General features: G+C 68.3%; 104 protein-coding genes, 1 tRNA gene and 4 pseudogenes (1 of these 109 cut by a window edge). 54 read left to right on the top strand and 55 right to left on the bottom strand.

Going from position 1 to position 113,533, the window contains the following annotated elements; translation table 11 throughout:
- From A4R44_RS24030 to A4R44_RS24010, 7 genes and pseudogenes are all read left to right on the top strand, one after another.
- A protein-coding gene (locus A4R44_RS24030; protein ID WP_067584907.1) for a hypothetical protein crosses the window boundary here: on the top strand, positions 1-1,009 show its 3' portion. Its footprint begins 659 nt before the window's first position; 1,009 of the gene's 1,668 nt are visible here — the last part of the coding sequence; its start codon lies off the left edge, out of view; the stop codon is at positions 1,007-1,009.
- Between the two features lie 88 nt (positions 1,010-1,097).
- Positions 1,098-2,063, top strand: coding sequence for a bifunctional DNA primase/polymerase (locus tag A4R44_RS24025; protein ID WP_095213569.1), 966 nt, complete (start codon positions 1,098-1,100; stop codon positions 2,061-2,063).
- Between the two features lie 179 nt (positions 2,064-2,242).
- Positions 2,243-3,787 (top strand): DUF4192 domain-containing protein, encoded by a 1,545-nt coding sequence (locus tag A4R44_RS24020; protein ID WP_067584904.1) that lies wholly within the window; start codon positions 2,243-2,245, stop codon positions 3,785-3,787.
- Between the two features lie 71 nt (positions 3,788-3,858).
- Positions 3,859-4,014: pseudogene (locus A4R44_RS52550) on the top strand (DUF4192 family protein); the annotation flags it as partial.
- Between the two features lie 13 nt (positions 4,015-4,027).
- Positions 4,028-5,383, top strand: coding sequence for a DUF4192 family protein (locus tag A4R44_RS24015; protein ID WP_095213568.1), 1,356 nt, complete (start codon positions 4,028-4,030; stop codon positions 5,381-5,383).
- 281 nt (positions 5,384-5,664) lie between these two features.
- Positions 5,665-5,913 carry a hypothetical protein gene (locus A4R44_RS48265; protein WP_157904988.1) on the top strand — a complete coding sequence of 83 codons (249 nt, stop codon included), beginning with the start codon at positions 5,665-5,667 and terminating at the stop codon, positions 5,911-5,913.
- Positions 5,914-6,359: 446 nt separating this feature from the next.
- Positions 6,360-6,716, top strand: a complete 357-nt coding sequence (locus A4R44_RS24010; protein ID WP_020641977.1) for a VOC family protein — start codon at positions 6,360-6,362, stop codon at positions 6,714-6,716.
- Here the strand turns inward: A4R44_RS24010 and A4R44_RS46170 are convergent.
- Entirely contained in the window at positions 6,692-7,522 is an 831-nt protein-coding gene (locus A4R44_RS46170; protein WP_232791752.1) for an alpha/beta fold hydrolase, read from the bottom strand. The genes A4R44_RS24010 and A4R44_RS46170 overlap by 25 nt on opposite strands.
- A gap of 533 nt (positions 7,523-8,055) precedes the next feature.
- On the opposite strand from A4R44_RS46170, the gene A4R44_RS24000 reads away from it, so the two are divergent.
- Entirely contained in the window at positions 8,056-8,517 is a 462-nt protein-coding gene (locus A4R44_RS24000) for a single-stranded DNA-binding protein (RefSeq protein WP_067584895.1), read from the top strand.
- Between the two features lie 743 nt (positions 8,518-9,260).
- Here the strand turns inward: A4R44_RS24000 and A4R44_RS48260 are convergent.
- On the bottom strand, positions 9,261-9,665 hold the full coding sequence (locus A4R44_RS48260) for a hypothetical protein (RefSeq protein WP_157904987.1): 405 nt from the start codon (positions 9,663-9,665) through the stop codon (positions 9,261-9,263).
- 1,161 nt (positions 9,666-10,826) lie between these two features.
- On the opposite strand from A4R44_RS48260, the gene A4R44_RS23990 reads away from it, so the two are divergent.
- A complete protein-coding gene (locus A4R44_RS23990; RefSeq protein ID WP_157904986.1) occupies positions 10,827-11,759 on the top strand; it encodes a hypothetical protein in 933 nt (310 codons plus the stop codon).
- A gap of 309 nt (positions 11,760-12,068) precedes the next feature.
- Positions 12,069-17,177 (top strand): MobF family relaxase, encoded by a 5,109-nt coding sequence (gene mobF / locus A4R44_RS23985; protein ID WP_067584886.1) that lies wholly within the window; start codon positions 12,069-12,071, stop codon positions 17,175-17,177.
- A gap of 794 nt (positions 17,178-17,971) precedes the next feature.
- Here the strand turns inward: mobF and A4R44_RS23980 are convergent.
- The 15 genes from A4R44_RS23980 to A4R44_RS23915 form a co-directional block, all read right to left on the bottom strand.
- Positions 17,972-19,123: an iron-containing alcohol dehydrogenase gene (locus tag A4R44_RS23980; protein WP_067584883.1), complete on the bottom strand. Its 1,152-nt coding sequence runs from the start codon at positions 19,121-19,123 to the stop codon at positions 17,972-17,974.
- Between the two features lie 31 nt (positions 19,124-19,154).
- A complete protein-coding gene (locus A4R44_RS23975; protein WP_067584880.1) occupies positions 19,155-19,970 on the bottom strand; it encodes an N-acyl homoserine lactonase family protein in 816 nt (271 codons plus the stop codon).
- A gap of 206 nt (positions 19,971-20,176) precedes the next feature.
- Positions 20,177-21,001, bottom strand: a complete 825-nt coding sequence (locus A4R44_RS23970) for an alpha/beta fold hydrolase (protein ID WP_067584876.1) — start codon at positions 20,999-21,001, stop codon at positions 20,177-20,179.
- 4 nt (positions 21,002-21,005) lie between these two features.
- Positions 21,006-21,221: a hypothetical protein gene (locus A4R44_RS23965; RefSeq protein WP_067584873.1), complete on the bottom strand. Its 216-nt coding sequence runs from the start codon at positions 21,219-21,221 to the stop codon at positions 21,006-21,008.
- A gap of 33 nt (positions 21,222-21,254) precedes the next feature.
- A complete protein-coding gene (locus A4R44_RS51805; protein WP_255366182.1) occupies positions 21,255-21,386 on the bottom strand; it encodes a hypothetical protein in 132 nt (43 codons plus the stop codon).
- Between the two features lie 242 nt (positions 21,387-21,628).
- Positions 21,629-23,557 (bottom strand): helix-turn-helix domain-containing protein, encoded by a 1,929-nt coding sequence (locus A4R44_RS23960; protein ID WP_067584870.1) that lies wholly within the window; start codon positions 23,555-23,557, stop codon positions 21,629-21,631.
- A gap of 34 nt (positions 23,558-23,591) precedes the next feature.
- A complete protein-coding gene (sucB, locus tag A4R44_RS23955; protein ID WP_095213567.1) occupies positions 23,592-24,947 on the bottom strand; it encodes a 2-oxoglutarate dehydrogenase, E2 component, dihydrolipoamide succinyltransferase in 1,356 nt (451 codons plus the stop codon).
- Between the two features lie 14 nt (positions 24,948-24,961).
- On the bottom strand, positions 24,962-25,705 hold the full coding sequence (locus A4R44_RS23950; protein WP_067584867.1) for an SDR family NAD(P)-dependent oxidoreductase: 744 nt from the start codon (positions 25,703-25,705) through the stop codon (positions 24,962-24,964).
- Positions 25,702-27,207 (bottom strand): long-chain fatty acid--CoA ligase, encoded by a 1,506-nt coding sequence (locus A4R44_RS23945; RefSeq protein ID WP_067584864.1) that lies wholly within the window; start codon positions 27,205-27,207, stop codon positions 25,702-25,704. Before A4R44_RS23945 ends, A4R44_RS23950 begins: the two co-directional genes overlap by 4 nt.
- Positions 27,207-27,992 carry an SDR family NAD(P)-dependent oxidoreductase gene (locus tag A4R44_RS23940; protein WP_067584861.1) on the bottom strand — a complete coding sequence of 262 codons (786 nt, stop codon included), beginning with the start codon at positions 27,990-27,992 and terminating at the stop codon, positions 27,207-27,209. Before A4R44_RS23940 ends, A4R44_RS23945 begins: the two co-directional genes overlap by 1 nt.
- Before the next feature lie 25 nt (positions 27,993-28,017).
- Positions 28,018-28,776 (bottom strand): SDR family NAD(P)-dependent oxidoreductase, encoded by a 759-nt coding sequence (locus tag A4R44_RS23935; RefSeq protein ID WP_232791751.1) that lies wholly within the window; start codon positions 28,774-28,776, stop codon positions 28,018-28,020.
- The gene (locus A4R44_RS23930; RefSeq protein WP_067584858.1) at positions 28,773-29,174 is read right to left on the bottom strand and encodes a carboxymuconolactone decarboxylase family protein; all 402 of its coding nucleotides are present in this window, start codon (positions 29,172-29,174) and stop codon (positions 28,773-28,775) included. Before A4R44_RS23930 ends, A4R44_RS23935 begins: the two co-directional genes overlap by 4 nt.
- 10 nt (positions 29,175-29,184) lie before the next feature.
- Positions 29,185-31,113 (bottom strand): hydantoinase B/oxoprolinase family protein, encoded by a 1,929-nt coding sequence (locus A4R44_RS23925; protein WP_067584854.1) that lies wholly within the window; start codon positions 31,111-31,113, stop codon positions 29,185-29,187.
- 3 nt (positions 31,114-31,116) lie between these two features.
- Entirely contained in the window at positions 31,117-33,147 is a 2,031-nt protein-coding gene (locus A4R44_RS23920) for a hydantoinase/oxoprolinase family protein (RefSeq protein WP_067584851.1), read from the bottom strand.
- Positions 33,148-33,175: 28 nt separating this feature from the next.
- The gene (locus A4R44_RS23915; protein ID WP_067584848.1) at positions 33,176-33,442 is read right to left on the bottom strand and encodes a hypothetical protein; all 267 of its coding nucleotides are present in this window, start codon (positions 33,440-33,442) and stop codon (positions 33,176-33,178) included.
- Positions 33,443-33,578: 136 nt separating this feature from the next.
- Between A4R44_RS23915 and A4R44_RS23910 the strand changes: the two genes are divergently transcribed.
- Positions 33,579-34,355 carry an enoyl-CoA hydratase/isomerase family protein gene (locus tag A4R44_RS23910; protein ID WP_067584844.1) on the top strand — a complete coding sequence of 259 codons (777 nt, stop codon included), beginning with the start codon at positions 33,579-33,581 and terminating at the stop codon, positions 34,353-34,355.
- Positions 34,356-34,388: 33 nt separating this feature from the next.
- Positions 34,389-35,048 carry a TetR/AcrR family transcriptional regulator gene (locus tag A4R44_RS23905; protein ID WP_067584841.1) on the top strand — a complete coding sequence of 220 codons (660 nt, stop codon included), beginning with the start codon at positions 34,389-34,391 and terminating at the stop codon, positions 35,046-35,048.
- Positions 35,049-35,061: 13 nt separating this feature from the next.
- On the opposite strand, the gene A4R44_RS23900 is transcribed toward A4R44_RS23905, so the two are convergent.
- Positions 35,062-37,050: a pyruvate dehydrogenase complex E1 component subunit beta gene (locus tag A4R44_RS23900; RefSeq protein ID WP_067584838.1), complete on the bottom strand. Its 1,989-nt coding sequence runs from the start codon at positions 37,048-37,050 to the stop codon at positions 35,062-35,064.
- 116 nt (positions 37,051-37,166) lie between these two features.
- On the opposite strand from A4R44_RS23900, the gene A4R44_RS23895 reads away from it, so the two are divergent.
- The 4 genes from A4R44_RS23895 to A4R44_RS23885 all read left to right on the top strand — a co-directional run bounded on the left by A4R44_RS23895 (position 37,167) and on the right by A4R44_RS23885 (position 41,033).
- Positions 37,167-38,225: an alcohol dehydrogenase catalytic domain-containing protein gene (locus A4R44_RS23895; protein WP_232791750.1), complete on the top strand. Its 1,059-nt coding sequence runs from the start codon at positions 37,167-37,169 to the stop codon at positions 38,223-38,225.
- A gap of 64 nt (positions 38,226-38,289) precedes the next feature.
- A complete protein-coding gene (locus A4R44_RS23890) occupies positions 38,290-39,447 on the top strand; it encodes an acyl-CoA dehydrogenase family protein (protein ID WP_067584835.1) in 1,158 nt (385 codons plus the stop codon).
- 757 nt (positions 39,448-40,204) lie between these two features.
- Positions 40,205-40,345, top strand: coding sequence for a hypothetical protein (locus A4R44_RS48255; protein WP_157904985.1), 141 nt, complete (start codon positions 40,205-40,207; stop codon positions 40,343-40,345).
- 136 nt (positions 40,346-40,481) lie between these two features.
- On the top strand, positions 40,482-41,033 hold the full coding sequence (locus A4R44_RS23885) for an HD domain-containing protein (RefSeq protein WP_067584832.1): 552 nt from the start codon (positions 40,482-40,484) through the stop codon (positions 41,031-41,033).
- Here A4R44_RS23885 and A4R44_RS23880 read toward each other — a convergent pair.
- Complete coding sequence (locus A4R44_RS23880) at positions 41,021-41,497, bottom strand: NUDIX hydrolase (protein WP_067584829.1); 477 nt, start codon at positions 41,495-41,497, stop codon at positions 41,021-41,023. The genes A4R44_RS23885 and A4R44_RS23880 overlap by 13 nt on opposite strands.
- 2 nt (positions 41,498-41,499) lie before the next feature.
- Positions 41,500-42,243, bottom strand: a complete 744-nt coding sequence (locus tag A4R44_RS23875) for a helix-turn-helix domain-containing protein (protein WP_067584816.1) — start codon at positions 42,241-42,243, stop codon at positions 41,500-41,502.
- A 329-nt stretch (positions 42,244-42,572) separates the two neighbouring features.
- On the opposite strand from A4R44_RS23875, the gene A4R44_RS52545 reads away from it, so the two are divergent.
- Together A4R44_RS52545 and A4R44_RS23870 are read left to right on the top strand one after the other, a co-directional pair.
- Positions 42,573-42,857, top strand: a complete 285-nt coding sequence (locus A4R44_RS52545) for a zinc finger protein (RefSeq protein ID WP_095213565.1) — start codon at positions 42,573-42,575, stop codon at positions 42,855-42,857.
- A gap of 40 nt (positions 42,858-42,897) precedes the next feature.
- Positions 42,898-43,752 (top strand): DUF5753 domain-containing protein, encoded by an 855-nt coding sequence (locus A4R44_RS23870; RefSeq protein ID WP_107648882.1) that lies wholly within the window; start codon positions 42,898-42,900, stop codon positions 43,750-43,752.
- 127 nt (positions 43,753-43,879) lie between these two features.
- Here A4R44_RS23870 and A4R44_RS23865 read toward each other — a convergent pair whose 3' ends face one another.
- From A4R44_RS23865 to A4R44_RS23815, 11 genes are all read right to left on the bottom strand, one after another.
- Complete coding sequence (locus tag A4R44_RS23865; protein WP_067584809.1) at positions 43,880-44,449, bottom strand: hypothetical protein; 570 nt, start codon at positions 44,447-44,449, stop codon at positions 43,880-43,882.
- On the bottom strand, positions 44,446-46,278 hold the full coding sequence (locus A4R44_RS23860) for a type IV secretory system conjugative DNA transfer family protein (RefSeq protein ID WP_067584806.1): 1,833 nt from the start codon (positions 46,276-46,278) through the stop codon (positions 44,446-44,448). Before A4R44_RS23860 ends, A4R44_RS23865 begins: the two co-directional genes overlap by 4 nt.
- Positions 46,279-46,318: 40 nt before the next feature.
- The gene (locus A4R44_RS23855; protein ID WP_067584803.1) at positions 46,319-47,422 is read right to left on the bottom strand and encodes a C40 family peptidase; all 1,104 of its coding nucleotides are present in this window, start codon (positions 47,420-47,422) and stop codon (positions 46,319-46,321) included.
- 19 nt (positions 47,423-47,441) lie between these two features.
- Entirely contained in the window at positions 47,442-47,819 is a 378-nt protein-coding gene (locus tag A4R44_RS23850; protein ID WP_157904984.1) for a hypothetical protein, read from the bottom strand.
- A gap of 28 nt (positions 47,820-47,847) precedes the next feature.
- Positions 47,848-48,648 carry a hypothetical protein gene (locus A4R44_RS23845; protein WP_067584795.1) on the bottom strand — a complete coding sequence of 267 codons (801 nt, stop codon included), beginning with the start codon at positions 48,646-48,648 and terminating at the stop codon, positions 47,848-47,850.
- On the bottom strand, positions 48,641-50,065 hold the full coding sequence (locus A4R44_RS23840) for an ATP-binding protein (RefSeq protein ID WP_232791749.1): 1,425 nt from the start codon (positions 50,063-50,065) through the stop codon (positions 48,641-48,643). The genes A4R44_RS23845 and A4R44_RS23840 overlap by 8 nt, the downstream gene beginning before the upstream one ends.
- Before the next feature lie 110 nt (positions 50,066-50,175).
- On the bottom strand, positions 50,176-51,660 hold the full coding sequence (locus A4R44_RS23835) for an SCO6880 family protein (RefSeq protein WP_067584792.1): 1,485 nt from the start codon (positions 51,658-51,660) through the stop codon (positions 50,176-50,178).
- Positions 51,657-52,979, bottom strand: coding sequence for a hypothetical protein (locus A4R44_RS23830; RefSeq protein WP_067584789.1), 1,323 nt, complete (start codon positions 52,977-52,979; stop codon positions 51,657-51,659). Before A4R44_RS23830 ends, A4R44_RS23835 begins: the two co-directional genes overlap by 4 nt.
- Positions 52,976-53,773: a hypothetical protein gene (locus A4R44_RS23825; RefSeq protein ID WP_232791748.1), complete on the bottom strand. Its 798-nt coding sequence runs from the start codon at positions 53,771-53,773 to the stop codon at positions 52,976-52,978. The genes A4R44_RS23830 and A4R44_RS23825 overlap by 4 nt, the downstream gene beginning before the upstream one ends.
- A complete protein-coding gene (locus A4R44_RS23820; RefSeq protein ID WP_067584786.1) occupies positions 53,770-54,072 on the bottom strand; it encodes a hypothetical protein in 303 nt (100 codons plus the stop codon). The genes A4R44_RS23825 and A4R44_RS23820 overlap by 4 nt, the downstream gene beginning before the upstream one ends.
- 82 nt (positions 54,073-54,154) lie before the next feature.
- A complete protein-coding gene (locus A4R44_RS23815; RefSeq protein ID WP_232791747.1) occupies positions 54,155-54,970 on the bottom strand; it encodes a hypothetical protein in 816 nt (271 codons plus the stop codon).
- A gap of 171 nt (positions 54,971-55,141) precedes the next feature.
- On the opposite strand from A4R44_RS23815, the gene A4R44_RS23810 reads away from it, so the two are divergent.
- Positions 55,142-55,759 carry a hypothetical protein gene (locus A4R44_RS23810; protein ID WP_067584783.1) on the top strand — a complete coding sequence of 206 codons (618 nt, stop codon included), beginning with the start codon at positions 55,142-55,144 and terminating at the stop codon, positions 55,757-55,759.
- Between the two features lie 399 nt (positions 55,760-56,158).
- Here the strand turns inward: A4R44_RS23810 and A4R44_RS50670 are convergent, their stop codons facing one another.
- A complete protein-coding gene (locus tag A4R44_RS50670; RefSeq protein WP_232791759.1) occupies positions 56,159-56,398 on the bottom strand; it encodes a hypothetical protein in 240 nt (79 codons plus the stop codon).
- On the opposite strand from A4R44_RS50670, the gene A4R44_RS23805 reads away from it, so the two are divergent.
- The 11 genes from A4R44_RS23805 (at position 56,298) to A4R44_RS48245 (ending at position 65,963) form a co-directional block, all read left to right on the top strand.
- The gene (locus A4R44_RS23805) at positions 56,298-58,136 is read left to right on the top strand and encodes a protease pro-enzyme activation domain-containing protein (RefSeq protein ID WP_232791758.1); all 1,839 of its coding nucleotides are present in this window, start codon (positions 56,298-56,300) and stop codon (positions 58,134-58,136) included. The two genes, A4R44_RS50670 and A4R44_RS23805, sit on opposite strands and share 101 nt — an antisense overlap.
- Before the next feature lie 4 nt (positions 58,137-58,140).
- On the top strand, positions 58,141-59,082 hold the full coding sequence (locus A4R44_RS23800) for a L,D-transpeptidase family protein (protein ID WP_232791746.1): 942 nt from the start codon (positions 58,141-58,143) through the stop codon (positions 59,080-59,082).
- A gap of 22 nt (positions 59,083-59,104) precedes the next feature.
- The gene (locus A4R44_RS23795) at positions 59,105-59,842 is read left to right on the top strand and encodes a hypothetical protein (protein ID WP_157904983.1); all 738 of its coding nucleotides are present in this window, start codon (positions 59,105-59,107) and stop codon (positions 59,840-59,842) included.
- 221 nt (positions 59,843-60,063) lie between these two features.
- On the top strand, positions 60,064-61,059 hold the full coding sequence (locus tag A4R44_RS23790; RefSeq protein WP_067584777.1) for a hypothetical protein: 996 nt from the start codon (positions 60,064-60,066) through the stop codon (positions 61,057-61,059).
- Positions 61,056-61,544, top strand: coding sequence for a cupin domain-containing protein (locus A4R44_RS47430; protein ID WP_107648880.1), 489 nt, complete (start codon positions 61,056-61,058; stop codon positions 61,542-61,544). The genes A4R44_RS23790 and A4R44_RS47430 overlap by 4 nt, the downstream gene beginning before the upstream one ends.
- An 85-nt stretch (positions 61,545-61,629) precedes the next feature.
- Positions 61,630-61,812 carry a hypothetical protein gene (locus A4R44_RS23780; protein ID WP_067584771.1) on the top strand — a complete coding sequence of 61 codons (183 nt, stop codon included), beginning with the start codon at positions 61,630-61,632 and terminating at the stop codon, positions 61,810-61,812.
- A 1-nt stretch (position 61,813) separates the two neighbouring features.
- Entirely contained in the window at positions 61,814-62,890 is a 1,077-nt protein-coding gene (locus A4R44_RS23775; RefSeq protein WP_067584767.1) for a 3-oxoacyl-[acyl-carrier-protein] synthase III C-terminal domain-containing protein, read from the top strand.
- A 55-nt stretch (positions 62,891-62,945) separates the two neighbouring features.
- Positions 62,946-63,818, top strand: coding sequence for a helix-turn-helix domain-containing protein (locus tag A4R44_RS50665; RefSeq protein ID WP_232791745.1), 873 nt, complete (start codon positions 62,946-62,948; stop codon positions 63,816-63,818).
- Between the two features lie 153 nt (positions 63,819-63,971).
- On the top strand, positions 63,972-64,493 hold the full coding sequence (locus A4R44_RS52540) for a WhiB family transcriptional regulator (RefSeq protein WP_095213560.1): 522 nt from the start codon (positions 63,972-63,974) through the stop codon (positions 64,491-64,493).
- Between the two features lie 512 nt (positions 64,494-65,005).
- Positions 65,006-65,641: a hypothetical protein gene (locus A4R44_RS48250; protein WP_157904982.1), complete on the top strand. Its 636-nt coding sequence runs from the start codon at positions 65,006-65,008 to the stop codon at positions 65,639-65,641.
- Positions 65,642-65,891: 250 nt separating this feature from the next.
- Positions 65,892-65,963: transfer RNA gene (locus A4R44_RS48245), tRNA-Pro, on the top strand.
- 1,061 nt (positions 65,964-67,024) lie between these two features.
- On the opposite strand, the gene A4R44_RS48240 is transcribed toward A4R44_RS48245, so the two are convergent.
- Entirely contained in the window at positions 67,025-67,288 is a 264-nt protein-coding gene (locus tag A4R44_RS48240; protein WP_157904981.1) for a hypothetical protein, read from the bottom strand.
- Between the two features lie 288 nt (positions 67,289-67,576).
- Between A4R44_RS48240 and A4R44_RS23765 the strand changes: the two genes are divergently transcribed.
- Positions 67,577-68,146, top strand: a complete 570-nt coding sequence (locus A4R44_RS23765; protein ID WP_067584751.1) for a dihydrofolate reductase family protein — start codon at positions 67,577-67,579, stop codon at positions 68,144-68,146.
- A 43-nt stretch (positions 68,147-68,189) separates the two neighbouring features.
- Here A4R44_RS23765 and A4R44_RS23760 read toward each other — a convergent pair whose 3' ends face one another.
- The 3 genes from A4R44_RS23760 to A4R44_RS23750 form a co-directional block, all read right to left on the bottom strand.
- Positions 68,190-69,191, bottom strand: a complete 1,002-nt coding sequence (locus A4R44_RS23760) for an RNA polymerase subunit sigma-70 (RefSeq protein WP_067584748.1) — start codon at positions 69,189-69,191, stop codon at positions 68,190-68,192.
- Positions 69,192-69,320: 129 nt separating this feature from the next.
- A complete protein-coding gene (locus A4R44_RS48235; protein WP_067584745.1) occupies positions 69,321-70,832 on the bottom strand; it encodes a S1 family peptidase in 1,512 nt (503 codons plus the stop codon).
- A gap of 472 nt (positions 70,833-71,304) precedes the next feature.
- Positions 71,305-72,342, bottom strand: coding sequence for a M48 family metallopeptidase (locus A4R44_RS23750; protein WP_067584742.1), 1,038 nt, complete (start codon positions 72,340-72,342; stop codon positions 71,305-71,307).
- Positions 72,343-72,619: 277 nt separating this feature from the next.
- Between A4R44_RS23750 and A4R44_RS23745 the strand changes: the two genes are divergently transcribed.
- Positions 72,620-73,444, top strand: coding sequence for an SAM-dependent methyltransferase (locus tag A4R44_RS23745; protein WP_095213559.1), 825 nt, complete (start codon positions 72,620-72,622; stop codon positions 73,442-73,444).
- 64 nt (positions 73,445-73,508) lie between these two features.
- Here the strand turns inward: A4R44_RS23745 and A4R44_RS23740 are convergent, their stop codons facing one another.
- Positions 73,509-74,462: a hypothetical protein gene (locus A4R44_RS23740; RefSeq protein WP_067584735.1), complete on the bottom strand. Its 954-nt coding sequence runs from the start codon at positions 74,460-74,462 to the stop codon at positions 73,509-73,511.
- A gap of 102 nt (positions 74,463-74,564) precedes the next feature.
- Between A4R44_RS23740 and A4R44_RS23735 the strand changes: the two genes are divergently transcribed.
- The 4 genes from A4R44_RS23735 (at position 74,565) to A4R44_RS23720 (ending at position 77,590) form a co-directional block, all read left to right on the top strand.
- Complete coding sequence (locus tag A4R44_RS23735; RefSeq protein WP_232791757.1) at positions 74,565-75,149, top strand: TetR/AcrR family transcriptional regulator; 585 nt, start codon at positions 74,565-74,567, stop codon at positions 75,147-75,149.
- Between the two features lie 86 nt (positions 75,150-75,235).
- Complete coding sequence (locus A4R44_RS23730; RefSeq protein WP_067584728.1) at positions 75,236-75,661, top strand: HutD family protein; 426 nt, start codon at positions 75,236-75,238, stop codon at positions 75,659-75,661.
- A 1,117-nt stretch (positions 75,662-76,778) separates the two neighbouring features.
- Entirely contained in the window at positions 76,779-77,108 is a 330-nt protein-coding gene (locus A4R44_RS23725; protein WP_067584725.1) for a hypothetical protein, read from the top strand.
- Positions 77,096-77,590, top strand: coding sequence for a DinB family protein (locus A4R44_RS23720; RefSeq protein ID WP_067584722.1), 495 nt, complete (start codon positions 77,096-77,098; stop codon positions 77,588-77,590). Before A4R44_RS23725 ends, A4R44_RS23720 begins: the two co-directional genes overlap by 13 nt.
- Here A4R44_RS23720 and A4R44_RS23715 read toward each other — a convergent pair.
- Complete coding sequence (locus A4R44_RS23715; protein WP_067584719.1) at positions 77,580-78,737, bottom strand: PQQ-binding-like beta-propeller repeat protein; 1,158 nt, start codon at positions 78,735-78,737, stop codon at positions 77,580-77,582. The genes A4R44_RS23720 and A4R44_RS23715 overlap by 11 nt on opposite strands.
- A 346-nt stretch (positions 78,738-79,083) precedes the next feature.
- Between A4R44_RS23715 and A4R44_RS50660 the strand changes: the two are divergent.
- Both A4R44_RS50660 and A4R44_RS23705 read left to right on the top strand, forming a co-directional pair.
- Positions 79,084-79,720, top strand: a pseudogene (locus A4R44_RS50660) (molybdopterin-binding protein); the annotation flags it as partial.
- Between the two features lie 300 nt (positions 79,721-80,020).
- Positions 80,021-80,437, top strand: a pseudogene (locus tag A4R44_RS23705) (fasciclin domain-containing protein); the annotation flags it as partial.
- Positions 80,438-80,485: 48 nt separating this feature from the next.
- Here the strand turns inward: A4R44_RS23705 and A4R44_RS23700 are convergent.
- Genes A4R44_RS23700 through A4R44_RS23675 form a run of 6 tightly spaced genes read right to left on the bottom strand, consistent with a single transcriptional unit; the run spans position 80,486 to position 87,011 of the window.
- The gene (locus A4R44_RS23700) at positions 80,486-81,835 is read right to left on the bottom strand and encodes an MFS transporter (protein WP_067584712.1); all 1,350 of its coding nucleotides are present in this window, start codon (positions 81,833-81,835) and stop codon (positions 80,486-80,488) included.
- Positions 81,825-82,226: a RidA family protein gene (locus A4R44_RS23695; RefSeq protein ID WP_067584709.1), complete on the bottom strand. Its 402-nt coding sequence runs from the start codon at positions 82,224-82,226 to the stop codon at positions 81,825-81,827. The genes A4R44_RS23700 and A4R44_RS23695 overlap by 11 nt, the downstream gene beginning before the upstream one ends.
- Positions 82,223-82,915, bottom strand: coding sequence for a hypothetical protein (locus A4R44_RS23690; protein ID WP_067584705.1), 693 nt, complete (start codon positions 82,913-82,915; stop codon positions 82,223-82,225). Before A4R44_RS23690 ends, A4R44_RS23695 begins: the two co-directional genes overlap by 4 nt.
- Complete coding sequence (locus A4R44_RS23685; protein ID WP_067584700.1) at positions 82,912-83,901, bottom strand: membrane dipeptidase; 990 nt, start codon at positions 83,899-83,901, stop codon at positions 82,912-82,914. The genes A4R44_RS23690 and A4R44_RS23685 overlap by 4 nt, the downstream gene beginning before the upstream one ends.
- Positions 83,902-85,554 carry a hypothetical protein gene (locus A4R44_RS23680; RefSeq protein ID WP_067584697.1) on the bottom strand — a complete coding sequence of 551 codons (1,653 nt, stop codon included), beginning with the start codon at positions 85,552-85,554 and terminating at the stop codon, positions 83,902-83,904.
- Entirely contained in the window at positions 85,551-87,011 is a 1,461-nt protein-coding gene (locus A4R44_RS23675; protein WP_198545418.1) for an aldehyde dehydrogenase family protein, read from the bottom strand. The genes A4R44_RS23680 and A4R44_RS23675 overlap by 4 nt, the downstream gene beginning before the upstream one ends.
- A gap of 112 nt (positions 87,012-87,123) precedes the next feature.
- Here A4R44_RS23675 and A4R44_RS23670 point away from each other — a divergent pair, with 112 nt between their 5' ends.
- The 4 genes and pseudogenes from A4R44_RS23670 (at position 87,124) to A4R44_RS51800 (ending at position 90,556) form a co-directional block, all read left to right on the top strand.
- Complete coding sequence (locus A4R44_RS23670; RefSeq protein WP_067584690.1) at positions 87,124-88,002, top strand: LysR family transcriptional regulator; 879 nt, start codon at positions 87,124-87,126, stop codon at positions 88,000-88,002.
- Positions 87,992-88,543 (top strand): annotated as a pseudogene (locus tag A4R44_RS46135) (sigma-70 family RNA polymerase sigma factor); the annotation flags it as partial. The gene A4R44_RS23670 and the pseudogene A4R44_RS46135, both read left to right, overlap by 11 nt.
- 124 nt (positions 88,544-88,667) lie before the next feature.
- A complete protein-coding gene (locus A4R44_RS23660) occupies positions 88,668-89,936 on the top strand; it encodes a cation:proton antiporter (RefSeq protein ID WP_067584683.1) in 1,269 nt (422 codons plus the stop codon).
- A gap of 488 nt (positions 89,937-90,424) precedes the next feature.
- The gene (locus tag A4R44_RS51800; RefSeq protein WP_255366180.1) at positions 90,425-90,556 is read left to right on the top strand and encodes a hypothetical protein; all 132 of its coding nucleotides are present in this window, start codon (positions 90,425-90,427) and stop codon (positions 90,554-90,556) included.
- Between the two features lie 514 nt (positions 90,557-91,070).
- On the opposite strand, the gene A4R44_RS48225 is transcribed toward A4R44_RS51800, so the two are convergent.
- Both A4R44_RS48225 and A4R44_RS23650 read right to left on the bottom strand, forming a co-directional pair.
- Positions 91,071-93,740, bottom strand: a complete 2,670-nt coding sequence (locus A4R44_RS48225) for a hypothetical protein (protein ID WP_095213557.1) — start codon at positions 93,738-93,740, stop codon at positions 91,071-91,073.
- A 31-nt stretch (positions 93,741-93,771) separates the two neighbouring features.
- Positions 93,772-93,963: a hypothetical protein gene (locus A4R44_RS23650; protein WP_067584680.1), complete on the bottom strand. Its 192-nt coding sequence runs from the start codon at positions 93,961-93,963 to the stop codon at positions 93,772-93,774.
- Between the two features lie 121 nt (positions 93,964-94,084).
- On the opposite strand from A4R44_RS23650, the gene A4R44_RS23645 reads away from it, so the two are divergent.
- Complete coding sequence (locus A4R44_RS23645) at positions 94,085-94,549, top strand: hypothetical protein (protein WP_067584677.1); 465 nt, start codon at positions 94,085-94,087, stop codon at positions 94,547-94,549.
- On the opposite strand, the gene A4R44_RS23640 is transcribed toward A4R44_RS23645, so the two are convergent.
- Positions 94,536-95,438 carry an NmrA/HSCARG family protein gene (locus A4R44_RS23640; RefSeq protein WP_067584673.1) on the bottom strand — a complete coding sequence of 301 codons (903 nt, stop codon included), beginning with the start codon at positions 95,436-95,438 and terminating at the stop codon, positions 94,536-94,538. The two genes, A4R44_RS23645 and A4R44_RS23640, sit on opposite strands and share 14 nt — an antisense overlap.
- Positions 95,439-95,533: 95 nt before the next feature.
- Between A4R44_RS23640 and A4R44_RS23635 the strand changes: the two genes are divergently transcribed.
- Positions 95,534-96,103 carry a TetR/AcrR family transcriptional regulator gene (locus tag A4R44_RS23635; protein ID WP_067584670.1) on the top strand — a complete coding sequence of 190 codons (570 nt, stop codon included), beginning with the start codon at positions 95,534-95,536 and terminating at the stop codon, positions 96,101-96,103.
- Here the strand turns inward: A4R44_RS23635 and A4R44_RS23630 are convergent.
- Positions 96,078-96,941: an NAD(P)H-binding protein gene (locus A4R44_RS23630; protein ID WP_067584667.1), complete on the bottom strand. Its 864-nt coding sequence runs from the start codon at positions 96,939-96,941 to the stop codon at positions 96,078-96,080. The two genes, A4R44_RS23635 and A4R44_RS23630, sit on opposite strands and share 26 nt — an antisense overlap.
- A 115-nt stretch (positions 96,942-97,056) precedes the next feature.
- Between A4R44_RS23630 and A4R44_RS23625 the strand changes: the two genes are divergently transcribed.
- Positions 97,057-97,623: a TetR/AcrR family transcriptional regulator gene (locus tag A4R44_RS23625; protein ID WP_093576125.1), complete on the top strand. Its 567-nt coding sequence runs from the start codon at positions 97,057-97,059 to the stop codon at positions 97,621-97,623.
- A gap of 15 nt (positions 97,624-97,638) precedes the next feature.
- Here the strand turns inward: A4R44_RS23625 and A4R44_RS23620 are convergent, their stop codons facing one another.
- Positions 97,639-98,280, bottom strand: a complete 642-nt coding sequence (locus A4R44_RS23620) for a TetR/AcrR family transcriptional regulator C-terminal domain-containing protein (RefSeq protein WP_067584659.1) — start codon at positions 98,278-98,280, stop codon at positions 97,639-97,641.
- 65 nt (positions 98,281-98,345) lie between these two features.
- On the opposite strand from A4R44_RS23620, the gene A4R44_RS23615 reads away from it, so the two are divergent.
- Genes A4R44_RS23615 through A4R44_RS23605 form a run of 3 tightly spaced genes read left to right on the top strand, consistent with a single transcriptional unit; the run spans position 98,346 to position 100,903 of the window.
- Positions 98,346-99,305 (top strand): PDR/VanB family oxidoreductase, encoded by a 960-nt coding sequence (locus A4R44_RS23615; protein ID WP_067584656.1) that lies wholly within the window; start codon positions 98,346-98,348, stop codon positions 99,303-99,305.
- Positions 99,306-99,316: 11 nt separating this feature from the next.
- Complete coding sequence (locus A4R44_RS23610) at positions 99,317-99,979, top strand: MSMEG_1061 family FMN-dependent PPOX-type flavoprotein (protein ID WP_067584653.1); 663 nt, start codon at positions 99,317-99,319, stop codon at positions 99,977-99,979.
- A gap of 45 nt (positions 99,980-100,024) precedes the next feature.
- Complete coding sequence (locus A4R44_RS23605) at positions 100,025-100,903, top strand: phosphotransferase family protein (protein ID WP_095213556.1); 879 nt, start codon at positions 100,025-100,027, stop codon at positions 100,901-100,903.
- 486 nt (positions 100,904-101,389) lie between these two features.
- Here the strand turns inward: A4R44_RS23605 and A4R44_RS23600 are convergent, their stop codons facing one another.
- The gene (locus tag A4R44_RS23600) at positions 101,390-102,397 is read right to left on the bottom strand and encodes a 4,5-dihydroxyphthalate decarboxylase (RefSeq protein ID WP_067584646.1); all 1,008 of its coding nucleotides are present in this window, start codon (positions 102,395-102,397) and stop codon (positions 101,390-101,392) included.
- A gap of 73 nt (positions 102,398-102,470) precedes the next feature.
- Here A4R44_RS23600 and A4R44_RS23595 point away from each other — a divergent pair, with 73 nt between their 5' ends.
- Both A4R44_RS23595 and A4R44_RS23590 read left to right on the top strand, forming a co-directional pair.
- Positions 102,471-102,938: a MarR family winged helix-turn-helix transcriptional regulator gene (locus A4R44_RS23595; RefSeq protein WP_067584643.1), complete on the top strand. Its 468-nt coding sequence runs from the start codon at positions 102,471-102,473 to the stop codon at positions 102,936-102,938.
- Positions 102,939-102,993: 55 nt separating this feature from the next.
- A complete protein-coding gene (locus A4R44_RS23590; RefSeq protein WP_067584639.1) occupies positions 102,994-103,854 on the top strand; it encodes an alpha/beta fold hydrolase in 861 nt (286 codons plus the stop codon).
- A gap of 2 nt (positions 103,855-103,856) precedes the next feature.
- Here A4R44_RS23590 and A4R44_RS23585 read toward each other — a convergent pair whose 3' ends face one another.
- Positions 103,857-104,297 carry a nuclear transport factor 2 family protein gene (locus A4R44_RS23585; protein WP_067584636.1) on the bottom strand — a complete coding sequence of 147 codons (441 nt, stop codon included), beginning with the start codon at positions 104,295-104,297 and terminating at the stop codon, positions 103,857-103,859.
- Between the two features lies 1 nt (position 104,298).
- Positions 104,299-105,183: a TIGR03619 family F420-dependent LLM class oxidoreductase gene (locus tag A4R44_RS23580; protein ID WP_067584632.1), complete on the bottom strand. Its 885-nt coding sequence runs from the start codon at positions 105,181-105,183 to the stop codon at positions 104,299-104,301.
- 141 nt (positions 105,184-105,324) lie between these two features.
- Here A4R44_RS23580 and A4R44_RS23575 point away from each other — a divergent pair, with 141 nt between their 5' ends.
- Positions 105,325-106,137, top strand: coding sequence for a hypothetical protein (locus A4R44_RS23575; RefSeq protein WP_067584629.1), 813 nt, complete (start codon positions 105,325-105,327; stop codon positions 106,135-106,137).
- Positions 106,138-106,782: 645 nt separating this feature from the next.
- Here the strand turns inward: A4R44_RS23575 and A4R44_RS23570 are convergent.
- Positions 106,783-107,592, bottom strand: a complete 810-nt coding sequence (locus tag A4R44_RS23570) for an Fpg/Nei family DNA glycosylase (RefSeq protein WP_067584626.1) — start codon at positions 107,590-107,592, stop codon at positions 106,783-106,785.
- Positions 107,592-108,065, bottom strand: a complete 474-nt coding sequence (locus A4R44_RS23565; protein WP_067584623.1) for a ribose-5-phosphate isomerase — start codon at positions 108,063-108,065, stop codon at positions 107,592-107,594. The genes A4R44_RS23570 and A4R44_RS23565 overlap by 1 nt, the downstream gene beginning before the upstream one ends.
- A 44-nt stretch (positions 108,066-108,109) precedes the next feature.
- Here A4R44_RS23565 and A4R44_RS23560 point away from each other — a divergent pair, with 44 nt between their 5' ends.
- Together A4R44_RS23560 and A4R44_RS23555 are read left to right on the top strand one after the other, a co-directional pair.
- Positions 108,110-108,847, top strand: a complete 738-nt coding sequence (locus tag A4R44_RS23560) for a 2-phosphosulfolactate phosphatase (RefSeq protein ID WP_067584620.1) — start codon at positions 108,110-108,112, stop codon at positions 108,845-108,847.
- Positions 108,844-109,635: an MBL fold metallo-hydrolase gene (locus A4R44_RS23555; protein ID WP_067584617.1), complete on the top strand. Its 792-nt coding sequence runs from the start codon at positions 108,844-108,846 to the stop codon at positions 109,633-109,635. Before A4R44_RS23560 ends, A4R44_RS23555 begins: the two co-directional genes overlap by 4 nt.
- A gap of 42 nt (positions 109,636-109,677) precedes the next feature.
- Here A4R44_RS23555 and A4R44_RS23550 read toward each other — a convergent pair whose 3' ends face one another.
- A complete protein-coding gene (locus A4R44_RS23550; RefSeq protein WP_067584614.1) occupies positions 109,678-110,298 on the bottom strand; it encodes a DsbA family protein in 621 nt (206 codons plus the stop codon).
- A gap of 176 nt (positions 110,299-110,474) precedes the next feature.
- Between A4R44_RS23550 and pepN the strand changes: the two genes are divergently transcribed.
- The gene (gene pepN, locus A4R44_RS23545) at positions 110,475-113,042 is read left to right on the top strand and encodes an aminopeptidase N (RefSeq protein WP_067585144.1); all 2,568 of its coding nucleotides are present in this window, start codon (positions 110,475-110,477) and stop codon (positions 113,040-113,042) included.
- Positions 113,043-113,533 lie beyond the last annotated feature (491 nt).

The following is a 113,533-nucleotide window of genomic DNA, read 5'->3' as shown; positions in this document are numbered from 1 at the left end:
GACCGAGCAGGCGAAGGAACTGATCGTCACGGCCAACCAGCGGCCGCGTAACTTCGAGATGCTGGCGCAGAAGTTCCGCAACGACCTGCGGGAAGCCGAGATCCGCCAGGAACTCGTCGACGCCGTGACCGCCGAATTCGACGCCGCCGACATCACAGTGCTGGCCGAAGACAGCGACGAAGCCGAAGCCGCCCTGCCCTTGATCGACCTACGCCCCGGAGCGGACTCGCCCCGCGGAACCGAACTCATGGCCGATGACCACGCGTCCTGCCCGGGTCGCTGCGTACGGGTGGGACGCCGGTATCTGCGAGACGACGAGGAGGACCCGCACGGCATCGGCTACGTCATGGTCGCTCGCCATGCGTGCCACAACTTCCGCGCCCACGGGCATGCGCTCCGATGGGCACCGGACAACCGCGCCGACGCCCCTGCCGAGAACGATGACCGTGACGCCGAAGTGCAGTGGAATCGCGCGCAGTGGCGGTGGGTCCGGGACAACAACAAGCTGTGGGACGGTGCCAAACCCAAGCGGCTGGATTGGCTGAAGTCCTTCGCCGTGCGTCGCCAGGTCCCGACGGGCCTGCAGAACTGGATGGCGATCCAGAAGGTGAACGGGGACAAGCCTCTGGTCCGTGCGATGGAACGCGGGCACACCCTGGCGCGTGCTCTCCTCGGCGAGGAAGATCTCGCCGCCTACGCCGGGCGGCTGAGCGCCAAGCAGGCAACCGTGTTCGACGCGTTCCTGACCCTCGCCGCGCACGAAGAAGCGCTGCAGCGCGACCGCAGCCCTTGGCGTGCGCCGACACACCTGCAGCAGCAGTACCTGCAGACGATCCAGGACTTCGGCCACACGCTGTCCGACATCGAGCTGAAGGTTTTGACACCGGAGGACGAGGCCGAGGCCGTCACTCGGCTTCTCGAGGAACAGAACAGCAGCGAGGTGGGCGTCGAAGACGACCCGGACGAGGCACTCACGTCCGCCGACGACCAGACGACCGACCACGACTGACCTCGCCGAGCAGCGCGGCGACGGATGCCCCATTCGCATCCGTCGCCGCGCTCCGCGGCCATGCTTCCCCGCACGATGGGAGCCGACCATGCACCCTTCCCGAATTTGCTTGGCACTGCCCAGCCGACCGGACCTGCCCTTCCCCGCGGTCGAAGGCCCCCATCGGCTCCTGGCCGCTGCGCTCTGGTGCGCAGCGCGAGGCTGGGCGGTGTTCCCGCTCAAGGCCGGACGCAAGATCCCGGCGGTCGAAGGCTGGCAGCAGTGGGCCACCTGGGACCCCGCCGCCATCATCGACTGGTGGCGCAGTCATCCCGCCGACAATGTCGGCATCGCCTGCGGCCCCTCCGATCTCCTTGTCCTCGACCTCGACGCGCCGCGCACCGCCGGCGATCGAGAACTCCTGCACGGGCGCGATGTACTGGCAAATCTCGCGTACCAGGCCGGTCAGCCCGACCCGGCGGGCACGTTCACGGTCAGCACCCCCGGTGATGAAGAGAGCGAGCACCGGTACTTCCGGCAACCGCCCGGCCAAAGTCTTCGCAGCTCGGTCGGAACGTCGCGGCGAGGGTTGGGGTGCCTCGTCGACACTCGCGGCAACGGCGGCCTCGTCGTTGCGCCCGGCTCGGTCCTCGATCGCCGCGGACAGCTACAGGCCTACACGGTACTCCGCGATCTTCCGGCAGCACCGCTCCCGCAGTGGCTCGCCGACAGGTTGACGCCGCCGCCACCTCCGCCCATCGCTGTGGGAGCCGTTCCCCCGGCGGCGGATCCGCGAGTCGCCGCATACGTCAAGGCCGCAATAGCCGGGGAAAGCCGGCGAGTGCGCGAAGCGGTGGTAGGCGGACGGCACGAAGCTGTGCTGGCTGCCGCGAGGTCGCTCGGCCAGCTCGCGGCCAACGATTGGATCAGCGACGCCGCCATCACCGAGCAACTCGTCGACGCAGCACGTCGGCACCTCGGCGTTGACGACTTCGACTGGGCCGAATTGACCACCACGATCAGAGACGGCATCGCCTACGGCCGCCGGTGGCGACGCCAGATCCGCCCGCGCTGACGGCCCGTCGCGCCGTTCCCCGCCCCGTAGATCCCAGCACACCCGCCCGGGCCCGGCTGTCTTTGCGTCGTTCGTCGCGCCGCGCGGGAGCCGGGCCCGGACGAGCGCGCTCGAGCGACCTCGTCCGGCGATCGCCGCCGGAACGGGCCGGAATACCTCACGAACAGCTAAGGACAGCAATGGATTCTTCCAACGCCACTGGACGGTTTCTCTCGTCCGTCCCGGCAGTCCTCGGATTCTATCCAGAAGAATCACTCATCATCATGTACTTGAAGCCAGCAGACGGCGGACGCCACCTTGTGGGACTCACGATGAGGCTGGACCTCCCCGTGTTCGCCGCCGCACCGGAAGAATCGAGCGCGCAGACGGCTGCGCCGCTCCGTACGCAGGATTCCGGCGACGTAATGATCTGTGTGGCCTCCGATCGCACCGAACCCTTGCAGGACAACGAACTTCCCTTCCGCCACGAAATCGACATCCTGACCGCCGCGATCACCTCGGCTGGGCACAACGTCCGGGGCATCTATTTTCTCCCGAAATTCACGGAGGGTGCTCGGTGGCACTGTTACTGCGGCAGGCCGGGCTGCGGAGGAATCCTGCCCGATCCGCGGGCTTCGATGGGCGCCGTCTCAGCGGCTGCGAGTGGATACACCGTCCAACCGTCTCGCCAGTCGGTGCAGCAGCTGTTCACTCGTGCGTCTGCGGCCGATCTCGAGACCGTTGGCGGCGCGACACGACGAGCGTTGGAACGACGCGAGGACGCCCCGTTGCCGTTTGCCGATCGGCTCGCCGCTTTCGATGCAGCCGTCGCGGCCGCCGGAGAAGGACAGCTGCCTGCCGACCACAACAGGGTCGCGGATCTGATCGCTTGCTTCGCTTCGCCTCTGTTCCGTGACGCGTGCGTTCTGCCCCCGAGTGACCCGCGGCCAGAACTGCAACGGCTCAACCTGCTGCTCCACCTCAATCGCCTTGCGCCTCCGGAACTCCGTCGGCAGATCGGCACCGCATTGGCGGTCGGATACTGCTTGCTTGGGGACTACCTGCACGCATCGATGGCTTGCGCGTCCGTCCAACCCCGAACCGCGATCGCAGAACTTGTCCGGACACTTGTCGGCAGCGGAGTCGACCCGAACGCTCTGGACGACCGATTCACCAGCTATTTCCGCTCCGCGCGCGACAGTGCCGCCCAGGTCCATACCGTCGGCGCACCAACTGACCGACGACCGTCTCTTCATCGCCTCGTGCAGGACAAGGTTCGGCAGGTCGCCTCGGAGCACGAGCGCCAGGACGATCGAGCGCTCCGAACACGTCTCGAACGAATCGACCGGGCAGTCGAACGTGCCGCGTTCGGGCTTCCCGAACACGACGAGGACGTCGCCGAACTCGTCGCCAGCATGACCGCGCCGCCGGTATGCATCGCGGCGCTGGTCTCGCCGGCGAGCGGAACCGTCGACGCCGACAGGGTCGCGCTATTCCGTCTCCTGCAGACAGTCGCTCCGCCCGACTACGCGGCCAACGTCGCCGGAGCTATCGCTGTGGCCGAACTGACCACAGGCGACCTCGTCCGTGCACGGGCCGCGGCGAGGTCCGTCGACCCGCTATCGCTTCTCTCTGAAGCTGTCCTCCACGGGACGCTGACTTCGCCCGCGAAGGTCGTCGGCGACCTGATTGCCGACATCGCCTTGGCAGAACGTCATCGACTCGAGTGCGCAGCACAAGCCTAAGTCCTGAATCCCGGCGGGCACGGCCGATCCGCTGCCGTGCCCGCCCTTCATTACCTCGCAAAGGAAGTCCCATGTCAGATCCCGAGACCTCGAACCTCGACGCCGCCGGCCAGTTCCTCGCGAATATCCCGGCTATTGTCGGGTTCTACCCCGACGAGGCAGTCATCCTGCTCCATGTCCGTCCTGGCGACGACGGCCTCGACCGCGTAGGAGTGACGATGCGGCTCNNNNGGCAAGACGGTGGCAGGCCCGCTCCGGACTCAACCCGCCGGAACTGTGATCGCAGTCGTGGTGTCCCACCTGGACGATGCCGATGCCGAACTGCCCTTGCGCGCGGAAATCGACGCCCTCGCCTCCGCGATCACCGAAGCTGGCCATCGGGTCAGGGCAGTCTTCTTCGTCCCGGAGTTCCGCGAGGGTTCCTGGTGGCGCAGCTACTACGACAGGTCAGGCACCGCAGGAATCATGCCCGACCCGACCGCGTCGCTGGTCGCGCTCGCCTCCGCGGATTCCGGGGTCACCATCCAGCCGAGCCGTCAGGCGATCGAAGACCTGTTCCGCCTTGCATCGACCGATGAGCAGGAACGAATCGCGCGTGCGACACGGATTGCAGCCGCACGGGAACAGGAAACCCCCGAGCCGCTCGCGAAACGGATCGAAGCCTTCGACGCTGCAGTCGCCGCCGCCATCGACGGCGAGTTGCCCAGCTCCGACGAAGAGATCGCGAACCTCATCGCCAGCTTCTCGTCGCCGCTGTTCCGCGATGCCTGCGTCCTTCCTGCACACGGCCGACACCCCGAGCGCCAGCGCGTCCAACTGCTGCTGCACCTCTACCGGTTGGCCCCGTTACCGGAACGTCGCGAGATCTCAGCCGTATTGGCCGTCGGGTATTACCTGCTCGGCGAATACCTGTACGCGGAAATCGCCACACGGCAGGTCACCATTCCCACCTTGCACGCGGCCATAGTCGCCAGGAATGTCCAGCGGGCAATCAACCCCTACGCCCACCGCGGCTCCTTCGCTGAGTACTTCCGCTCCACGCGCTCCGCTGTTGAAAGGACGCGGACGGTCGGTAGCGAATCCGAACGTCATCCCCGCCTGCTGACGCTCGTGGACGAAGCAAAGCGGCAAATCCGGGCTGAACGCGACCACGGTGACCGCCGGGCGCTCAATGATCGAGTCAACCGGGTCGACGCTGTGGTCAAAGCATGGTCAGCCGGCTGGCGTGCTCAATCCGACGAGGAACTCGCCGCTCTCGTTGCCGCGGTGGCTTCGGCGCCAGTAGGTCTAGCGGTCCTGGTCCCTCCGGCCGGGCTCGCCACGGAAGGCAGCCGGGCCATGCTCTTCCGCTACCTGTTGGAGGTCAGTCCGCTCGACTACGCGAGCGACGTCGCCGCCGCGCTCGCCTTCGCCGAGTACGCCCAAGGCAACTTCGAGGCGGGACGAGCGGCCACATTGGCGATCGACCCGCCGTCGCCGTTGTCCGAGAAAATGCGGGCGCGCGCGTTGGATCCCTCTGGCGGAGATCTCACAGTCATCATTGCGAACCTGGCACGTACCGAACGTCGCAATTTACTGCACGGGGCCGCCGACTGACTCCGGTAGCGGCCGTACAACCAGCGCTGAGGTCGATGTGCGGATGCGGTGGTTAGCGCACGCACCTCCGCCCGAACCACCGCATCTGCGATGCCAATCAGCGACCAGTCCCGACTGCGGCGTTGGTGCCGGAAGCAATCCGGTGCGAGCGGGACTACGCTCAGGCCATGAGTGTGAAGTCTCATCCTGCGGAGATGGAGCGTGTCACAGCCGACTCAGTGCGTGCCGTCCTCGCTGCTCGAGGAGTCGCTCATGGCCGCGTATCCGAGCAGCGTCCCGGAGTGGTCCGCATCGAATTCCGTGCCGTGCCGCGAGCCGCGCGGCGAGTCCGCCGACAGGCCATCCTGGACTCGCTGGAATCCCGTCGGCACGAGGAATTGTGGTTGGTTCGCCCGGCTGGCACGACGTACCGGTGGCGACGGTGGGTCACCTGGGTGACCGTGCGGGACCCCGGGTTGGACTGGATCGACCCAGCCACAGGTCTCGACTTCATCACCGTGCTCGCACAGAACAAGCGTGCCGCCGGTTGACCGCAAGGTTCAATTCGTGCCCCTAACTCCGAGACCACCATCGGACGCCAGCAGGCCCTCGGACGAGTTCACCAGGACGTCGGTCGTCTACCTCAACCACCCTGACCTGCGGCACGTTCGTCCACGACCAGGCGGACTACTACTTCCACGCGGCGAACGAACTCTGCCGAATCGCTCTGTCCACCACGGAATCAACGGCTGCGCTGCGAAGGTTCGCAGCAGGAGAAGCCTCCGCCGCATGACCTGACTTGGCTCAAATTAGTGCGCACCGCGGTCGTGGATGCGGGTGAGGGCATCGCGGAGGTCGTCGGGTAGCGGGTCGACGGCGGTGAGGGTGGCCGCTTAGTGCGCAGATTTTCGCCGTTCACACGACGAAACCGCAGCTCAACAGCCAGCACCCTACCCAAGATCAGCGATCTTGAGCCAAAGTCAGGTAAGGTGCCGGAATGGTCATGCGGGTGGCGGTTCCCGTGCTGCCGTGCCGAGATGTGCAGGCAGCGCGGTCGTACTTCACGGACGCGCTCGGATTCGACACCATATTCACCTGGGAGACCCCACCTAGCTACGCGGCCGTGATCCGCGACACCGCCGAGTTCCACCTGTACGCCGAAAGCAGCGTCGGCCCGGCCAGGGTGACGGTTGTCGTCGACGACGTCGATTCCTGCCACGACGAGCTGCGCGCCCGCGGCGCCGACATCGTCGAGCCACTGGCTGACCGGCCCTACGGGATGCGCGACTTCAACGTACGGACACCCGATGGGCACTTGTTGATCTTTAGTCAGCCGCTTACCGAGTACGGGTGACCATCAGCGGACCAGCCGGAAGAATGACCGGACCTCGTCGACGAACAACGCCGGCTGCTCGAACGCCGCGAAGTGGCCGCCCTTGCCGGGCTCGTTCCAGTACCGGATGTTCGGGAACCGGCGCTCCGCCCACCGCCGAGACGGGCGCTGCAGCTCCTTGGGGAAGACCGACAGCCGGTGGGTACGGTCACCGGCGCGCCGGCCGACCCGGAGATCCATTCGTTGACCTGCCGGAGGCTTTCCCAGTACAGCCGGGCGGATGAGGCACCGGTGCCGGGCAGCCAGTAGAGCATCAGGTTGTCGAGCAGCTCATTCCGGGTAATAACCCGATGCAGGTCGCCACCGGAGTCGGTCCACGACCAGAACTTCTCGACGATCCAGGCGCAGAGGGCGGCCGGCGAGTCGACCAGCCCGTAGCCGACCGTCTGCGGCCGGGTCGACTGCTGCGCCGAGTATCCGGAGCCCCATTCGTCCGCCTCCCGCAGTGTCGCGAGCGCCGCCCGCTCGGCACCGGTGAGGTCGTCCAACGTGGCCGGATCGGGCGGTGCGAGCGGCGGCATGAGATGGATGCCGGCGACCCGATCGGGTTGCCGTTGACCGATGCTCGTGGCGATGCTGGTGCCCGAGTCGCTGCCCTGGGCGCCGAACCGCCGGTAGCTGAGCCGGGCCATCAGCTCGCACCACGCGTCGGATATCCGCTCGATCCCCCACCCCGGCGCGACCGGCTTGTCGCTGAAGCCGTAACCGGGAAGCGATTGGCAGACCCCTAGAACCGGCCGCTTAGTGCGCAGATTTTCGCCGTTCACACGACGAAACCGCANCGCAGCTCAACAGCCAGCACCCTACCCAAGATCAGCGATCTTGAGCCAAGTCAGGTCAACGGCTGCGCTGCGAAGGTTCGCAGCAGGAGAAGCCTCCGCCGCATGACTCCCGGCCGCCGCGTTTCTCACCGAAGCTGCGCGGCGGGCCGGGTTCCATCGCGTTCGGCCGATGGCCGACAAGTAACGCATCGCGCTGCTCATCCTCAGCCGTCACGCGAAACCGCCTGCCCGGTGACGGACGTCGACGTGCCGCTGCCGCGACGCCGTCACCGGCCAGTCCTCCGGTGACAGACGGGGGCGGAGCGCAAACAGCCCAGCACACCCCGGCCGGGGCTGTGAACACCGCGAAGCCTCGGCTTGTCCGTCCGGGTGAACCGGCCCTCCGGAAGCCGAGCCCGGCACGTTCCGCACAGCCGGTTCGCGCCGGACGGACGAGCCGATCCGCGGCGTACTGCCCCGGCTGGGGAGCGCTCCCGGCAGATCGCGTTCCACACCACCGACCCTCACAGGAGGACACGATGGCCGGCGACACCGTCATCACCATCATCGGCAACCTCACGTCCGACCCCGAGCTGCGGTTCACCCCGAACGGCACGCCCGTCGCGAACTTCACCATCGCGTCGACGCCTCGCACATTCAACCGGTCCACCAGCCAGTTCGAGGACGGCGACGCCCTGTTCATGCGCTGCACGATGTGGAAGGAGAAGGGCGAGAACGTCGCGGAGTCGTTGAAGCGCGGCATGCGGGTGATCGCCCAGGGCCGGCTGCGCCAGCGGACGTACGAGACTCGCGACGGAGAGTCGCGGACCGTCGTCGAGTTGACCGTCGACGAGATCGGCCCCTCGCTCAGCTACGCCACCGCGAAGGTCACCAAGACCTCGCGCAAGGCCGCCGCTGACCCGTGGGCCGCCGCGCCGGCCGCCGAAGGCGAACTCGTAGGTGCCGGTGCCAGCACGGACTCCGAAGCCCCGCCGTTCTGATCTTTCCCGGAACGAACCCGGTGGGTGGAGCGGCGCTGCCGCTCCACCCACCGGGCTGTCTTCGGCTCTCAAGGAGGACCACCATGCGGTCGCAACGCGCCCGCACCCCTCGCGACGCGACACGCAGTTCCGGTCAGGTGCGAAATCCTGCCCACCGTGAGACAGCCCCGGGACAGCGATCCCCCGCCGACCGACACCGACAGACCCGAAATCGACCTCGACAAATCTCCCCCCAACCGGGGCGGTTTTCCGATCTACGCTCGGATGATGGCTCGAATCGCCGCTGGCATTTCCGCGCGAAGAATGATCGACGCCGCCTTCTACGGTGTTCTCCTCGTCACGGCGGTCTTCGGTGCCATCGCCCTGATCGCAGCCCCTGCAGCAGTCGACCTCATCCGGCTACCGGTGTACGCAGCCCTCGGCGCAGCCGCTGGCTGGGCCGACTCGCGACGCACAAGGCACCCGATCTTCCCGCGGATCACGCGCCATAGGCGCGCAGCGGTCATCTTAGGCGCGGGCATCGTGCCGTGCGTCCTTTCCATCGCGAAATTCCAAGATCTCGGTTGGGACCAGCCAGCACTCGGGTCCACGCTGTTCCTCGGCGGAAGCTTGTCGATCGCTTGGCACGTTGCAGCCCGTCGGCGAGCGGCACGCCGGAGAGCGCACTCCCCGGCCGAGCAACGCGAGGCTCAGCCGGTTCAGACTCGGTGACCACGCCGGTAGTTGGTGGGGTGGTGCGAGCGCTACGCGCTCCCACCACCCCACTGCCTGTGTCGTTCGCCTTCGAGCACCGCATCTGGCCCCTGCTGCTCGGCAGCGGTAACCGTTTCCGCTTCCGGAACGCGTGCAGTCGCCGACTCTGCCGCCGACGTTTCGTGCACCGTGCTGTCAGCCACTGACCCTGCGCTCGACGCTTGCGGGTTCAGTCGCCTTGCCGCAGCCGCCAGCCTGCGCGCTTCGCCGACACTGACGCCTAGCAGAGCGGCGGTCTCCGGCATCCCGGTGCCCACTTCCCGGACCGCCCGGACCGACTCCCCCATCACCGCCCTCAGCTCGCCGGTCTCCTCGTCCAGCACCGCCTTCAGCGCGCGACGCTCGGCATCCGCCGCTTCGATGGCCTTCGCTCGCGAGCGATCGAGGTCCGCCAAGTCGCGCTCCAGTCGGGCAGTGATTCGTTCGCACCGTTCCTCGTGCCGCCGCTTTGCCGCCGCGATGGCTTCAGCCGCTTCCGCGAACGGTGCCAGTGCGTCGTCGACCCGCTGTTCGTCTCGCCGGGCGCGTTCAAGTTTCTCAGCGTGTGCTTGCCGTAGGGCTTTCAGCCGAGCTACCTCGGCACTCGACCGGCGCCGACGGCGGATGGGCCGCTCTTCGTCTTGCGGCATGATTGCCTCCCTGCGCAGGGAGGGCTGCGGTCGCCAGTTTAGTCGCGTCGCAGCAAGTGCGGGATGGGGCCGGGGCGCACGGCCCCGACCCCACCGGACCGGCGGCGCACGGCACAAGGCCGACATCGCCGGAGCGACGGCTCGCCAAAGCAACGACGCCGGGTGCCGCGGCGTGCCCACGGGACAGAAAACCCATCACGTCGCGGCATGACCAGCATAGCCAGGGCCGGCCCGGAACGTTTGTGCAGGCCAGACACGGTGGCCGGCGATTGCGGATCGGTCCCGTCCGCGGTGGAGAGGTGGCCCCGAAATTGTATCGGCCGCTGCCCCAAATACAAGGGCACCCCACTATTCTTTTGACAAAAAGCGCGTCAAAACAATAGCGAGGCCCCACCCTTGCATTCGGGTCCCCTTACGGCCTCGGTCAGGCATTAGGGGCAGGCCGAGGGCCTGCCCCGGGCGGCTTCGGGGCCACCTCTCCACCGCTCTGCACCTGGTCACCTTTACCGCAGGTCAGAGCATCCTAAATAGTCCATTTTTCTGGCTTTGCATTATTGAGAATAGCAGCCAACACCATTAATATGGTAATTACCGGTTGACCGGGGCGCCAAACCCGATCCGCCGGAAACCCACACATAACAGAAATGGATTATCGACATGACCAGCACTGATCGACGGCACCGTTACACCCTTGACGACGTAGTGAACGCACTCAGCGCGACACCTCCGCGCACCGCATCGGCGCTCATCGCGCTCCGGTGGATGTTCGAGCATCTTTCAGACGCTCCGCAGGCCGTACTCATGACCTGCGCACACCTGCTCAACTCCACCGACCCGACCGACCCGGACACCCTCGCGCGCGTCCGCAAAATCTACGAACACCTCACGGACCTCACGCCGGACGCGCAACGCGCATTCACGGCGTGCGTGCACACCACCGAATCCCGCGCGTCGCTCGCCGGGCACCCGAACGACGTAACGGCGCTCCTGGTCGACCCGTCGCACAACCGCAGCATTGCGCGTCAGTCGCTGCGCTGGCTCGCCGCACGCGCCAAAGGACACGAGCGCGAAGCGCTCCGCGCTTGCATCACGTTGCTGGAAAACCCGTCCGCCGACCACCCGACCGTGACCGACGCAATCCGCAGCGGCCACAAGGCATGGCCCTCGATCGACCAAGCCCACCGCACCCTGCTCACGACCTGTGTTTACGCCAGTCGCCAGCGTGCGAATGCGATTCGCGCCAAGCGCGCGGCGGAAGAAACACAGCGCGAGGCCGAGTCCGGAGATATCCACCGGTGCGGGCATTGCGACGGGAACCTCAGCATGGCACCCGACATGACGTACTGCTCCGAGTTCTGCCGCCGGGAAGTCGAATCGCACACGATCCCGCAACCAGTCGCTACGGTTGCACCCCGGCGAGTCCCGCAGCCGATCCCGCGCCCAGCCTCCGCGCCGCGCGAACCGTTCGAGGTTCGCGCACGCCGCTCACGGGTCGAGTACGAACCGCAAACCAGCTACGACGAGAACCACCGCGAGATTGAGCCCGCCATCCCGCAGACCGGGTGCGCTCGCAAGGACGACCGTGTTTCCGAACAGTACGAGGACCAACGCGGCGAGGTGTTCGACGATCGCGACGACCGCTACGAAGTCACCCCGGAGGAGCGCGGCAGCCTCGAGAAGTTCTATGACAACCTTTGGCGACTCCCTCTCGCAGACGGAGCGCTGTGCATCGCGTGCAACCTTGAGCGGACCCCCGCCGAACACCGCGCCGAACCGATCGGAAGGTGCGCGTACTGCTCCGAGCTCGACCGCCCGCCGCTGCGCGCCGTGTCGCAGCACCGGGAGTTGATCGCGGCGTAGCCGCACAGCCGCCCAACCGAAGCGGCCGCCGGTCTCACGACCGGCGGCCGCTTTCGCGTGTCTGGGCCGGATTCTCGGCTAACCGATAGGCGTTCCGCACCAGTCCTGCTCACCAGCACGCGCCGCCACCCAGCCGTGCCATCGCGCACCCCGCCACGTCCTCACTCGCACGCCGCACCACCGCCGCCCCGCTCACCACCGCGCCCCCGCCCCGCGCCGCCCCGCACGGCCCACCGCACACACAGGACATCTTGCAGATCCTCTGAGTCAGGTGGGCGTCCGTGATTTTGCCGCGTACGCTCGACCTCAGTGATCGGCTCGCGGAAGCTGAGCCCTGGTGATCATGAGTACCTCACCAACGCGGTCGCATGCCACGACCGAAGGCTCGACCCCGGCGAGCTGTTGAGTGACTACTACCTCTCCCACGGTTACCCGGCAGGCGAATGGTTCGGCGCCGGTGCGCAGATTTTCGGGCTCACCGGCGAGGTCAAACCCGCCCAGATGAAGGCGCTCTTCGGCGAAGGCCGTCATCCCAACGCCGACGCGATCGAGAACGAAATGATCGCCGACGGCAAGACCGCAGCCGAAGCCCTCGGCGCCACAAGACTCGGCCGCGGTTTTCCCGTCTACAGCGGACTCGACCTCATGCGTGTCCACACCGCGCATGCGTACAAGGACTACAACCGCGAGCACGGCCGCCCCGTCGGCGCACCGATCGACGCCGCGACGCGACACGAGATCCGTCGGAAAGTCCAAGAACAGGTCTATCGCGAAACGACCGGGGCCGATGGCCCGGTCGACCCGGAAGCGCTGCAGACGTGGCTCGCGGAGGAGCAACGCAAGCTCCGGAAAGCGGTATCCGGCTACGAGATGGTGTTCGCACCCGACAAATCCGTGTCGGTCGCGTGGGCACTGGCACCTCCGGAGGAACGCGAACTGATCGCGAACCTTGTCCGGCAAGCGATGCGGGACACCCTGACCTACGTCCAACAGAACCTCGCCTTCACCCGCGCAGGCAACCAGGGCCAGGCCCAGGTCGACGTCGACGGGATCACCGTGGCGGTCTTCGAACACTGGGACAGCCGCGCGGGAGACCCGCATCTCCACTTTCACGCCCTGATCTCCACCAAAGTCCGGCGGTCCGAAGACGGCAAGTGGACCGCGCTCGACGGACGCCCGATGCTCGCCGGAACAGTCACCGCATCGGAGTTTTTCGACACCCGAACTCGCGACCTGTTCCGCGAACACGGTGCACGGTGGACACAACGTCCCGCCAACGGAGTCGATCACAACCGCAAGATCTGGCAACTGGCCGCCGTTCCGCTTCCGCTGATCACGGGCTTCTCTCAACGGACCCGCCAGTTCGAGGCCGCTCGCGCGCGCCGGATCGTCGAATTCCGCGAACTCAACGGACGCGAACCACGGCCGAAGGAAATCTTCGCTATCGACCGTGCCGCCAAGCTGGACGGCCGCCCCGGCAAACCACCTCCGAAGTCGCTGGCCGAACACACCGACGACTGGCAAGATTTCGCCCACGACCTCGTAGGACAAGAGGCGATCAACAAGCTCGGCCGAGGAATCTTCGTCCGCGGGCGTGCACCGGCTGCCGCAACGTCCGAGCACGATCTCGACGGGTTGGCCGAAGCCGTTGTCGTAGCGGTCAGCGCGAAATACGCGCACTTCACCCGCTGGCACCTCGAAGCACAAGCACACCGGCAGACCGCACGTCTCACGGTGCCCGCCGACGACCGGGCCAAATTGATCGATCGCGTCGTAGACCGCGCGATCTCGTCACCGACCACCCTCGCGTTGGAAGGCGCGACCCTCGTAGCCGAAGCGCCATTCCTGCGGCGCCGCACAGGAGAGTCGGTGTTCCACGAACACCACTCCACGCGCTACACCACCACCCAAACGCTTGCGGAGGAAGGCGATTTTGTCGCCTGGGCCAAGCGCGGCGGCGGCTACCGCGTTCCGGACCGCGCCGTGCGCAAAGCACTCCGCGCCTCGAAACTCAACGAGGGCCAACAGCGGATGGTCACCGAATTCGCTGGCTCGGGCAAACGGCTCCAACTGGCACTCGCTCCCGCTGGTGCCGGGAAGACCGCCGCGATGAAAGTGCTGGCGGACCTGTGGCGGTCTCGAGGGCGACAGGTCTACGCGTTCGGTCCCTCCGCGCGGGCCGCACTCGGGCTAGGCGTATCGATCAGAGCCCGGCCGCACACACTGCACCAACTCCCCACCGCGCTCGAACACGGCGTCGCAGAAAGGAAATTCCCAATCGCCGAGGGCGACCTGGTCCTCGTCGACGAGGCCGCGATGGCTGGTACCCACACCCTGCACACCGTCGTCACCTACGCACTAAACCGCGGAGCCGACGTCCGTCTGATCGGCGACGACCGGCAACTCGCCGCCGTCGAAGCAGGCGGAGCGATCAGGCTCATCGCCCTCGATGTCGGCGCAGTCCGCTTCTCGAAAGTCGTCCGGTTCAAGGGCCACGACCGCAACGAACAAGCCGCCGCGTCGCTCATGATTCGCGTCGGAGACGAGAAGGGGATCGATTTCTACGCCAACAGCGGGCGTATCTCTTCCGGTTCGGTCGAAACCATGCGCAACGCAGCCCTGACCAACTGGCGGCGCGATCTGCGATCCGGAACCGATTCCCTGCTGATCGTGCCCACCAACGAAGACACCGTCGCACTCAATCTCGAAGCCCGCGCCATCCGCCTGCGCCGAAGCAGTGAACCCACCGGCCCCGAAGTCGACCTCCACGACGGCACTCAGGCCAGCACCGGCGACACGGTCGTCACACGGCACAACCGCCGCCGCCTGAGCCTCTTCGGCGGCGCAGACTTCGTCAAGAACGGCGACACCTGGCGCGTGGTCGCCGCCCACGAGGGCGGCCAGCTCACCGTCCGCCATGTCGAGCACGGTGCCCGGATCACGTTGCCCCGCAACTACGTTCGCCGTTACGTCGAACTCGCCTACGCCGCCACGGTCAACCGCGTCCAGGGCATGACCAGCTCCGGCACCGCCCACTCCCTCGTCCCGCCGACCATGACCCGAGAGCAACTCTACCCCGCGATCACCCGCGCACAACAAGAGAACTACCTCTACGTGGTCACCCATCACCACGTCATCGACCTGCACCAGAAGACGCCCGAGGTCGACCCCGACCCGGACAAGGCCGCCCGCAAAGTCCTTGTCGGCGTTCTCCAGCACACCAGCATCGAACCGTCCGCAACCGAGGTGTACCGCGACAACCTCAACCAGGTCGTCTCGCTCGCGACGCTCGTCGACCACTACAACTACGCCGCCACCTACCTCGACGAAGACACTTACCTGCACGCGCTTTCCCGATATGCCCCCGAAACCCTTGACACCAAAGCAGAAGCAGCACTCGTCCAGACTCTCCGCAACGCCAACGATCTCGGCTGGAGCCCCGAACAACTCCTCCCCCGGCTCACCGCCCGCTCACCCCTCACCGGGACCGACGACCCCGCCGCGGTCCTCGCCTCTCGCATTACGACCTTCCTCGCCACCAACACCACCGCACCACCCGCCGGACACCCCGACCCCCGCGACATCCGCCGATGGCGAGCAGCCTTCGACGCGATCGCACCCGACGCCGATGTGGAAGACCCGCGCTGGAACCGCGTCTGGCGCATCGCCACCGGGGCCATCGCACTCGGCCACGACGTCGAAGCCGCCGTCACCACGACCGCGCACCACCTTGCCGCCCGGCACGTTCTCGACGGCGGTGGTTCCCCCGACCCCATGCCCGACCACCGCTACGCCGCTGAAGCGCTGCTCCGCGAACTCGAAGCTCAGGAGGAGCGCGGCCAAGTCCACACCCGCACACTCCCCTGGCAATCCCGCCCCGACCTCGCCGCAGCCCGCACCCAACCCGGCCGCCGCGAATACCTCGCCGAGATGAACGACGCCATCCGCGACCGCCTCGAACACCTCCGAGCCGAAGCCATCCGCAACCCTCCAGCCTGGACAGCGCGCCTCGGTCCACGTCCCGACAACCCCATCACCGCGTGGGAATGGGACGAAATCGTCGGACTCACCGCCGCCTACCGCGAGACTTACCGGCTCGACACCGGTCCCGACAGCCCCCTCGGACCGCGCCCTGAGACCCACGGCGCACGCACCCACAGCTGGGACGAACTCAACCGCCGCTGGGCACGCTACGACGCTCCCACATCCCCCGCTAAGCCTTCTCCGGCAAGCCGACCTGCCACATTCACCGCCGACGACGTACTCGACCACCTCGACGCTGAACGCGAGGACCACTTCGAAACGCTCGACGTTCTGGTCCAGCGCTACGAAGAGCTCGCCCGCGCCGGAGACGAAGACCGCTACCTCGACCTGCTCGCCCGCTATGTCCCGGCCACCGTCAACAGCGGAGCCGAACAAGCGATCCTCAACGCCCTCGCCAACGCCCAGGACGACGGGTGGCAAGCAGAACGGCTGCTGCACGCAGTCACCCGCGGAAACGACTTCGCCTGGGCAGATGCTCCCGACCTTGCGCTCCTGGCCGCGCTCCGCAACTACCGCACCAGCCGACAACCACCGGCACGAACCGCCAACCCCACCGACGAGCAAACCGAACGCTGGAGGGAAATCGTCGCCCGGAACCTCCCGCACGCCAACGTAGCCGACCACCTCTGGAACAACGTCTGGCGTCACGCCGCGGCCGGGCCTCTCGCTTTCCTCGACCCCGACACAGCCCTCGACGCCGCCGTCCGCAAAGTTGCGCGCGACCGGCCACTCGACTCCGCCGCAGTGCCCCACCAAGTCGCACAAACGCTCGTCACCGAACTCGCACGCCGACACCGCCTGAACTCCAGTGGCCCAGCACTGCCGTGGCTTCCTACAGCCGACATCCCCACCCCAGGCGAACAAATAGACCGCATGCACCGCCTAGAACTCACCGCCGCCGAAATCCGAGACCGCGTCACTGCTCTCAAGCGCCAAGTCACGAACCATCCGCCGCCGTGGGCCACCTCCCTCGGACCGCGTCCAACCGACCCAGAACACGCAACCCAATGGGACGAAACCATCACGCTGGCGGCGGCCTACCGCGAAACATTCCACGTATCGGCATCCAACACAACAAGCCCACTTGGCCCGCCCCAGACCGGTGGGCGCGCCCGTGTGTGGAAGATGCTCACCACACAGTGGGAAGCCATCGCCGCACAATCCGTGCGGTCGAGCAGCATGAATGTCGGCGACACCTCCGAAGGCGGCACCAAGGGCACAGTCGACCGTGAATTCCACGCAGGCGTCGAGGCAGCCCGACTCCGCCACCGCGCCGCTCCGAAACAACACTCGACTCCCCCACCCGGCGGCCATCCCGACGCCGACGAGGAAGAACGTCTGTCCCATAGTGATCGCGCCAAACACACTTACTGACCCGCCCAGCGCGACGGCACCGCAGGTCAGAATAACAACACGGAAGAGTTCTGGGAGGATCCTGCGGGCTTCTGAGGCCGAGCAGGAGTAAATGAAACACATCGACGATGAGATAAACGTTGCAGGTCAAGAAGAGTCTTCTCCGCGCGAGCGGGGTGGTCCCGCAGGCCGGGAGTTCGTCGACTACACCGACGGGCTCTCCCCGCGCGAGTGGAGATGATCAGGCGGCGGGCACCGCGCCCTCGGCAACGTCCTGCTAGCCTGGCGTGCGTGCTGGCAGTGAAGAGTCAAGGGTTCAAGTCTCCTTAGCCCACCGAAGACTATTTTCTCACCCTTGACCTGGGGATTTGTACGCAGAGTGACTGTTTGCTCTTGATCTTAGTGAAGAGTCCTGCTGGTCAGCTGCCTTTTTCGGGTTCTAACTACCGTTAGGTGTCGTCCCTGTCGGGCTGGCGTTGTTCAGGTCAGGGTGTCTTCTGCCACGATTCGTGGTTAGTGATGCGTCCCTCAGCAAGGAAGAGCTGATCAAAGAAGAGCACCGTGAGTAGACGGCGCTCTCGGGCCACCGGTGCAGCCGTGCAGGTCGCGGAGACGACTTGGCTTAGGGTGCCGACATCGACAGTCCGAGGAACCATAACCACAGTTGGGCCGCAGGCAGCCCGGCCGCAGCCGCTCGGCAGCACCAGTGATGCAGGCGTTCGATGCCGTCGGTGCGCGCTGGCGCAGGCCGTCTTGCCGACCAGGTGTATCGAAGGCACGCCATTGCGCGATTCACTCGAAGCACTGAAGTCGCCTCATCTGGCGAGTGCCAGGATCTCCCTGATCTGTTCAGGACCCGCGACAGGCCGGGGGTTCCAAGGGACCCAAGGCGTCGTCATCGACCGCACCGCAATCTCGCCGTCTCCATCCGGGCTGACACCGAGCGCGCCGAGCGTGTCGGGCAGCTTCAGTGACCGGACGAGGCCGCGGACGACATCCGAAGCCTCACCCGCGCTGACGCCTGCTCGGCTCAGGAGTTCGTGTTGACGGGCGCGGTTCAGCTCGGCGTTCCACTCCAACACGGCCGGGAGCATCACACAGGACGTGTATCCGTGCGGCACCCCGTAGGACGCGCCCAGGACGTAGCCGATGCCGTGGCTGGCGCCCATTGGAATCCCAGAGGCCAAGGGGCACATGCCCATCCACGCGCCCAGCTGGCAGTTGAGCCTGGCCTCGACGTTGTCGGGATCGTTCGATACCGCGGCCAGTCCGTGCAGCAGCAGGCTGAACCCGCGGGCTGCCTGCGTGTCGGTGTAGTCGTTCGCTGAGAGGGCGCAGAAACCCTCGACCGCATGATCGACGGCCCGAAGCCCGGTGGAGAGGAACAGCCACTCCGGGGTGTGCCGGGTGATCGCGGGATCGAGAACGACGCTGTCCGGCGCGATCTCGGGCTGACGCCAGAGGGCTTTGCTGTGCGTGGCCTCGTCGGTCACGCCGGCGATGCCGGTGAACTCCGCGGCGGACAGCGTGGTGGGAACGCTGAGCTGCCTGACGGTGGGAAGCCGGGGAGCGGTGCCGCCTGGCTGATGCGCACCGGCGAGGTCTTCCACCGACGTGGCGCCGTTGGCCAGGCACATCCGTACTGCCTTCGCGGCGTCGACCAAGGTGCCGCCGCCGACCGTGACGATCGCGTCGACGTCGAGTTCCCTGGCCCGTGCTGTCAGCTGCATGACCGCGGTGCTGGGCGTGTGCTCGGGCACTCCGTCCACAACGGACACACACCGATCGCCCAGCGCGTTCGCGATGTCGGTGACGCAGGCGGTCGTCGTGTTGAGGGTACGGCTGGCCAGGATGAGCACCCGGCCAGCTCCCCACTGCTCAACTTGAGCAGGCACAGCGTCGGTCGCGGACTGGCCGAACACGACGTTTTCGATGCGGCTCAATGCCACGCGCCCGGAGGCGGACATGGAGGCTCCTTAGGCTGCGGGAGAAGAACTGTCAGTCGAAGACCTTCGCGCGTGCTTTGAGTTCTTCCAGCACGGTCGCGTCGTGGCCGTAGACCATCGTGCCTTCCTTTTCCCGGACGAGATGCGTCATCCAGTTCCGGCTCCGCCACCAGTCGGTGCGGTTGTAGCCCAGCAGCCACCCCGGGGAGACCGGGCCCTCGAACTGCTCGCGGATGTGGAAGAGGTCGCTGGCCAGGAAGAAGTGGCCGTGGTTCGGCAGTTCCACCTGCATGGTCATCAGGCCCGGGGTGTGGCCGGGCATGTGCCGCAGCGTCACGCCGGTGAACAGCTCGAGTTCGGTGGTGGAGATCGGCTGCCAGTTCAGGTCGAGATGGAGGTCGCCCGGGACGTACACGCCGCCGCCCTGCTTCGAGGCGACCGCGAACCACTGCTCGCGCATCTCCTGCTCGTGAACGTAGACCGGGATGTCCGTGCCGACGAACTTCTCGAGACCGCCGGCGTGGTCGAGGTGCAGGTGCCCCATGACGATCGCCTTGATGTCCTCGACGCCGTAGCCGGCCGCGGCCAGGGCGACGTCGAGGTGGTGGCTCTCGTCGTAGGTGGTCATCGGGAACGCGTCGACGGCCGGTGCGGGCCACTCCTCGGCGGCGTTCTGCGCACAGCCCGTCTCGAAGAGAATGGGGCCGACCTTCGGGTGCTCGATCACCGCCGCGATGACGGCCACCTCGCGCCGCGGAGAGGTCGGGTTCGGGTTCGACAACGTCGAACATCCGCTACCGCTGAGGAAAAACCCGTCGTCGATGGTCAGACGCCCCAGGTCGAGCAGCTGCATGGACATTCCGCGCATCAGATCCTCCTCGTCGAGACTGCGCTCGGTGTGACTGAGCTCATGAAACCACAGATGACTCACTAATCATAGACCGACTGGTCGAAATAACGCGCCGCCCATCAAATGCCAGGTCAAGGACGGTGCACTGTGGACTGAGTGCAGCTTCGGGCGCGGAGTTTCGCCCGGGGGTGGACAGTGCTCGCCGTCCACCCCGGGCGATGAGATCACGCCCCCTGGAGGACGGAGTGCCGCTTCAGGAAGTCGACGCAGATGTCCGTGAGGGCCTCGGGCTGCTCGAACATCGGGTAGTGGCCCATCCGCGGGCCGACCACGAACTCGGCGAGGCCGTCGCGGATCCCCTCGACCGTTGCCTGCAAGAGGTGGTCCGGGACGTAGTAGTCGGCCTCGCCCTTGAAGATCATGATCGGGCAGCTGATGTTGGCGAGGTGCTCGCGCACATCGTGATTCGCCCAGCACTCCAGGTCGGCCACCGCGATCTCCTGCGGGGCATAGCGGTGCATCCACCGCGTCTCGACGACCTTCTCGTCGCTTGTCGGGTAGTAGAGCGAGGAGATCGCCGCCCGTTCCATCTGGTCCCGCCAACCGGGGCAGGCGTGTGGGTCCTCGTAGATGCGGATGTCCGGAAAGGTCGGGGTGTGTGCCGCGCCTTCGAGTGCGAGCGCGGCCCGCATGCCGGCGGAGTGGTGGCAGGCGAGGTCCACGGTCATGTCCCCGCCGATCGAGGTGCCCAGCACGATCGGCTTCTCGTCGCCGCAGACGGTCTCGATGATCCGCCACACGAACTCGGCGTAGTCGTGCATGCGACGGAACGGTTCCCAGTTGACCGGGTAGGACTTGCCGTGGCCCGGCAGGTCCACGGCGATCACCCGGAATCCGTGGGCGGCCATGGCGGGCAGGAACTCGTAGTACTCGATCGAGCAGGCGCCGGCGGTGTGGATGCAGAAGACGGGCACGCCCTCGCCGCATTCCTCGTAGTAGACGCGGGTTCCGTCGACGGTGGCGTAGCGTCCGATGATCTCGTTCGTCATGGCGTCACTTCTCCTCGGGGACGTCGGCCAGGGATTCGACGAGCAGGCAGATTGCCTCGTGGATGCGGTTGGCTTCGAGGAGATCCCCGTCGATGGTGATGCGCCCGGTGGTCAGCAGAGCCCACGACTTGGTGCCGCCCATCAAGTCGCGCCAGGCGTCCTCCTGACCGGCGATCACGACCCGATACCCGAAGGCATTCGACATCGGGCGGTACTCCATCAGGTCGATGATCTGCCCGCGGTAGATCTTCAGTCAGAATCGCGTCTCGCCGAACGCGAGGACGAGGTTGAGGTCCGCCCACTCGGTCGCCTTGGCGAACAGATCGAGGTTGTTGCAATGCGCTCGAAGCTTCTGCGCGTAGTCCAGGCTCGGAAATGTCGGCATTGGCACTCCCTGTCAGGTTGTCGGTGAGCCGGCCCCGCCGGAAATCGGCGCGAGCGAGGTGATGCGGCCGAGACGTGTCTAACTGTCCCGCCGGCCGTGGTTGACGAACTTCCCAAAGTTCTTCTGTGCCCCAATTTCTACGCCGCCACGGGTGGCGTTCGACATGGCAGCTTCACACATTGCTCGTGGCGATCAGTGTGGAAATCGTCGACCGCGCGGATGTCGGATGTGCCCGGGACGACTCAGCGGGCCCCTGCGATGACCGGCTGACGAAGCGCGTGGATCCTGGCGGCTACCTGGACGCGGAAGAACGTGTCCGGTTGACGCCATTGCTCGCCGAGCAGCTTGTCGATCCGTTCCAGGCGCTGCAGCACGGTGTTGGGGTGCAGGTGCAGCGCTCGCGCGGTCTTCGTCGTGCTCGCGTGGCATTCGGCGAACGTGCTCACCGTCCGCACGAACTCCGAGCCGGTGCCGTGGTCACGGCGGACGAGCGGGCCGATCGTGGCCTCGACGAAGTCGTCGATGTCCGGTGTGTTCGGCTCGAACAGCCGGGCGTAGAGGCCGTAGGGCGCTGTTGTGGTGCCGCGGTCCGTGACCCCCAAGGCGGGAAGCAGCGACAGGCAGCGGCGAGCTTCGCGATACCGCGCTGGCACGTCGCGACTGGTAGCGGCGTGAGGCGCCTCGACGACGAGCACCTCGGAATTGAGACGGCTGCGCACGTGCTGCCAGATCCAGTGGACGTCGCCGTGTTCGGAAGCGTCCAACGCCATCACCACCGCCCCCGCGTGTTCGGCGACCAACCCGTGTTTTCGGAAGAGCGAAGCGGCGACGTGAAGGGCGTCGCCGCGCTTCGCCGGATCGACGTTGAGGACCAGCACCCGTTTCAGATCGTCGAGGTTCAGCCCCCGTGCGCGTGCGCGCATCCGAAGCTCGTCGAGTCCGCCGTCCTCGGAATCCACCAGCTCGCAGAGCAGTTCCCCGCGGACCCGTTCTTCGGCTTGGGCGAGCGCGTCCTGCTTGAGCCGCAAGAGCGCCATGATCCGGGCGGCGTCCTCGACGGTCTTCTGCTCGACGGGCCCGAGCGTCGATTTTCCCTCGGCTATCAGCAATCCGCCGAGGAAGGCGCCTCCGCTGACCACCGCGACGACGCCGGCGAACTGCCGGGACGCGATCGTCACGAAGCGCCCGGTTCTCCGGCTTTCGCCGAGAGCCACGGCGACCGAAGGCTGGCGCCGGCACTGGTCGTCCGGGTAGTCGACCTCGACGCCGCTGGGCGGGGCACCCTCGTCGTCGAGGGTGATGACCCGCCGCTGGACGGCTCGTTCGAGGGTCGCGGCGACCTCGGCCGCGTCCTCGCCACGCAACACGCAGTTCGTCAGCTCGGCGTAGGCCGTGTGGGCCCGTTCCATGGCGTGCACGTGGTCGCCCAGTTGCCGGCGGCTCGCCTCGGCTTCCTCGGCGAGGCTGCGAGCCTGGGCCAGCAGGCGGGCACCCTGCAGCATCGCCGCGGCGTGATCGGCCAAGGCGGTCAGCAGGGCGACTTGGTCGGCGTGGAACTCCCTCTCGTGCCGGACGGCGACGAACAGGGTTCCGATGACTTCCTCACCCGCTATGAGCGGTACTGCGAGAACCGAGATCACGCCCTCTGCGTCGAGGACCCGATCGGCTCCGGTGTCGTGCCGGAAGTCCTGGTCGTCGTGATAGCGCGGCGCGGAATGTGGCCGGCGTTGCGCAGCGACGAACCAGGCCAGCCCACGGTCCCGCTGTGTGCGGAGGCCTTCCAGCTCCAGCGATACCGTTCCCGTCGCGGTCTTGACGACGCTCTCGCCGCTGTCGGGCTCGATCTCGGTGAGCCAGGTCAGGTCCACGCCCAGCAGGTCGTGCGCCCGTTGGGTGAGGCGCCGCAACAGCGGGTCCAGCTCACGTTGCTCGGCCAGTTCCCGGCTGCTGGCGAACAGGGCGGCCAGCTCGTCACGGCGACGTTCGGCGCGGTGGAGGTGGGCCCGGATCCGCTGGACCCGGGTGGCGAGGGATCGCTCGACCGCGGGGTCGAGGCCCTCGTCGTCCAGGACACGCTGAACGTCGTCCGGGTCCGCGCCGGCATCGCCGTTGAGCAGATCGAGCAGCGCTTCGACGCCGGCCACGCTGAGACGCGCGGGCTCGGTCCACATGGAACCACCCTCTCCGCTCGGCGGCGCGAGGCGACTACATCCCGAGTTCGCGCTCGAAGCGTCCTTCTTCGAGCCGAGCCTTGATCGTGGTCAGGAACCGTCCCGCGTCGGCGCCGTCGACGAGGCGGTGGTCGTAGGTCAGCGCGAGGTACGCCATGGACCGGATCGCGATGGCCTCTTCGCTGTCCGCGCCGCTCACCACCACCGGGCGCTTCACGACCGCGCCGACGCCCAGGATCCCGGACTGCGGCTGGTTGATGATCGGGGTGTCGAACAGCGCGCCGTTGCTGCCGAGGTTCGTCACCGTGAAGGTGCCGCCGGACAGCTCGTCCGGCTTGACTTTCCCGGTGCGTGCCCGGGCGGCCAGGTCCGCGGTCGCCCGGGTCAGGCCGGCGAGGTTCAGCTCGCCCGCGTTGTGGATGACCGGCGACATCAGGCCGTTGTCCGTGTCCACCGCGACGGCGAGGTGCTCCTGCCCGAAGTAGGTGATCTCGCTGGTCTCTTCGTTGAGGTACGCGTTGACGTTCGGGTGCTGCTTGAGCGCTTCGATCGTCGCCTTGGCGAAGAACGGCAGGAACGTCAGCTTGACGCCTTCCCGTGCCAGGAAGTCCGCCTTGGCCCGCTGGCGCAACCGGGCGATCGCGGTGACGTCGACCTCGAACACCTGGGTCAGCTGAGCCGAGGTCTGCAGGGACTCGCGGGTGCGCTTGGCGATGACCTGTCGGATCCGGCTCGCCTTCTGCGCCGTGCCGCGCGGCGTCGCCTGGACGGGCGGCGGGCTCGCGGGGGCCGGAGTGCTCGGCGACGGCGCGACGGGAGCCAGTGTCGGCGGCGTATCGACGGCTTCCCCACGGTCCGGGCCGTCGATGGCGGCGAGCACGTCCTGCTTGCGGATCCGGCCGTCCACGCCGCTGCCGGTCAGCTTCGCCAGGTCGACGTCGTGTTCGGCGGCGAGCCTGCGGACCAGCGGTGTGGCTTGGCGCGGCGGCTTCCGGTCGTCCGCCGCGTCGGATGCCTGCGGAGCAGGGGCCGGAGCGGCTGGAGACGGCGCGGGCTTCGGCAGTTCAGGCGCCGGCGCGGCCGGTTCCGGGGCCTTCTGCTGCACCGGGTTCGGCTCGGGCTCCGCGGGCGCGGCGTCATCCGCCGAGCCCGACCCGTCATCGAGCACCGCGAGCTGGGCGCCCACCTCGACGGTTTCGTCCTCCTGGACGACGATGCGCTGCAGGGTGCCGGCGGCGGGTGAGGGGACCTCGGTGTCGACCTTGTCGGTCGAGATCTCGAGCAACGGCTCGTCGACCTCGACGGTGTCGCCCACCTGCTTGAGCCACCGGGTGACGGTGCCTTCGGTGACGCTCTCCCCGAGTTCGGGCAATGTGACCGAATAGGACATCGTTCGCTGACTCCTCAGGCTGTCCAGCCGCCGTCGACGGTGACGGTGCTTCCGGTGGTGTAGGCGGCGGCGTCCGAGGCCAGGTAGACCGCGGCACCGCCGAGCTCGGGCGGGCTCGCGACCCGGTTCTGCGGGATGTGGGCGAGGATCCGCTCGCCCCACTTGCTCGTGACCAGCCCTTCGGACAGGTCGGTGTGGAAGTAGCCGGGCGCGAGCACGTTCACCCGCACCCCTCGCGGCGCCCATTCGACTGCGAGGACGCGGCTGAGCGCCTCGACGCCGCCTTTGCTTGCGGCGTAGGCGGCGATCCGGTCGAATCCGGTCCGTGCGTGCACCGAGGACACTGTGATGATCGAACCGGAGCCCTGTTCGAGCATCCGCCGTCCGGCGGCCCGCGCGCAGTAGTAGGTACCGGAGAGGTTCACGTCCAGCACCTTCGCCCAGTCCGCGTCGGCGCTGTCCTCGCTGCGCCGGAACGACGGGCTGATGCCTGCCGCGGTCACGACGACGTCGAGTCGGCCGAAGCGTTCGGCGATCGCCTCCGCGCAGCTGTCGGCGAAGGCGGGCTCGGACACCGAGCCGGGCAGCACCATCGCCGAACCGAGGTCGGCCGCGAGCTTGTCGAGGTCCTCGCGGGTGCGGGAGGTGACGGCGAGCGTCGCCCCAGCCCCGGCGAGGGCTTCGGCGATGGCCCGGCCGAGGCCCTTGCCGGCACCGGTGACCCAGGCGACTTTCCCGGTGAGGTCGAATGCGGTCATGAGCGCAGGTTCCGTTTCAGGACTTTGCCGGACGGTGTCCGCGGCAGCACGTCGAGGAACACCAGGTCGGCGGGGACTTTGAACTTGGCGAGCCGGGCCCGGCAGAACTCGATCAGCGCGTCGCGATCGACCGCGGCGCCCGGACGCAGGACGACAAACGCCTGGGGTACTTCGCCCCAGCGCGGGTGGCCCATGCCGACCACGGCGGCCTCGACCACGTCGGGGTGCTCGTAGAGGACGCGCTCGACTTCCGGCGTGGCGATGTTCTCGCCGCCGGAGACGATCATGTCCTTCTTGCGGTCTTCGACGTAGAGGTAGCCGTCCTCGTCGACGCGGCCGATGTCGCCGGTGTGGAACCAGCCGTCGCGGAAGGCCTTGGCGGTGGCCTCGTCGTCGTGCCAGTACCCGGCGCTGACCTTCGGGCCGCGGAGGGTGATCTCGCCCAGTTCACCGGTCGGAACCGGAGTGCCGGCTTCGTCGACGATGCGGACTTCGAGGTGGACGACGGGGCGGCCGACGGAGCCGACCTTGGCCAGCATGTGGTCATAGTCGTTGAACGTGTCGCCGGAGACGGTTTCGGTGAGCCCGTAGGCATCGGCGAACCAGGCGTTCGGGAACGCCGCGCGGATCCGTTCGACCAGCGGAACGGGCATCTTCTCGCCGCCGCCGACGATGAACCGGATGGAGGAGGTGTCGCGCTCGGCGATATCCGGCAGCTGCAGGATCGCGTTCACCATCGCCGGGGCCAGCCAGATGTTCGTCGGGCGCTCGCGCTCGATGGTCGCCACGACCTCCTCCGCGTCGAACTTGCGGAGCACGATGAGCGACCCGCCGGCGTGCAGGGTCCCGATGCCGGGCAGGTCGAATCCGCCGACGTGGTAGAGCGGTCCGCACACGAGCGTCGTGTCGGCCGAGGTGATGCCGAACTCGACGATGTGCGCCAGGTTCTTCCACGCCAGGTTGCCGTGGGTGATCCGCACGCCTTTGGGGCGGGAGGTCGTGCCGGAGGTGTACATCAGCCGCTGCAGCTCTTCCGGTGCGACAGGCGCCGGCGCGACGGACTTCCCCTCGTTGGCCGCGAGCAGATCGGCGTAGCCGGTCCAGCCCTCGGCCGAGCCGTCGAGCAGCAGCCGGTGCTTCAGCGCCGGCAACGCGAGTTGCTCCACCGCGGGCCGGAATTCCGACTCCGACAGCAGCGCCACTGCGCCGGAGTGGTCGATGATGTAGCGCCACTCCTGCGGGGAGAGCCGGTAGTTCAGCGGCAGGAACGCCGCGCCGACGCGGTTGACCGCGAACGCGGTCTCGAGGAACTCCAGGTGGTTGTAGAGCAGGATGGCGACAACGTCGCCGCGGCCGACGCCGAGTTCGGTCAGGCCGGCGGCGACCGCGTCGACCCGGTCGAGCAGCTCGCGGTTGGTGAGCGTGCGGTCGCCCTGTCTGAGCACGATCCGGCCCGGGTCGCGGCCGGTGTTGTGGTCGAGGATCGTCGCGAAGTTCGACATCAGCGCTCCTCGGTGTGGAAGCTGTGCAGCTCGTCGCCGGCCGAACCCCAGTGGATGGTGCTGATCATGCCGCCGTCGGCGACCAGATCGGTGCCGGTGATGTAGCCGGCGTCAGGGCCGGCGAGGAAGGCCACGGCACGGGCGATGTCGTCGGGCTCGCCGATGCGTCCGAGCGGGGTGTTGGCCACGGTGGCCGCGTGGATGGCGTTGTTGGAGAGCGTGTCGCGGTTGAGTCCGCTGTGGACGACACCCGGGCTCACGGAGTTGATCCGGATGCCGTCCTTCGCCAGTTCCGCGGCCAGCTGGCGGGTCAGCGCGAGCACACCGCCCTTCGCGGCGGTGTAGGAGGAGAAGCCGTAGCCGGTGTGCCCGGCGATCGAGGCGATCTGGACGATGCTTCCCCCACCACCGGCTGCCATCAGCGGAATGACCTGCCGGAGCAGGATGAAGTAGCCGGTGAGGTTGACGTCGAGAACCCGGCGCCATTCCTCGACGCTCGACTCCAGCAGCGTCTTGCGCACGATGATGCCAGCCGCGTTGACGAGCACCTTCGGCGCGCCGAAGCGCTGGGCGGCCTCCCGCACCGCGTCGGCGACCTGGGTCTCGTCGGTGACGTCGACCCTGAACGCGGCGGCGGCGGGCAATTCGGCCGCTGTCTTGTCGGCGGCTTCGCCGTCGGCGTCGAGCAGGGCGAGGCCGAGTCCGGATTCCGCGAGCCGCTTGGCGCAGGCGCGGCCGATCCCGGAACCCGCGCCGGTGACGACCGCGCATCCCGCTGTATCCACTGCAGTTCTCCTGTTCTCCCGGGCCTCAGCCCATCGCGTAGCCACCGTTGACGTCCACGACCGTGCCGGTCATGTAGCTGGCCGCCGGCGAGGCGAGGAACGCCGCGACCCGGGCGATCTCCTCGGCCCGGGCCAGCCGTCCCAGTGGGTTGTAGTTCTCGGAATAGCCCTTGTCTCGGACCATCTCGGTGTCGACGACGCCCGGGGCGACGGCATTGGCGAGGACGCCGTTGCGGGCTTCGGTCTTGGCGAGCCACTTCACGACCGCGTGCACGGCCCCTTTGCTGGCCACGTAATGCGGCCCGGCCAGCACGCCCCCGACTTTGCCCGCGACCGAGCCGATGCACACTACGCGCGAGTCGTGGCCGCGCAGGAACGGCAGCGCGCTTTTGATGCACCACAGCGTTCCCTTGACGTTCACACCGAGCACGAAGTCCACTTCGGACTCGGGAAGGTCGTCGATCGCGACGGTGTCGCCGTAGACCGCGGCGCAGGTCACCAGCGTGTCGAGCCGCTGCTGCGGCCCGGCGGCCTCGGCTATCGCGGCGGCGATGCCCTCGCGGTCGGTGATGTCGGCCCGCAGACCGGCCGCACTGCCGCCGAGCTTGGTGATCTCGGCGACGGTGTCGGCCGGGTCGTGCAGGTCCAGCACCGTGACGTGGGCTCCGGCGAGGGCGAGTTCGACGGCGATCCGGCTGCCGATCCCGCGTGCGGCGCCGGTGACGACCGCACGCTGCCCGGCCAAGGAGGCCGGGCCGCGCGGGTCGAGCACTCCGGAGGTCACGTCGTCTTCTGCTTTTCCTCGTGCGCGGCCAGTCCCTCCATCAGCACCGGCACGCCGAGGGTGCAGGTGTGGATGCCGAGCACGCTCGTCAGCTCCAGCACCTCCATGATCTCCTCCTTGGTGGCGCCGTAGCCGAGCGCGTTGCGGATGTGCTGGCGCAGCCCCGGCTCGTAGAGGTGCGTGGTGGACGCGTCGATCGCGGTGTAGATCAGTTCCTTGATCTTCGGTTCGAGCACGCCCTTGCGCCACGGCACGGCCGAGAATTCGAGATAGGCGTTGAAGAACTCGGGGTCGAGGCTCAGCAACCCCTCCCAGAAAGGGTTCCAGTAGCCGCGTTCTTTGATGAACGCGTCGCGCAAAGCGTTCTGGCGGGCGACGTCTGTCCCGTTGTCGGACACCGGTTCCTCCTTACTTCGCGGCCAGCTCGGCACGGCGCCGGGCGGTCGCGCCCTCGTCGATCTTCAGGCCTTCCGGGTCTCCGTGAGGATCGCCGGTGATGACGACGCCGTAGTCGCGGTAGGCGCCCTCGATCGTCACGTACTCGTCGCGCACGTCCCGGCACACTCGTTCGGGACTGCGCTGCAGCGGCGATCCCCATCCGCCGCCTCCGTTGGTGAGGTAGCGGAACACCGCGTTCGGCTTGGTGTGCCAGACCGGGGTGCTGGCGAAGTAGAAGTACTCGCCGTCCGGGTCGACGGTCTTGGTCTGCGGGTCCAGCATTCCGGCGACCGGCGTCGATCCGGCGTAGACGTCGGGACCGGTGCCGATGAGGTCCTTGTCCCTCGGCACGTTCTTGTAGTCCGGGTCGAACACCCAGGTCGCGCCGAGCGCGCCTTCCCGCCCGCCGTACACGCCGACGCCGCTGGCGGACTTGGTGTGCAGCGGGCTGGACCAGTGCTCCGCGGCCGTGAGGTAGAGCGTGTCCTTGAGGACGGCCGCGCCGCCGCGGTTCTGCCCCGCGCCGGAACTGTCGGGCGCGTACTCCTTGCGCAGCACGACCGCGGGCAGTTCCGACTCGATGGCTTCGGTGGCCGGGTCGAGGTTGTTGGCCTGGTACACAACGGAGTAGCTGTCTGCGTCGCCGGCCTCGGTCGCGCCCCACGGGCCGTGCTCGCCGCCGCACTGAGCGGTGGTGACCCACGGCGTGCCGTCGGCGAGCACGCCGTTGGCGTTGTGGATGTTGAGCGAGCCGTAGTCGCCGCCGACCGCCTTGCGGCCCAGCGCCTTCTCCAGCGCGCGGAACACCGCCAGCAGCACCGGGCCGGTGCTCTCCCAGTACAGGAACACCGCGCCGTCCGGCGGGGTGGCGCTGATGAACGTGCCGGCGGGCAGCACGATGTCGACCGGCCGGTACGCCCCGGAGGTGAACGGGGTCGCCGGGTCGATGAGGAACTTCAGCGCGACGCCGACCGCGGTCTTGGTGTCGAGGATGCCCGCGTTGATGCTGGTGCGCGCCTGCGGCGAGGTGCCGCTGAAGTCGAGCTCCATCCGGTCGGCGGCCTTGGTGATCTTCAGCCGGATCCGGTATTCGATCGAGTCGTCGACGCCGTCGCAGTCGATGCCCTCCTCTGCCTCGTAGACCCCGTCGGGCAGTTCGGCCAGCGCCGTCTGCATCGACTCGGCCGACACGTCCGTGGCGTAGCGGATGGCGCCGAGGTAGGCGTCGACGCCGTAGCGCTCGACGCTTTCGGTGATCAGTTGCTCGCCGAGCAGGAGGTTCTGGTAGATCGTCTTGATGTCCGGCAGCAGCAGCGCGCAGAAGCGGGCGTTGTCGAAAATCAGGTTGAACGCCGACTTGACCGGCTTGTCGTCGCGGTAGAGCAGCGTCGGCGCGATCACGAGGCCGTTCTCGTAGACGTTGCGCTTCGTGCCGCTGAACCCGGCCGGCACGACGCCGCCCATGTCGAGCTGGTGGGCCCGCAGGTTCACGAACGAGATCAGCTTGCCCTCGTGGAAAACGGGCCGGATGAAGCACACGTCGTTGACGTGGTTGCCCGCGCGGTACGGGTCGTTGCAGATCACCACGTCACCCGGGTTCAGGTTCTCCGGGCCGTACTCCTCGATGGTGTTGCGCACGGCTTCGGACATGGTGCCGAGGAACATCGCGAGGCTGTTGCTCACCGAGGACATCGGGTAGTTCTGCTCCGGCGGACCGGAGATCGTGGCGGCGAAGTCGTACCAGTCGCGCAGGATGAGGGAGAACGCGTTGTTCAGCAGCCCCGTGCACATGCGCTGCACGATGTAGCGCATCCGGCTCGCCAGCACCGACGCGGTGAACCGGTCGGAGCCGTAGAGCTCGGCGAACTGCGCGTCGTCGAGGTCTTTCAGAGAGGTCATGGTTCACGCCTTCCGGATGCGCAGCTCGCCGTGGGCCCCGACGGTGGCGACCTGGCCGGGGACGAGGAATGTGGTGGACAGTGGTTCGCGGATCACCGCGGGACCGGGGATCCGGTCGCCGGCGCGCAGGTCGGTCCGCTGGTACTCGCCGGCGTCGAGGACCTCGTCGGTGAGGTAGCGGATCTGCAGAGTGCGGGTCGGGGCGGCGGACTCGCCGGCCGGCCGCTCGGGCAGCGTCGGGTACTCGACCTTGTCGGCCTTCACGACCGCCTGGACCCGGTAGGTGACGCCCTGCACGGGCAGCGCCTCGAACCTGTTTCCGGAGCGCTCGGCGTAGGCGTCGTGGAAGTTGGCGACCATCGTCGCGATCGCGTCGGCGTCGATCTCGCCGTCGGGAACGCCGACGAACGGCGTCTCCCAGGTCTGGCCGGCGAGGCGCCCGTCGAAGCTGCGGACGAAGGTGACGTTGCCGCGGTCCTTCTCCTGCAGCCGTTCGCGCAGCCGCTCCTCCATCGAGTGGTAGACCTTGTCGACCTGCTCGGCCGCCTCGGCCGTGAGCAGCGTGTAGGCGCTGCGGCTGTCGGCGTAGACGAGGTCGGAGCTGACCAGGCCGAGAGCGGAGAACAGACCGGGGTGGGGCGGGACGATGACCTCGGCCGCGTGCACCAGGTCGAGCACCGCGGGCAGCAGCATCGGGCCGGCCGCGCCGAAGGCGACGAGGCTGTAGTCGCGCGGGTCGACGCCGTGCTGGATGGCGATGTTGACGACGCCCTCGGCGATGTTGTTGATGCCGATGTTGAACGCGTAGCTGACCCGCTGGTCGAACGACAGCTTGGAGTCCAGCGCGTCGAACGCCTGCCGGGACAGGTCCGGGTCCAGCTTCATCCGGCCGCCGGCGAACCCGTCCGGGTCGATGACGCCCATCAGCAGGCAGGTGTCGGTGGTGGTGGGCTGGGTGCCGCCGAGGCCGTAGCAGGCCGGGCCGGGGTCGGCGCCGGCGCTGCCAGGGCCCACCTTCAGCTCGCCCGCGGCGTTGATCGTGACGAGGCTGCCGCCGCCGGCGCCGATGCTGGAGATCTCGTTCGAGAGCGCGTTCACGATCAGGTCGTGCTCGAGCTCGAACGTCGTGTTCACGAACGGCCGGCCTTCGGTGACCATGCTGATGTCGCAGGAGGTGCCGCCGACGTCGGCGCACAGCAGGTTTCCCGCGCCGATCAGATCGCCGAAGTGGGCGCTGGACACTGTTCCGGCCGCCGGGCCGGCGAACACGATGCGGAAGGGGTGTTCCATCGCCACGTCGGAACGCACCAGCTGGGCGGCGCAGTCGGCGAAGTTGAGGTCGCCGGCGAAGCCCAGCTCCTTCAGGCCCGAGTCGAGCCGGCGGGTGTACTCGTCGTAGGTCAGCCGCATGAACACGTCGACCACGGTGGTCGAGGCGCGGGCGAATTCCTTGGCCAGCGGGGATACTTCGCTGGAGATGGAGACCGGGATGTCGCCCAGCTCTTCGTGTGCGAGCTGCCGCAGGCGCTCTTCGTGGTGGTGGTTGACGTAGGCGTTGATGAGGCAGATGGCCACGCCCTCGACCCCGCACTTGCGCAGGATCCGGAGCTCCTCGCGAGCGTGGTCCTCGTCGAGCTGGATCAGCACGCCGCCGTCCGCGGTGAGCCGCTCCCGGATGCCGCGGCGCAGGTAACGCGGCACGAGAGGCCGGTTCGCGTCGCCGTAGGAGCGCCGCCACGCCGGGTTCGTCAGGCCTTCCACCGGCCGCCAGGTCCGGCCGATGTCGAGGATGTCCCGGTGTCCCAGCGTGGTCAGGAACGCGATCTTCGGCAGCCGTCGCGTGATGATCGCGTTCAGGCCGTGCGTGCTCGCATGGTTGAAGACAGCGGAGTCGGCCACGCCGATCTCCTCGGCGCCGCGCAGAACACCGCGCTCGGTGGTGCGCACGTCCGTGGACACCTTGACGGTGCGGATCTCTCCGTTGCTGATCGCCACCACGTCCGTGAACGTGCCGCCGACGTCTACTCCGATCATGAATCGTCCCGCCTTTCGTGAATCGTGGTCAGTTGACGTCGAGGCCGTCGGAGGTGAGAACGATCGGGCCGAGCAACGGCCCGCGTTCGCGGCTCACCGATTCGAGCGTCTTCTGGTGTTTGACGACGGTGAACCAGCCGCCTTCGGTCAGCACGGGGTAGCGGCGGAAGTCGGCCGCCGCAGAACCCGGGAAATCACGGGCGAGATCGACGCCCAGCGCTGCCAGCTCGTCCGCCGTGACTTCGTCCCGCGCGACCGAGAGTCCCTCGGGGACAGGTGTTTCGACTGCATCCATGGGCCATCACTCCGGTGTGTTGTGCCGCTGCCGAGTTTCGTGTACCAATCGGTCTAAGAAACCGTGATGGTGAGCACTGTAGGTCTCCGGCAGCGGCCTGACAAGCCCGGACCGGGTGAGGAGAGGAGCTTCGGCGATGACGACACGGGTACGGCTCGAGATCTCCGACCGCGTGGCGACCGTCCGCCTTGACGCGCCGCCGCTGAACGCGTTCGACACCGGGATGCGGCGGGATCTGGCCGACGCGGCCGGCGCGCTGGCGGCGGATCCCGGCGTCCGTGCGGTGGTGCTGTACGGCGGTCCGCGGTGCTTCGCGGCGGGCGCGGACGTCAAGCAGCTGGCGGAGTTCGGGTTCGAGGAGATCGCCGGCTGGAACCGCGCGCTGCAGCAGACGTTCACCCGGTTCGCCGAGCTGCCGGTCCCGGTCGTCGCGGCCGTCACCGGCTACGCGCTGGGCGGCGGGATGGAGCTCGCCCTCGCGGCAGACTTCAGGATCGCCGCCGAGGACGCCGTGCTCGGATTGCCCGAGGTGCTGCTGGGGATCATCCCGGGCTCCGGCGGGACGCAGCGCCTGACTCGCCTCGTCGGGCGGGCCACGGCGAAGGAGCTGATGATGACCGGGCGGCGGGTGCCCGCGCGGGAAGCCGCGGACCTGGGCATTGTCGACCGTCTCGCCGGGGACCCCTACGAGGCCGCCCTGAGCTTCGCGAAGGAGCTCGCCGCCGGCCCGCGGTTCGCGATCCAGGCGATCAAGGAGGCGGTCGACCAGGGGGCCGACCTGCCGATCGCGGGCGGGCTGGCGCTGGAACGGTCCTTGATCGCCGGGCTGTTCGCGACGGCAGACCGGGACACGGGCATGGCGTCGTTCCTGCGGCACGGACCGGGCAAGGCGACGTTCGGCGAGCCCGCCTAAAGTGAACAGCCTGCCGCGTACTGGAGGGGAACGATGCCGAGACCACCGGGGCACGGGCCCGGCTACGAGGTCAAGCGCCAGGAGATCATCGACCAGGCGGCCGCCCTGTTCGCCAAACAGGGCTACGCCGCCACCGGCATCGCCGAGCTGGGCCAGGTCGCCGGGCTCGCCAAGGGCGCGCTGTACTACTACATCGGCTCGAAGGAAAACCTGCTCGTCGAGATCCAGGACCGGGTCCTGGGCCCGCTGCTGACCGCGGCCCGCCGGATCGCCGCGCTCGACGAGGACCCGGTGCTGCGCCTGCGGCTGCTGTCGGAGACGCTGCTCGGGAACATCCTCGCGCGGCTCGACCACATCTGGGTCTACGAGCACGACTACCGGCACCTGCGCGGCGCCAACCGCACCCGGCTGCTGCGCCAGCGCCGGGAGTTCGAGAAGATCGTGCTGGACCTGCTGGTCGAGGCCATGGAGACCGGCGCGTTCCGCAGTCTCGACCCCAGGCTTGCGATGCTGCAGTTCCTGAACCTGCACAACCACACCTACCAGTGGGCGCATCGCAACGGACCGTGGGACGCGGAGTTCCTGTCGCGCGAGTACTGCGCGACGCTCATGTCGGGCTTCTGCAGCGCCGGCTACGACGTGGCCGGGCTGGAGAAGCGGCTCGCGGAATACCGCGACCGCTCCTCCGCCTGAGGCCCGCGCCCGCTCAGGAGCCGGCCGCCTCCCGCACCGCCGCGGCGATCGTGTCCTTCGAGGGCAGCCACACGCGCTCCAGCGACGGGCTGTAGGGCGCGGGGGTCCGCTCGGCGCCGAGCCGGATGACCGGGGCGTCCAGCGTCCAGAACCCCTCGCGGGCGGCCACCGCGGCCAGTTCCGCGCCGACGCCGAATTCGCCCACAGCCTGGTGGGCCACGACCAGCCGCCCGGTCTTTGCCAGCGAGCGCAGCACCGTCTCGGTGTCCAGCGGCGCGATCGTCCGCAGGTCGATCAGCTCGACGCTGATGCCCTCGGCGGCCAGTTCCTCGGCCACGTCGGCGCAGTCGTGCACCAGCTTCGAGTACGAGACCAGGGTCACGTCGGTGCCGGTGCGGCGGACCGCCGCCTTGCCCAGCGGGACCAGGTGCGAGGCGGGCGGCTGCGGTCCCTTGCGCCCGTACATCAGGCGGTTCTCGATGAACACGACCGGGTTGGGGTCGCGGATCGCGGCGCGCAGCAGCCCGTAGGTGTCCGCAGGGGTCGAGGGCATCACCACCGTCAGGCCGGGAATGTGCGCGAGCAGCGCTTCGAGGCTCTGCGAGTGCTGGCTGCCCGAGGACTTCCCGGCCCCGAACTGGGTGCGCACCACCATCGGCAGGCTGACCGCGCCGCCGGTCATGAACCGCAGCTTGGCCGCCTGGTTCATCAACTGGTCGAGGCAGACGCCGATGAAGTCGAAGTACATGACCTCCACGATCGGGCGCAGCCCGGCCATGGCGGCGCCGACCGCCGCGCCGATGATGGCGCTTTCCGAGATGGGGGTGTCGCGGATCCGGCCCGGGTACTTGTCGGCCAGGCCCCGGGTCAGGCCGAACACATTGCCGCCAGCCCCGACGTCGATTCCCGCGAGGAACACCGAGTCGTCGGTCTCGAGTTCGTGCTCGATCGCGTTGTGCACCGCGTCCATCGTGCGGAAGACCTCGCCGGTGGCCTCGGCCGGCTCGGGCGCCGGTTCGCGCGGAACGCCGACGAAGTGGTGCAGCGTCTCCGGCGCGGGCTGCGAGGCGGCGCGGGCCTTCTGCACGGCGGCGTCGATCTCGGCGTCGACGGACTCGTCGACCGCCGCCGGATCCTCGCCCAGCTCCCGCAGCCGGGCGGCCAGCCGGATCAGCGGGTCGCGTTCCTTCCATTCGACCAGCTCGCCCGGGTCGCGGTACTTCAGCGGGTCGCCTTCGTAGTGGCCGTGCCAACGGTAGGTCTCGGCCTCGACCATCACCGGCCCGGCGCCCGCGCGCAAGTCGTCGGCCAGACGCGCGACGAGGTCGGCGACGGCGACGACGTCGTTGCCGTCGACCTGGTGGAAATCCATCGCGTAGCCGGGCGCCCGGTCGGCGAGCGAAGCCCGCGTCTGCGTCGCGATCGGCGAGAACTCGGCGTACTTGTTGTTCTCGCAGAAGAAGATCACCGGAAGCTGCCACACCGAGGCCAGGTTGGCCGCCTCGTGGAACATGCCCTGGGCCACGGCGCCGTCGCCGAAGAAGGCCAGGGCGACGCCGCCGTCGCCGCGCAGCTGGGCCGCGGTCGCGGCGCCCACTGCGATCGGCACGCCGGCCGCGACGATGCCGTTGGCACCGAACACGCCGCGGCGCGGATCGGCGATGTGCATCGATCCTCCGCGTCCGTGGCACGTGCCGGTTTCTTTGCCCATGAGTTCGGCGAACATGCCCTCGACGTCGATCCCCTTGGCGATGCAGTGCCCGTGCCCGCGGTGGGTGGAAGTGATCACGTCACGGTCGTCCAGCGGCCAGCAGGCGCCGACCGCCGAGGCCTCCTGTCCGATCGACAGATGCAGGAAGCCGGGGATCTCGTTGTTCCGGTACAGCCGGGACGCTCGGTCCTCGAACTGCCGGATCAGCCGCATCCGCCGGTACATCCCCACCAGTGTGTTCGGCTCGCTGTCGAAAGCCGTTGCCAGGTCGCTCACCCGGGTGGAAGTCATTGCGCTCCTGCCCTTGCCGTCCATCGATTTCTGCCCGGGCTCTTGACATCGCGCCGGGAAGGACGATTCTTGTACCGATTGGTCGAAAAAACAACTCCCGGTCGGAGGTGATCGGCGTGCACGCACTGCGCTGGCACGCGAAAGACGAGCTGCACCTGGACGATGTGGGCGAGCCGGCGGCGCCGCAGCCAGGTCAGGCGGTTGTCGCCGTGTCGTTCTGCGGGATCTGCGGAACGGACCTGCACGAGGTCGCGCACGGGCCCAACCTGATCCGGGCCGGCGCGCATCCGCTCACCGGGATGAAGCCGCCGATCACCCTCGGGCATGAGATGAGCGGCACAGTCGTGGCGCTCGGCTCGCCGACGCCCGGGATCGAGATCGGCACCCGGGTCGCGGTCGACCCCTGCCTGCGCTGCGGCGTCTGCCGCTGGTGCCGCCGCGGCGAGTACCACATCTGCGCGAAGGGCGGCTCGGTCGGCCTGGCCTCCGACGGCGGCTTCGCCTCGCACGCCACCGTCCCCACGGAGGGCCTGGTCCCGATCCCCGACGGCGTCTCCGACGAGCTCGCCGCCCTGGCCGAGCCACTGGCGGTCGGCCTGCACGCCGTCCGGCGAGCCGCCGTCCAGCCCGGCGACAACGTGCTGCTGCTCGGCGCCGGCCCGATCGGGGTCGCCGCGCTGCTGGCCGCGAAGCTCGCCGGCGCCGCCGGGATCTACGTCAGCGAGCCCGTCCCCGCCCGCGCCCGGACCGCCGCCGAGCTCGGCGCGACCGAGGTCTACGACCCGGCGGCCACCGACGTCCGGCGCGAGGTGTTCCTGCGCACCGGCCGCATCGGACCGGACGTCGTGGTCGAGGCCACCGGCCGCCCCGAGCTGGTCCAGCTGGCCGTGACGACCGTCCGCCGCGGCGGACGGGCCGTGCTCTGCGGGATCAGCGGCGCCGAGGCGTCCTTGCCGATCACCCAGATCGTCCCGTTCGAACGCACCATCCTCGGCTCGCTCGGCTACAACTACGACATCCCCCGAGTCCTGGACCTCATGGCCACCGGACGGCTCGACGCCGCCCCGCTGCTCACCGGGGTGCGCCCGCTCTCGGCCGGTGTGGACGCCTTCGCCGAGCTGGCCGCCGACCGCTGCAGCCACCTCAAGATCCTCCTCGAACCCGGGCGGCCCTGATGCCGCACGATACGACCGCCGCCACGCAGCCCTCCAGGGCCGCACGACACCACACGGAGCACTGATGGACTTCGACCTGCCCGACGAGACCGTGGCACTCAAGCAGCTCTGCCGGGACTTCGCCGCCAAGGAAATCGCCCCCTTCGCCGCCGAGTGGTCCGAGCGCTGCGAGTTCCCGACCGCAGTGTTCCGTCAGCTCGGCGGGCTCGGACTGATGGGCATGCTGGTGGACGAGAAGTACGGCGGCGCGGACGCCGGGTTCGTCTCCTACGTGGCCGCCATGGAGGAGTTCGGCGCGGCCGACCAGTCGGTCGCCTCCGCCTGGAACGCGCACTCGACCATCGCCGTCCTTCCACTCGCGACGTTCGGGACCCACGAGCAGAAGGAACGGTGGCTGCGCCCGCTGGCCGAAGGCGAGGCGCTCGGCGCGTTCGGCCTGACCGAACCGACCGCCGGCTCCGACGCCGCGGGCATCCGCACCCGGGCACGGCGAGCCGACGGCGGCTGGGTGCTCGACGGCACCAAGATGTTCATCAGCAACGCCGGCACCGAGATGAGCCTCGGCGTGACGGTCCTGGCCGTGACCGGCGAGAACGAGAACGGCTCGAAGCGCTTCGGCACCTTCTTCGTCCCCGACGGCACGGAGGGCTACACGAAGGGCCAGCCGCTGAAGAAACTGGGCTGGCACGCACTCGACACCCGCGAACTGGTCTTCACCAACTGCTGGATCAGCGACGACCACCTGATCGGCGAAGAAGGCAACGGCCTGCGCCAATTCCTCGAGGTCCTCGACGGCGGCCGGATCAGCGTCGCAGCCCTGTCCCTCTCCCTCGCCCAGAAGGCCCTCGACCTCGCCGTCCGCCACGCGAGCGAACGCGAGCAGTTCGGCCGCCCGCTGCACCGCTTCCAGGCCGTGGGCCACAAGCTGGCCGACATGGCGACCGAGATCGCCGCGGCCCGCTGGCTGGTCTACAACGCCGCCTGGCTCGCCGACCAGGGACGCCCGTTCGGCACTGCGGCAGCGATGGCGAAGCTGTACGCGTCCGAGGTAGCGAACCGCGCGGCCAGCGAGAGTGTCCAGATCCACGGCGGCTACGGCTTCATCCGCGAGTCGACGATCTCTCGCTTCTACGCCGACGCGAAGATCCTCGAGATCGGCGAAGGCACGAGCGAGGTCCAGCGCAACGTCATCGCTCGAGCCCTCACGCGCAGCTCGAGCTAAGCCGCTGAGGGAACACCCAAAGCACAAGCCGGGCGACGTCACCCCAGGGACGGATGTCGCCCGGCTTACTCCAACCGGACAGAGGTAGCGCGGGGCGCACCTCGCGCTGGTGAATACGCGCCGCTGGCGACCAGATCCGCGGCCGTTCGCCCTGCTAGGACACTTATAACGTGCCGCTTCGCCATTGGGTCGACGCTCAACGTCAAGGTCCGGGGACGGGGCATGGTTCGCCGAACTGGCCGGCTTGATCGACCCGACCGGGTGGCCGCCAGGACGCGGACCATCGTATGCGCCGAACGCCCGCATCCCGGCGCCCTGTTTCGGTTCACTGGCCGCGACGAACTGCGTTTGTTTCACCAGCAACGTTTCACCAGCAACACTGTGCGGGTCGAGACAGAGGGCGTCGCGCAGATCGTCCGGGTAGGTCGCGCTCATCGCTGTCCTGGGCATCCCGAATAATCTTCACAAGTGGTCTGGAGCGAGCCGCGCCGATCCGGAGCTTCCCGCGAAGGTTTCCGCGGAGATCGGCCGGCGATGTGCATCCCAATGGCGCGCGTCCGCTTCCCGTGCCCGCTCAAGCAGATCGTCATCAACCATCCTGAAAGCTGGATGAGTGCTCTGCATGTCTGTCGACGTGCCGTGGGGCTTGGTGTCCTCTCTGGACAGACTCGACCCGGTCGGTCACAAGGCTGCAAGACAACAACATCTGGTCCCCTACCATCCGAATCGACCCGGACCATGTTCCGGATATCGGGACATGATCACGCGGTACGGGCTGGTCGAAGAGTCCAAGCCGGTCGACGAAGTCATCGCCGCCGACGTCGCCGGGAAGGTGGCAGCCAAGCCAAGCAGCGAACAGGTTCGGCAAGCCGCCGACCAGGTGATTTCGCTTCGCTAGGAAAGCCCTTGACCGCGCTCGCCTCCCCTGACGCCGCGAACTGCGCGATGACGCGATGCCCAGCAGTTCCGTGTCGGCCGGGCCATCTCGGGTGCGGCAAGCGCACACGTCCGGCCGGCCGGTAGCGTTGAAAGCCGTGGAATCCGTGACGGAAGCGCGGCAGGCCAGCGAGAGGTTCGTCAAGCCGCTCGGGCGGCGATGGGATCATGTACAAGCTGTCGCCAGTCGTGCGCAGGAGCTTGGCGACGCGGTAGCCGAGCCTGAACGGTCGACGCTTGTCGCCGCAGCCTGGTTACACGACATCGGCTACTCCCCGGAGATCGGGCACACCCGGTTTCATCCGCTGGACGGAGCGAGGTATCTCAAGGCCAGTGGCTGGTCCGAGGTGGTGGTCAACCTGGTTGCGCATCACTCCGGAGCAAGGTTCGAAGCAGAGCAGCGGGGCATCGCGGACCAGCTCTCCGAATTCCCGTTCCGGGACACTGCGCTCCTGGACGCGTTGGTCACCGCCGACCTGACCGTCGGCCCCGGCGGCGAGCAGGTCTCGTACGACGAGAGAATTTCAGAGATCCTCTCCCGGTATCCCGCTTCGGATCCCGTCCACCGAGCTTGGCTCGTCGCCGCTCCCGTCATGCGTGCCGCCGTCGAACGCACGCAACGCCGCCTGGACGCGGCTCAGCCCAGGTAAGGCTGTTGCATGTCGGGATCCAACGCATGCGCGATCCGCATCCTCATCGAAGGGTGCATGTTCAACTCTTCCAGGCTCGACGAATCGACCCACCGGACCGCCTTGGTCTCCACTCCGTCTTCGCGGGGCTCGCCGCCGATCACCCGGCCCTCGAAACACAGCGAGAACTGCTGGCGAACCTCGCCGTCATCGTAGGCCATCACATGCCGCGGATTCGTATACGTGCCGGTGAGCCGGATGATTTCGATGTCCAGCCCGGTCTCCTCTTTCACCTCGCGCACGGCGGTTTGCGTGATGGTCTCGCCGATGTCGTGCCCGCCGCCGGGCAGCGCCCACAGGTCGTTGTCGACCTTGTGGATCAGCAGGATTTCGTCTCGATCGTTGCGTATCACCACCGTGACCGACGGGACTACGCTATTGGCCGCTGGAGCTGCAGGGTCGTCGACGTAATCGATCCTGGCCATCGCTACTTCTCCCCCTTCTCAGGTCTTGCAGATCGCCACACCTGCTCGAACGACTTCATGTAATGATCCCACACAGTTCCGCTCGGGTGACGCTTGAAATGCAGGACAGGGCTCTGTCCTGCGAGCGCTCCGTACACGTGAGGATTCACCAAGAGCTGGTCATCGAAGCGATACAGCGAGTTGTAGAGAGTTGTGCCGTGCGTACGAACTTCGACACCGTCAAGGTCTGCGACCTCGGCCAGATATCGGCGCATCAGCTGTATGCGACCCTCAAGGCCGCCAGGCGTGCCTTCGTCGATCGCGCGTTGCAGGACAGCTTCCGATTTCTCGTCTCCGACGAGCAGCCGGAAACGAACGCCAGATTGCGCCTTTGTCTGGATCATCGGCACCAGGTCGTACTGTTCCACCAGAAATACCCCGGAGAACACCAGCACGTCCATCTGTTCCTCGACCCCGGAGAGGAGTTCTTGCCAGCCGGCCCCGGTGATGGCCGACCGGGACGGGTAGAGATGGACGAACTCGGTTTCGGAAGGCACCGGCCGAGCGCCGCCGTTGAGGGACGGCCAGATCTCAGCTTCTCCGGCGCTTAGCACGGTGAGAATCCTGTGCCTGGTCGTTCGATGCGGCACGACCTCGTCCCGGATCCACCGTTCTGCAGTCTTCGGGTGCGCGTCGACCCGCTCCGCCAGCTGTTCGATGGTCAGGTTCGCCGCCAGCATGGCGGTGCGAAGCCGATCGTTCGCCATAGATTCCCTCCTCTGGGCTAGCACGTTTGGAAACGTTCCGAGGGACGTTTCAGCCCGCCAAGCCGTTCTCAAGAGTCCCGCAGGCGCGGTGTCGGCGTCCTCCACAGTGGAGTTTTCTGTATCCGGCACAGCAAACCCGCCGCAGGTCGCGTGGAGGAGGTAGTGATGTTCCTGCTGATCTGCTCATGGACGCTCCGAGTTCGGCAGTTTCCGTTGGGCCACAAGCGTACTTCCAGCCTGTTCTGTGTGCTGCGTCGTGATCATAACGTCGTGTCGCGAAATCTGAGGTCTGTTGCTCGACCGCCGGAACACGAGAGGAGCGGTCGCCAATGGCAGCTTTGATCTTCATCTACCTCGAACATGTCCGCCCGGTCGTCGACGGCGTATGGCACCGCGCGCGGCTTACTAGCGTTCCCGCGCCGGGGGAACACATCACCATGCTCTGCGGTCTGGAAGCTGCCGCAGCGTTCGCACCGCACGGGCAACGTCGGGCGCGTTGCATACCGACGCAGTGCCTGCCCTGCGACGCGGCGTACCGCGAACAGCTGGGCTGGAGTGCCCCGAACAAGCCTGCTGGCCGGTCCACGAAGTCGAAGCGGAAGCGGCAACGATGACTCAGTGGCCGCCGATGACAGCTACGAGGGTTGAATTGAAATGAAACCCAGCAAAGGGCCGATGGCGGTGAGCACGCGTGTCACACTGCTCGGAGCCGCGTTGCGTGCCGCGCGGGAACGCGCGTCGTGGGGTCTCAACGAACTTGCCCGAAGGATCGGGGTCCGGCCAGCGAGGTTGTCCAGCTGGGAACTGGGCCTGCGCGCCGCGCCGGTTATCGACGTTGCCTACATTCTCGGCACGCTCGGCGTTGAGGGTGCCGACAAGCGCCGCATTCTCGCGCTGGCAAGAATGACCGCGTCCGAGGTCGTCATCCTGGGGCAGCACCATGACTACGACCGTTACGCGATGCTCGCCGACTGCGGGACGACCGCCACATCGGTGGCCGACTGGCACCCGCTGTTCATTCCCGACCTCTTGCAGCACGGCGACTACGCACGCGAAGCACTGATCGCCGCGGGCAGGTCGGAGGCCGAAGTCCACTTCGTCGGAGAACTCGGCGCAGAGCACCGAGAACTTATCCAGTCCAAGCCGCTCACGGCCTATGTCGGCGAAGTCGCATTCGCCCACATGACCGGATCGTTCGAAACGGTCTCCCGGCAGTTCGGCTTCCTCGCCAACCTTGCCGCGCCGATCTCGACGGTCACGGTCCGCATCGTCCCCGCAGGCACCGGACGGCACCCCGGACTTATGGGCGCGTTCACGCTCTACCGCACCAACAGCGGACCCGTCGTCCACCTTCCGAGCCATGGTGCCGCAGTTTTCATGCCTGACGACGGGAACTACAGCGACGTGCTCGAAGAACTGGACAACGTCGCACTGTCCAACATGGACTCACGGGTGCTCATGGGCAAGTACGCGGCAAAGCACCGAACCAGCCTGCGCAGATCGGCCTAGTCGTTCCTCCTCTTCCGCGCCGTTCCTCCCTGCGGCACTGAATGTTCCGCCTACCGCGCCAGGCGGAACGGGGCCGGTGCACCGTTTGCCCCGACGGGCACCGGCCCCTCGTAAACACGCGCACCGACTACTCGGTGTACCGGTCTTTCAGATCGCTCGCGCCGACCTGCTTGTGCGTCGCGGTGAGACAGTGCGGGTGGGTCCATTCGGTCGCGAGGCGTTCGGCGAACGCGGGCCGCCATCGGTCGTGCCAGTACTGCGCGTCGCGGACGTTCGCGTGCCGGCCGAGGTGAGCGGCGCGCCAGGTGTAGGTCAGGGTCGCGATTTCGGCGAGCAGCCCGGGGTGGTTGAGCCAGCAGTCGGGTATCGCGACGGCGCGGCTGCCGGTGCGTCCGACATAGACCTCGTTGTAGTAGTGGACGAAGCACGCGATCGTGAACAACGGGGTCTCGCCCTGATGCTCAGCGTCTTCCGCAGCAGGGGGCGCGGGAAAGGTGAGCCAACGGGCGACGGGTTGCGGGTTCGACTCTTCCTCCGCTTCGAGCCTGCCCAGGCGCTCGTGGAGGAGGCCGAGGCGGGCTTCGTGCGACTGGGCCGCGGACCACAGCCGTTCGACCATCGCGGCGATCTCGGCAGCGCTCCGCTGAGGATCATCGTCTTCGTTTTCAGGGATGGGGATGTCGTCGTCGGAGTTCATGCTCGGCCCTGGATTCGGTCGAGTTCGTGCTGTGCGCTGCCTGACCGGATGGCTGCGACGTCGGATTCGATCTGAGGCCAGTCGGGACGCTGGGTGATGTCGACGGTGCGGCCGAGGATCGGCTTGAGGTTGCCGTGCAGGATGAGGACCCGGTCGCGGTCGAGGGTGCGGATGTCGCCGGGGCGGTAGGTCGGGGTGTCTTCGCTGCCGACCGAGCCGCGGCCGCTGCTGAACAGGCCGTCGGAGTGGTGCTGGTAGGTGCGGCGGCGGTGCTGCCCGCTGATCGTCGACAGCCACTCGAGAGTCTGGTCGTCCTTGATGCCGGGGAAGACCGAAAGAGTCAGCGTGTTGTCGATCAAGGTTTTGCGGCCGTGTTCCCCGTAGAGTTCATCGAGCTGGCCGCGGGATTGGGCGGACCAGTGGACGGGCCCGCCCCGGCCCGCGATGTCGGAGATGATCCCGGGCAACCTCGGCACGGGAGTGCCTTCGTAGATTTCGTCGAGGATCGTGGTCGCGGGAGGCGTGTTGCGCCGGTATTCCTGGTGCAGGGCGCGTTCCTGGACGCGGGTGAGGAACTCCTCGGCAAACGCGCTCAGTACCGGACGGGCTTGCACGGCCTGGTGCTGACCGGCGATGACGAACACGCTGCCGCCGGTATCGAGGAGGGTGTCGATGTCGAACGGGTCGCTGCCCGGGGTGCAGAACGCACGAACATCGGGGTTCATGAAGGGCTCCAGCGCGCGGCGGACGCTCATCCAGACCGCGTCGGCCGTCTCGGCGACCATGCCGGTCTCCGAGCGCAGGTTGTAGGCCAGGAAAGGGAATTCGCGCTGCAGCAGCTCGGCGGGTTCCTGGTCGGCGGGCTTGGTCAGCGACCAGGTGACCAGGTCGTCGATCCCGCGTTGATGGCGGGCAGCAGCCAGCAAGTACGCCTGCAGCACAATCCTTGCCCGGCCGCGAAATACAGCGTCGTTCCCGCCGACATCGTCGATCCCGAGCGCCGAGGTCGCGATCAGCGTTTCAGCCCGGCGCAACGCGACTGCGGGTTCGTCGCAGCCGGCGACGGGGTTCCAGCGAACGTGGCGGGGCCAATCGGTGGTTCCGGTCATGTCCAGCAGCCAGGCCGTCCCTCCGAAGTCTCGACGCGATCGGGCGAGCAGGCACCACTCGGCGAGGTCGTTCTTCGTCGTGGACGCGAACAACGCGCCCGGTGCGTCGAGGGCTTTGTGGACGAGGTCGGTGCGGGACTTCCCGGACCGGGTCGGTGCGATCGTGCCGGTCGGCGTCTCCAACGAGACGACCAGGCGTTCCCGGTACGGCCCAAGTGGCAGTGGCGCGGAAATCTGAGTGATCGGGGCACGGCGGCGTTGCTCCCGAGTGAGATCCGGACGGGTCCAGGCAGCAGTGCGCCGGGCGGCAGCGGGCGTGAGTGTGCGGCGGACCTGTAGCCGGGTCGCATGGCCCGGGCGGACGGGGCCGCATCGCCGCCAGACCGGAATAGAGACGCCGACGATCATGCTCCCGAGCACCATGATCACGGCGATCGCGTATGCGTAGAAGGCCAGTTCACGGCCGGATATGCCATTGTCCCAGGGATGAGTCAGAGCTGCTTCCGGGCGGGCAGGGTCCGTGACGACCTGCAAGGCGAGCTTGAGCGTCCGAGGTGGCGTCGGCCAGGCCCAGGTGTCAGTGGCGAAACCAGTGGTCAGCACCGCGGACGCGGTCAACGCGAAGACAGCCGCGCAGACAACGAGCACTGCGGCGATGAGCAGCGCCACCAACACGACGTCGCGGTCGGTGCCAGCTGGTTCGGAGCGGTGACGGGGCACAGTGGCGTCCCTCCCGTTTGGGGAGGGCACCAGTGGTCGTTCATCGAGGTTGGCTCCCTCCTGGCGGCGGGGAGGGCGAAGTCGGATCGGCGATCCGACGAATGGCGACGATGCGGGCGGACCAGTCTGCGAGGCGCTCGACGACCACCCCGTGCTCCTCGTCATAAGCGTCGACGATCAGCCCCGCGCCGACATACATGCCGACGTGACGCGGCTGAGCGGGGGTGCCCAGGGCACCGGGGATGAACAGCAGGTCGCCCGGCTGCAGTTGCGATTGGTCGGGGACGGCGTGACCGGCTTTGACCTGGCCGACGGTGGACGCGGGGATGCCGATGCCCGCGGTGGCCCACGCGGCGAGCATGAGACCGGAGCAGTCGAAGGCATCCGGGCCTTTGCCGCCCCAGACGTACCGTTTTCCCAGTTGCGCCACGGCGTATCCGACCGCCGCTTTCTGCCGCGGATCCGCGGGCAGCGTGAATCCGGCCGGCATCCGTGTCTTCTGGTCGCTGCCGGGCGGCAGCGGGACGTCGGATTTGCCGTCGTCTCCGCATGTGCTCGCTGAAGTCTCGGCGGTCGTGTGCGGGACGGGGTTGTCCGGGCCGGTCCAGATGGAGGCGACGATCTGGGCTGCTTCTGGTTCACGAGGCGCGTAACGACCAGGGAAGCCGCTGTTCTGGACGGCTTGTTCCGCTTTGCCAGGCGGAAGCGTGTCCCATCCAGGCAACGCGAGAAGACGGTCGAGGAAGGTGTTCGTGGCATGTGCGGGGTTCAGGATCTCCGCGCGGCTCCCCCAGCCTTGGGACGGCCGTTGTTGAAACACGCCAAGGGAATCGCGGTCGCCGTGGTCGAGGTTATGCAGGTGTGATTCGACCAGGCCGGTCGTGATCGCGATGACGGCTGCCCGGCGCGGAAGCCGTCGCTGCTGGACGACGCCGACGATGGTCCGGGCGATGTTGGTCGCCTCCGAGTCCTGATCGCCGCGGACGATGCGTCCGGTCCCGGACGAGGAGTTCCCGCAACCCGCCGCGGCGATGGCCGTGGACGGCTGCGCGGCAGCGATGATCGCGACGCCGAGCAGGAGTCCGCAGAGCATCGTCACGACGGCAGCGACGAAGCCCGTGACGGCTTTGGTTGCCCGGTTCATCGGCAACGCCTTGGCATGTTCAGTACCCGAAGCCTTGGCCGAGGTCGTCGTTGTCTCGGAAGTGGTCGTCCAGCAGACGGTCTTCGTCGGCTTCGCTGTTCAGCTCATCCGCGAGATCGTCGAGCGAGTACTCGGGCCGTTCGGCCATACAGTCTGGTTCGTGAATCACTGCCGCGAGCGGATCGGCGAGGTAGTAGTCACGTTCCTCGAAGCCGAGATCGGCGGACATCTCCTTGACGGTCTTTTGGTACGCCGCGTCGGCTTGATTTTCGACTGCGGACATAGCCGATTGCAGGCCCCCCGAGTTGACGTTTTTCGGTATGACGGAGCTGTTCCACACGCGATCAGCGGCCTCGGTTGCGGCTCGGCTAATCCGTTCCGCTGTCTCCTCATCCATGTAGAACCTCCTTCGGGTCGCTTCTGTGCTAGGTGCCGAGTCCGGAGTGGAATCCCTCGTCGTCGGAGGCCGGGTCGTCGAACCACGGTTCGTCCGGCCCGGCGTCGAGCCGACGGTCCTGGTGCTGTGCTTCGTCGTCGGTGAAGATGCCGGTAAGCAGTTCGTCGACCCGCTCTTCGCTGCCCGGCGTGAGAATCTGCGGATCCGGGCTGCCTTCGGCCAGCAAACTCGACAGCTCTTCGCGGTTGTCCACGCCGTGACGCTGGCCGTCGAGGTGGATCGGGCTCAGCATGCGTTCGGTGTCGTAGTCCTGGTCGGGCCAGGTCCAGGCGAGAGTCAGCTCCTGCTCGCCGCGGCGGTACGTCTCGGTGTGCCCGGTCTCGGTGGCTTTGATTCCGCTGGAGGCCCACCCGTGCTCAAGGAGCACGGGTGCGACGTCGTCGCGGGTGAGCGTGGTGACGAAGCCGTCCGGGCGGTAGAGCCGGTTCAGCCCGGCCTGGACATACTGCTCCTGTTGGTAGCGCCGGGAATCCGGTCGCAAGTCGGTATAGGTCGGCGTCGTCGAGACGCGGCTGACGTTCAGCAGTTCGCCGAGGTCGTCGGTGATTTCGGCGTAGGGCCGGAGCGCGGTGATCACCCCGCCGGGATAGGTGACGTCGCCGAGGCCATTGCCGACGTCGACGGTCAGGCGGTCCTCCCCTTGCTCGTCTCGTCCGTCGAAGACCTGGGCGTAGTAGGTTTGCAGTCCCTCGTCCCAGCCGACGTAGACCTCCCGGTTCGGGTTCAGGAAGCCACCGAGTGGTTGCAGGCGGATACGGCTGTTAGCCACCGCTTCTCCATTCCCCTCCGCCGCGGCCCGCGGTCGGCCGCAGTTGCGCGTTGGTGTCGAACAGGCGCTTTTCGAAGCTGGACAGCACGGTCTGCACCAGATGCGCCGGATGGTTCTCCGTCTTCCACAGCGCACGGCCCCGCCGTTCGTTCACCGGCCCGGTCAGCCGTTGATGCTCCGGTCCGGTCAGCGCGAGCGCGTCGGCGAGATCGTCCGCAACGCGCGTGGACTGTCCGAAAAGGACGCGCGTGGAACAGAGCGAGATGAGGTCCTTGGCGATCGACACAGCCTGCGATCCGGTTGCGCCGACCGAATACAGGTCGGACAGCTTGTGCAGCACCAGGATCTGGATGATCTTCTCCAGCCGTGACAGCCGCAGTTCCGCGTCGATCGCGGCGACCGCGCGCGGGCCGAGCCGCAGCTGCCGCCAGCATTCATCGCGCACGACGATGCGGATGTCGCCGTCGTCGCGGAGGTCGGTGGCCAGGGACGACCAGGCTCCGAGGCAGGTCAGCGCGACCGCCACGGCGGTGTCGCCGCGGGAGCGCAGCCGGGACAGATCCATGCTCTGCACCGGTGCGTCCCAGTCGATGGCCACGGTGGTGGGACCGTCGAACATCCCGGCGAGTGCGCCGGAGATGAGATTCGCGAGCGCGTCGGTCATCGGGCGCAGCTGATGCAGGAAGTCGTGCCGCCCCTCATAGCGCAGATCGCGCCACAGCCGGGAATCCGGGGCGGCGAGTTCCCGGTGGACGTCGGGAATCGTGATCGGCCGGAGCCGGGTGTTGCCGTCGCTGGCTCCCACGAGTCGACGCAGGACCGCCGCCAGCGCGGCTTCGTCGGACACGCTCGGCGGATGCCCTTGGGATTCGGCCAGCGCAGCCAGCAACTGCACCCACCGGCCCAGAACGCTGGAAAGCTCGTCCCGTTGCCGCCGCGCAGTCCAGATTTCCCAGCGAGCGGTCAACGGTCCGAGGTCGAGGGCATTGACCCGGGCGCGATTGCCCGCGCCCAGCTCGATCGGCGTCGCACCGAGTGCGCGCACGACCGGCGTGTACTCCCCTTTGACGTCTCCGCTGATCAGGGTGCGGACGCCGAAGTTGAGCATCCGCAGGGCGAAGGCCACGACCGTGGATGACTTGCCGCGGCCGGGTTCGCCGAACAAAGCGATGTTGGGATTGGTCGCCAGGCCGCTGCGCAGCACCCATTCGACGGGGTGGCAGTAGAACGCGCCCCCGGACTGGACGTCGTAGCCGATCCGGGCGCCGACCGCGGGCATCGGGCTGGCCACCAGCAGCGGGAACAGTCCGCCGATCTCACGGGTGCTGGCTTGGTACACCGGCAGCGGTGCGAGCACCGGCGACCATCCGTGGCCTGGCCGGGCGTGCCCGCGCAGCGGTGCCGTCGAGCGGTTCACCGGGTTGCGTTCCGCCTTGGCCGGTGCGGGTCGCTCAGGCGCTGGGTGCGGGGCTGCGCCGAATGCGGTCAGGAGATCGGCAGCGGTTCGTTCGGGCGGTCGCGCGGGCATCAGACCAGACCTCCGCGCAGACGAGGCAGGCCGACGCCGACGGGGAGGACCGCGGCGACGAATCCCGCGTCCTGCGCGAGGTCCAGGCGCAGCAGCTCGAAGCGTCCCGCGATGTCGTTCTCCATTCGCGCGGCGTGGTCCTCCACGCTCCACTCCCCCGGCACCGTGATCGCGGTCGCGGCGGAGAAACGCACGAGTCCGTGTCCGGCGGCGACGGCCTGCTCCTGCGCTCGTGCGCCCGCAGCTGCGCGGGATTCGGACGCCGCGGCGCTGAAACCCTTGGAGCGCTTCCAGTCCCGCACCGCTCCGGCGCGGAACCGGCCTGCCCGAACGGCGCTGCGAGCACGGCGAGGAGGAAGTGCTTCGTAGTGGACGGCCAGGGCTCGCCGTTCCCCGGCGGTGCGCACCGCCAGCAGGCCGCCCAGAGAACCGAAGGCGGTGCCGGATTCGGGCATCAGCACGGCGTAGGACACGGTGGCGAAGCCGTCGTGCCGGTAGACCCGCGCGCTGGGCGTCGGCGTCTGGCCGGGACCGGCCGCGGCCCACGTGACGCCGGAGCGCCGAGCGTTCAGCGAGCCGGCGGAGCCGGGGTTGAAGCCGGTCCGGATCGCTTCGGCCAAGCCGGCACCGGACAGCCAGGTCACCCGTTGCGCGCCGAGCACGCGCAACGACTCGGTGAGGCCGTCGAGAGCGCGGTACAGGACGACGGCCCGCCCGTCGATTCCGCCGCCGGCGGCTGCGGCCGGGCGGCGCAGGGCGGCTTCCGGGCCGGTGAAGGTCACGAACACCTCGTGCCGGACCGAGACAGCTCCGACGGTGCGGTCCAGCTCGCGCTCCGCGCGGCGTGCAGCAGCAGGTGCGTCCACGCGTTCATGCACCGAGCGCCACGCGTCGTACTCGGCACCGGTGTCGGGCACGGTCCGGACCAGCAGTGACATCCGGTCGATGACCTCGCGGTGCGCCAGCGTCGCGAGCAGGTTTCCCAGACGGTTGGCGAGTCGCTGGCATTGCGCGTCGGACAGCATGCCGACTCCGCGGTGGGTCAGCTTCGCGGTTGCGCCCCATCGTGCTTCGCCAGTGTCGTGGATCAGGCAGATCCGGCCGAGGTCGCGCATCGGCGGGCCGTCGGGGAACCGCAGTCTCGCAAGGGTCCCAGGCAGATCCGGGAGGGCCGGATCGACTGTGGCTCCCGCAGCGGCTCGGGACTGCCAGCGCGACCAACCGAACGCGATTCCGACTTGGAACAGCACCCAGTCAAAGAGCCACCGGACCGCCGGGCGGCCGCGGACGGGCACCACGATCAACGCGATTGCCGGGATCGAAACCAGGGCAGTCGCCAGCGCTTCGGTGAGATGTCCTCCGGCCAGCGGGAGGATCACGGGCAGAGCGAGCAGCACGCAAGCGACGGCCTGTACCGGGCGGAGGCCCAGCAGCCAACCGTCGTGTTCTCGCTGTCCGAGTCCAGTGTAGAGCCGAGTGCTCATTCGACCACCGGCTCTTCGGCTGGACCGCGGTCGTCGTCATCGTCGTCGTCCGGAGGATCGTCGTCCGGCACCACCTCTTCTTCCGGATCCTCGACCGCATCCACAACAGGCGGGAGAACGTCGTCGGCGGGCGACGCATCGTCCTCGGCGGATTCGTCGTCTGGATCCTGTTCCTCGTCCCGCTCGTCTTTCCCGTCCCGCTCGTCTTCGTCGTCGCGAGATTCATCGTCGCGGAATTCGTCGTCCTCGGATTCGAAGTCGAGATCGGGTTCGGCGGCATCGAAACGTTCGTCGTTCGCGGATTCCTGCGCGTCGTCCTCGTCACCGTCGTCGTCGCCTGATCTCCAGTCCTGCCAGGCCTTCTTGAGCTTGTCGAACATGTTGCCGAGCTGCCTCCCCGGCAGGCTGTCCGGCCCGTATGTGTCGGGACCCAGGTCCGACATCTCACCGCGGAGTTCGCTGCCCGCGTTCGGGTCGATGAAGGAGAACAGCTTGAACAGCACGATCGGCATGAACAGCGCGAACAGCAGGGTCACTATCCCGGACAGCAACCCGAACAGACCTTGGCGGCCGGCGACCGTGGCCACGCCGATGACGATGACCAGCGCGATCGCGGGCTTGAGAAAGATCAGCGCCAGCACGCCCCGGACGCCCTTCCAAAACCAGCGCGAGGTCGTGTTGGCAAGCAGTCCGGCAGCCAGAATCGGGATCGTCGCGACGATCACGTCGATTCCCGCCTGCCGCAGGATCATCTCGAAGGCCATGCCGAACCCGGCGGGGAAGGTTCCGAACACCGCCGCCACGCCGAGGATCACTGCGGTCACGGCCTTGGAGACGCCGTCGAGAAGGTTCAGGGCGTGCATCGCGTCGGCGAACCGGTCGCTGTGGAGGCCATAGCCCAGCAGGAACGTCGTGAGTCCGTCCGCTGCGGCCAGCAGTGCCGCGACGATCCCGACCGACGCCGCCAGGGCCACGCAGTACTGCATCGGCCCGATCAGCAGGCGGGTGAACCCTCGCCCTCCGCGCAGCACTGCCGAAATGATCTGCCAGAAGAACAGTCCCAACGCGAGAACGCCGCTGATCCAGAGCATCACCGGCCATACGACGCCGATCGGCCCGTCCGTTTTGGACACGGTGAACCGGGAGTAGGCGTCGACGCCTTCGAGGACAAGCTGCAGCACGGTCAGCCCGGACCCCCACAGGCCCTGCATGATGGAGTCGAACACGTTCCCGGCGGCGACCGCCAGTCCCTTGCTCGCGACGTCGCCGGCCAGCTTGCCCAGTGTCCCGAGCTGGGTGAGCCAGTCGATCGGGTTCACCGCGCACCGCCCAGTGCCCGGTAGCCAGCATCCACTGATTCGTCGGTGCCCGGCCATGCCGACGAGGCGTAAGCCGCTCGAGGTCCGGGACTGATCCGCCAACTGCTTCCGGTCCACCGCAGCGCTTGGCAATCCCCGACTCCGACGCTCGTGCCCTGGCCCTGGTAGTCGACGGAGAACTGCCCCAGGGTGCATGCCACCACATAGTGGCCCTGGTCGGCGGTGCCTTTGATCAACCCGTGGGTGACCTCATAGCGCACGGTCAGTCCGTCGGTTATCTCACCCGCGGCGACCCCGGCAGCCTTGCGGAACTCCCGCAACAGCACGTGCAACCCCGCTTCGGCGACCGACGGCGCTCCCTGCAGAGCCAACTGTGCGTAGGCCCGGTCGTAGGTTTCGGGATCCCCTCCGGACAGCCCGGCTTGATTGAGGGCTGCCAGCTGTGCCAGCGCGCCTTCCGCGGTCGGAGGGAAACTGTCGGGAATCCAGCGTCCGGCGCGTTGCGACGGGGGCGGCAGTACGATCGGCGGTCCGGCCGTTCTCGGGCTCTGGGGATGGGGCTGAGCCGCCTCAGCAGGCAACCAGGTCATTGGGCGCGTCGCGAGGGCTGTTTCCGGGTCGCCGGGCAACTGGCCCGGGTTGGGAAGCGCGGCACCAGGCGGACCTGAAAGCGTGACCGGCGCGGTCCGGTTGTGCGCGATGACCACGAACGCCGCAATGGCGGCGAGAGCAACGAATACCATTGCCAGTAAACGTATTCTGGCCTGCATGCGCGGGTCCAAGTTGCCGGTCATTTCGCCGTACCCGCGAAGCCGTTGATGACTGTCCAGCCGATGCCGTACAGCAGCGCCCCGCCGACTGCGCAGAGCATCATGACCAAGCCGACCTTGCCGGCCCGGTGGTGATCGACCCACCGGCCGCCCGCCCACACCACCAACCCCATGAAAAAGCCCACCAGCAAAGCGATTCCGGCTGCCCACTTCACATTGGCGACGAGTCCGATGATCTGGTCGGCTCCCGGCGGTTTCGACGGTTCCGGATTCGGAAGATCCGCGACGTGGACGATCCAGACCTCGACGACGTGGCTGAGCATCGCGACTCCCTGCTTGGCACCCGGACGAGGCCGGTGTGCGGAAGCGGGAGGGCTTCGAGCAATGAGAACGGAAAATCGTGAGTCACAAAGGTTTTCGGTCAGGCGGAGGAGTTGGCAACCATCCGGTCACCCGCCATTGGCGCAGCAGCGGAGAAAGAGCGGAGCGGATCTTGTCCGGCGTGACGTCGCCGGTGATACCGGCGGTGGCGATGTCGCGCTCATACGGCACGAAGACCGCGCTCTCCAACAGCGCACTGACCCGATACCCCGCCGTCGCCGCAACCCGCGGAGGCCACCGTCGCGCACCGACGACCACCAGCCGCCCGATCGGCGGGATCATCCGCCGCAGCACCCACGGTTCAAGGCGAGCGAGAACCTGCTCCGCTTGAACCAGACCCGGCACGGTAGGCCGCAGAACGAGCAGTGGACACGCCGCGAGGCTCAGCCAGCGGCCGGTGCCCAGCCGCACGTCCGACGCGAGTTCCCAAGCGTCTCCGGCGACGTCGACAACTGTTGCCTGCACGCGGCGGTCTCCGGGAAGCCACCAGAAGGACGGCGCGACCGACCGGCTTCTGCCGGGGTCCTCGACGCGGCCCACGAGCGCTTGTGCACGCCAGGAGAACCGCACGCGCGCTGTCGGCTCCGGCACCCGGACGACCGGACCGTCCGCCCTGGCGGCCTGCCCGAGTCCCGACCGAATCGGACCCGCGGTGTCGGCGAGCAGCACCGAGTACCCGGCCAACTGCAGCGCGTCCGAGAGCGCGGCGGCGACCACGCTCACCCCGACGCCGCCGGACGCCCCCAAGATCGGTACCACCAAACCGAACCGGGCGCGGAGCGCGTCTGCGTTTCCCGGTGCATGCCGATCAGCGGCAGTGCCGCCGGACAGAGTGTCCATCGTGCGTCTCCCGGACGTCGCTGACCTGCGTCGCGTTCCGTTCGGAAGGCACGACGACTTCAGCTGTTGTCAAGGAGGGCAGGTCGTGAGAGATTTGACTCGCTGTGTTGTCACGACACGAGCCAGCGTATCGACACAGCAGTGCTTGTCAAGCAGCACCGAGGGGACCAGATGAACGACCAAGGCCGCGGCACACGCGGATCAGGCGATTCGCCGATCCCCCGCCGCACCGCAGCGCGGCAAGCCGCGCTGTACCGGACGCTGCTCGGATTCGACAGCTTCTCCGGACGCCTGACGCACCTGCTGGACCACGAGTCGTTCGTTCACTACGACGCCGACCGCACGCCGGTCACCGACCCGGACTTCATCGCGGCACACGAGGCCGAACTGCGGACGAAGCGAGCATCCGCCCAGGCGATCGCCGATTGGCTCCTGGAGTATCGAGGGATCTCGATCAGCCGTCAGCAAATCAACAACCTGCGGGCCGGTCGCCGTCCGATGCCACGCGCGTCGGAGGTGAACGGCTTCGCCGATTACTGGCGCATCGACGCCCGCACGCTCGATCCCGCCACCCCTGCCGAACAGGTCGCAGGTTTTCCCGACACGGAGACCAAACTCGCCGCTCCGGACTGGCGCATCCTCGAGCTGATGAACGAAATCGGCCTGCAGAGCGTGCAGGCACGGGAGATCGGCTCCGCGCTCGACAGCTCATCCCCCGACAACAAGCAAGCGTTGATCGAGATCCTGTCCGCCATCTCGCGGGACCAGAAGGCAACCAACGACGACTGACTTGCCCGCCAAATTTGAATTCACCTGTTGACAAATTGTGGTCAGCGGGTAGGTTTACCCCGAGTTGGCCGCCACGGCCGCCGCATCAGGGAGGGTGCGGCGCACCGGCCGGACGGCCGCCGACACGGGAGTTGTCGTGCCGACTGACGTCGTGCCGGCGACGCATACTCACGCACCGAGGGATCGCACGTTCTCCATCATCCCTCCGCGCCCTGACTGCGTCGCCGAGATACAGAAGCACCTGAACGCACGCGGTCCGCCCCGAGGGCCGCCGCGAACCGGGCTGGGTTTCGCGCTCGCCCAAGCCAGCTAACCACAAAAGCAGCAACTTTCAGTCCTTAATGGACTCTTACTGTGCCGCGCCTGTCGGCGAATCGCCGGGGCAGCATCACTCTCTCCTCAGTTCATCGTCAGCGCCGTAACCGGCGCGACCTTGTCATGCAACAAAACCAACCTAAGGACACTCATGCGTTTTTCTCCGCCCACCGCGGCATTGGCCGCGGCGCTGGCGCTCTCGTCGGCTGTCGCCGCGCCTGCGATCGCCGACGGAACCCATGACGCGAGCAACGACCGAAGCGCCCTGTCCGGCAGCATTCCCGCGTGGGCCACGCCTTCAACGAAGATCAGCGACGCCGACACCTCAGACGTTCGCCAGGTACAAGTCGCCTTGTCGTTGCGCGACCCCGGCGGCGCAGCACGACTTGCCAGCGAGGTGTCGAGGCCAGGAAGCGGCCAGCGCGGACATTTCCTTTCTGCCGCACAATTCACCGACAGGTTCGGACCGACCGACGACTCTGTACACCAGGTGCGCGAGTGGCTTGCCCACGCGGGCCTGACGGTCAAGGACACGAGCACGAACCGGATGTTCGTCAATGTCGAAGGCACCACCGGCGATCTCGAACGCGCCTTCGGCACGCATCTCGCTTCATACCGCACCAAAATCAGCGGCTCAGCCCGAACTCTCACCGCCCCCGAAAACCCGATCACGATTCCCCGTGCGCTGCACGGCGTGGTCAGTGCCGTGATCGGGCTGGACGACAGCCGCAACACCATCCGGCCGCAGCACACCGCACCACACGCCCCGACTGCCGAACAGCACTGCGCGCGCTGGTGGGGAGAGCAGAACAACACGGACGTCCCGCAGAAATACCCGTCCGGCGCACAGTCGAACTCGCTGTGCGGCTATACCGGCACCTCCCTGCGCGCCATGTACAGCCTCGGCTCCGGCGATCAGGGATCCGGCACCACCATTGGAATCGTCGGTGCCTACAACGGGAACTCTGTTGCGCAAGACGCCAGCCGGGCGGCGAGCCAAACCGGAATTCCCCAAATGAAACCGGGCCAGTACACCGCGGTCCTGCCCGACGGCGGATTCACCGATCAGCAGAAGTGCGACGCCGACGGGTGGGCTGGCGAGCAGGCGCTCGACGTCCAGTCGTCCCACGCCATCGCGCCCAACGCGAACATCCGGTACTACGCCGCGAAGACCTGCCTCGGCGGGCTGTACGACGCGGTCGTCAAGGCAGTCAACGAGAACACCGCGGACGTGCTGTCGTTCTCCTGGGGCAACGCCGACGGCGAGCGAAGCATGGCCCCAGCGGTCCGCGACCAGTTCAACTCGATTGCCCTGCAGGCCGCCATTCAAGGGCAGTCCATCGCGGTCTCGACCGGGGACGCCGGCACGAACGCCGGGATCACCGGATCCGCGACCGCGAGCTTCCCGTCCTCCAGCCCGTGGGTGACCGCGGTCGGCGGCACCACCGTCGGGCTTGACCAGCAGAACAAGCCGCTCGTGGTCACCGGGTGGGAGAACGCCGGTAACACGCTGTCCGGCGGGAAATGGGTCCCGCAGCGCAACACCGACGGCTCATTCGCTGGTGGCGCGGGCGGCGGTGCCTCGGCACTGTACGACGCTCCCGACTGGCAGAAGGGCGTCGNCCCCGACTCGGCGAGCCACGGGCACCGCGCAGTGCCGGACATCGCTGCGCTGGCCGACTCCTACACCGGTTTCCTGGTCGGGCAGACCCGGCAGGGCCAGTTCGGCCTGTACTCCTTCGGCGGCACGTCGCTCGCGGCGCCCGTTGTCGCCGGGCTGGCAGCCGACGCCCAGCAGGTCCGCGGGGCCCGCGGCGGGCTGCTGACACCGTCGCTGTACGCGCTGCGAGCCGGGATCAAGGACGTCGCCCCGGTCAAGGCCGGCGTGTTTACCCCGGCGATGCACACGCTCCCGGGAACGGGCGTGCCAAGCCAGCAGGGGCAGTACCTCGTCGATTTCGACACCCGACCGCAAACGCTCCAGAGCGGACCGGGCTGGGACAACGTTACCGGAGTCGGCACACCCGACCGCGGTTTCGTCGAGGCGCTCGCCGCGAAGTGAGCCGGTGGTGCGGGCCTGGCCAGGGGGCTGGCCCGCACCACCCTTCCCACGCACGATCGGAGGACGATTCGCCATGCTCGTGCTCTTCCTCTGCCGGAATTCGCTTCCTCGAGGCTGGTTTCGCTTCTTCGTCCCGCTCGGTGCCGTCGAACTCGCCTGCATCCTCTTGCTGGCGCTGTATCTCAGCGGCACCCCGTCGCCCGGGCAGCAGGGTCCCGGCGAGGTCACGTCAGCGTCGGATGTCCGAGCAGCACCAGCCATCGCGCCTCGGCCTGTCGACCACCCCGAATCGCTGCCCGAGTCTACGACTTACGCCACAATCCCCAACGCGCCAACGGATGTGAACGAGTCCGACAGTCCGAACGGGACGGTGGTGCACCCGCATCGACCCGTTCCCGTCTACCAAGCGCCTGGCGCGCCACCGTTCGCGATGCTGCCGGTCAAGCAAATCAGCTCTGACACTTGGGTTCCCGTGGCGGCGGAGGAAAACGGATGGATCCAGGTCCTGCTGCCGTCCCGGCCGAACGGAAGCGTCGGCTGGCTGTCCACACAGGACTCTTCCTTGACTGCGGCCCGAACTCCGTACCGAGTCGAAGTCAACCGCACCGCGTTCCGAATGACCCTGATCCGCGACACTACAACGGTTGCAGCCTGGACGGTCGGCGTGGGGAAGGACGCAGCACCGACCCCATCCGGCAGGACCTTCGTGATGGCGTCTTTGGCCGACGCGAACCAAACCTACAGCCCCGTGATCCTGCCTCTCGGAATCCATTCGACCAGCCACGAAACCTTCGGCGGCGGCCCGGGGACGACCGGCATCCACACCTGGCCCGACCCGCGCGTCTTCGGCACCCGGTCGAGCGATGGATGCATCCGCGTACCCGCCGAAGCACTGTACCGGCTGGCGGCCGAGGTGCCGTTGGGAACTCCGGTCCTCATCCACTGAAATCCTAGTAATAAGGAGAAAAATGACCACGTCTTCACGACATCTCGGTCTTGCCGCCGGTCTTGCATTGGCCAGCGCCGGCGTCGCCATCACCGTCAGCACGACCTCGCTGGCAGCCAAGCCCACCGCACTCGCCGCGACCTCCGGGTCGAGCGCGTCCGGGATCACCGTCAGCGGCGGAGAACGCGTCGGGCCCGCGCCGTCGGTCTCCAGCTCCGGTGCAGTCAAAACCGGTGGAGGATCGGTGTCCTCTCCCAGTGGAGCCGTCGTCGCCAGCGGCATCAACCTGCGCGCTGGCGCCGGAATCGCCGAAGCAACCGTCACGAGCGTCCGGGTCGGCACCACCAGCGTCGGCCCGTTCTCCGCCACCTGCCGCAACGGCGCCACCACCGTCAAAGCCCCATCACGGTCCAGCGGCAACCTGACAGTCACCCCCGGAGCATCCGGCGGACCGCACGCGACCGCAGGCACCATCACAGTGAAAACGCCAGGCTCGCCAGCGATCACCGTGTCCGTCGCGACCGTCTCCTGCGGCACCGGCACCCCGCCGACCGAACCGCCGCCCACCACCCATCCCGGCAAGCCCGGCCCGACCGACGACCCCACGCCGACCGCGCGGCCCAGTCAGCCCGGACACCGGCCCGCACCGACCGAACAGCCCGGTTGGCCAGCCCACCGCGACTCGGACCAGGGACGCCCCGGGCACCGGCCCGCCCCTGCCCCAACGCCTCGACCCGGACACCTGCCGGTGACCGGCTGACCTGCCGCTGTGGTCCGCCCGCAGGCGGACCACAGCCCGGCATCACCACCGTCACGACCCTCCCCGTCACCGCCCGTCCAGGACTGTCCGGGAGGACGAACATGATCGCAACACAGCACGAAAACAAGCCAGCTACCGGCGACCACGAACTACGTGCCGTCCACTTCGTCGGCTCTCTGCCAGCCCAGCTCGCACCGACACCCCAAGCCGGTATGCAATGGATGCTGGACCAAGCACACGGCCGAACCCTCGCCACACTCCCCTGCGACGCCGACCCGCGGTGGATCGTCGACTGGCTCTACGCCCTCGGCAACGTCGCGTCCCTCGAACCCACCAGGACCGGCGAGGCCACCAGCTACGACGACTACCCGCGCTACCGCATCGCCCCTGGCCACCGGCTCGCTCCCGAGGACGTCTCCCTGCGGCGAGCCAGCCACACCGCCACCGTCGCTGTCACCCGGCAGGCCCTCGACGGCCCACAGCAACTGCCACCGATGCAGGTGTCGATCCCCGGCCCACTGGATCTGGCCTACCTCTGCTTCGGCACCCCCGCCCGCACGCTGGCGAATGTTGACGTCCTGCGCGAAGCAATCCTGCACGACGTCAACGAAATACATCATCGATGGGGCGACGAGGTCGTCTTCCAGTTCGAAACCCCGGCCACGCTCGCGATCCTCGACCGCGTACCGCATTCCTTGCAAGCTTCCGCGGCCGCGCTGCTCGCCGGGCAGATCACCCGCGTCATCCGCGAGAGCCCCACCAGTGCGACCTGGATCCTGCACCTGTGCCACGGAGACCTCAACCACGAACCTCTCGTCACCCCGCCCGATCTCGCACACGCCGTGCGAATCCTCAGGGCCGTCCACCGGCAGCTCACTCGGCTCGGCCTGCCCATGCCCCGAGTCCACATTCCGATGTGCACCGGAACCAGCGCACCCTCGACCAACGCGGCCTACTACCGCGCGCTCCGCCGCCTGCCGGACGACATCGAGGTCATCGCCGGACTCGTCGACGAACACCACCCGGCCGAATCGGCCCGTGCCCTCGAACTCGCCGAGAACGCGCTAGGACGGACGATCGCCGCCGTCGCCGCGGCATGCGGACACGGCCGCAGGAATCCCGCTGACGCGACCGCGAACGCCGAACTGGCACACACGCTTGCGGACGCCCCTCACCGCCGGTTCGCCCACCACCGCCGGGCCGGGAGGACCGCATGACCGAACCGATGTACGCCGTTTTGTGCCGACCTCGAGGTGCCGAGACCCGGCCGCTGCCGGAGGGAGCGCTGGCCACTCACCTTCTGTATGCACCGACAGTCCCCGTCGACCGGCTCTCTGCGATCCGCGTGCTGATCCCTGGCGGCCGGATTCTCCCGCCCGCACAACATAACTCGGCCGAAACCGCGCTCGTCGTGTTAAGCGGATACACCGGGGTACTCTCCGGCCCAACCATGGCTCCGGTCTTGCCCGCACCCGGCGATCTCGTCTACATTCCGGCCGGCGTCCCGTACTCGGTGGTCAACCTCAGTCACAACGCAGCCGTCCTGCTGCTCGCCATCACGACCGATCCTCGTTTCGACGCGGGAACCGCACCCGCGGCCGACTACTCCGACGCGGTCGCGACCCGCGCCGTCACCCTCCGGGCAGAACACGTCGACCGGATTGCCCAACGGAGAGCAAGCGACGCCCGACGACGCCGTTAACCTCCCCGCACGACCGGAACGCTTTGCCCCGCCCTCCCCTGCCACACGCGCCAGCCGCGTGCAGCCCGCAAGGGAGGACACACCCGTGCGCACCCAGATCCTCGACTGCGCCCGCGAACTGCTCAGCGCCACCTCCGACCCACGACTACCACCGGTCACGCTCGACGAGATCGCCGCGCAGGCAGGCATCACTACCCGTCAGCTCCGCGCTTACTACACCTCCGTCGCAGCCATCGAAGCGGACCTGCACGCCGAAGAAAGGTCCTGACATGAAATGGCCCTCGCTCCACCTGCGCGGAATCGGCGCAGCCCTCGGCGAACTCGTGCCCGTGGCGTCCGAACATCCCACGGGCCAGCGATCCATCTCCATCGCGCGCCACGCAACGGGAATGGATCTCGCCGTCCGAGCCGGCAACGCCGCGCTCTCCGTGCTAGCCCAAGTCGCCCCTGCGCCACTGCCCGTCCCGGAACTCCACCTCCACAGCGCAATCTGGCGGGGCAGCCGCGGAATCGACTTCTGGTCGCGCGCCAGCTACGTCCGAGCCAGACTCGGCCTGCCCGCCGGACCGGGCATCGCCGCCGAACTCAACGCCATGTCCAACTCCCTGGTCGGCGGCATCGACCTCGCCGCCCGCGTCCTCTCCGGCAGCTCCGACGTCGACCACATCATGCTCACCGGCGGAGAAGTCTTCGGACCACCAGCCTTCGACCACCTCAGCGCCGACCACGGCATCGCCTACGGAGACGGCGGTTCCGCAGTCATCCTCGGCCACCGCCCCGGACTGGCTCGGATCCTCTCCACGGCGTCCTACACCGACCCGAGCCTCGAACAGCTCCACCGCGGGAACCACCGCTTCCTGCCCGCAGGCACCACCGAACCCGGTCCAGAACGAATCCGCGAACGAAAACGCCAGTACGTCAGCGCCGTCGGCACGGATTCGATCAACACCCGCAACACCCACGGCATCCGAACGGTCATGAAACACGCTCTCGCGGACGCCGAACTCGCGGCCGATCAGCTGGCTTGGGTTCTCCTGCCGCACTACGGACATCAACTGCTCAAGACCCACTGCCTTCGGCCGCTCGGCATCAATGCCGAACGCACCCTCCGAGACGCGGGCAACCAGTGGGGCCACCTCGGCCCCAACGACCAGATCGTCGGCCTCACCCACCTGCTAGCCCGCGACGCCATCCGACCTGGCGACCACCTCGCCCTGGTCGGCATCGGCATCGGCATGACCTGGACCGCGGCGATCATCCGCATCGACAGCGTCCCGACCTCCCTCCGAGCACAGGCTCCTCCGCTTAGGTTGCCGTGGCGAAACACAACTTCGCTGATCGGCTGATCTGTGTGCACGGCACCCCCTATGGAACGCAAGCTCGACCGCTAGCAGGCAACTTATGAGCATCGAAGCGATCAACTGGGCACTCAAACATGCCCGAATCCCCGAAGACCGGCGCGACTCGTCGAGTCTCGCCGTAGTCCTCATCGGCCTGGCCAACCACGCAGACCCCGAAGGCCGGAACGCCTTCCCCTCGCTCGCGACCCTGGCCAGCTACACCCGCCTGACCGAGCGCTCCGTCCGCTACGCCCTCCGAAACCTCGAACAACTCGGACTGATCCAGTCAGCCGACCCTCGGATTGTCGCCGCGCACGTCCAACGCGCCGATCGCCGTCCGAACGGATACGACCTCGTCATGGCGAGCGATGGCCCCGCCGGCCGGGGGCAAAGACTGCCCTCCGCAGGTCAGCACGAGGGGCAAAACACCACCCCGCGGGCGGCAAACAACCACGAGACGGGAGGCAACCCCTGCCCCCGAACCATCCATAAACCATCCATAAACCACCCGAGCAGGCGCTCGCCGCGGCTGCCCGAGCCGATCTACCTTCCGCCACCGTGCGGCCGCTGCGACGCACGTCCAGGCGACCCGGCTTCCACCCGATCCACCACCGACGAGGACGGCAACGTCAGACGATGTCCGAACTGTCATCCCGCCGAAGTCGAAGACGCACCCGGACAACCGCGGCATCCCCCAGAACTCGCCGCTCGATCTGAGCCGCCTGTCCACGTCAGTCCCGCTGCCCTCGATGACCGCCCTCCACTCCGCACACCCGCTTCGTCCGGAGGAACCCATGACGGACCACGACGCTCCCGAGCAAGGACTGACGCCAGCACAGCGAATCCTCCGCGCCCGCATCGCGGCGAACGCGTCTTGGGCGCGGACCCCAGATCGAACTCGGCGAACCGCACCCGCGCGAAAAGCAGCGCTTGACCGCTTCGAAAAGCTCGTCGACCCGACCGGCGAACTCAACCACGACGACCGGGCCAGACGAGCCGAACACGCTAGGAAGGAACACTTCCAACGGCTGGCGCTGCTCAGCTCGCGTGCACGCCGTCGCGGGACCTCGAACAACCCGCGTTCAGAATGACTTCCGCCCCAGCGCGATGGCACGAGTGGGCGTCATGCGCGAACTATCCGGATCTCGACTGGCATTCTACGGAACCCGCCGACGTTGCAACTTGTCGACAAATCTGCCTCTCGTGCCCGGTCCAAACGGCATGCCTCGAGGAAGCGCTGTCCGAGTGCGACCCTTGGGGAATTCGAGGAGGACTGACTCCCGACGAGCGCGAACTCAACGCTGGCCCGGACCGCGTTCGCATCCTGCCAGCCCATGGGACCAACGCTCGCTATGCCAAGCATCGTTGTCGTTGCACGGCTTGCCGACAAGCGCATGCCCGATACACACGCGATCGTCGAAACCGACGCAGGCTCAGCGATCCTCAACGCTCACCTCACGCCCGGACGCGCCGTACCTCAGGCGATTACGAGTCTTCCGTCCGAATTGAACGAGCCACCGGCTGTCAACGGTGGACAACAGTGCCACAGGCGAAGGGCGACCGCGCACGACACGGTTCGTTCGACGGGCAGCTGCCGCCGAAGCTATAGGTCGTGGCATCTGGTCCAGGTCAGGAAACCGCCTGACGCTGCGAGCCAACCGAAGAGCGGGAACGAACCCATCCGCATCATCTCCTTCCATGCCTTCTTCGCCAGCTTGGTGAGCCATCTGACGGCCTTCTCAAGAGCGACCAGCGAGAACACAATGAACGAGATACCGAGCATTCCGGTGAGACCGCAACCGCGTGCCGAGTCGAACGGCGCGCCGGACCCAGACCACATGCCACGACCGCTATTCAGTTCTTCGCCCAGCCTACTGGAGACAGGAGTCGACAGGATGCCTGACTTCGAGCGGCCCGATCGCACCGCGATCGACAAAGAAGCTCGTGGTCAGTGCGATTATACCTCCGCGGACGTCACACCTCTGAGCTTCGCGATGCCCGGCCGTGGGGCCGAGCCACACGTCGACACAAGCCGGAAGCCGTTCGTCGCATCAGGCGATTGCGAAACTCCCGCCCAGGAGCACCGCCACAAACCCTGCTCGTTCTGGTTCGATACCCTGCATGGCCCCTGCACCCGCACCGCCCGACCCATGGTATGCCTCCGGCTTGTTCTGGGCGATAGCCGCCGTTGGCGTCGCCATAGTCCTCGGCGTCGGCGCGATCGTGGCGACCTACCGGTCCGCAAACCCCCGACGCCGCCTGCACGTCTACGCTTCGAACATCACACCGTTAGTGCACCAGATCGGGCAGACCCTTTCGCTGGAGGTGCGCTCCAATGGCGTCGTCCTGACAAACCCGCACATCGCCACGGCAAACCTAGTTGTGCGCAGTCGGCGCGACATCCGGAAAGATGCGTTCGACGGACCCATAAAACTGTTCTTCGGAACACATATCGTGGCCGTGCTGGAGCAGACATCCGGAACCGACGTTCCTGGTACCCCGCTGCCGAGTCTGATTCGGCACGAGGACCTACTCGAAATCCAACCATCGATCCTGCGCCGTGACCTAACGCTCACCTATACCGTGCTGGTAGAAGGCAGCACCCCCGTCTTCAATGCCGAGGTACCAGTCGACGCGGACATACGCGATACACCTCCATCCGAGACCGCGTCGACACTCGGACAAATTGCATTTAAGGTGGCAACACAAGTACTAAACCAGATGCCACTCCCGCTGGGCGCTCGTTTTCGAATATAGATAGATCTAGCCTTCTCGGATCTCACGCGTTGCGAGGCCGCCCCCGTCGCACGAGCGTCAACCTGACACCTCACCACATGCATCCAGACCCTGGCTCGGATTCGCGGACAACACATGCTGGGTACGCATCGACCTTACCGACGATCCATCCCAACGCCTGGGTCTATTGAGAGCGACGAGATCAGAACCAAGATCAATCTGCGACCCTCCTATTTGACGATTTCCGCTCATCGCCGACCAGGCGCTATACTGGTGTAGCACTGCGCTTAGCCGCTCCCGCTTTGGGAGCGGAGGGTCGCAGGTTCAAATCCTGTCATCCCGACCGATCGGGGCTGGACCTGCGCGGGTTCAGCCCCCTTTTTCGTGCCGCCGGACGCGGGGCGGGAGCTAGCACAGCGCTTGGCAACCCTCCTGCTTGAGGATTTCACTTGTGCACCCGAGCACTGGTTCCCGCTCCCTGGCAGACGCTGATCATTGAGTGCGCCATGTCACTCGAAACTGAGATCAAGGGTCCCCGTACGCTCCGCAGCTACTGCGACGCCGCGCGCTTCTTCCGCCCGGCTCGCCGACCCGGCCGCGCCGCCGGAAGCCGAGACCCCGGAACCGTGGCTGGCGGCGCAGGTTTACCCATTCACGACATGCGCATGCCTTCCCGGACGCGAACAGTCCCGGAGAATGCCCTTACGCTCTAACTGGTCATGCGCGCGAAGGCCGCTGAAGTCGGCACCGTATCTTCCGCCCTGCATCTTCACCGAAGGGGCAGCAGCCAACATCATTGCACCCGCCGAGTCCGCTGGGGTCGCTCTCCGTCATCGGACTGTTACCGGAGTAGTCGCATCCGTTCATCTGCCGTGCGAAGGCCGTGTCGAATACCGGGTCCGGGGTCATGGACTGGCCGGTCGACGACAAGGACCCGCGGGCGTCGAGCTGGGTCAACCCCGCCGAACAGGAGTTGACGCTAGTGGGACACTGCGGCTCGCTGAGTCGATGGCGACCTGGCTCGTGCCGTGGTGCTCGCCAGCCAGTCGCACCGGTCCAACGTTCTGGACGACACGCGTGCTGCGAGCGCCACCGGCTTCTAGCACAATTTTCCCGATAGCAGCGCTATACAACACGACGACTATGCGCCCGCAGAGGTCCACGCCGCGAATTCGCCCAGCGCACATTGCAGATCATCCCGGGTGTGAATTTCCCTGTGATCGTCTCGATCTATGCCCAGAAGAACATCCGCACACATCAGCTGAACCTCTCCAGTCTGGCGTGGGTGGATTTCTCCATCGCGCGACCCGTCCCGGACAACCTCCGGTCGACGACATCATCATCCATCCGGGATCACTGGCAGAATAGATCGATCATCTCATCGCATTCATTGCGACCCGCGATCTATTCAGCTTCATCGACATCATCCGAATGTTCCAAAATATGGATCCATGCCACCCGGCACGCAGCGAGCCCGAAGCACGCCCGCTCTCGTTTCAGCCATGCGACGGGTTCTTTCGCGAGCAGCAGTGGCCGGAGTGTCTCGTACTTCATACGATCCAAATTGAGAACCTTGAGCCATACCCATACTAGAGTCGCAGCGACGATCTCCAGGCAAAGCATTTTGCGGTGGCTTTCCGAGAGAACCAGCCTGTGCTCATCGTCCACTCGGCAGGTCAGCTTCACGCACCCGCCGACGGCCGCTGAGCCGAGGTCGGCTGGTCCTCGCTCCGGCACCGAACGCGTTGTCCGCGATTGCCAGGCAGTCAACTGGTCTCCCGGCCTGGGTCAGTTCGGGCATCGAGCCAGCGTTTTGCGGAGCTTGCGGTCCGCATCGGGACCGCCGGCGGATTGCCCGGAGCGGGGAGCAGGATCTGTCGCGCGAACACCAAGCACCGATGAGGTTTTCGCGCCTCGCCCGTCTGTATGTGTGCGACAGACACACAGGAGGCTGACATGACACGGAAACTGATCTTCGGCATGAACCTGACGCTCGATGGCTACATCGCCGCGACTGGCGCCGACATCGGCTGGAGCGGGCCGCCGAGCGAGGAACTGTTCCGGTGGTGGCTCGACCAGGAACTGGCCAACAGCATGTCGCTCTACGGGCGCAAGCTGTGGGAGGCGATGAGTTCCTACTGGCCGGCTGGCGGCCAGCAGCCGGGTGCCACGTCGGCGGAGGTCGAGTTCGCGCGGAACTGGCGGGATACGCCGAAGGTGGTGTTCTCGTCGACGATCGGCAAGGTCGGCTGGAACACCCGGGTGTTCGCGGGCGACGCGGTCGCCGAGATCGCCCGGCTCAAGGCTGCGGACGGCGGGCCGTTGGGCATAGGCGGCGCGACGCTCGCGGGGGCGGCCATGCGGGCCGGGCTGATCGACGAGTACGCGGTGGTCACCCATCCGGTCCTGGTGGGCGGCGGTACGCCGTTCTTCAGTGCGCTGGAGAGCTGGGTGGACCTGACTCTGGTGGAAACGCGGACGTTTCCCGGCGGCGTGGTGCTGACCCGCTACGAGACTAGGCGGTGAGCGTGGGCCGGGTGAGAGCGTGTCCGCCCCGCTGGAGCTGCGATCACAGTGCCGGGGCCAGGCCCAGCCACGGTTTGCCGGCGACCTCGAATCCGGTGAGCTCGGCGATCTGCCCGTCGGCGATGTGCAGCACCGCGAGGTTCAGCAGCCGGTACGCCGGGTCGCCGGGAGTGCGGAGGTAGAGCGCGGCCGCGGGCATGCGGTTGACCGTCGTGGCGATGCAGCGCCAGTCGTCGTAGCCGCGCTGGAAGAGACCGCCGGAGACCCAGCCGTCGACCGCGTCCTTGGCCGTCGTGATCACGGCGCCTGGGTCGGGCAGCATCGCGAAGCGCAGGTCGTCGCGGAGAAGGGCTGTCAGCCGGTCGAGGTCATTGCGTTCGTGGGCGTCGATGTACGACTTCACCACCTCGCGCTCGTCTCGCGACAGTTCGTGGGTGGCGGGGCTGCGCCAGTCGAGGCGGCGGTCGGGCAACTGTTCGCGCATTGTCACGCGCGCCCGTTGCAGTGCGCTGGTCACCGACGCGACGGTCGACTTGAGGGCCTCCGCGGCCGTCGGTGCTGGCCAGCCGAGGACGTCGCGCAGGATGAGCGCTGCCCGTTGCCGCGGCGGCAGGTGCTGGACGGCGACGATGAACGCCAGCTCGATCGTCTCCCGTGCCACCACCGATTCCTGCGGGTCCTCGGGGAGCATCCGGTCGGGGTACGGCTGCAGGTACGGCAACTCAGCGTCCGGAAGCTCGGACGGCACGGGGGTGCGGTCGTTGCGCTTGTCCAGGAAGTCGAGGCAGGCGTTGGTCGCGATGCGGTAGAGCCAGGTACGCAATGCGGCGTGGCCCTTGAACGACTCCCGCTTGTTCCACGCCCGCAGGAACGTTTCCTGGGTCAGGTCCTGGGCGTCTTCGTAGTTCGCGAGCATCCGGTAGCAGTGCACCTGCAGCTCACGCCGATAGCGCTCGGTGATGAGCGCTAACCGCGCCGGGTCGCCTGTGCGGACTGCCTCGATGAACGCGGCTTCGGCGGTGCCCAGCGGGCTAGCGTCGGTCATGGTCGTCGATCCTCCCACCGGCGCGAGGGGCCGCAAGAACTGACGACCGGGCGGAGGACCGCTGGAGGTGGAGGGCCCCTTGGGGGAGTTCGATTCCCGCAAGGGGCCCTTCACGGCCGAGGCTCAGGATCAGTCGGTGGCGAGGGCCCGGGTAGCCGGGCCGATCGACGCCCAGCTGCCGGAGGCGGCACTCCAGCGGTAGATGCCGCCGCTGTTGACGCCGTAGACGCCGTCGGCATTGGCCGCGAACGAGTCGCCGGAGCCGCCGATCCGGGACCAGCCGGTGCCGGTCAGCAGGTTGACGTCCTTGGTGGCCGGTTCGATGCCGAGCAGCGTGTGCGCGCCCGCGTACAGCGCGCTCTGCGCCTTGCCGACGCTGGCCCAGGTGCTGCCGGTGCCGGTCCAGTGGTACACACCGCCGCCGTTGGCCCCGTAGATGCCGTCGTCGTTGATCGCGAAACCGGTGCCGGAGGTGCCGATCTTGACCCAGGTGCCGGGCGCGGTCATCAGGGAGAGATCGCCGGTGCCGGGCACGGTCCGGGCGAGCAGATGGCCGGCGGCGTAGAACGCGGTCCCGGCGGGCCCGACCGTTTCCCAGCCGGTGCCGGTCCAGCGCAGGACACCGCCGCCGTTGTAGCCGTAGACGCCGTCGGCGTTGACCACGAACCCGTCGCCCGGGCCGCCGATCTTCGCCCACTGGCCGGGGGTCCCGGTGTAGCGGTAGACGTCGTGGGTGTCGGCGCGAGTCGCGACCAGCGCGCTTTCGCCGGCGTAGACCCGGTCGAACCCGGTGCCCAGGGTCGTCCAGGCGCTGCCGGTGCCGGAGTAGCCCAGAACCGCGCCGTTGGCGTCGATTCGGTACAGGCCGTGGTGGCCGGCGACGGTGTGCGCCGTGACCCACTCGCCGAGGTCGTCCACCCGGACGGCGCTCACTGCCGGGTTGGTCGCGGTCTCGCCGAGGCAGTTGTGCTGGTACGAACCGGTGACCACGCCGGTGATCCGGCCGTCGGCAGTGAACACCGGCGCACCGGCATCGCCGCGGCACACGCCGCTCGTGCCGGTCGCTTCAAGGGCCAGACCGTGATCCGGTGCGCCGGGCGCGACGGTCAGCGGAGCCGACTGCGGAGCGTCCGGGATCCATTCGGTCGCCGTGCGGCCGAATCCGGCCACCGTCACCTGCCCGCTCGACGGCGGCGGCGTGGCAGCGAGAGTCCCCGGGCTGGCCCCGAGAACCGGCGCGACCAGCCGCAGCAGCACGACGTCGCGGTCGGCCCGCGGCGCCACTCGGTCCACGGCGATCTGCCGGGTCGGCTTACCGGTCTCGGTCACCGCGGCATTTACCGCGACGGCAGGCGGCGCGCCGTCGACCAGCCCGTCGCCGGCCTGCGCGCCGGTCTTGCCGGTCAGGCACGACGCGGTCGTCAGAACCCATTGCGAGGAAACCAGGGTTCCCGTGCAGGCGTGGCCGCCGCTGGTCGCGTCGCCCCCGATCGCGAGCCGGACCAGCGCGGACGCCGCCGCACCGGTGACCGGCGCGCCCCCGGCCACCGCGCTCGCCGGCGACGCGGCGGCCAGCAGTCCCGCGGCGGTCACCCCGGCGACGCAGCCGGCCAAGCGCGCGGCTTTCCGGTTGACTCCCATCAAGAAACCCTTCGTTCAGTACGCCTAAGCGGTTCAGGCCAACGCATTTCAGGCTGGCCGGGTCAGCTGGGCCGACGATGAATTCAGTGGATGCGCTCCGGAGATACCCGCCGAATGGGCTGACGCCGTGCTCGCCCGCATTTCCGCGATCCCAGTCATCGGGACAGCGAATGCCTCCGGCGACACCCGTCGAATTCACGCCGACGAATCCACCGCAGCACGAGAACTCGCTCCCCCTTTTGCCGCATGCCCCTCCCCCGCCTGTCAGCGCACCCGATCTGCTGGTGCGCCGCAAATACCATCGCGTGCACCGTGCCGCCATTACTGCGACATGCGGTGACATACACCACATTCCGCCAGCTCTGCGCATCCGGTTAGGATGCGACGCTCAGCCGCCATCCGCGCGGACAAGAATTGTCAGTTAGTTCGCCGCGGCTTTTCCCGGGTTTCGCATTTCCGCACGAGGGCAACCTCAGGCGTTGCCGTTCTCCGAACTCCCGCCGAACTTGGCCCACACCTTGCTCGCGGTATCCGCGACCGTCTCGCCGACCTCGGTGAAGACCTTCGTCAGCGGATCAGCCGAGGCCGTCCAGGAATCCTTGTACGACTTCGCCGCGGACTTCAGGTCGTCCTTCCAGTCCGCGGCCGGCGCGTCGTCGTCCCGGCGCGGGTAGTCGCCGGTCAGGATTGCCCGATAGCCCTCGGACGCGGCCCATTTCTGCAGTTGCGTCGCCCGGACCACGGCGAACGGGTGGGTTTCGGTCTCGACGTACTTCAGCTTCAGCAGGCTGTCCCGGATGTCTTCGCCCGACTCGTATTCCGCGCCCTGCCGCAGGAAGGACGGGATGTCGATGCGGGACGGGTCGACGCCGCCGGCGAGCTGGATTTGCGCGCGCAGCGCGGCGGTCGGGTCCTGGCCGCAGAGCAGGCCGGCGCGGTCGCAGGACAGTTCGGCTTTGCGGTACCACTCGCTCAGCGCCGCGATGATCGCCCGGATGCCGAGTGCGCTGACCGGTGTCCAGGACATCGACATCTGGAGGTTGATCAGGCGCACCATGATCGTGCGGTAGACCGCGTGCCCGGACAGCACGTGCCCCATTTCGTGGCCGATGGCGAACCGCAGCGATTCGTGGCTCATCTGGCCGACGAGCGCGGTGCTGATCCGGATGAACGGCTCGTCCATGCCGAGCGCGGACGCTTGCAGCCGCGGGTCCTGGTAGACGAACAGGTTCGGCACGACGGGAAGATCGAGCGTCTCGGCGCATTCGTGACGCAGGCGGTCGAGTTCGGGGTACTGCCGCGGTCCGACGCGGATTGACGACGCCAGCGCCATCAGCCGTTCGCCGCGTTCGTTGTAGAAGCCGGAGACGGCCTTGATCACCTGGGCGAATCCCGGCACCGCGCGCAGAGTGGCGAGCGCGCCGCGATCCACCGGATGCTCGTAGGCTCTCGGGCTGATTCCCGGAAAACGGACGGCGGTCCGGTGCGCAGGTTCGATTTCGTCGGTCATGGCTCCCCCCAATGAAGTCGTCGGCAGCAGCCTACTCAAGGATTCCTCGGCACTGAGCATCGACGGTTCCGTTGCCCATTAACGGAAACGTGGCGGATCAAGCAAGCGAGAACCCTGGTGTCCGGACCACTGCCCGAGCACGGTGCTTGCCACCGCGCACCCGGCAGGCGGTCGCCGCCGCCGTGCCCGTCCGGCGGGATCGGCTGGATTGGATACGATTGGTCACGACTGCGGGGGAGGCGGCGTGGCGCACGGACCTGAAGAGCCCATCCCGGGCGTGGACCTCGACCGGCCCAGCGTGGCGCGCGTTTACGACTGGTATCTCGGCGGTACGGCCAACTGGGCCATCGACCGCGAGTTCGGCAAGATGGCCCTTTCCGCGTTTCCGGCCGGGATGTACTGCGCCCGAGCCAACCGCGCGTTTCTGCACCGCGCGGTGCGGCATCTCGTGGGACTGGGCGTGCGCCAGTTCGTCGACATCGGTTCCGGCGTCCCGACGATGGGCAACGTGCACCAGATCGCCGACGAGGTCGCGCCGGACTCCCGTGTCGTCTACATCGACCGCGAACCCGTCGCGGTCGCGCATGCCCGGATCCTGCTGGAACGCCACGGGGATCCCGAACGCCACGCGGTGATCCAGGGCGATCTTCGCGAACCGGACGAACTGTGGCACTCCGTCGCGGACACCGGCGTCCTCGATCCCGGCCGGCCGCTGGCCCTGCTGGTCACCGCGGTCCTGCACATCCAGCAGCCCGGCCCGGACGGGCGCGACCTCGGGCCGGAGGCCATCGCGCGGTACCGGGAAATGCTGCCTCCGGGCTCGTACCTGGTGCTGTCGCAGATCACCCACGAAGGATTGCCGGAGGACATCGCCAGGCAGTTGCGTGCGGTGATCCAGTTGTACGACACCAATGTGAGCAAGCACGTGCTGCGCTCGAACGCGGAAATCCGCGCGCTGTTCGGCGATTTCGAGTTGCTGGACCCGGGCGTCACGTGGACTGCCGCCTGGCATCCCGAGGAAAGCGGGCTCAACACACCAGTAGTCGACTTCGCGGATCCGAGCGAGGCAGCGATGCTGGCCGGGGTCGCGCGCAAGCCTTGATCCGCGCGGAAGCACCGCGAAACCCTCCCGGCCAAGGCCTGCGGCCGTCATCCCCTCAAGCGCCTCACGGACGCAGCTCAGCCCGCAGCAGCATGGCGTTGCGAAGGAGCCCGTCCGGCGGGGCGGTGGTGCCGCCGTCCGTGGTCACGTAGAAGGCTCGGCCTTCCTGCCCCGGAACCCAGGCGGCGCTGGACGGCCCGACCAGGCGTTCGTCGAACGGCTCGCCCGCGACGTGCCGGACTTCGCTGCCGTGCCGCGGAATGAGCGGCACTCGGTCGAGCGTGTTGGCGCGATGCCTGGTGACGTAAGCGAACCCGGCCTCCTCGTCGAGGACGAAGTCGTCGGCGTTGTCGATCGCGGCGACGAATTCCGCGCCACCGGCCGGGTCGAGCGTCGCGGGGTCGACCGGCACTCGCATGAAGACTTTCTGCGCGGTGGACGTGTAGTAAAGGTATCCGGTCCGCGCGCTGTACCGGACGCCGTTGACGCCCGGCTGTCGCGGCGGGGCGATCTCGGCGTCCGGGTCGTCGGCCATGGTGTCGTGGGCCAGCCAGATCCGGGCCTGTGCCCCGCGCGCGCCGGCATCGAGGTCGACGCGCCAGATCAGCCCGGCGAAGCAGTCGGCGACGGCCAGTACCCCGCGGCCGAGCAGGCAGCTGCCGTTGAGTGCGCGCACCCGGTCGTCGAAGGTGAAGACGATCTCCGGGGCGACCGGTTCGCCGGGCGTCCAGCCGGTGAGGTCGAGCCGGACCAGATGCGATTCGTGGGTGGTGTACCCCTCGGTCAGGCTGAGCACGAAGACGTCCGGCCGGACCTCGACGATCCCCGTCACGGGATGGTCGAAGCGATGCACCAGAACGGGACGCCGCGGCTCCGGCACGATCCACAGCTCCCGCTGCAGGAGGACGGTGACCAGCACCGAACCGTCGGAACGGACGGCGAGGTTTTCCGGGAAGTACTTTTCCGGGAAGGACGCGACCGGGGTCAGCGTGACGTCCGGGACGGGGGTCATCGGCATGGCGGGCTCTCCTGACATTAAAAGAGGACGGACATCCGCTTTTCTTCTACGCTAGGCTGCCCCCGAGCCGGGTGTCAAGGCGAGGAGCGGACGTTGCCGAGGGTGAGCCAGCAGTACAAGGACGACCAGCGGGGCGAAATCCTGGCGGCCGCGCGCCGCTGTTTCCTCCGCGACGGGTTCCACCGCACGTCGATGCAGGACGTCTTCACCGAGGCAGGCAAGTCCGCGGGCGCGGTTTACCGGTACTTCCCGAAGAAGGAGGACATGATCGTCGCGGTCGCCGCGCAGAACCTCGACGACGTCACCGGCGTGCTGCGCGCTGCCCTTGCCCGCGGCGGCGGCGGCGAGCACGGTGTCGGCGAGGTGATGGCGGAACTGCTGGAGGCCGTGACCGGCCTGCACCGCGACCGGGAACTGGCGAGCATGGCGGTGCTGGTCTGGTCGGAAGCCCAGCGCAACCCGGAACTCGCCGAGCGCCTCGCCGCCGCGTCGGCCGAGATGAGTGCCGAGGTGGCCGGCCTCGTGCGCGGCCGGCAGGAGAGCGGGATCTGGGCCGGCGCACCGGCCGAGGCTCTCGCGCAGGCGATTTTGGCGCTCCTGCCCGGGTTTCTCTTCAACCTGGCGCTGTCCGGACCGGACGGAGTAAGCGGATTCCCGGACGCGGTCCGCACGCTGTTTCCGCGGTGAACCCCGCCTGCCGACGAGACGTGCCGGGCGGCTTCTCTCTCTCGGCCGGGTTTGCGTCTGCCGCGGAGAACGAGTGTGATGCTCTGATGCTCATCCCGTCCGAAGCCGCCCCGGTCCCCTGGCGCAACGGAGCAGGCACCACCCGGGAACTCGCCGCCGACGCCGATCCGTCCCGGTGGCGGATCAGCGTCGCGGACCTGCTCGAAGACGCGCCGTTCTCGTCTTTCCCGGGAATCGACCGGCTTTTCACCGCTCTCGGGCCGCTCCGGCTGACCGTCAACGGGACCGTCACCGACCTCGAGCGCGGCGACCAGATCCGGTTCGCCGGGGAAGACACCGTGCGGGCGACCCTGGACCAGCCGACCCGGGCCCTCAACGTGATGACCCGGCGCGGGCTGTACCGGGCGGAGGTCGTCCTTCGCTCCCCCGCGGAGAACGGCGGGGACGGAGCGGTCGCGTCGGTCGACCTCGGCGAGCAAATCGCCGATGTTTTCCTCACCGCGCTGGCATGATCCCGCGCCTCCAGCCGCGCCTTCATCCGGCGGCATTCGCGCAGGATCGCGTCGCCGCCCGAGGAAGGGCCGCTCGCCGGCCTGGCCGACCATGGTCACGATCATGAAGCCCAGCTGGACCAGCGTGGACAGGAAGGTCATGAACGCGAACGAGTACGGGTCCAGCCGCTGCACACCGAGCACGGCCAGTCCCGTCCACACCACCTGCGTCCCGGCCGCCGGGTAGAACGCCCCCATGCCGCCAAGCCGCTGCGTCAGCCTGGCCGCGATCCGGCTGTTGACGCTCACCGCCTGGGTCGAGCGCCTGCGGCGGCCGGTGCTGCTGGATCCACGGATGCGGGCTCGACTCCAGCAGGCTCACGCCGCGGCTGAGCGTCCGGTCGTGCTGGTCGAGATGCCGCTGCAGGTCCGCGATCTGTTCGAAGACGGCCTCGGCGTTTTCGTAGGTCTGCACCGAACGGCGGTCGACCGCGCGCAGCGGACCCCAGGCCGCGGCGACGAGCGCGAGGACCACGTACAGCGCGGGCATCGATCCGATCGCGCGAGTCAGCGCGGCCGCGAACGCGCCGGTGAACCTGATCTGCTCGTCCGCGGTCGTGGCCGGACGCCGCGGCAAGCGCGGCAGTCACGGCGTGCGGCGGCGGTTCACCCGATCCGTCCGGATTCGGCGGCCGCACCGGCTTTCCAGCACGTTTTCGTTTGCTCCGCCGATCCGCGCCGCGCCACCGTCGAGCCCCTTTCGCTGCTTGCCGGTTTCCGCGCACCAGTATCCCGGCGAGGTTCCGGGAGGGATGCCCGGCACCCGTGCTCGACTGTCCACCGAGGACTGTCAGCGGCCGGGCGCGCGGCAAACAGGACGGCGATACGGAAAGGAAATCGTTGTCCGGGCCGTCTCGTTCACCGCTGGCGAAAACGCGGGCTCCCGGCCGCGAGCACACCGCGGGAGCGGTGACCGTGTTCGGCGCGAGCCCGGACGCGCAGGTTCTCGCCGCGGTTGACCAGATTCAGGGCTCCGGCGAGATGGCCGAGGGCGTCGTCGTGCCGGGCTCCGCGGGCGCAGGCCCGGCCGCACTGCGAACGCGCACTCCAGCTTTACCGGACGGCGAACCATCCGGCGGTGGCCGACGTCCTCGACAGCCTCGCGCACATCGCCCATCACACCGACGCCATCGAGCACCACCGCGAAGCGCTCGTGCTGTACCGGGAGTCCGGCAACACCTATTTGGAAGCCGGCACCCTCGAACACCTCGGCCACCCCCACCGCGAGACGGGCGACTCCGGCAAGGCACGCGCGGTGTGGCAGCTGACGCTCGACTTGTTCCGTGCACAGGGCCGGTTCGCGGAGGTCAACGCAGTGGAAACCGCGCCGGCCCGGCTCGGCTCCGGGCTTCGCTCCCGCAGCGGGCCACGATGCGGCAAGCTGGACCCGTGCCCATGGAATCAGTGATCGGCAACCACGCCAAGGACCAGCTCGAATACTTCGTCGACGAGCACCGCGAGGCGCTTCAGCACTGCCTCGACGGACTCACCGAGGAGCAGGCCCGCCGGTCGCTCGTGCCGTCGAAGACCACGCTGCTCGGCCTGGTCAAACACGTGACCTTCGTGGAGAAGGTCTGGTTCGACGAAGCCGTCACCGGTCGTTCGCGCGCCGAGATCGGGATCCCGGAGACGCCGGACGAATCGTTTGCCCTCACCGATGACGACACCATCGCGTCCATTCAGCAGGCGCACCGCGAGGCGTGCGAAGCCGCGCGGCAGGCCACCGCGTCGCTCGAACTGACCGACATCCTGCCCGGCAACCGGCGCGGACCACTGCCGCTGCGGTTCGTCTATCTGCACGTTCTGCGGGAACTCGCGCAGCACTGCGGGCACGCGGACATCCTCCGCGAGCAGATCCTCGCGGAGGACGGGGCACCGGCTACTTCTTGACCGGATAAGCCTTGGGCGAGCCGTCCTTGTCAACGCCTGCCGCGGCGTACTTGCTGACCCAGTCCGGCACGAAGCCCACTTCGGTGGACAGGTCCTTGCCGGTTTTGGCGTCGAGGACGATCGGCTGCTTTCCGTTGGTGTAGCCGTACAGCGCGCCGTGCCAGGCGACGGTCAGGCCGCCCGGCGGGACGCGGTTCGCGGCCTGGTCGGGCAAGCTCCACAGTGTGGTCCCGGCCTTCGCGTCGTACGCGGTCAGCACGCCGGAGTCGGTGCAGGCGAGCACCGACTGCTCGTCGTACAGGCAGTCGCCGTACGAGTCGGGGCCCAGGTTCCGGGTCCCCTCCACCGAGAACTTCTCCGTGCCGGTCGACGCGTCGAGGAACTTCAGGAAGGCGTGGCCGCTGCTGTACTCGGTGGCCTTCAGGACCACCATCGCGGGATCGGCGGGCAGGATCTCGACCGCGCTCGATTTGGCGGCGGCGACCCACTTCTGCTGGCCGGTGGCGACGTCGAGCGCGGTCGCCTGGACCATCGAAGAATTCCCGGCCACAGTGGAGTCGACTCCCACCACGACCTCGCCGTTCAGGCTGCCCGCGACGTAGTCCTTGCGCTCCCACAGCTGCTTCCCGGTCGCCGGATCCAAGGCGACAGTCAGGGTGTGGTCCGACTGCGCGAAGCTGGCCACGACCGCCTTGTCGGTGGCCGCGACGACCTGCGTGACGGAACGGTCGCCGGTGATTCCGTACTGGTCGTCGGCGACCTTCGCGTTCGTCTGCCAGGCCTTCGCCCCGGTTTCCGGGTTCACCGCGATGACCGCGAGCGCGACATAGCCCGGTGTCGTGCCCTGCTCGGGCATCCGCAGCGGGACGGCTCCGACGGCGAGCCGGTCGGTGACGAGCGGCGGACGCGGGCCGCTCTGCTCGACGAACGGCCCCTGGTGCGCGTTCGGGTCGGCGGCCGGGCCCTCGATCTTGGTGTTCCACTTCTCGCGGCCGGTGAGGACGTCGACCGCGCTCAGCGATTCGGGGGCGATGAGGTAACCGGTGCGGTCGCGCAGCGTCATGAACTTCGACGTCACCGAGCCGCCCATGGTGGCCTGCAGCGCCGTGCGGGGCAGCGAAACGCCCTTGCCGGTGTCGAACGCCAACGGCGGATCAGCGGTGACCGCGTCGGGCTCGGCGGAGGACGCGGGCGGCTGGCCGGCCGGTGGGCAGAGTCGGCACGGACCCGCCTCCGCACGCGGCCGTGGCTGCCAGCACCCCCAGGCAGGCCGCAGTGATCAACGTTCGCCGCATCGGTGTCCCCATTCTCCCGAATCACTGCTCCATTCGGAGTCGTCCCGGAACTTAGCCGACAGAACGGCCGCATGCGCACGAGTTCGCGCAAATGCGGCGAAAAAGGTGTCGCGGGCCCGCGCGGGTACTCGGACGAGTGACGGACGCCCACCCATCCGCGCTCGGTCCGGCTGCGAATGCCCGGTGTGACCTCCCGTCCACGGAGCCATCGACTTGACGCCGCTGCCGCTGAAAGACTTCGCGGTGCGGGCCTTCGGCGCCTGCGGCAAAGCCGTCCGGGTTGCTGTCTCGACGGAAGCCGTGGCCGGGTGTCGCTATCATTGTCGCGTTTGGACTGATCGGCGGGGTCGCGGTGGCCGCGCGGCCGGATCTGACCGCAGTCGCGTTGCCGGCTCCGCTGGCCAGCCTCGTAGCCGGAGTCGCGGTTTTCCCGCTGCTGCACCGAATCGCGGCACAACAGCAGGCGACAGACTCGTCGCGCCGGTCGGCAGCGTCGGTGCCGGAGTGCTCGGCTGTGCCGGACAGGCGATCAGCGTAACGCGAGAGGCCACTGCATCCCGGGAGGCGGTCGGACCGCTCCTGCCCGCGGTTTCGGCTCCGTCCATTCCCTGACGCGGATTTCGCCAAGCTCGGGATCCCGGCGTTCCGCACGCCCAACCGGAACTTCTATCGCGTCGACACCGCGTTGTCGGTTCCGCAGGTGCGCACCGAGGACTGGAGCCCGCGGATCCGCGGGATGGCCGAACGGGAAATCCGGTACCGAGACCGGCCGCTGGTCGAGCGCACGGTGACGATGACGTGCGTGTCCACTTCGAACTTCATCGGCGTCGATCTGCTGGCGGAAGCCCGGTGCGGATCGCCTGCGGGGCCCGGCAGCCGACGACCTTGCGCGCCGAGGTGAACCGGAATACCCGGCGAGGTGATGGATCCAGATTTCCGTGAAGCCCGGTGCCCATCAGTTTTTCGTGCGCACGGCCGACAAATCCGGCTGCGTCCGGATCGAAGCCCGGCGGGGCGACCGGATGGCATTCCACGACTTTTATCGCTTCCTGGCCAATCCGGCTCCGGCCCGGCGCCGAATCCCTGCCGAACAATCCACTGTGAACGGAGAACTGCCGTGAAGACCCTTCGCCTCGCGCCGGGTTCGCTCGACTCGATGGGCCCGCTGCTCACGAAGCTGGTCGCGGCGGTCAAGGCCACCAATCTGGTCGACACGCTCGACAGCCAGCAGGCCATCACCGTCTTCGCCCCGGCCGACCCGGCGTTCACCGCGCTCGGCGACGCGAAGTTCAAGGAACTGGCGGCCAACCCGAACCAGCTCGCGCCGATCCGGCAGTACCACGTCGCCGGCAAGCGCTACGACGCCAAGGGCCTCGCACAGGCCGGTGCCGTCACCTCGCTGAACAGCGCGGGCGGCCCGCTGAAGATCGAGGGTTCCGGCGACACCATGACGGTCAACGGCGCGAAGATCCTCTGCGGCAACATCCCGACCGAGAACGCCACCGTCTTCGTCATCGACAAGGTGCTCACCCCCGGCACCAACAAGAACTGAAGCCACCGGGCCCGGCGCGCCTCCCCAGCGCCGGGCCCGGTTTCCCGCTCAGCTGAGCGAAGAAGCCACGTGCAGATCGACGTTCTTGGTCTCCGGGGCCATCAAGGCGCTCACGATCGCGCCCAGCGCGGCGATCCCGGCGGCGATGTACATCGTGGCCGACAATCCGAGATTGGTGAGCGACCACGGCGTCGCGAAGGTGCCGACAGCCGCGCCGATCCGGCTGATCCCGGTGCACAGTCCCACCGCCGACGCGCGGACCTCGGTCGGGAACAGCTCGTTCGGATAGATCCATTCCAGAATGGACGGTCCGCCGTTGAACACCGCGTACACCGCGAAGGCGAGCGCGATCAGCCACAGCGCGGCACCCGGTTGCAGGCCGAGGTAGAACAGTCCGGCCGCGGAAATCGCGAAGCCCCAGATCAGGACGGGACGGCGGCCGAGCCGGTCCACCAGCAGCAGCGCGGCGATATTGCCGACGAAGAAGAAGAAATTGATCAGGCCGTAGCCGAGGTGCGACAGATTGCCGCCGCCGAGGTTGAACAGTTCGAGGATCTGCGGCCCGAAGGCGTAGATCGCGAACAGCGGGACGACCGTGCACGTCCAGAAAATCGAGATGAACACGACCCGCTTGAGATATCCGCGGCGCCACAACGCGGACATCGGGGTTTTGGTTTCGGCTTCCGGCAGGTCGTCCAGCGTCGCGTGCTCGCCGATCGTCGTGCGCAAAACCTCCAGCGCTTCGGCGTCGCGGCCCTTGCTGTGCAGCCAGCGCGGCGATTCCGGAATGCTGGTGCGGGCGATCACGATCAGCAGCGCGGGCACCGCCGAGGACAGCAGCATCCACTTCCAGCCCTGGTCCACGTTCAGCAGGAAGAACCCGACGAACGCGGCGACCGTCGCGCCGACGAACCACATCGCGTTCAGCCCGCCGACCAGCCGCGCCCGCCACGCTTTCGGCGCGAATTCGGTGACCAGCGCGGTCGCGATGGGATAGTCCGCGCCCACCGCGACGCCGATCAGCAGCCGCAGCACGAACAATTGCGCGGCGTCGGCGACGAAGAACTGCAGCACCGAGCACACGATGATCGCGATCAGGTCGATCGTGTACATCAGTTTCCGGCCGATCCGGTCGGTGAGCGGGCCGAACACCGCTCCCCCGATGAACACGCCGACCAGCGCGGACGCGCCGATCAGGCCGGACCACAGCGAGTCCATCCGCCACTGCGGGCCGATCTGCACCAGCGCGATGCCGATGATGCTGAGGATGTAGCCGTCCAGGAACGGCCCGCCGGAAGAGTACAGCGCGAGCTTGCGGTGAAACCCGTTGAGCCGGGCCGAATCCAGGGTTGCGCGGACAACAGAGCCCGCGGTGTCCGGTGCGCGGTCAGTCTTCATGTCGGTTGGTCTCCTCGCTGCCGACCGCCGCCACGGCGTCGATCTCGATGCGTTTCGTCCCCCGGAACCCGGCGACCTGGACCGTGGTCCGCGGCGGCAGGTCGATGCCGGCGAATCGGTCGAGGTAGGCCTGGTGGTAGGCGTCGAACTCGCCGAGGTCGGCGAGGAACACCGTCAGTTTGAGCAGCGTGCGCAGGCTCCCTCCCGCGGCCCGCAGGGTGTCCTCGAGGTTGTCGAGGGCGACCCGCACCTGCTCGTCGATTTCTTCCGGGACGCTGCCGTCCCGCCGGGCCGGGACCTGCCCGCACGCCCAGATCACCCCGCCGAAAACGGCGGCACCGGCGTAGGGACGCGGTCCGTGCGGATGCGCTACCAGCTCACGCGAAGTCATCGGCCCTCCCGGTGGTCCGGAATCAGGAACCCGCACGCGATCGAGTACGCGAGAGTCCACAGTGGAGTTTTCACGGACACACCATGGGCGACCGCTTCGCGATGCCGCTGTTTCCGTTCCGCCGCAGTGGAAATCACCGGTCCGTCCGGAACCTCGCGCAGCGGGCGGACCACCAATCCCACGACCGGTGGACGCGGTTCCGCGGCGGCGGGCAGCCTCAGCAGGTCCCCGCTCGGAGTGACGACCGTGCGTTCCCCGCCATCCGAAAGGGACAGGACCCGGCCGGATCGTTCGGCGATGTCCAACGCAGCCCAATCCAGCACCGGACTGCCAGTCATTCCCGGCACGACCACCGTGCCCACCACGGCGGCCGTTTCGCAGGCGGGCACGAACGCCTGCAGCGGACCGCGCGAAGCCGGGTCGTGCGCCACCGCGTACCCGTCGCAATGTTCCAGCCTGAGACCGACCCGTCCGGCCGGGATCCGGGCTGTTTCGGTGGCCAAGGCGTCGAGCCCGGCGCCCTCGTGCACCTCGGCGGACGCGATGACCTCGGCCAGGTACTCCGCCTCGCCGCTGCTCAGCCCCGACGCCCGCAAGGCACGGAGCGAAACCTCGTGGATCTCCCGCACGGACACCCGGGTGCGCACGGTTTCGGCCGCCGCGACACGCTCGGCCCTCGCCGCGGTCATTGTCCGGCTCCGGGGAACACCGTGTCGAACAGCCGGAGCCAGTTGCCGCCCAGCACCTGCGCCACGACGGTTTCGTCCAGGCCCACTTCCAGCAATCCCTCGGTGAGGACCGGGAAGTCGGCCGGACCGCCGAACCAGGTCGGCCACACCGGCCACTGCGGCTCCACCGGAACCGCGGACGCGGGCCGCCACCGGCCGTTGCGGAGCCACGCGACGTAGTCCTGCGACCAGTTGCGCGTGCAGTCGCTGCCCAGCGCTACGTGGTCCGGCCCGATCCGCTCGACCAGTCCCGCGACCATCTCGCAGAACTGCCGCCGCGTCGTCTTCTCGCCGCCGATCACGTTGGGGTACAAGCAACAGCCGAGCACCCCGCCACGCGCGGCGAGGGCGTCGATGACGTCGTCCGGCTTGTTGCGCGGCGAATCGGCGAAGGACAGCGGGTTCGCGTGCGTGATCGCGACCGGTCCGGCCGAGGCGTCGATCGCGTCGCGGCTCGTGCGGTTCCCGACATGCGACAGGTCGACCAGCATCCCGACGCGGTTCATTTCCGCGACGATGAAGCGACCGTACGCGGTGAGCCCGGAATCGTGGTCGTCGTAGCAGGCACCGCCGACGAGGTTCTGGATGTTGTAGGTCAGCTGCGCGATGCGCACGCCGAGGCGGTGGAAGACCTCGACCATCCGGTAGTCGTCGCCGAAGGGCGAGGAGTTCTGGAAGCCGAGCAGCACCGCCAGCCTGCCGTCGCGTTTCGCCTGCCGGATGTCATCGGCGTTCTCGGCGAGGACGGCCAGATCGGCGTTGTCCCGCGCGAGTTCGTACCAATCCGCGACCGCGCGCAGCGTTTCCTGCGGGCCTTCCCAGACCGCGCAGGTCGCGTTCACGCCGGTGACGCCGCCCGCTTTCAGTTCCTCCAGGACTTTGCGGTCCCAGTTGTTGATCTGCAGTCCGTCGACGACAGTGAGGTCGCCGTGCTCCAGGGGGTCCACTCAGGACTCCTTTCCGGGCTTGCGGGTGAACAGCCAGTCGTCGTCCGCTCCGGACTCGACGTCGCGCGCCCGGGGCGCGCCGGAGAACAGCGTGACGCGCAACCAGTCGGTCGACTGCGGGCTGTAGTTCTCCATGCCGTAAAGGGCGAGCTGGAATCGCTGCAGGTGCAGCGGAAGGAAATCGCCGGCGAGCAGGTTCGCGCGGACCTCGCCGTAACGGAGCCCGGCGACAGACTGCACGCGCGCGACAATTCCGCGATGCCACGGGAATTCGAGCAGGAACTCCGCCACCGATCGGCCCGCGTCCGCGGCGGCCAGGTCGTGCCGGAGGGCGTGCACGGCGCGGGCGACGTCGATCGGGTGCTCCATCGATTCGCCCGGGTCCTGGCCGCGGTTGCCGCGCCGGGGTTCTTCGTTGTCCTCTGCGGAGAACCAGAACCTCGCCTGTTCGTTCGGATCGGTGAAGTCGAACTCGCGGGTCCAGTCGTACCGGTCGGCGAGCAGGTCGCGCAGCTCACCGCAGGTCTGCGCGAGGTCGACTCGCCGGCGCTGGTCACAGGTCAGCAGGTGCTCGATCTCCGCGTCGAGCGAGTCGTCCAGTTCGACCAGGACGGTGTGCAGCACGGCCCGGGCCTCGGCGCCGAACTCCGCGGCTCGGTCGTCGAGGTCCCGCCACCGGAAGCCGCCCGCGGGGAATTCGCTGAGCAGCGAGGCGATTCCGCCGAGTCGGTCAGCCAGTTCGGGACCGCTCAGGTACGGCGCGGTCGTCAGGGTGTCGCGTTCGGCGAAGTACCGGCGGGCCCGGTCGAGCAGTTCACTCGCCCGCCGGACCGAACCGGCGTCCGCCTCGGCGTCGAGGGCATGGGCCAGCGGGAGTTCCCGTGCCGAGCACCAGGCGTCGAGGATGTGCGGATGGTTCACCACGAACGGGACCATGCCGAGTCCGGTCGCGTTGCCGAGGCCGAGATACCGTCGCCACTCGCCGGAAAGCTTCGCCGCGGCCGGGTTTCGGCAGGCGGCGCACTGTTCGACCAGGTCATAGCTGAACTCGCGCAGCAGCCACGCGGCCAGCATCTGCGCGCGGTAGGGCACCTGCAACGGCGGGATTTCGGCAAGCCGGTCGAAGTCGGCGAGACCGAACTTTCCGTTGCTGTAGAAGGCCGTACTGCGCAGGATGTAGCAGGCGTCGCCCATCGTGGCGCAGTCCGGCTGTGCACCGGCAGCCAGTTGCGCCACCACGTAGTCGAAGAATCGCTCGCTCCGGTTGGCCCGGGTCCACACCAGTGTCGCGGCGTCGGCGCGGCCAGCTTCCTGCCGGGGCACTTCCCGGCGCAGTTCGGCCAGCCGGTCGTCGGGAACCGGCCCTTCCACCAGAGCGGCAGTGACATCCCAGCGCTTCGCGATCACGCGGTCAGTACGCTCGTTTTCCCGCAGTACCGTGGAAAACACCGCGAAGTGCAGCAGAGTGCCGTCCGCGTCGATCCGGTAGACCGCCTCGCCGTGGCCGCTGTCGTCGAACTCCCACCGGGTGCGGGACACTGCCCAGCGTTCCCGCGCCGCCTGACGGAGGAACGACCGCGCGAAGCTGTGCCGGGTGTAGCGGGCAGCGCCCAGTTCCGCCGGAGCGAGCGCGGTGTCCGCGGGCCGGGTCACGATTGTTCCCGAGGCGCGGACGTCCGCAGGTACGCGGTTTTGGTCCAGGTGAAAAACTCCGCGGCGGATTCGCCGTTCTGCTCGCGGGGTGCGGGGAACGACGAGTCTTTGAGGCCGCCGAACGGGGCATGCACCTCGGACCCGGTGTTCGGCGCGTTGACCTTCACGATGCCCGCGTCCAGGTCGCGCAGGCACTGCCGGACCGCGCGCTCGTCGTCGGTGAACACCGCCGCGGTGAGCCCGAACCGGGTGCCGTTCGCGAGCCGGATCGCCTCGTCCAGGTCGACGGCGCGCAGCACGGTGGCGACCGGGCCGAACACTTCCTCCTGGCTGATCGTCAGTTCGGGCGTCCCGGCCAGCAGCGTCGGCGCGACGAACGCCCCGCCCCGCGGGCAGTCCGCGCGGGCCAGCACCGTCGCGCCCTCGCCGACCGCCTGCTGGATCGCGCCCTCGACCTCTTCCGCCGCCCGGGCGGACACCAACGGCCCGATCTCGGTTCCCGGCGTCGTCCCCGGCCCGACGACGAGGCCCTTGACCCGGGCGGACAGCTCGGCGACCAGCCGGTCGTAGGCATCCCCGACCGCGATGATCCGGCGAGCGGCCGTGCACTTCTGCCCGGTTCCGCTCATCGACGCGGTGACCAGCGCCGCGGCGGCTTGGGCCGGGTCGGCGTCGGGCAGGACGATCGCCGCGCTGTGCCCGCCGAGTTCGAGCTGCACTTTCGCGCCGCGCGGCACGACCGCGGCCTGGATCGCGCGGCCGACCGGCACCGATCCGGTGAACGTGACACCGGACAGCTCCGGCCGCTCCACCAGCTCCGCGCCCAGCGAACCGGGCGCGAGCAGCAGGTTGAGCACGCCGTCCGGCACCCCGGCCTCGACGAGGATCTCGGCGAACGCCACCGCCAGCGCGACCGTGTCGCTGGCCGGCTTCCACACCACGGAGTTGCCCCACAGCAGCGCGGGGGCGAGCTTCCACGCCGGGATCTGCACCGGGAAGTTCCACGGCGTGATCACGCCGACGACGCCCAGCGGACGGCGCACGGTCCGCACGACCTCGTCCGGGTTGCCGGAGGGGTAGAGCACGCCGTCGGCACTGCGCGCCCGGCCCGCGTGATAGTGCAGCGTCTCGACCGAGGCGGCCACCTCGCCGCGCGACTCCGCCAGCGTCTTGCCCTGCTCGCGGGTCATCAGCGCGGCCACCGATTCGGCGCGCTGGGCGAGCAGTTCCGCGGCCCGCCGCAGCACGAGACCTCGGGCGATGGTGCCCTGGCGATCCCACTCCGGCTGCGCCGCCACCGCCGCGCGCACTGCCTGGTCCAGCAGCTCCGGACCGGCTGTGCGGTATTCGGCCACGATCTGCGCGGGATCCGCCGGGTCGACACTCTGCGTGACCGGTCCGTCGCCGGGAACCCACCGTCCCGCTACGAAGTGCTGCAACGACAATGCGTGATCCACGGGTGCTCCTCGACGTTCGCGACGGTGCTTGTCTTCCATCACGCTAAGTCGCGCGGAACACAGAGTGAAGTATCTATTGCCTACTCACTGATAAGGAACCATTATCACCGACGTGGAACTCCGCCAGCTTCGCTACTTCGTCGCGGTCGCCGAGGAACGCAGCTTCCGCCGCGCCGCCGAACGGCTGCACCTCGCCCAGCCCGCGCTCAGCCAGCAGATCGCGAAGCTGGAGAAGGAACTGTCCGTGCGGCTGCTCCTGCGGACGACCCGCAGCGTCGAACTGACCGAACCGGGCCGCGTGCTGCTGACCGAAGGTCGCCGTGTGCTCGCGGACAGTCAGCACGCCCTCACCGCGGTCGCCCACGCCGCACGCGGCGAACTCGGGCTGCTGCGAATCGGGTTCGTCAGCTCGGCCGCGCTGGAAATCGTGCCCGCCACCGTGCTGGAGATGCGGCGGCAATGGCCCAATGTCCGATTCGAACTGACCGAATCGACCACTGACGCGCAGATCGCCGCGCTCGGCGACGGCCAGCTCGACGTCGGCATCGCGCGCGAGGTCGGCGACGCCGCCGGACTGACCGTGCACCCGCTGGGCCGCGAACGGCTGATCGTGGCCGTGTCCGAGACGCATCCGCTGGCGGACAAGGAAACCGTCGAGATGGCCGAGCTGGCCGACGAGCCCTTCCTCGCGTTCCCGCGCACGCGCGTCTCGCGGCTGCACGACCACATCGAGACGCTCTGCCTGCGGGCCGGATTCCGGATTCGCGTGGTCCAGGAGGCCGTCCAGTTCCCGACCATGCTCGGCCTCGTCGCCGCCGACACCGGCATCGCGATCGTGCCGAACGCGTTGCGCGCCTTGCAGTTGCCCGGACTGCGCTATCTGGCTCTCGCCGATGCGGGCGCGTTCTCGACCGTCTCGGCGATCTCCCGCACCGACCACGAGAACAACCCGGTCGTCGACCGTTTCCTCAGCGTCGCGCGTGCCGGATGATGACGCGGTGGACTTCGAACCGCACCGCAGCGAACTGACCGCCTACTGCTACCGGATGGCCGGCCCGTTCCACGAGGCCGAGGATCTCGGGCAGGAGACGCTGCTGCGCGCGTGGAAAGCCCGCGACCGGTACGACCCGGCGCGCGCTTCGGTCCGGACCTGGCTGTACCGGATCGCGACGAACGTCTGCCTGACCGCTTTGGAAGGCCGGGCCCGGCGTCCGTTGCCGTCCGGTCTCGGCGCCGCCGGCGACGATCCGGGCGCACCGCTGCGACCGGCGATGGACATCCCGTGGTTGCAGCCCCTCCCCGACGCCGGCACCCGTGCCGGACTGCGGCTTGCGTGGGTCGCCGCGACCCAGGTCCTCCCGGCGCGGCAACGAGCGGTCGTCGTGCTCCGGTCGGTGCTCCAGTTCAGCGCGGCCGAGGTCGCCACGCAGCTGGAGACGACCGTGCCGGCGGTCAACAGCGCGCTGCGACGAGCCCGCGCCGCGCTCGCCGACGCCAGGGAGCCGAACCCGCCGAATCGTCCGGCCATCGACCGATTCTGGGTGGACGTGACCTGCACCCGGAATGCCGGGACTGACGGGCCCCCGCCGGTACACTGTGGAGCGTCAGCGGCCGAAGACGGCTGGGCACGATCAGAGCCGTGGAGCCGGACGAACGATGATTCCCGCATTGCTGGTCCTCTCGACCGCGGTTCTGCTGCGCGCGCTCGCGGCCAAACAGCTCGACCGGTGGAACATCGCCGCACCCGTGCTGATGGTGCTGTGCGGGGTCGCGACCGCGTTGTTCGCGAATCCGGAAAAACTGCTCGACGTCTTCGACACCGAAATCGCCCAGCACGTCGCCGAACTGATTCTCGCGATGCTGCTTTTCGTCGACGCCACCGAGGTCCGCGGCGGACGGTTGTGGGGACACGCGCCCAGCCTGGTCGCGCGAGTGCTGTTCCTCGCGCTGCCGCTGAGCCTCGGGCTGGCGATGCTGGCGGGTTGGGCGTTCTTCCCGGAACTGTCGTGGCCGTTGCTGCTGATCGTCGCGTGCATCGTCGTCCCGAGCGATTTCGCCGCCGCCGAACGCGTCGTGCGGGACAAAACCTTGACGCCGCAAGTGCGCAGTGTGCTGAACGTCGAAAGCGGCTACAACGACGGATTGGTCTCGCCGCTGTTCCTGTTCGCGCTCATTCTCGCGCGCAGCGACAACACCGCGAATACCGCCGCGAAAGCACTCGCGACCGCTTTGCCGTTCGCGATCAAAGCCATTGTCGCCGGAGCCGTCGTCGGCACGGTGATCGGCATCCTGCTGTTCCTCGCCGTCCGTGCCGGCTGGACTTCCGGACAGGGACGACGCATCACCCTCCTCACGACGCCCCTGCTGACCTACGCGGTGACAGTCGCCATCGACGGCAACGGATTCGTCGCCTGTTTCGTCAGCGGGATCGCCTTCCGCTATGTCTACCGCGCCTTCGCCGCACGGCACCTTCGCACCTCGGACAGCGACGCCCGAGAGCACTTCGTCCGGCCGTCGGAGGACCTGCGCCTGCTCGAAGAGGTCACCGGAATCCTGACCATGACGATGTGGTTCGTCGTCGGCGCCGCCGCGGTCGTCGTGGTGTCCTTCGGCATCGCGTGGCAGCCGATCGTGTTCTGCCTCCTCGCGCTGACCGTCCTGCGGATCGTCCCGGTGATGCTGTCGCTGACCCGGACCCGGATGCCGCACCGGGACCGGTTCCTCGTCGGTGCGCTCGGCCCGCGCGGCACGACGTCGGTCGTGTTCGGACTGCTGGCGATCAACGGCCTGACCGGCGAGGAGAGCGACCTCGTCCTGACTCTGACGGTCGTCTGCGTCCTCTGCAGCGTAGCCCTGCACGGACTCGGCTCGACGCCGCTCATCACCCGGCTGATGACTTCGCGGGCACACCGTCGATCCCGGTAGGATGCACGCACAGCCTTACTCCTCCGCGCGGGCGGCCTGCCCGTAGCGTTCCGTGACCGCGGACAGAGCAAGGGTCAAGCACGACGCGCGCAGAGGCCCCGTCCATGCCCGCACCCACGCTCGCCGAACCCCGAGCCGGACGGCAGCGTGCGCGTCGTCGCCCGTCATTCCCGCACACGACGAAGAAGCCCAGATCGGACACCGTCGCCGCGTTGCGCGGAGACCGGAGCCAATTGTCTGCCGGGATACTGCCGCGTCCGGACGCCGACTCCACGGAAAATGCCTGGCTGAACGGAACCGCGGGGATGTTCCGCGTCCGCACCCTCCGCGAAGTCTCCGCCTCGCCGAACTCGCTTTCGCTCTGCTGCGCCACCGCGTGCTCTCGCCCAGCGCCTGCACGCTGGAAACCGAGGTGATGACCAGCTGGAGTGCACTGTGGACGCAACGCCCGGGATGGAAGCGCGGCGCGGTGGAGAACTGTGTCCAATATGGACTCTCCCCGGCCCGCGGCGGTAGTGGGGCGGGCAGCCACGTCGATGTACGAGCTGGTGCCCGGCTATTTCCGGCAAGCCTGCCACCTCAAGGCGGACGCGCTCCTGCGCACCCGCAAGAACTGGTGAACACCCAGGCGGAGAGAGACCCCATGTACCAGAAAACGGCACGGCCTCGGCTGCGTGAGCGACCGGCGGACTGGCGTGAACGTCCTTTTGCTGGCAGCGGGGAACGGCCATGCTGCGGATTCCGCCGAGGGCGCGGAAGCAGGATCGGTAACCGCGATACCCTGAGCCGCGATCTGGGGCTGGGACGACGAAATCCAGCGCGACTACCACGACCGCGCCTTCGCCCCCGGCCAGTGGCAGGTGCTCACGCTCGACGGAGCGGACGCCGGTCTGCTCGTGATCGAGTACCGGCCGAACTCGACCCGCGCTCCAGGGCCAAGGGATCGGCGGGCGGCTGCTCCGCTGGCTGGTCGGCGTCGCGGCGGAGCGGGGACAGCCGCTCGTACTCGAAGTCCTGGCGGTCACCACGCGCGTTCTCCCTGCGGCACGGGTTCCGCGAAACCGGCCGCCGCGAAGGGAAATCCTCCTGGCCCGTGACCCGGGCCAGGAGGATTGACCACACCGGCCGCTGCGGTCAGCCCGCGTCCGTCACCGTCCCGGTGAGGTCGATGTCCGGGCCGGATTCCGTCATGTGCAGCAAGACATGCTTCACCGGATCAGTCCCGTCGTGCCGCACCGTCGGAATCGTCAGCTCGGCGCTCAGCTTCCCCGCCAAAACCGGTGCCGCCACCGTCACCCCGGTCGCCGACAGCGGCTGCGACTTCTTCGGGTCCACGCCGTGCTCGATCAGCCACTGCGGGTCGACGTCCGAGGTCATCAGTTCCGGCCCGGTCTTCGGCGCTTTCACCTCCGCCGTCACGTAGAGGTCCGAATCGGCCACAGCGGACAGGTTGACCGGCCAGGCCAGCGCGCCGCCCTCGACCGCCGACACGTCCGTCTTGCCGACGCTCACCTCCGGCTCCGGGTCGTCGTTCTCGACGTTCACCGCGCCCTCCGCCGCCCCGACGACCGTGCCGCGGGTGGCTTTCACGTCCGCCAGCAGCCGGTACGGCCAGCTCCACCGGGTGTTCCCGACGACCGTCGCGGGCAGGTCGAGCGTGTGCTGTCCCGGCGCGAGCGTGACCGCCTGATACGTCCACTTCGCCGACGTCGGCGAGTCCGGGTCAGTCCGGAAGACGCGCAGCGAACCGCCGCCGTCCCCGGTCACCGTGACCGGGATCTGGTACGTCTTCGACCCGGAATCGCCTTCCTTGACCGTCAGGGCGCCGAGATCGACCCGCGTCAGCGGAGCAGGCGCCGGATCGGGCAGGCCGGGCCGCCACGCGTACGCGTCCAGCAGCCACGCTTCGCTGCCCGCGGTCCGCGGCGTCAGTTCCAGGCTCGCCACCTCCAGGTGCGGCGGCAGCGGAACACGGACTTCCTGTCCCCAGAACGACTTCGTCCGTTCGGTCCCGGCCAAGCCGGTCACCGTGAACGAGCCCAGCTTCGTGCGCTTGCCCCGGGAATCGGCGACCGCGACGTCGAACGAAGCGGCCGGGGCGTTCTCCGGCGCGATGACCCGCATCGCCAGCGCCCGCGCGCCGTCCGCGGAAACCGGGCGAGGCAACCGGATCTGCGCCGGAGCCCCCGCCGAGCGCACATGCACGGCAGTGCGGGTCGGGTCGGGAGCGTCTTCCAGCCCGACGAAATGCGGCGACTTGGACGCGCCGGTATTCGTGAGGCACCGCTGATCCGGACCGACCTGCCGGCAGACGTCTCCGCCGCCGGTGACCTCGGTCGACGAATCCGGGATCAGCACCGGCGTCCGCGCACCGCCGAGCGCGTGCGTCAGCACGTGCGCCGGATCGGCCGACGGCGCACGCACGCCGGAGCCGTCCAGCAACGGCTGCACCCGCGGATCGTGCTTCTGGAACAGCTGCGCCGCCGCGGCGACATAGGTCGCGCCGACCGCCCGCTGCTGCGCGTCGGTCAACCGCGCGGGGACGCCGGGCGAGCAATTCGGGTCCGGATCGCGAGAATAGAAATCATCATTGGCCGGAGCCACCGCGACACCCGGAGTCCATTCGGCATTGAAGTAGTTGTGATTCGCGCCCGAGACATAAAGCGCGCTGTGCAATGCCGTGTCCCGGCTGACGCCGCGCGCCCCGTCGATGTATTGCTGTCCTTGGAGATCCGAGACGTCGCCGTCGCAGGAGGGCAGGAAGGTGACCGACGGGACATCCGGCACCGGGTTGAGCCCGAACACCGTCGGCGCGATGAGCACGTCGCCGCGGATCTTCCAGCGGACCGGCCCGGAGAACCCGGTGTCGCCCGGCGGCGGGTAGAGGCTGTCCATCGCCGCGCGGTTCACGCCCTCGCCGCCGCGGGAATGCCCGACCAGCAAGACATTCGACAGGTCTGCTGCCGGGGAATCCCGGACGACCCGCGGAGCGCTCGCCCGGGCGCTGCCGGACCAGTCCGCCCAGTGCGCCAGGTGCAGCCGGACCAGCGACGACCTGGCCTGCGCCCCGCCGTCCTCCGCGGCGTTGTCGAGCGCGTTGATCGCGTTGGCCGAAATGGACACTGTCACGAATCCCTGCGACGCCAGCAATTCCTGGGTCTGCAGATAGCCGCGATAGCTCGGGATCGGCAGCATCCCGGCGGCACACGGCCAAGCCGTCGAATAGTGGTCCGGATCAGCCGGGTCGTAGCAGGGCTGGTGACGGCCGTGCAAGAACACCACCAGCGGCCGGTTGCCCGGCGCGTGCTTCGGCGCGACGACCACGCCCCGCATCTCGATCGGCCCGTCCAGTCCCGGCAGCCGCACCGGGTCGAGCGAGTACTCGCCCTTGACCGTCGAGAACTGCCCGGGTTTACCGGGATCCACCGCATTAGCGGGCAACTCGGGCAGCGGTGCCGGGGCTGGTTGCTTCGCCGTCGCGCGAGGCGGCTCGGTCAGCGAACGGCCGCCGACGCGCACCTCCAGCCCGCGCAGATCGCTGATCCCGCCGGCCGGCAGCGAGAACGTCCGCAGGTCAGCCCGCGGCTGGGCGCGACCGAGCAGCTTGCCGCCCGACCAGAACTCCACCGCACCGTCGCCGAACAGCGGTTTCGGCGCGGTCCACAGCAGCTGGCCGTCGGCGACGCGCCACTCGGGCGAGGCTGCCGGACCGGCGGCCGGACTCGCCGCCGCGGGCTGTGCCAAGGTGACCGCCAAGACGGCGGCTGCCGCGACAGGGACAAATTTGCGCAGAAGGACCTTCACTGGTTGCTCCCTCCCCGGTGATCTTTCCTTTTTACCGGGAAAGCAGCCCGCCGTGCCAGAACGACGACGAGCGGTCCAGGACCGGATCTCCGCCGGCGACCCGGTCCGCGAACACAAACACCCGCGCGGTCGCGACCGGTTTGGACGCGCCGTTCCCGGCGAGCGCCTCGCGGATCCGCCGCGGCCGGAAATCCGTGAACTGGCCGTGGATCTGGTGCAGCACGTCCGCATTGGTCTCGAAATGCGGCAGAACGCGCCTTTGGCGAGCGCCGCGGTGTCGACCGGGCTGAACCGAACGGAGCAACGCGGCCCGGCTTACCAGGGACCGGAGCGGCGGAAAGGCGGTGCGCGAATGGCGGTTCTCCGTGCTGCACACCGCCGACCTGGAGCAGTTCCGGGCCGCCGCGGCGCGGTATCTCACCCCGCACCGGCTCTCGCCCGCGGGCCCGGACGACGGGCTGCAGACCGACGTGGCGATGGTCGAACTGGGCCCGGTCACCCTCGTCTGCTGCCGCGATACCGGCTGCCGTTCCAGCGCGCGCCGTTCGACGCGGACGTGCAACTGCCGGCAGCAGTCGCGCACGCCGAAACCCACGCGATCCTGCTCCCGCACGTCGCCGCCTTCACCCTGCCCGCCGCCCGCGGCCCTGACCGAACTCGCCGCGAACACCGGCGCGGCGACCAACCTCGCATCGGGGGTCAGGGAAACCGAGCTGGCGGCGGTCGTCGACGAGGTGCTGGCCAACCCTCGCCCAGTGCACCGCCTGGGCCTGGAAGCCTTGCCGCACCAAGCATTCAGGCCCGCATAGCCGTCTCCGCCCATTCCTCGAAGCTGGTCAGCGGGATCCCGAGTTCCCGCGCGAACTCGGGCCGCGCCGGTTGTCCGAGTTCGTTCAGCATCGCGTGCGAAAAGCCCATCGGCGGCATCCCGGCGGCGAGCGCCTCCTCGACGGTCATGTCCGGCACCGGCAACGGCACGCCCAGCACGCGGGACAGAATCGGCGCGATCTCCGCCATCGGCCGGCAGTCGCTCGCCAGCTCCAGTTCGACCCGGTGGAACCGCTCCGGCTCCGCGATCGCCGCGGCGGCCGCCCGGCCGATGTCCCGCGTCGCGACCAGCGACAACCGGGTTTCCGGACGCAAGATCGTCACCAGCCCGCCCTCGATGCCGCGCGGGAAAACGTACTGCGTGGCCGGCAGGAAGTTCTCCATGAAGAACCCCGGCTTGAGCAGCGTCCACCGCCGGAATTCCGCTGCCCGGAGCCGATCCTGGATCGCCGCCTTCGCCTCCATCGCCGGAGCCAGGAACGCCCAGCGTTCCTCGGCCAGTTCCGGCGACCCAGCCCCGCTCACCGAGGTGTGCACGAACTGCGGCACGCCCGCGTCTTTCGCCGCCTCGACGAGGTTCACCGCCTGGGTCACCTCCCCGGCGAAATCCGGTTCGGCCCCGCTCATGTCCGGCATCTGCACGCTGAACACCGCCCGCGCGCCCTTCACCGCCCGCGCCAATCCGTCCCGATCGCGCAGATCCCCGACGACGAGCTCGGCGCCCGCCGCCTCGACCGTCTTCGCCCGTTCCGCCGCCGGATCCCGGACCAACGCCCGGACGGGAACGCCTGCCGCCAGCAACTCGCGCGCCGTCGCGCCACCCTGCCGTCCCGTCGCGCCGACGACCAGTACCGGTGCTTCCTCGCCCATGATTCTCCCTCGGAACACTAAGTGGTGGGGCCCGCCGTTTCGTGTCCGCTACGATACGGCGGGGCCCGCCACTTAGCAAACCCGGAGGTCACGCCATGTCCGGCCAGCAGCGCGCGGACGCGCGGCGCAACTACGCGCGAATTCTCGAGGTGGCCGGGGCGGAGGTCGCCGCGCACGGGGCGAACGCGTCGCTGGAACAGATCGCGCGCACCGCCGGAGTCGGCTCCGCGACCGTGCGACGGCACTTCCCCACACGGCACGCGCTGCTGGAAGCCGTTTCGCAGGACCGGATCGCGCTGCTGGCCGCGCGCGCTCAAGAACTGGCCGGAGAAGCCGACAGCCGCCGAGCCCTCCTGGAATGGCTGGACGACGTGGTCAGCTACTGCGTGACCGCACGCGGCCTCGCGGCCGCCCTGGCGTACGACACGCCGGATCCGGTGCACGGAAACTCCTGCTCGACGACCCTGGAGGAATCCGCAGCGCCGCTAGTGGCCCGCGCCGCCCGCGACGGGGCCGTCTCGCCGGATGTGACGGTCGGCGACCTGATCGCGTTGATCGTCGGCATCACTCTGACGACCGAACGCCATCCGGAACCGGCCGCCGAGGCCAGCCGGCTGTTCCGGATCGCGGTGGCGGGAATCAGCCCGCGGCCGGGTCGAGGCTGACGGCCAGCCGGTCCGCGACAGTGCGCGGCTCGCGCCGGAGAAGCTCCGCCAGCGCGGTGCCGGACTCGGCGAAATAACCAGCACGGGAGGCCTGATACCAGGTCAGCATCAGGCGGGTCAGTTGCTCCGGGACGCCGAGCGCGACCTGGTCGGCAACCCACTGTTCGTCGTCCACGACAACACGTTTGACGCTCCGGCCGGTGAGCCTCGAAGCGATCTCGGCGAAATCGTCGAAGGTGACAGCGGCCGGAGCGGCGAGCGTGACGGGGCCGTCGAAGGCACCGGTGCCAGCGAGGACGAGCGCGGTGGCCTCGGCGATGTCGGCACGATCGGTGTACGGGACGGGCCCGTCTTCCGGCTGAGCGATCTCGCCGGTCCGCTGCCACGGGCCGAGCACATGGCCGAGCGGGCCGTAGGCGCCGTTGCGCAGTGCGGTCCAGGCAACTCCGGAGCCGGCGAGGATCGCCTCGGTGGCGATGTGGATGTCCGACGGCCGGTACGGGTTGCCGGGTACGGCTCCGTGCTGGCTCGTGTAGACGATCCGCTGGACCCCCGCCGCCACGGCCGCGCCGACAGCGGCTCGGTGCAGGCTGGCCAGGTCGGCAGCCGGGTCGTTGCCGGACACCAGAAGGACCTGCTCGGCACCGGCGAACGAGTCGCGCAGCGCGGCCGGGTCCTCGTAGGAACCCTGCCGCACGCGCACGCCGCGGTCGGCGAAGTGCCGCGCCTTCGCGGGGTCCCGGACGCTGACGCCGATCCGGTCGGCGGGCACGCGCTTGAGGAGGTGCTCGACGGTGGTGCCGCCCAGCCCGCCGGCAGCGCCGGTGACAACGATCATTTCTTCTCCCGGGTCTAAGTTGACCCCACCGGTCAACTTCTCCTCCCCCGACTTTAGGTAAGCTGACCAAGTGAGTCAACTTACGTCGCGGGGCGACAGCGAGAGGAGGAACGAAGTGCCTTCGAAATCCCGGCTGCGCGCCGACGCCAGGCGCAATTCCGAGCAGATCCGCTCCGCCGCGATCGGAGCCTTCCAAGGCCGCGGCCTGACGGTCCCCCTGGAGGAGGTCGCGCGAGCGGCGGGAGTCAGCAAGGCCACGATCTTCAACCGGTTCGGCGGCCGGATCGGTCTCATCGAGGCTGTCATCGAAGAGGTCGTCGCGACGGAACTGTTCGCCGTCATCGACCGTATGCGGACCATCGACGACCCCGGCGAGCAGATCACTTACTACCTCACCGCGCTGCGCGACCTCCAATACCGCCAGCCCGCCGTCAACGACGTCCTGCTGCGGATCTATCCGCACTCGCCGCAGCTGATGGAGATCTGCCGCGTCGGGAGCGCGGCGAACGACGAACTCGTCGCGGCCGCGCGGGCCGCAGGCGTGGTGCGGCCGGAGTTCACCGCAGGCGACCTCCACGCGCTCGTCGCCGACAACGCCCTCGCCCTCAAACACGGCGAACGTCCTGCCCGGGACGCCTACGACCGTCGCACCGCTTACCTGCTGGACGGCATCCGCCGGTAACTGCCCGCGGAAAACCTAGCGCCGCCCCGCCGCCGCGTCCACCCCGGCAAGCAGCAACTCCAGCCCGAACTGGAACCGCTCCTCGAAATCGAGCATGGACTCCACCGGCCCCGCCTCCAGGTGCACGTACTTCCGCGTCCCCAGCACGCTCTTCAGCGCCTCGACCTCGTCCCCGGTCGCGCCCTGTTCCTCAAGCGCTTCGCCGAGCACGTAGCAAAAAACCGCACTCGTCGCCCAGATCGCCCGCTTCCGCGGCAACCCCGACCCCAGCAGGCCGCCGAGCAGACTGTCCACAAAGGTCAGATTGCTGCGCTTCGCCGCGTAGTTCCCGCCGACGATCCGCGCCCCGTCCCGGTGCGCGAGCAGGGCCGTGCGCAATCCCGCGGCCATGCTCCGCACGCGAGTTTTCCAGTCGCCGCCCGGCGCGGGCAACTCCGAGACAGCCCCGGCGAGGATCGCCTCGGCCATCTCGTCGATCAGCGCGTCCTTGCCGTCGAACAGGCGGTAGATCGCGGGCAGGTGCAGCCCCATCCGGTCGGCCAGCTGGCGCATGGTGAGCGCTTCCAGCCCGCCCGCGTCGACCAGGTCCAGCGCCTCGGCCACCGCCCGCTCGGCGCGCGTCGCGGCGATTCCCGCCCGTTTCGTGTCGGTTGACATGTTAACGATGTTACCAATATCCTCGGCGAGGCGGCAAGTAACATCGTTAACAAAAGGAGGGACCGATGCCCCCGAATGCCGGAACCGCCGGGCAGCTGGACGTCTTCGTCCGGCAGCTGCGCTGGGAAGCCGACGGCGTCGTCTCGCTTGACCTGGCGGCTGCCACCGGGAAACCGCTGCCGAGCTGGGAGCCCGGCGCGCACATCGACCTCGTGCTGCCGAACGGCGTCGAGCGGCAGTACTCGCTCTGCGGTCCGCCCGGCGAACGCGCGTACTACCGGATCGGCGTCCGCCGGGAACGCACGAGCCGCGGCGGCTCGGAATACGTGCACGCATTTCTCCGGCCCGGCCAGCGCGTCGCGATCAAAGGCCCGCGGAACAATTTCGGCTTCCACCCCGCCGCGTCGTACGTCTTCGTGGCGGGCGGCATCGGCATCACCCCGATCCTGCCGATGGTCCGCACCGCGGCCGCCCAGTGCGCCGACTGGCAGCTGTACTTCGGCGGCCGCACCAGCACGTCGATGCCGTTCCTCGACGAACTCCGCGGCTACGGCGGCCGCGTGCACTGCCACCCGTCGGACACCATCGGCCGGATTTCGTTGTCCGCGCTGGATAAGCCCGTCGAAGCGGGCGCGAAGGTCTACGCCTGCGGACCGGCTTCCCTGCTGGCCGATTTGGACACCGCGGCGGCGAGCTGGCCCGCGGAAGCACTGCGCCTGGAACGCTTCAAAGCCCCGCAGGCTCCTCCCGCGGAAAACCAGCCGATCGAGGTCGAATGCGCGGCCTCGAAGAAAACCGTGTCCGTCGGCGCCGGCGAAAGCATCGTCAGCGCACTCGAAAAGGCCGGCATCCGCCCGGCGACCTCGTGCCGGTCCGGAATCTGCGGTTCGTGCGAGACCAAGGTGCTCGACGGCGTCCCCGACCACCGCGACGGCATCCTTTCCCCGAGCGAACAAGCGGCAGGCGACAGGATGTTCGTCTGCGTGTCCCGTGCCCGCACCCCACGCCTCGTCCTCGACCTGTGACGGGAGAGAGCATGCCCACCGCGGCCGACGCCTACACCCCGATCACCATGGCGCGCATCCGGGAGATCATCGGTTTCCCGGACCAGTTCATCGCCGAGAAAAAAGAGCCGCAGCTCGGCGAATTCGCCATGCGGTTCATCGCGCACAGCCCGTTCTTCTGCGCCGCCACCTCCGGCGCGGACGGCCTGATGGACGTCAGCCCGAAAGGCGACCCGCCCGGTTCGGTGCGGATCCTCGACCCGTGGACGCTCGCCATCCCCGACCGTCCCGGCAACAAACTCGCCGACACCTTCGAGAACGTCACCGCCACCTCGTCGATCGGGCTCGTCTTCTTCGTGCCCGGCCTGCGCGAGGTGATCCGGGTCAACGGCGACGCCTTCGTCACCGACGACCCGGAACTGCTGAGCATGCTCAGCGCGGACAGCAAACCCGCGGTGCTCGCGACGGTCGTCCGCGTGCGCGAAGTGTTCGGGCAGTGCGGAAAAGCCGTCATCCGGGCGAAACTGTGGGAGGGCGACACGCGCGGACTCGCCGAAGCGGCGACCCTCGGCGGCGACTTCTACACGCTCTCCATCGCCGAACAGGCGCAGAAGATCAACAACAGCCTCGGCGACCTCGTCAACGGCGGCCTGTACGACGTGGTCGACGAAAACTACCGGACCGAACTGTTCTAGAAACTCCGTTGCTCCCGCCGCGAAGCCCTGCCTAGTATCCGTTTCGTGCGATCCCGACCGGCCTTCCCCACCGACCACACCATCACCCGCGCACTCGCCGAGCATTGGCAGCCCGTCACCGAGATCGCCTACCTTCCTTGGGGTTTCGGCGCGCACCACTGGCGCGCCGACTCCCTGTTCGTCACGCTGGACCAGCTCGAACCCCGGCACACCGCGGCGTCGCTGGAAAGCACCTACGCGAGCGCCGCAGAACTGGCCGCCGCCGGGCTGGCGTTCGTCTGCGCCCCGATGCCGACGCGGTCCGGCCGCTTCACCGTCGGCACCGGAGCCGGCGCGCTCAGCGTCACCCCGATGCTGGACGGCCGCAGCCCCGCGGAAGACGAGGTCGACAAACCGGCAATCCTCGCCGCGCTCGACGCCCTGCACCGCACCCCGCCGCCCGCCGGACTGCGCGCGTGGGCACCGCAGGTCGGCCCGGGCTTCGCCGCCGAACTGCGGGCCCGCACCGCCGAACCCTGGCCGTCCGGCCCGCTGGCCGAAGAAGCCCGCACCGCCCTCGCTTCCCGCGGCGACGCGATCGACCGCTGGAACGACCGCTACCTCGAACTGGCCGCTTCAGCCGCCTCCCGGCGCGGCTCCTGGGTCCCCACCCACGGCGAACCCCACAACGACAACCAGGTCGTCACGCCCGACGGCCTGCGCCTGGTCGACTGGGAAACCCTCGCCGTCGCCCCGCGCGAACGCGACTACGCCGACCTGCCCGGCGCTCCGGGTCTGGACCCGGAAATGACCGAACTGTTCGCCCTCGACTGGCGGCTTTCCGAACTGCGCGAGTACGCGGACTGGTTTTCCGCGCCGCACACCGGGAATGAGGACGACGTCATCGCACTGGAAGGCCTGCGCGAGGAACTGGGGCTTGCCTGACCGAGGTCCCGGCTGGCAGCGGGGCTGCGAAAACTCCCCCGCGTGCCCAATTTGCTGACCGCGGAAGCGCCTGCCCGGCCCGGCGAGCGAGGGCCCCTCAGCGCGCCCAGGTCAGCTGACGCGAGTCGCGGCATCCGGCTGCCGCAACCCCGGGCGTCGACCCAGCGCCCGCCGTCGAGGCGACCGGCGGCGGCCAGCCGGTCAAGCTGGCCAGGCGGAGAAAACCCGCGGCCGTCCCCGCCGGTCTCCCGCTGTCCGCGAACAGGCAGATCTGCCGCGTGAGCGTCCGTTCGCAGCGCACAATCGGGCGACGCGGGATGGCCCCGAACCCGTTCGCCGCCTGGGTCGCCAGTTCTTCCGGATCGCCGGTCGCAGTGCGCGACGGGATCGGCCAGCGGAAGGTCCTCGTCAGGCGGATCCGATCGGCTGCCGAGCGGGCAGGTGCGCCATTCGTCCGTCGCAGTCAAAAACATCCCAGCGGGACGGCTAAGCATGCAGTAATTCGGGCACGAAAATATCCTCCGCCTTCATCAGCCTCTTCGACAATCCCTGCTCGAAGTGCCACCGCAAGAACGCCTCCAGCGACAGCCGGTTCTTCTCAATCCCGTACGGCCACCAATCCTCCCCGAACAGCCGGCGGTTCTCGTCGTACAACGCACTGAACCACGGCAGCATCCCAGCCTCGCCCATATGATTGAAAACGCGGCCACGCCGGTAATCCGCCATCGCGACTTCCTTCGCTTCGACAAACCCCCGATACAACCGCTCCGCCAACCCTGGCTGCTCCGCCAGCAGATCCCGCCGGACGACCACCGTGTGCATGATCGGCCGGATCCCGGTGCGCCGGTAATACTCGCGCTCCACATTCGGATAATCCGGGAACAGCTGCGCCACCTCCGGCGAATCCTCTCGAATGCCGCGCGGCGGATCCGCGGAGACAAAGGCGTCGATCTCCCCGCTCTCCAGCATCGGCCCGAGCGCTTTCCCCGCCGGAGCCTGCCGCACCCGCACCTGCACGGGATGCAGGCGCGGAACGAAATCGAACCACTCCATCGGCCAGTCGAATCCGCCGATCACCCACCGGCTTTGTTCCGGTCGCACGCCGTATTCGTCGGACAGCATGCCTTTCGCGACCACGCCCGCGTCGTGCCCGTAGGTCGCGAACTCGCCGATCGTCTTGCCGATCAGGTCGCGCGGCGCCCGGATGCCGCTGCGGGCGTTGACGTAGATCGCCGAATGCCGGAACTGCCGGTTCGGGAACACCGGCAGCGCGACGAACGGCGGATCCGGCAGATCCAGGGTGCGCAGGTAGAACGTAAGCCCCAGTTCGGCGACAGCGAACTCCCTGCCCCGCACCATCCGCTCGAACAGGTCCGAGACGATGCCGGCGGTATGCAGGGTCGCGTCGACGCCCTCGAAGCGGACGCGGCCGTCGAACAGCGGGCGGGTGTTGTCGTAGCGGTACAGGCCGAAGTCCAGCCGCAGGTCAGGCATCCCGTTCCCCTCTCCGTCCCGGACAATACTAAACGCGTTTACTATCTGCGGGCAACCGCTACGATGCCTCCCGATGGACAAGGACGCGCTCGCCGAACTCTTCGCCACCGTCTCGCTCGGCGCCCCCGAGAACGCGGTGGGGTTCGTCATGTGGCGCGTCGTGCACCGCTACGTCCGCGAGGTCGACCAAGCCCTCGCCCCGCTCGATCTGACACATCTGCAGTTCCAGACACTCGCGCTCGCCGGCTGGCTCAACCGCACCGGCGGGCCGGTGACCCAATCCGGTCTCGCGGCGTCCGGCGACATCCACCCGATGCAGGTGTCGCAGATCCTGAAAACACTGGAACGCAAGGGATTCGTCGCCCGCGCGCGCAGTGCCGAGGACGTCCGCGCCAAACGCGTCGAGGTCACCGATTCCGGCGGAGCCGCCCTGCGCGCCGCGCTGCCGCTCCTGATCGAGGTGCAGCACCGGATCTTCGGCGACGAGGGCCTGCCGGGCGGAAGCCTGCTGAATACTCTGCTGCGCCTGGACAATTCCTGACCAGGCCACTTGCCGCGCTGCTACGGTGGAAACGCACCTGTCTCGGGGAGGGACGATGCTGGGAGCTTTCACCGACCGCAAAGCACAAGAACGCTACTTCGCCGTCTACGCGGAGGTCCTGCGAAAGTGGCCGGTCCCGGCCGAGGAACTGGACATCCCCACGAAGTTCGGCCCCACGCGCGTCCGGCGCAGCGGCCCTGAACACGGCAGCCCGATCGTGCTGCTGCACGGCGTCATGGGCTCGTCGTTGTCCTGGTACCCGCACCTCGCCGAACTGGCCGCGCACCACCCGGTCTACGCCGTCGACTCGATCGGCGAACCGGGCCACTCGGTCGAGACCGCCTCCGCGAGCACCGACGACGACCTCGCCGAATGGCTCTCCGAAGTCCTCGCCGCTCTCGGCCAGGAGAAGGCCTACCTGGCCGGGGTTTCGCGCGGCGGGTACCTGGCGCTGAACCTCGCGACCCGCTCCGCCGACCGGATCGCGGGCGTCATCGGCCTGGAACCGGCCGGATTCGCGGAGATCAACGTCCCGAAGTTCCTCCTCTGGAGCCTCCGGGAGATCTGCCTGTGGCTGCTGCCCTCCGCGATCCAGCGCCGGATCGTCGCCGGCGACCCGGCTGTGCGGCGCACCTTGCGGCCCCTGCTGTTCGCCAGCATGAAATACCAGGCGCGCCTGCCGCCGCAGCACGTCTTCACCGACGACGACCTCCGCGCGATCGAAGTCCCCGTTTGCCTGGTCCTCGGCGAACGCAGCCACATCCACCGCGCACGCGAAGTCGCCGCGCGGGTCGCGAAGCTGAATCCCCGTATCAGCACGGAAATCGTGCCGAAAACCTCGCACGCGCTAACGCTTCAGCAGCCCGACCTCATCACCACACTCGTTCTCGATTTCGTCGAAGCAGACCCGGCCTGACGTCAGACCTGCCGCGCCGTCGCCATCGCCCGCTCCGTTTCCCAGAACGCCCGCATCGAAACGACCAGCCCGTCCTCGTTGACCCGGTACACGAACACCCCGTCGGTGTCGACCCGGTAGCCGCCGGGCAGGTACGTCGTGATGGTGCCGACGTTCGCGACCTCCGAACCCGCCGCGTGCGAATCGCGGATCACGAACTCGAACTTCTCGACGTTGCCGATCGTCTTGTCCCAGAACGCGGAAAGACCGGCACGGCCGTGGTGGCCCTTGCCCTCCTCGTCGAACATCGACGGGCCGACCGGGTCCTCGACGACCGCGTCCGGGGCGAACAGCGCGAGCCAGCCGTCCTTGTCCCCCGCGGTCGCCGCCGTCATCGACTTGAACGCCGCTTCCCGCGCGGGCGGCTGCTTCGCCGCGGGGTCCCAGCAGACCTCGACTCCCATGTCACTCCTCGATTTTCGCGATGATCTCGTCGCCGAACCTGCGGATCGCATCGACCTTCGGGCCGAGTTCCGCGTCGAATCCGTGCCCCTCGAACACCCACGGCATGGTGATCGCGTCGGTGACGCCCGCCTCGGCCTGTTCGCGGAACCCGTCGAGGCCGAACCGGTCGACGCACACCGCCTGGAACTCGAACGGGTCGTCGGCGCGCCCGCGCTCGGCGAGCAGGTCCTTGAGCTTGCCGATGGTCTCGCGCAGCTGGTCGAGCGTCATCATCGCGGACGACCAGCCGTCCGCCACGCGCGCGGCCCGGCGCAGCGCGACGTCGGTGTGCCCGCCGATGTAGAACGGCACGCGCGACGGCGGCGCCGGGCTCATCTTGAGCTTCTCGAAGTCGAAGAACTCGCCGTGGAATTCGACCATTTCGCCGCTGAGGATCAGCCGCAGCACCTCGATGGCCTCGTCGAACCGTTTGCCGCGCCGCTGATACGGCGCGCCGCACCATTCGAATTCCTCCGGCGACCAGCCGATCCCCAGCCCGAGGCCGAACCGCCCGCCGGTCAGCGCGGCGACCGAGTTGACCTGCCGGGCGAGCAGCACCGGATTGCGCGAGCCGAGTTTCAGCACCGACGTGTAGAACTGGATCCGCTCGGTCACCGCGCCCATCGAGGCGGTCGCGACCAGCGGATCGGCCCAGGGCGTGTTCTCGTCCCAGAACCGGCTGCCGTCGGGGGTGTAGGGATAGTCGGCGGACACTTTCTCGGAATAGAAGAGCGAATCGGGCAGCACGATCGAGGAGAACCCGGCCTCCTCGGCGGCGCGGGCCAGCCCGGTNAGCCCGGTCAGCTGGTCGAGCGGGCTCATCGCGATCGACAAGGAGAATTTCATGCCGCGGACTATAACGTGTTCTAGTTTTATCGGCCACCGCTCGATCGGAGGCGCCGCCGGGAACTCTCCGCGCACAGTCCGCGTTGTCCGTTTCAGAGACGGCTGCCCGGCCGTCGCGCAGATCGAGACACGGAGTGACCCATGGGCACCGCGATCCTCCTGATCGTGCTGGTCGTCGTCATCGTCGGAGGCGGGTTGTACCTGTCCAGGAAGCAGGCCGCGACCAGGCAGAGCCAGCTCGACGACGCGAAGGCCGACGCGCGCCGCCTCGTCGAACGCCTCGGCGGCCAGGTCCTCAGCATCACCGGCACGGACACCGCCTCCCAGCAGGCGATGGCCGACGCGAGCGAGCGCTACAACGCCGCCGGTTCGCAGCTGGAGCAGGCCAAGACGGTCGAACAGGCCCGGCTGGTGAAGGAAACCGCCGTCGAGGGCCTGTACTACGTGCGCGCCGCGCGCGTGGCGATGGGCATGGACCCCGGCCCGGCACTGCCGGACGAGGCCGAACGCGAACGCGCGGGCAAGGTCACCGAACACCGCGAGGTGGACGTCGAAGGCCAGCGCTACGCCGCCTCGCCCGACCCCGGCCAGGACACGCCGTACTACTACCCCGGCGGCCGCGTCGCGGGACGCCCGGTGCCGCAAGGCTGGTACAGCGAGCCGTGGTGGAAGCCCGCGCTCGTGGCGGGCGCGTGGGGCCTCGGCTCGATGTTCCTGTTCAGCGCCATGTTCTCCGGCATGGGCGGCATCGCCAGCGCCTCGGCCTGGGAATCCGGCTACGACGCGGGCCAGGCGGACGCCTTGGACACCGGCGGCATGGACGGAGCGGACGGCGGCTTCGACGGCGGAGGCTTTGACGGCGGCGGGTTCGACGGAAGCCAGGACTTCGGCGGCGGTTTCGACGGCGGAGGCTTCGATGGCGGAGGGTTCGACGGCGGCGGCTTCGACTTCTGACCGGCGACCCCCCGGTGAAGGCCCCGTGGCAGGCTTGCCGCGGGGCCTTCGTCCTGCCCTCTCGCGGACGAGCCTCGGCTGCCGCGTACTAGACCGGACGAATGTGCTCTCGACCGGACCTTCGCCCGTGAGGGCCGCAGTGCCGACGGCGTGCGGGGCCCTTCCCGCCGCCGGGCCCGGTCCGGCGCTGTGGAAGTCCGGCTAGGGCTCTTGAGGGAATTAGGTTCCTTCAAAGAGCCCTTCACGGACTTCTGCGGGGCTCATCGCGGGCCCAGCCAGTGCTGCGCATCGCCGCGGTGCCCCGGACGAAAGCTGCTGAGCGACCCAATGAGGTTTCGTGCGCGGCCGCAGGACTCTCTCCGCTCCCCCGCTGAGGTCCGTGAGGGGAACCCTGAGGGAATCAGAGTCCATGAGGGTGTCCCTCACGAACGTCCGCACTGGGTGGACCGGGCCCATCGACCAGGGACAACGTCGCGCACGCTCGCCACTTCGCCCACTGCTGAGAAAACCCCGATGTGGCATTGGCTGCGTGCAGCGCAACCGATGTGGCATTCGGTGCGTGCGATGCACCTGATGCCACGTTGGGGCGCGGCGACCCGCCCTCGGCGAACCCGGCTCAAGCGCGCGAGGCCAGCTCCGCCGTGCTCAAGCAGGCTGGCAGGTAGGGCACCAATAAAGATTCCGCGCGGCCAATTCCTTCTGCGCCACCGGCGTCCCGCACACCAAACACGGCATCCCGGCCCGCCGGTAGACGTAAACCTCGCCCCCGTGCCGATCCTCCCGGGGAGCCCGCCCCATCGCCGCGGGCAGATGCTCGGGCGCGACCGTGTCGATCCGCCCGGCCCGGACCCCGGCGCGCATCAGCGTCACCAGGTCCGCCCACAGGTCCGCCCACAGCGCCCGATCGAGCGAACGCCCCGGAATCATCGGCGAAATCCCGTGCCGGAACAGCACTTCCGCGCGATAGACGTTCCCGACTCCGGCCAGCACAGCCTGATCCATCAGCAACGCGGCGATCGTCGTGCGAGAGCGCGAAATCCGCTCCCACGCCCGGTCCGGCTTCGCGTCGCGGCGCAGCGGGTCCGGACCGAGGCGGGCCTTGATCGCGTCGACCTGCGCCGGATCCAGCAGTTCGCACCGGGTCGGGCCGCGCAGATCAGTCCAGTGGGTGCGGCCGACGAGCCGCATCCGCACCTGGCCGACCGGCTCGGTCTCCGGCAGCTCCGCCTCGCCGAACGTGCCGTACAGACCTAAGTGGACATGGACTGTCCCCGCCGGACCGTAGTTGTGGAACAGGTGCTTCCCGTACGCCTCAGCGGAAACGAGCACCTGCCCGTCGAGTTTCTCCGCCTCCGCGGCGAACCGGCCCTGCGGGCTGCTGAGCCCGACCGGTCCGCCGGCGTACCGGCGTTGGTGGAGACGGGCCAGCCGATGGAGCGTGTGCCCCTCGGGCATCAGGCCTCCGGCAGGGCGGGCGGGGTGCCGGTGCGCTCGTAGTCGAGCAGCTGGCGCACGCGCCGCGCGTGGCGTTCGTCCGGGTCGACCGGCGTGGCCAGGAACGCGTCGACGATCTCGGTCGCCTGCTCCTCCGAGTGCATGCGGGCACCGACGCCCAGCACCTGGGCGTGGTTGTGCTGCCGGGTCAGCTGCGCGGTTTCGACGCTCCAGCCGAGCCCGGCGCGGATGCCCGGCACCTTGTTGGCGGCGATCTGCTCGCCGTTGCCGGACCCGCCGATGACGATCCCGAGGCTGCCCTCGTCGGCGGCCACGCGACGCGCGGTTTCGACGCAGAACGCCGGGTAGTCGTCGGCCGCGTCGTAGACGAACGGGCCGATGTCGGTCACCTCGTGCCCCTGTTCGCCGAGGTGGCGGACAAGGTGGTTCTTCAGCTCGAAACCGGCATGGTCGGATCCCAAGTAGACGCGCACAGCGGGAGTGTGCCATCTCGCCGCCGACCCGGCATGCTCCGGGGGTGGACATCGCAGCGCAGCACGGCGCGGACGTGCGACTCGAATGGGGCGCCGAAGGCGTCGGAATCCTCGGCCGGGAATGCGCCGTGCTGATCATCGTGGACGTGCTTTCCTTCAGCACCACAACGGATCTCGTCGTCAGCCGCGGCGGCCGCGTGCTGCCGGTGCGGTGGCGCGACGAACGCGGGATCGCCGAGGCGCGCGGAGCGGGCGCAGTGGTCGCGGGCGAAGGGGAATGGACGCTCCGGCCGTCTTCTGTGACGGAGATCCCGTCCGGCACTCTGCTCGCTCTCCCCTCCCCCAATGGTGCGACGCTCTGCGCGGCCGCGGCGAAAACCGGCGCGCACGTATTGGCCGGTTGCCTGCGGAATGCGTCAGCGACCGCCGCGAAAGCCGAAGAAATCGCCGCCGGGCAGCCGATCGGCGTCATTCCCGCCGGGGAACGCTGGGGTGTGGACATGTTCGGAGAAGGCGCGGAATCCGGTCCGCTGCGGCCGTGCGTCGAGGACCAGCTCGGCGCGGGCGCGATCGTCAGTGCGCTGACCGGCTCGCGGTCCGCCGAAGCCGCGCTCTCGGCGGCTGCCTGCGCGGCCACCGACGTACCGGCCGCGCTGCGCGGCTGCACCTCCGGCCGGGAACTCGCCGCGACCGGCCACGGAACCGACGTAATTCTCGCCGCGCAGCACGACGTCAGCGATAGCGTGGCGAGGCTGTCACGCGGAATTCTGGAGGGGCCATGAGCTGGACCGAGGTGGCCGACCGGGTTTTCGCCCGCCGGTACGACGAGCTGGACCTCACCACCGGCTTGGTGCTCGGCCAGGAGCAATGCCTGGTGATCGACACTCGCGGCGACGTCGACCAGGGCGCCGAATTCGCCGCCGCGGTCCGCGAGCTGACCGAGCTGCCGTGGTCGGTCGTCTACACGCACGCGCATTTCGACCACGCCTTCGGCACCACGCCGTTCCTGCCGTGCGACGTCTGGGCCCACCCCGGCTGCCTGCGCGCGATGCTGAAGAACGGCGAAGCGGACAAACAAACCTGGGCCGCCCATTACCGCGAAGAGGGCAAGCCCGAAATCGCCGGCGCCATCGAGCGCACCGGGCTCATGCCGCCGGACCGGCTGGTCGAGGACCGCGCCGAACTCGACCTCGGCGGCCGCACCGTCACCCTCGTGCACCCGGGCCCCGCGCACACCGACCACGACCTTCTGGCGCACGTGCCGGACGCCGAAGTCGTCTTCGCGGGCGACGTCGTGGAGCACGGCCCGCACGGCTTCACCGCGTACTCATTCGGCCCGGACGACCAGCTCGACGCGTGGGCCGCGGCGATGGACGCGCTGCTCGCGCTCGAACCGCGCGTCGTGGTGCCCGGGCACGGCGACCCGGTGGATGCGGCGTTCGTGCGGACACATCGGGGTGGGCTGCTGCGCCTGCATGAGCTGAAGGCGCGCGGGGCGTCGCGTGAGGAGGCGTTGCGAAGCTCGCCGTATCCGGAAGAAGTCACCAGGGCGGCGCTGGGGTTCTCGTGAGTGTTTATGCCGGTTAGAACCGGCATAAACACCCACGACGGGTCAGTCGAAGTTCAGCTCGCCGGTCCGGGTGCGCTTCAGCTCGAAGAAGTCCGGGTAGCTGGCCAGCGCGACCGCGCCGTCGAACACCTTCAGCGCGTCCTCGCCCCGCGGGATCGACGACAGCACCGGGCCGAAGAACGCGCTCCCGTTGACGTGGATGGTCGGCGTGCCGACGTCCATGCCGACCGGGTCCATGCCCTCGTGGTGGCTCTTGCGCAGCGCCTCGTCGTACTCGGTCGATTCGCCCGCCTCGGCGAGTTCGGCCGGGGCGCCGATCGCGGCCAGCGCCTCCTTGATGACGAGCTTGCGGTCCTCGTTGTGCTGGTTGTGGTAGCGAGTGCCGAACTCGGTGTAGAAGTCGCGCACGGCTTCCTGGCCCCGGGTCTGCGCCAGCGCGGTCGCGACGCGGACCGGAGCCCAGCCCTCGCTCAGCAGCTCCTGGTACCGCTCGGGCAGGTCTTCGCGGCCTTCGTTCAGCACCGAAAGGCTCATCACCCGGAAGGTCAGGTCCAGCTCGCGGTGCTTCTCGACTTCCAGGATCCACCGCGACGAGATCCACGCGAACGGGCAGATCGGGTCGAAGTAGAAGTCCACCGTGGTGGGCTGGGACGAGTCAGTCATTTTTCACGGGCTCCTCGCCGAGGCTGCTCCCCGGCGCGCGCCGAGGGCGGGGCGAACCCCCGCACTGCGAGGCAACGCGGCGGCCCCTCCGCATTGTTCCCTGGTCGCCCCTTCCGGGCGCGTCATGATTGGATGCTGAACGTCGTGCCCACCGGATCCGAAGACCAGAGGTGCCCGTGCCCGCCCCCAACCTGACGCGTGACGAAGCCAAGCAGCGCTCCGGCCTGCTGGACGTGTCGTCCTACGACATCGAGCTGGACCTGACCGACGGCAGCGGCCGTCCCGGGGAGAAGACGTTCCGCTCCACCGCCACGGTGCGGTTCTCCAGCAGCCGTCCCGGCGAAGCGTCGTGGATCGACCTCGTCGCCGAAGGCGTCCGCTCCGCCGTGCTGAACGGCACTGAGCTCGACGTCAGCGGCTACGTCGAGGAAAAGGGCATCGCGCTGCCCGGCCTTGCCGCGGAGAACGAACTCGTCGTCACCGCGGACTGCCGCTACATGAACACCGGCGAGGGCCTGCACCGGTTCGTCGACCCGGTCGACGACGGCGTGTACCTCTACACGCAGTTCGAAACCGCTGACGCAAAACGCATGTTCGCCTGCTTCGACCAGCCGGACCTCAAGTCCGTCTACCGGCTCGCGGTGCACGCCCCGCGCGATTGGAAGGTCGTTTCCAACGCGCTCGTCGAAAGCGCCGAGGACACCGAGGACGGCGCGCGCCGCACGCAGTTCGCCGAATCCGAGCGCATCTCCACCTACCTGGTGGCGCTCGTCGCGGGCCCGTACGCGGAATGGACCGACGAGTTCCGCGACGAGCACCGCACCATCCCGCTCGGCATCTACTGCCGCGCGTCGCTCGCCGAGCACATGGACGCGGAGCGGCTGTTCGTCGAAACCAAGCAGGGTTTCGCCTTCTACCACGAGAAGTTCGGCACCCCGTACCCGTTCTCCAAGTACGACCAGCTGTTCGTGCCGGAGTTCAACGCGGGCGCGATGGAGAACGCCGGCGCGGTCACCTTCCTTGAGGACTACGTCTTCCGCAGCCGCGTCACCCGCTACGCCTACGAGCGGCGCGCCGAGACGCTGCTGCACGAGATGGCGCACATGTGGTTCGGCGACCTGGTCACCATGCGCTGGTGGGACGACCTGTGGCTGAACGAGTCGTTCGCGACCTTCGCGAGCGTGTTCGCCCAGGCCGAGGCGACCGAGTACAAGAACGCCTGGACCAGCTTCGCGAACATCGAGAAGTCCTGGGCCTACCGGCAGGACCAGCTGCCCTCGACGCACCCGATCGCGGCCGACATCGTCGACCTGCACGCGGTCGAGGTCAACTTCGACGGCATCACCTACGCCAAGGGCGCGAGCGTGCTGAAGCAGCTGGTGTCCTACGTGGGCATCGAGCACTTCCTCGACGGCCTGAAGGTGTACTTCGGCAAGCACGCGTGGGGCAACGCCACGCTGGCCGACCTGCTGGCGGCGCTGGAAGAGGCCTCCGGCCGCGACCTGTCGTGGTGGAGCGCGGAATGGCTGGAGACCACCGGCCTCAACTCGCTCAGCCCGCGCTACGAGATCGCCGCCGACGGCACCTTCGCGTCGTTCGCCGTCGTGCAGACCGGCGCGAAGCCGGGTGCCGGCGAACTGCGCACGCACCGCGTCGCGGTCGGCGTGTACGACGAGGACGGCGACGGCAAGATCGTCCGCACCCGCCGCGTCGAACTGGACGTCACCGGCGAGCGCACCGAGGTCCCGGACCTGGCCGGCCAGGCCGCGGGCAAGCTCGTGCTGGTCAACGACGACGACCTGACCTACTGCCGGATGCGGCTGGACCCGGCGTCGCTGACCACGCTGATCGACCGGATCGGCGACATCACCGAATCGCTGCCGCGCACGCTGTGCTGGTCGGCGGCCTGGGAGATGACGCGCGAGGCCGAACTGAAGGCTCGCGACTTCGTGACGCTGGTGGCGCGCGGGATTCACGCCGAGAGCGAGGTCGGCGTGGTACAGCGGTTGCTGCTGCAGGCGCAGACTGCGCTCAACTCTTATGCGGACCAGAAGTGGGCCGCTGCGGAGGGGTGGCCTGCGTTGAGCGGGCGGTTGCTGGAGCTGGCCCGGACCGCGGAGGCCGGGTCGGACCACCAGCTGGCGTTTGTGAACTCGCTGGCCGGTGGCGTGCTGAGCGAGGAGATTCTGGCGGAGATCGCTGGGTGGCTGGACGGGTCCGCGCCGTTGCCGGGGCTGACCGTCGACACCGATCTGCGCTGGCGATTGCTGCAGGCGTTGGTGGCACACGGCAAGGCCGGCGAGTCTGAGATCAATGCCGAACAGCAGCGCGACGACACTGCTGCCGGGCGGCGTCACGCGGAGCGTTCGCGCGCACTGCAGCCGACTGCTGAGGCCAAGGCTGATACCTGGCAGCGGGCTATTTACGATGACGAGATCCCGAATGCCGTCAGTGATGCGTTGATTTCTGGGTTCTCGCATCCGGGGCAGAAGCATTTGCTCGGGGAGTACATCGAGCGGTACTTCGAGGTTATCGACGATGTTTGGGCCCGGCGGTCCAGCGAGCGGGCGCAGCCTACGGCGATCGGGTTGTATCCGTCGTGGGCGGTTGAGCCTGCGACGGTGAATGCTTCGGATGAATGGCTCGAAGGGGATCACCCGGCCGCGTTGCGGCGGCTGGTCTCTGAGGGGCGGGCGGGGATTGTCCGGGCGTTGGCTGCTCGGGACTTTGACAGTCAGGCCTGAGTTGGTGCTTCGGCCATCGGCTGCGGTTTTGTTCGTGGTCGCTGGTTGCGTGGAGCACCCCGAAGCTTGAGTGTGCTGACGGTTCGGGGGTGCTTGCCCAGGCGGGAAAGATGCCTTGACAAGCACCCCCGAACCGCAGAGAGGCTTCGTATCGGGGCNTGCTTGTCAAGGCGGGAAAGATGCCTTGACAAGCACCCCCGAACCGCAGAGAGGCTTCGTATCGGGGCGCAGGGCCAGGGCTGGGCGCCTCGACGGTCGGGCGCACCGGCTGCGGTTCCCGGGCGGGGGCTGGTGCCCTGATGTGACGTTCGGTGCGTCCCACGCACCCAATGCCACATTGAGGCGGCATCCCCGGCGGCCGCGGCCCAGGCCGGGCGGGTGGTCCATGAAGCGCCCCTTGGGGGAACCCAAGTACGTGACGGTGCCCCTCACGCACGGCGGCGGGTCGTGAGGGGAACCCTGAGCTTAAGTTTTAACCTTTGGTGTCCGTT

It is taken from the genome of Amycolatopsis sp. M39 (genome assembly GCF_001651785.1).
GTDB classification, from domain to species: Bacteria; Actinomycetota; Actinomycetes; order Mycobacteriales; family Pseudonocardiaceae; genus Amycolatopsis; species Amycolatopsis rubida.
Note: the sequence above shows the minus strand (reverse complement) of the source record. Positions and strands in the feature narration are given on the sequence as shown.

What these genes read in the sequence shown, in the direction of transcription:
- A4R44_RS23870 (WP_107648882.1), top strand. Translation starts at nt 42,898, where the DNA reads ATGAAACCCAGCAAAGGGCCGATGGCGGTGAGCACGCGTGTCACACTG.
- A4R44_RS23890 (WP_067584835.1), top strand. Translation starts at nt 38,290, where the DNA reads ATGGACTTCGACCTGCCCGACGAGACCGTGGCACTCAAGCAGCTCTGC.
- A4R44_RS50665 (WP_232791745.1), top strand. Translation starts at nt 62,946, where the DNA reads ATGAGCATCGAAGCGATCAACTGGGCACTCAAACATGCCCGAATCCCC.
- A4R44_RS23740 (WP_067584735.1), bottom strand. Translation starts at nt 74,462, where the DNA reads ATGCCGATGACCCCCGTCCCGGACGTCACGCTGACCCCGGTCGCGTCC.
- A4R44_RS23660 (WP_067584683.1), top strand. Translation starts at nt 88,668, where the DNA reads ATGATTCCCGCATTGCTGGTCCTCTCGACCGCGGTTCTGCTGCGCGCG.
- A4R44_RS24020 (WP_067584904.1), top strand. Translation starts at nt 2,243, where the DNA reads ATGGATTCTTCCAACGCCACTGGACGGTTTCTCTCGTCCGTCCCGGCA.
- A4R44_RS23595 (WP_067584643.1), top strand. Translation starts at nt 102,471, where the DNA reads ATGGACAAGGACGCGCTCGCCGAACTCTTCGCCACCGTCTCGCTCGGC.
- A4R44_RS23910 (WP_067584844.1), top strand. Translation starts at nt 33,579, where the DNA reads ATGACGACACGGGTACGGCTCGAGATCTCCGACCGCGTGGCGACCGTC.
- A4R44_RS23905 (WP_067584841.1), top strand. Translation starts at nt 34,389, where the DNA reads ATGCCGAGACCACCGGGGCACGGGCCCGGCTACGAGGTCAAGCGCCAG.
- A4R44_RS23775 (WP_067584767.1), top strand. Translation starts at nt 61,814, where the DNA reads ATGAAATGGCCCTCGCTCCACCTGCGCGGAATCGGCGCAGCCCTCGGC.
- A4R44_RS23590 (WP_067584639.1), top strand. Translation starts at nt 102,994, where the DNA reads ATGCTGGGAGCTTTCACCGACCGCAAAGCACAAGAACGCTACTTCGCC.
- A4R44_RS23865 (WP_067584809.1), bottom strand. Translation starts at nt 44,449, where the DNA reads ATGAACTCCGACGACGACATCCCCATCCCTGAAAACGAAGACGATGAT.
- A4R44_RS48235 (WP_067584745.1), bottom strand. Translation starts at nt 70,832, where the DNA reads ATGGGAGTCAACCGGAAAGCCGCGCGCTTGGCCGGCTGCGTCGCCGGG.
- A4R44_RS23810 (WP_067584783.1), top strand. Translation starts at nt 55,142, where the DNA reads ATGAACGACCAAGGCCGCGGCACACGCGGATCAGGCGATTCGCCGATC.
- A4R44_RS23750 (WP_067584742.1), bottom strand. Translation starts at nt 72,342, where the DNA reads ATGACCGACGAAATCGAACCTGCGCACCGGACCGCCGTCCGTTTTCCG.
- A4R44_RS23965 (WP_067584873.1), bottom strand. Translation starts at nt 21,221, where the DNA reads ATGGAGTACCGCCCGATGTCGAATGCCTTCGGGTATCGGGTCGTGATC.
- A4R44_RS23835 (WP_067584792.1), bottom strand. Translation starts at nt 51,660, where the DNA reads ATGAGCACTCGGCTCTACACTGGACTCGGACAGCGAGAACACGACGGT.
- A4R44_RS51805 (WP_255366182.1), bottom strand. Translation starts at nt 21,386, where the DNA reads ATGCCGACATTTCCGAGCCTGGACTACGCGCAGAAGCTTCGAGCGCAT.
- A4R44_RS51800 (WP_255366180.1), top strand. Translation starts at nt 90,425, where the DNA reads ATGGACTCTCCCCGGCCCGCGGCGGTAGTGGGGCGGGCAGCCACGTCG.
- A4R44_RS23790 (WP_067584777.1), top strand. Translation starts at nt 60,064, where the DNA reads ATGCTGGACCAAGCACACGGCCGAACCCTCGCCACACTCCCCTGCGAC.
- A4R44_RS23980 (WP_067584883.1), bottom strand. Translation starts at nt 19,123, where the DNA reads ATGTCCGCCTCCGGGCGCGTGGCATTGAGCCGCATCGAAAACGTCGTG.
- A4R44_RS52540 (WP_095213560.1), top strand. Translation starts at nt 63,972, where the DNA reads ATGACTTCCGCCCCAGCGCGATGGCACGAGTGGGCGTCATGCGCGAAC.
- A4R44_RS23855 (WP_067584803.1), bottom strand. Translation starts at nt 47,422, where the DNA reads ATGAACCGGGCAACCAAAGCCGTCACGGGCTTCGTCGCTGCCGTCGTG.
- A4R44_RS23960 (WP_067584870.1), bottom strand. Translation starts at nt 23,557, where the DNA reads ATGTGGACCGAGCCCGCGCGTCTCAGCGTGGCCGGCGTCGAAGCGCTG.
- A4R44_RS23635 (WP_067584670.1), top strand. Translation starts at nt 95,534, where the DNA reads ATGTCCGGCCAGCAGCGCGCGGACGCGCGGCGCAACTACGCGCGAATT.
- A4R44_RS23575 (WP_067584629.1), top strand. Translation starts at nt 105,325, where the DNA reads ATGGGCACCGCGATCCTCCTGATCGTGCTGGTCGTCGTCATCGTCGGA.
- A4R44_RS23850 (WP_157904984.1), bottom strand. Translation starts at nt 47,819, where the DNA reads ATGGATGAGGAGACAGCGGAACGGATTAGCCGAGCCGCAACCGAGGCC.
- A4R44_RS52545 (WP_095213565.1), top strand. Translation starts at nt 42,573, where the DNA reads ATGGCAGCTTTGATCTTCATCTACCTCGAACATGTCCGCCCGGTCGTC.
- A4R44_RS23690 (WP_067584705.1), bottom strand. Translation starts at nt 82,915, where the DNA reads ATGACCGCGGCGAGGGCCGAGCGTGTCGCGGCGGCCGAAACCGTGCGC.
- A4R44_RS23920 (WP_067584851.1), bottom strand. Translation starts at nt 33,147, where the DNA reads ATGATCGGAGTAGACGTCGGCGGCACGTTCACGGACGTGGTGGCGATC.
- A4R44_RS23970 (WP_067584876.1), bottom strand. Translation starts at nt 21,001, where the DNA reads ATGACGAACGAGATCATCGGACGCTACGCCACCGTCGACGGAACCCGC.
- A4R44_RS23925 (WP_067584854.1), bottom strand. Translation starts at nt 31,113, where the DNA reads ATGACCTCTCTGAAAGACCTCGACGACGCGCAGTTCGCCGAGCTCTAC.
- A4R44_RS23825 (WP_232791748.1), bottom strand. Translation starts at nt 53,773, where the DNA reads ATGACCGGCAACTTGGACCCGCGCATGCAGGCCAGAATACGTTTACTG.
- A4R44_RS23720 (WP_067584722.1), top strand. Translation starts at nt 77,096, where the DNA reads ATGGAATCAGTGATCGGCAACCACGCCAAGGACCAGCTCGAATACTTC.
- A4R44_RS23610 (WP_067584653.1), top strand. Translation starts at nt 99,317, where the DNA reads ATGCCCACCGCGGCCGACGCCTACACCCCGATCACCATGGCGCGCATC.
- A4R44_RS23730 (WP_067584728.1), top strand. Translation starts at nt 75,236, where the DNA reads ATGCTCATCCCGTCCGAAGCCGCCCCGGTCCCCTGGCGCAACGGAGCA.
- A4R44_RS48250 (WP_157904982.1), top strand. Translation starts at nt 65,006, where the DNA reads ATGGCCCCTGCACCCGCACCGCCCGACCCATGGTATGCCTCCGGCTTG.
- A4R44_RS23585 (WP_067584636.1), bottom strand. Translation starts at nt 104,297, where the DNA reads ATGGGAGTCGAGGTCTGCTGGGACCCCGCGGCGAAGCAGCCGCCCGCG.
- sucB (WP_095213567.1), bottom strand. Translation starts at nt 24,947, where the DNA reads ATGTCCTATTCGGTCACATTGCCCGAACTCGGGGAGAGCGTCACCGAA.
- A4R44_RS23975 (WP_067584880.1), bottom strand. Translation starts at nt 19,970, where the DNA reads ATGCGCGGAATGTCCATGCAGCTGCTCGACCTGGGGCGTCTGACCATC.
- A4R44_RS23880 (WP_067584829.1), bottom strand. Translation starts at nt 41,497, where the DNA reads ATGGCCAGGATCGATTACGTCGACGACCCTGCAGCTCCAGCGGCCAAT.
- A4R44_RS23615 (WP_067584656.1), top strand. Translation starts at nt 98,346, where the DNA reads ATGCCCCCGAATGCCGGAACCGCCGGGCAGCTGGACGTCTTCGTCCGG.
- A4R44_RS23765 (WP_067584751.1), top strand. Translation starts at nt 67,577, where the DNA reads ATGACACGGAAACTGATCTTCGGCATGAACCTGACGCTCGATGGCTAC.
- A4R44_RS23550 (WP_067584614.1), bottom strand. Translation starts at nt 110,298, where the DNA reads ATGACTGACTCGTCCCAGCCCACCACGGTGGACTTCTACTTCGACCCG.
- A4R44_RS24000 (WP_067584895.1), top strand. Translation starts at nt 8,056, where the DNA reads ATGGCCGGCGACACCGTCATCACCATCATCGGCAACCTCACGTCCGAC.
- A4R44_RS24025 (WP_095213569.1), top strand. Translation starts at nt 1,098, where the DNA reads ATGCACCCTTCCCGAATTTGCTTGGCACTGCCCAGCCGACCGGACCTG.
- A4R44_RS23620 (WP_067584659.1), bottom strand. Translation starts at nt 98,280, where the DNA reads ATGTCAACCGACACGAAACGGGCGGGAATCGCCGCGACGCGCGCCGAG.
- A4R44_RS23820 (WP_067584786.1), bottom strand. Translation starts at nt 54,072, where the DNA reads ATGCTCAGCCACGTCGTCGAGGTCTGGATCGTCCACGTCGCGGATCTT.
- A4R44_RS23945 (WP_067584864.1), bottom strand. Translation starts at nt 27,207, where the DNA reads ATGTCGAACTTCGCGACGATCCTCGACCACAACACCGGCCGCGACCCG.
- A4R44_RS23875 (WP_067584816.1), bottom strand. Translation starts at nt 42,243, where the DNA reads ATGGCGAACGATCGGCTTCGCACCGCCATGCTGGCGGCGAACCTGACC.
- A4R44_RS23950 (WP_067584867.1), bottom strand. Translation starts at nt 25,705, where the DNA reads ATGACCGCATTCGACCTCACCGGGAAAGTCGCCTGGGTCACCGGTGCC.
- A4R44_RS23600 (WP_067584646.1), bottom strand. Translation starts at nt 102,397, where the DNA reads ATGCCTGACCTGCGGCTGGACTTCGGCCTGTACCGCTACGACAACACC.
- A4R44_RS24010 (WP_020641977.1), top strand. Translation starts at nt 6,360, where the DNA reads ATGGTCATGCGGGTGGCGGTTCCCGTGCTGCCGTGCCGAGATGTGCAG.
- A4R44_RS23900 (WP_067584838.1), bottom strand. Translation starts at nt 37,050, where the DNA reads ATGACTTCCACCCGGGTGAGCGACCTGGCAACGGCTTTCGACAGCGAG.
- A4R44_RS23815 (WP_232791747.1), bottom strand. Translation starts at nt 54,970, where the DNA reads ATGGACACTCTGTCCGGCGGCACTGCCGCTGATCGGCATGCACCGGGA.
- A4R44_RS47430 (WP_107648880.1), top strand. Translation starts at nt 61,056, where the DNA reads ATGACCGAACCGATGTACGCCGTTTTGTGCCGACCTCGAGGTGCCGAG.
- A4R44_RS23700 (WP_067584712.1), bottom strand. Translation starts at nt 81,835, where the DNA reads ATGAAGACTGACCGCGCACCGGACACCGCGGGCTCTGTTGTCCGCGCA.
- A4R44_RS23640 (WP_067584673.1), bottom strand. Translation starts at nt 95,438, where the DNA reads ATGGGCGAGGAAGCACCGGTACTGGTCGTCGGCGCGACGGGACGGCAG.
- A4R44_RS48255 (WP_157904985.1), top strand. Translation starts at nt 40,205, where the DNA reads ATGATCACGCGGTACGGGCTGGTCGAAGAGTCCAAGCCGGTCGACGAA.
- A4R44_RS23695 (WP_067584709.1), bottom strand. Translation starts at nt 82,226, where the DNA reads ATGACTTCGCGTGAGCTGGTAGCGCATCCGCACGGACCGCGTCCCTAC.
- A4R44_RS23795 (WP_157904983.1), top strand. Translation starts at nt 59,105, where the DNA reads ATGACCACGTCTTCACGACATCTCGGTCTTGCCGCCGGTCTTGCATTG.
- A4R44_RS23570 (WP_067584626.1), bottom strand. Translation starts at nt 107,592, where the DNA reads ATGCCCGAGGGGCACACGCTCCATCGGCTGGCCCGTCTCCACCAACGC.
- A4R44_RS23555 (WP_067584617.1), top strand. Translation starts at nt 108,844, where the DNA reads ATGAGCTGGACCGAGGTGGCCGACCGGGTTTTCGCCCGCCGGTACGAC.
- A4R44_RS23760 (WP_067584748.1), bottom strand. Translation starts at nt 69,191, where the DNA reads ATGACCGACGCTAGCCCGCTGGGCACCGCCGAAGCCGCGTTCATCGAG.
- A4R44_RS23915 (WP_067584848.1), bottom strand. Translation starts at nt 33,442, where the DNA reads ATGGATGCAGTCGAAACACCTGTCCCCGAGGGACTCTCGGTCGCGCGG.
- A4R44_RS23630 (WP_067584667.1), bottom strand. Translation starts at nt 96,941, where the DNA reads ATGATCGTTGTCACCGGCGCTGCCGGCGGGCTGGGCGGCACCACCGTC.